Source organism: Cupriavidus sp. 96C5-1, assembly GCF_057798855.1.
In genome coordinates, this window is the sequence record NZ_JBYOJU010000002.1 from 283168 (window position 1) to 395089 (window position 111922).

105 protein-coding genes and 1 pseudogene (2 of these 106 running past the window's edge) are annotated in these 111922 nt (G+C 66.1%); 54 read left to right on the top strand and 52 right to left on the bottom strand.

The genetic code is table 11. The features are described 5' to 3' along the window. On the bottom strand, positions 1-2130 hold the 5' portion of the coding sequence (bglX, locus tag AC3FOF_RS03830) for a beta-glucosidase BglX (protein WP_488725915.1). It extends 159 nt beyond the left edge of the window; only the first 2130 of its 2289 coding nucleotides appear in the window; the start codon lies at positions 2128-2130; the stop codon falls past the left edge of the window. Positions 2131-2388: 258 nt separating this feature from the next. Between bglX and AC3FOF_RS03835 the strand changes: the two genes are divergently transcribed. Further along, positions 2389-3936, top strand: a complete 1548-nt coding sequence (locus AC3FOF_RS03835; RefSeq protein WP_488725916.1) for a glucan biosynthesis protein G — start codon at positions 2389-2391, stop codon at positions 3934-3936. Positions 3937-4138: 202 nt separating this feature from the next. Here AC3FOF_RS03835 and sigJ read toward each other — a convergent pair whose 3' ends face one another. The 3 genes from sigJ to AC3FOF_RS03850 all read right to left on the bottom strand — a co-directional run bounded on the left by sigJ (position 4139) and on the right by AC3FOF_RS03850 (position 6436). Next, positions 4139-5080: an RNA polymerase sigma factor SigJ gene (sigJ, locus tag AC3FOF_RS03840; protein ID WP_488725823.1), complete on the bottom strand. Its 942-nt coding sequence runs from the start codon at positions 5078-5080 to the stop codon at positions 4139-4141. A gap of 2 nt (positions 5081-5082) precedes the next feature. Next, positions 5083-5985: an alpha/beta fold hydrolase gene (locus AC3FOF_RS03845; RefSeq protein WP_488725824.1), complete on the bottom strand. Its 903-nt coding sequence runs from the start codon at positions 5983-5985 to the stop codon at positions 5083-5085. Between the two features lie 316 nt (positions 5986-6301). Beyond that, the gene (locus AC3FOF_RS03850; RefSeq protein WP_017230287.1) at positions 6302-6436 is read right to left on the bottom strand and encodes a hypothetical protein; all 135 of its coding nucleotides are present in this window, start codon (positions 6434-6436) and stop codon (positions 6302-6304) included. 65 nt (positions 6437-6501) lie between these two features. Here AC3FOF_RS03850 and AC3FOF_RS03855 point away from each other — a divergent pair, with 65 nt between their 5' ends. Then, entirely contained in the window at positions 6502-7704 is a 1203-nt protein-coding gene (locus AC3FOF_RS03855; protein ID WP_488725825.1) for a DUF4382 domain-containing protein, read from the top strand. 234 nt (positions 7705-7938) lie between these two features. Here the strand turns inward: AC3FOF_RS03855 and AC3FOF_RS03860 are convergent, their stop codons facing one another. Beyond that, the gene (locus AC3FOF_RS03860) at positions 7939-8460 is read right to left on the bottom strand and encodes a universal stress protein (RefSeq protein WP_276263806.1); all 522 of its coding nucleotides are present in this window, start codon (positions 8458-8460) and stop codon (positions 7939-7941) included. A gap of 468 nt (positions 8461-8928) precedes the next feature. Here AC3FOF_RS03860 and AC3FOF_RS03865 point away from each other — a divergent pair, with 468 nt between their 5' ends. After that, positions 8929-9489, top strand: coding sequence for a c-type cytochrome (locus tag AC3FOF_RS03865; RefSeq protein WP_488725917.1), 561 nt, complete (start codon positions 8929-8931; stop codon positions 9487-9489). A 52-nt stretch (positions 9490-9541) separates the two neighbouring features. On the opposite strand, the gene AC3FOF_RS03870 is transcribed toward AC3FOF_RS03865, so the two are convergent. Next, a complete protein-coding gene (locus tag AC3FOF_RS03870) occupies positions 9542-9859 on the bottom strand; it encodes a chaperone modulator CbpM (protein ID WP_063637462.1) in 318 nt (105 codons plus the stop codon). Positions 9860-9863: 4 nt separating this feature from the next. Continuing rightward, positions 9864-10817, bottom strand: a complete 954-nt coding sequence (locus AC3FOF_RS03875) for a DnaJ C-terminal domain-containing protein (protein WP_488725826.1) — start codon at positions 10815-10817, stop codon at positions 9864-9866. Positions 10818-11090: 273 nt separating this feature from the next. On the opposite strand from AC3FOF_RS03875, the gene AC3FOF_RS03880 reads away from it, so the two are divergent. Beyond that, positions 11091-11699 (top strand): LemA family protein, encoded by a 609-nt coding sequence (locus AC3FOF_RS03880; RefSeq protein WP_488725918.1) that lies wholly within the window; start codon positions 11091-11093, stop codon positions 11697-11699. A 213-nt stretch (positions 11700-11912) separates the two neighbouring features. On the opposite strand, the gene AC3FOF_RS03885 is transcribed toward AC3FOF_RS03880, so the two are convergent. Then, positions 11913-13376: an aminotransferase-like domain-containing protein gene (locus AC3FOF_RS03885; RefSeq protein WP_488725827.1), complete on the bottom strand. Its 1464-nt coding sequence runs from the start codon at positions 13374-13376 to the stop codon at positions 11913-11915. A 101-nt stretch (positions 13377-13477) separates the two neighbouring features. On the opposite strand from AC3FOF_RS03885, the gene AC3FOF_RS03890 reads away from it, so the two are divergent. Beyond that, on the top strand, positions 13478-14044 hold the full coding sequence (locus AC3FOF_RS03890) for a DJ-1/PfpI family protein (protein ID WP_017224770.1): 567 nt from the start codon (positions 13478-13480) through the stop codon (positions 14042-14044). Between the two features lie 54 nt (positions 14045-14098). On the opposite strand, the gene AC3FOF_RS03895 is transcribed toward AC3FOF_RS03890, so the two are convergent. Further along, on the bottom strand, positions 14099-15184 hold the full coding sequence (locus AC3FOF_RS03895; protein WP_488725828.1) for a polysaccharide pyruvyl transferase family protein: 1086 nt from the start codon (positions 15182-15184) through the stop codon (positions 14099-14101). 446 nt (positions 15185-15630) lie between these two features. On the opposite strand from AC3FOF_RS03895, the gene rpoD reads away from it, so the two are divergent. Further along, positions 15631-17589, top strand: a complete 1959-nt coding sequence (gene rpoD, locus AC3FOF_RS03900; RefSeq protein WP_488725829.1) for an RNA polymerase sigma factor RpoD — start codon at positions 15631-15633, stop codon at positions 17587-17589. A gap of 181 nt (positions 17590-17770) precedes the next feature. On the opposite strand, the gene AC3FOF_RS03905 is transcribed toward rpoD, so the two are convergent. Then, the gene (locus AC3FOF_RS03905) at positions 17771-18679 is read right to left on the bottom strand and encodes a LysR family transcriptional regulator (RefSeq protein WP_488725830.1); all 909 of its coding nucleotides are present in this window, start codon (positions 18677-18679) and stop codon (positions 17771-17773) included. 161 nt (positions 18680-18840) lie between these two features. Between AC3FOF_RS03905 and AC3FOF_RS03910 the strand changes: the two genes are divergently transcribed. Then, positions 18841-20370 carry an MFS transporter gene (locus tag AC3FOF_RS03910; RefSeq protein ID WP_488725831.1) on the top strand — a complete coding sequence of 510 codons (1530 nt, stop codon included), beginning with the start codon at positions 18841-18843 and terminating at the stop codon, positions 20368-20370. A 32-nt stretch (positions 20371-20402) separates the two neighbouring features. Here AC3FOF_RS03910 and AC3FOF_RS03915 read toward each other — a convergent pair whose 3' ends face one another. Further along, entirely contained in the window at positions 20403-20876 is a 474-nt protein-coding gene (locus tag AC3FOF_RS03915) for an Lrp/AsnC family transcriptional regulator (RefSeq protein WP_017224335.1), read from the bottom strand. A gap of 236 nt (positions 20877-21112) precedes the next feature. Here AC3FOF_RS03915 and hppD point away from each other — a divergent pair, with 236 nt between their 5' ends. The 4 genes from hppD (at position 21113) to AC3FOF_RS03935 (ending at position 26940) form a co-directional block, all read left to right on the top strand. Next, positions 21113-22186, top strand: a complete 1074-nt coding sequence (gene hppD, locus AC3FOF_RS03920; RefSeq protein ID WP_017224334.1) for a 4-hydroxyphenylpyruvate dioxygenase — start codon at positions 21113-21115, stop codon at positions 22184-22186. Positions 22187-22322: 136 nt separating this feature from the next. Continuing rightward, a complete protein-coding gene (locus AC3FOF_RS03925; protein ID WP_488725832.1) occupies positions 22323-23705 on the top strand; it encodes an amino acid permease in 1383 nt (460 codons plus the stop codon). Between the two features lie 57 nt (positions 23706-23762). Further along, entirely contained in the window at positions 23763-24968 is a 1206-nt protein-coding gene (locus tag AC3FOF_RS03930) for an amino acid aminotransferase (protein WP_017224332.1), read from the top strand. Between the two features lie 535 nt (positions 24969-25503). Next, positions 25504-26940, top strand: coding sequence for a carbohydrate porin (locus tag AC3FOF_RS03935; RefSeq protein WP_488725833.1), 1437 nt, complete (start codon positions 25504-25506; stop codon positions 26938-26940). Between the two features lie 63 nt (positions 26941-27003). On the opposite strand, the gene AC3FOF_RS03940 is transcribed toward AC3FOF_RS03935, so the two are convergent. Beyond that, positions 27004-27321 carry an H-NS family nucleoid-associated regulatory protein gene (locus AC3FOF_RS03940; protein WP_430869603.1) on the bottom strand — a complete coding sequence of 106 codons (318 nt, stop codon included), beginning with the start codon at positions 27319-27321 and terminating at the stop codon, positions 27004-27006. Positions 27322-27773: 452 nt separating this feature from the next. Between AC3FOF_RS03940 and AC3FOF_RS03945 the strand changes: the two genes are divergently transcribed. Genes AC3FOF_RS03945 through AC3FOF_RS03955 form a run of 3 tightly spaced genes read left to right on the top strand, consistent with a single transcriptional unit; the run spans position 27774 to position 30152 of the window. Then, entirely contained in the window at positions 27774-27977 is a 204-nt protein-coding gene (locus tag AC3FOF_RS03945; RefSeq protein ID WP_017225067.1) for a hypothetical protein, read from the top strand. Between the two features lie 59 nt (positions 27978-28036). Then, positions 28037-29701, top strand: a complete 1665-nt coding sequence (locus tag AC3FOF_RS03950; protein ID WP_017225066.1) for an NRAMP family divalent metal transporter — start codon at positions 28037-28039, stop codon at positions 29699-29701. A gap of 52 nt (positions 29702-29753) precedes the next feature. After that, positions 29754-30152 carry an OsmC family protein gene (locus tag AC3FOF_RS03955; protein WP_017225065.1) on the top strand — a complete coding sequence of 133 codons (399 nt, stop codon included), beginning with the start codon at positions 29754-29756 and terminating at the stop codon, positions 30150-30152. Between the two features lie 10 nt (positions 30153-30162). On the opposite strand, the gene AC3FOF_RS03960 is transcribed toward AC3FOF_RS03955, so the two are convergent. Beyond that, entirely contained in the window at positions 30163-31023 is an 861-nt protein-coding gene (locus AC3FOF_RS03960; RefSeq protein WP_488725834.1) for a TatD family hydrolase, read from the bottom strand. Between the two features lie 127 nt (positions 31024-31150). Between AC3FOF_RS03960 and AC3FOF_RS03965 the strand changes: the two genes are divergently transcribed. The 4 genes from AC3FOF_RS03965 to AC3FOF_RS03980 are packed head-to-tail and all read left to right on the top strand — an operon-like array spanning position 31151 to position 33226. Continuing rightward, complete coding sequence (locus AC3FOF_RS03965; RefSeq protein WP_035807508.1) at positions 31151-31489, top strand: metalloregulator ArsR/SmtB family transcription factor; 339 nt, start codon at positions 31151-31153, stop codon at positions 31487-31489. Beyond that, a complete protein-coding gene (locus AC3FOF_RS03970; RefSeq protein ID WP_488725835.1) occupies positions 31483-31917 on the top strand; it encodes a YeeE/YedE family protein in 435 nt (144 codons plus the stop codon). Before AC3FOF_RS03965 ends, AC3FOF_RS03970 begins: the two co-directional genes overlap by 7 nt. 1 nt (position 31918) lies before the next feature. Beyond that, positions 31919-32350, top strand: a complete 432-nt coding sequence (locus AC3FOF_RS03975; RefSeq protein WP_276266608.1) for a YeeE/YedE family protein — start codon at positions 31919-31921, stop codon at positions 32348-32350. A 57-nt stretch (positions 32351-32407) separates the two neighbouring features. Beyond that, positions 32408-33226: a c-type cytochrome gene (locus AC3FOF_RS03980; RefSeq protein ID WP_035807504.1), complete on the top strand. Its 819-nt coding sequence runs from the start codon at positions 32408-32410 to the stop codon at positions 33224-33226. 55 nt (positions 33227-33281) lie between these two features. Here the strand turns inward: AC3FOF_RS03980 and AC3FOF_RS03985 are convergent, their stop codons facing one another. The 4 genes from AC3FOF_RS03985 to AC3FOF_RS04000 form a co-directional block, all read right to left on the bottom strand. Further along, entirely contained in the window at positions 33282-33962 is a 681-nt protein-coding gene (locus AC3FOF_RS03985; RefSeq protein ID WP_276266609.1) for a hypothetical protein, read from the bottom strand. Between the two features lie 10 nt (positions 33963-33972). Beyond that, the gene (locus tag AC3FOF_RS03990) at positions 33973-35367 is read right to left on the bottom strand and encodes a selenium-binding protein SBP56-related protein (protein ID WP_017228398.1); all 1395 of its coding nucleotides are present in this window, start codon (positions 35365-35367) and stop codon (positions 33973-33975) included. A gap of 128 nt (positions 35368-35495) precedes the next feature. Further along, positions 35496-36275, bottom strand: coding sequence for a MetQ/NlpA family ABC transporter substrate-binding protein (locus AC3FOF_RS03995; RefSeq protein WP_430869604.1), 780 nt, complete (start codon positions 36273-36275; stop codon positions 35496-35498). Between the two features lie 135 nt (positions 36276-36410). After that, positions 36411-37178: a YoaK family protein gene (locus tag AC3FOF_RS04000; protein WP_276266611.1), complete on the bottom strand. Its 768-nt coding sequence runs from the start codon at positions 37176-37178 to the stop codon at positions 36411-36413. Positions 37179-37551: 373 nt separating this feature from the next. Between AC3FOF_RS04000 and AC3FOF_RS04005 the strand changes: the two genes are divergently transcribed. From AC3FOF_RS04005 to AC3FOF_RS04015, 3 genes are all read left to right on the top strand, one after another. Next, positions 37552-38580 (top strand): LacI family DNA-binding transcriptional regulator, encoded by a 1029-nt coding sequence (locus AC3FOF_RS04005; protein ID WP_488725836.1) that lies wholly within the window; start codon positions 37552-37554, stop codon positions 38578-38580. Positions 38581-38889: 309 nt separating this feature from the next. Beyond that, positions 38890-39819 carry a helix-turn-helix domain-containing protein gene (locus AC3FOF_RS04010; RefSeq protein WP_276266613.1) on the top strand — a complete coding sequence of 310 codons (930 nt, stop codon included), beginning with the start codon at positions 38890-38892 and terminating at the stop codon, positions 39817-39819. 132 nt (positions 39820-39951) lie between these two features. Next, entirely contained in the window at positions 39952-40719 is a 768-nt protein-coding gene (locus AC3FOF_RS04015; protein ID WP_276266614.1) for a helix-turn-helix transcriptional regulator, read from the top strand. A gap of 68 nt (positions 40720-40787) precedes the next feature. On the opposite strand, the gene AC3FOF_RS04020 is transcribed toward AC3FOF_RS04015, so the two are convergent. After that, on the bottom strand, positions 40788-41075 hold the full coding sequence (locus AC3FOF_RS04020) for a DUF6506 family protein (protein WP_017228405.1): 288 nt from the start codon (positions 41073-41075) through the stop codon (positions 40788-40790). A gap of 42 nt (positions 41076-41117) precedes the next feature. Between AC3FOF_RS04020 and AC3FOF_RS04025 the strand changes: the two genes are divergently transcribed. From AC3FOF_RS04025 to AC3FOF_RS04040, 4 genes are all read left to right on the top strand, one after another. Further along, a complete protein-coding gene (locus AC3FOF_RS04025; protein WP_488725837.1) occupies positions 41118-41504 on the top strand; it encodes a hypothetical protein in 387 nt (128 codons plus the stop codon). A gap of 64 nt (positions 41505-41568) precedes the next feature. Beyond that, a complete protein-coding gene (locus tag AC3FOF_RS04030; protein ID WP_488725838.1) occupies positions 41569-42111 on the top strand; it encodes a hypothetical protein in 543 nt (180 codons plus the stop codon). A 207-nt stretch (positions 42112-42318) separates the two neighbouring features. Next, positions 42319-43281: a lysophospholipid acyltransferase family protein gene (locus AC3FOF_RS04035; protein WP_488725839.1), complete on the top strand. Its 963-nt coding sequence runs from the start codon at positions 42319-42321 to the stop codon at positions 43279-43281. A gap of 165 nt (positions 43282-43446) precedes the next feature. After that, positions 43447-43827, top strand: a complete 381-nt coding sequence (locus AC3FOF_RS04040; RefSeq protein ID WP_017228412.1) for a VOC family protein — start codon at positions 43447-43449, stop codon at positions 43825-43827. 351 nt (positions 43828-44178) lie between these two features. Here the strand turns inward: AC3FOF_RS04040 and AC3FOF_RS04045 are convergent, their stop codons facing one another. The 4 genes from AC3FOF_RS04045 to AC3FOF_RS04060 all read right to left on the bottom strand — a co-directional run bounded on the left by AC3FOF_RS04045 (position 44179) and on the right by AC3FOF_RS04060 (position 46327). Beyond that, positions 44179-44370, bottom strand: coding sequence for a hypothetical protein (locus AC3FOF_RS04045; protein ID WP_276266618.1), 192 nt, complete (start codon positions 44368-44370; stop codon positions 44179-44181). A gap of 375 nt (positions 44371-44745) precedes the next feature. Continuing rightward, positions 44746-44967, bottom strand: coding sequence for a cation transporter dimerization domain-containing protein (locus tag AC3FOF_RS04050; protein WP_488725919.1), 222 nt, complete (start codon positions 44965-44967; stop codon positions 44746-44748). 27 nt (positions 44968-44994) lie between these two features. Then, the gene (locus tag AC3FOF_RS04055) at positions 44995-45360 is read right to left on the bottom strand and encodes an ArsR/SmtB family transcription factor (protein WP_017228459.1); all 366 of its coding nucleotides are present in this window, start codon (positions 45358-45360) and stop codon (positions 44995-44997) included. A 292-nt stretch (positions 45361-45652) separates the two neighbouring features. Continuing rightward, entirely contained in the window at positions 45653-46327 is a 675-nt protein-coding gene (locus tag AC3FOF_RS04060) for a response regulator (protein WP_488725840.1), read from the bottom strand. Between the two features lie 605 nt (positions 46328-46932). On the opposite strand from AC3FOF_RS04060, the gene AC3FOF_RS04065 reads away from it, so the two are divergent. Continuing rightward, positions 46933-47658: a hypothetical protein gene (locus tag AC3FOF_RS04065; protein WP_488725841.1), complete on the top strand. Its 726-nt coding sequence runs from the start codon at positions 46933-46935 to the stop codon at positions 47656-47658. Between the two features lie 138 nt (positions 47659-47796). Continuing rightward, complete coding sequence (locus AC3FOF_RS04070) at positions 47797-48537, top strand: hypothetical protein (protein ID WP_488725842.1); 741 nt, start codon at positions 47797-47799, stop codon at positions 48535-48537. A gap of 141 nt (positions 48538-48678) precedes the next feature. Here AC3FOF_RS04070 and AC3FOF_RS04075 read toward each other — a convergent pair whose 3' ends face one another. Beyond that, positions 48679-49092 carry an ASCH domain-containing protein gene (locus AC3FOF_RS04075; RefSeq protein ID WP_017228463.1) on the bottom strand — a complete coding sequence of 138 codons (414 nt, stop codon included), beginning with the start codon at positions 49090-49092 and terminating at the stop codon, positions 48679-48681. Positions 49093-49745: 653 nt separating this feature from the next. Here AC3FOF_RS04075 and AC3FOF_RS04080 point away from each other — a divergent pair. Continuing rightward, positions 49746-50384 (top strand): response regulator transcription factor, encoded by a 639-nt coding sequence (locus AC3FOF_RS04080; protein ID WP_017228464.1) that lies wholly within the window; start codon positions 49746-49748, stop codon positions 50382-50384. 94 nt (positions 50385-50478) lie between these two features. Further along, positions 50479-51213 (top strand): Hpt domain-containing protein, encoded by a 735-nt coding sequence (locus AC3FOF_RS04085; protein ID WP_488725843.1) that lies wholly within the window; start codon positions 50479-50481, stop codon positions 51211-51213. Positions 51214-51269: 56 nt separating this feature from the next. Here the strand turns inward: AC3FOF_RS04085 and AC3FOF_RS04090 are convergent, their stop codons facing one another. Further along, positions 51270-54635, bottom strand: a complete 3366-nt coding sequence (locus AC3FOF_RS04090; RefSeq protein WP_488725844.1) for a response regulator — start codon at positions 54633-54635, stop codon at positions 51270-51272. A gap of 483 nt (positions 54636-55118) precedes the next feature. Between AC3FOF_RS04090 and AC3FOF_RS04095 the strand changes: the two genes are divergently transcribed. The 8 genes and pseudogenes from AC3FOF_RS04095 to AC3FOF_RS04130 form a co-directional block, all read left to right on the top strand. Continuing rightward, positions 55119-55850, top strand: coding sequence for a glutathione peroxidase (locus AC3FOF_RS04095; protein ID WP_276266624.1), 732 nt, complete (start codon positions 55119-55121; stop codon positions 55848-55850). A 182-nt stretch (positions 55851-56032) separates the two neighbouring features. Continuing rightward, positions 56033-57424: a dihydrolipoyl dehydrogenase gene (locus AC3FOF_RS04100; protein ID WP_276268608.1), complete on the top strand. Its 1392-nt coding sequence runs from the start codon at positions 56033-56035 to the stop codon at positions 57422-57424. Positions 57425-57653: 229 nt separating this feature from the next. Further along, positions 57654-58526 carry a mechanosensitive ion channel family protein gene (locus tag AC3FOF_RS04105; RefSeq protein WP_017228468.1) on the top strand — a complete coding sequence of 291 codons (873 nt, stop codon included), beginning with the start codon at positions 57654-57656 and terminating at the stop codon, positions 58524-58526. Positions 58527-59072: 546 nt separating this feature from the next. Next, positions 59073-59369 carry a YciI family protein gene (locus tag AC3FOF_RS04110; RefSeq protein ID WP_017228469.1) on the top strand — a complete coding sequence of 99 codons (297 nt, stop codon included), beginning with the start codon at positions 59073-59075 and terminating at the stop codon, positions 59367-59369. Positions 59370-59451: 82 nt separating this feature from the next. Next, on the top strand, positions 59452-59820 hold the full coding sequence (locus AC3FOF_RS04115) for a hypothetical protein (RefSeq protein ID WP_488725845.1): 369 nt from the start codon (positions 59452-59454) through the stop codon (positions 59818-59820). Positions 59821-60019: 199 nt separating this feature from the next. Further along, the gene (locus tag AC3FOF_RS04120; protein WP_488725846.1) at positions 60020-60487 is read left to right on the top strand and encodes a DUF6402 family protein; all 468 of its coding nucleotides are present in this window, start codon (positions 60020-60022) and stop codon (positions 60485-60487) included. A 24-nt stretch (positions 60488-60511) separates the two neighbouring features. Continuing rightward, complete coding sequence (locus tag AC3FOF_RS04125; RefSeq protein ID WP_488725847.1) at positions 60512-60889, top strand: hypothetical protein; 378 nt, start codon at positions 60512-60514, stop codon at positions 60887-60889. A gap of 48 nt (positions 60890-60937) precedes the next feature. Beyond that, a pseudogene (locus AC3FOF_RS04130) lies at positions 60938-61173 on the top strand (FAD-dependent monooxygenase); the annotation flags it as partial. Here AC3FOF_RS04130 and AC3FOF_RS04135 read toward each other — a convergent pair. The 6 genes from AC3FOF_RS04135 to arsN2 all read right to left on the bottom strand — a co-directional run bounded on the left by AC3FOF_RS04135 (position 61171) and on the right by arsN2 (position 65382). Further along, on the bottom strand, positions 61171-61698 hold the full coding sequence (locus tag AC3FOF_RS04135; protein ID WP_488725848.1) for a hypothetical protein: 528 nt from the start codon (positions 61696-61698) through the stop codon (positions 61171-61173). The pseudogene AC3FOF_RS04130 and the gene AC3FOF_RS04135 sit on opposite strands and share 3 nt — an antisense overlap. 195 nt (positions 61699-61893) lie before the next feature. Next, the gene (locus tag AC3FOF_RS04140; protein ID WP_276268607.1) at positions 61894-62370 is read right to left on the bottom strand and encodes a YbhB/YbcL family Raf kinase inhibitor-like protein; all 477 of its coding nucleotides are present in this window, start codon (positions 62368-62370) and stop codon (positions 61894-61896) included. A 286-nt stretch (positions 62371-62656) separates the two neighbouring features. After that, entirely contained in the window at positions 62657-63457 is an 801-nt protein-coding gene (locus AC3FOF_RS04145; RefSeq protein WP_276268603.1) for a fumarylacetoacetate hydrolase family protein, read from the bottom strand. Between the two features lie 39 nt (positions 63458-63496). After that, the gene (locus tag AC3FOF_RS04150) at positions 63497-63940 is read right to left on the bottom strand and encodes a BLUF domain-containing protein (RefSeq protein ID WP_488725849.1); all 444 of its coding nucleotides are present in this window, start codon (positions 63938-63940) and stop codon (positions 63497-63499) included. Between the two features lie 98 nt (positions 63941-64038). After that, the gene (folE, locus tag AC3FOF_RS04155; protein WP_017226830.1) at positions 64039-64764 is read right to left on the bottom strand and encodes a GTP cyclohydrolase I; all 726 of its coding nucleotides are present in this window, start codon (positions 64762-64764) and stop codon (positions 64039-64041) included. A 189-nt stretch (positions 64765-64953) separates the two neighbouring features. Then, positions 64954-65382, bottom strand: a complete 429-nt coding sequence (gene arsN2, locus AC3FOF_RS04160) for an arsenic resistance N-acetyltransferase ArsN2 (protein WP_017226831.1) — start codon at positions 65380-65382, stop codon at positions 64954-64956. A gap of 276 nt (positions 65383-65658) precedes the next feature. Here arsN2 and AC3FOF_RS04165 point away from each other — a divergent pair, with 276 nt between their 5' ends. Beyond that, complete coding sequence (locus AC3FOF_RS04165; RefSeq protein ID WP_017226832.1) at positions 65659-65967, top strand: nicotinamide mononucleotide transporter; 309 nt, start codon at positions 65659-65661, stop codon at positions 65965-65967. Between the two features lie 131 nt (positions 65968-66098). Here AC3FOF_RS04165 and AC3FOF_RS04170 read toward each other — a convergent pair whose 3' ends face one another. Continuing rightward, complete coding sequence (locus tag AC3FOF_RS04170; RefSeq protein ID WP_488725850.1) at positions 66099-66899, bottom strand: IclR family transcriptional regulator; 801 nt, start codon at positions 66897-66899, stop codon at positions 66099-66101. A gap of 179 nt (positions 66900-67078) precedes the next feature. On the opposite strand from AC3FOF_RS04170, the gene AC3FOF_RS04175 reads away from it, so the two are divergent. From AC3FOF_RS04175 to AC3FOF_RS04190, 4 genes are read left to right on the top strand one after another with little or no spacing between them, the layout of a single operon-like run. Continuing rightward, positions 67079-67843 (top strand): ABC transporter substrate-binding protein, encoded by a 765-nt coding sequence (locus AC3FOF_RS04175; RefSeq protein WP_488725851.1) that lies wholly within the window; start codon positions 67079-67081, stop codon positions 67841-67843. A 6-nt stretch (positions 67844-67849) separates the two neighbouring features. Beyond that, positions 67850-68521: an ectoine/hydroxyectoine ABC transporter permease subunit EhuD gene (ehuD, locus tag AC3FOF_RS04180; protein ID WP_017226835.1), complete on the top strand. Its 672-nt coding sequence runs from the start codon at positions 67850-67852 to the stop codon at positions 68519-68521. Continuing rightward, a complete protein-coding gene (locus AC3FOF_RS04185; RefSeq protein WP_276268600.1) occupies positions 68518-69288 on the top strand; it encodes an amino acid ABC transporter ATP-binding protein in 771 nt (256 codons plus the stop codon). Before ehuD ends, AC3FOF_RS04185 begins: the two co-directional genes overlap by 4 nt. After that, complete coding sequence (locus tag AC3FOF_RS04190; RefSeq protein ID WP_488725852.1) at positions 69285-70601, top strand: NAD(P)/FAD-dependent oxidoreductase; 1317 nt, start codon at positions 69285-69287, stop codon at positions 70599-70601. The genes AC3FOF_RS04185 and AC3FOF_RS04190 overlap by 4 nt, the downstream gene beginning before the upstream one ends. An 83-nt stretch (positions 70602-70684) precedes the next feature. Here the strand turns inward: AC3FOF_RS04190 and AC3FOF_RS04195 are convergent, their stop codons facing one another. The 3 genes from AC3FOF_RS04195 to AC3FOF_RS04205 all read right to left on the bottom strand — a co-directional run bounded on the left by AC3FOF_RS04195 (position 70685) and on the right by AC3FOF_RS04205 (position 75092). Next, positions 70685-71944, bottom strand: a complete 1260-nt coding sequence (locus AC3FOF_RS04195; protein WP_430869699.1) for an arsenic transporter — start codon at positions 71942-71944, stop codon at positions 70685-70687. 76 nt (positions 71945-72020) lie between these two features. After that, complete coding sequence (locus tag AC3FOF_RS04200) at positions 72021-74096, bottom strand: penicillin-binding protein 1A (RefSeq protein WP_488725853.1); 2076 nt, start codon at positions 74094-74096, stop codon at positions 72021-72023. 9 nt (positions 74097-74105) lie between these two features. Further along, positions 74106-75092 (bottom strand): alpha/beta hydrolase, encoded by a 987-nt coding sequence (locus AC3FOF_RS04205; protein WP_488725854.1) that lies wholly within the window; start codon positions 75090-75092, stop codon positions 74106-74108. Positions 75093-75257: 165 nt separating this feature from the next. Between AC3FOF_RS04205 and AC3FOF_RS04210 the strand changes: the two genes are divergently transcribed. Together AC3FOF_RS04210 and AC3FOF_RS04215 are read left to right on the top strand one after the other, a co-directional pair. Further along, on the top strand, positions 75258-75530 hold the full coding sequence (locus AC3FOF_RS04210) for a hypothetical protein (protein ID WP_017224099.1): 273 nt from the start codon (positions 75258-75260) through the stop codon (positions 75528-75530). A 188-nt stretch (positions 75531-75718) separates the two neighbouring features. After that, on the top strand, positions 75719-77707 hold the full coding sequence (locus AC3FOF_RS04215) for a sigma-54-dependent Fis family transcriptional regulator (protein ID WP_488725855.1): 1989 nt from the start codon (positions 75719-75721) through the stop codon (positions 77705-77707). Positions 77708-77769: 62 nt separating this feature from the next. Here the strand turns inward: AC3FOF_RS04215 and AC3FOF_RS04220 are convergent, their stop codons facing one another. The 7 genes from AC3FOF_RS04220 to AC3FOF_RS04250 all read right to left on the bottom strand — a co-directional run bounded on the left by AC3FOF_RS04220 (position 77770) and on the right by AC3FOF_RS04250 (position 87085). Then, positions 77770-78894, bottom strand: coding sequence for a PstS family phosphate ABC transporter substrate-binding protein (locus tag AC3FOF_RS04220; protein WP_488725856.1), 1125 nt, complete (start codon positions 78892-78894; stop codon positions 77770-77772). A gap of 7 nt (positions 78895-78901) precedes the next feature. Further along, the gene (locus AC3FOF_RS04225) at positions 78902-79963 is read right to left on the bottom strand and encodes a PstS family phosphate ABC transporter substrate-binding protein (RefSeq protein ID WP_488725857.1); all 1062 of its coding nucleotides are present in this window, start codon (positions 79961-79963) and stop codon (positions 78902-78904) included. Between the two features lie 94 nt (positions 79964-80057). Continuing rightward, positions 80058-82208, bottom strand: coding sequence for a TonB-dependent siderophore receptor (locus tag AC3FOF_RS04230; RefSeq protein ID WP_488725858.1), 2151 nt, complete (start codon positions 82206-82208; stop codon positions 80058-80060). Between the two features lie 516 nt (positions 82209-82724). Beyond that, positions 82725-83117, bottom strand: coding sequence for a DUF779 domain-containing protein (locus AC3FOF_RS04235; protein ID WP_276268708.1), 393 nt, complete (start codon positions 83115-83117; stop codon positions 82725-82727). A gap of 69 nt (positions 83118-83186) precedes the next feature. Then, positions 83187-84215: an alcohol dehydrogenase AdhP gene (gene adhP, locus AC3FOF_RS04240; RefSeq protein WP_488725859.1), complete on the bottom strand. Its 1029-nt coding sequence runs from the start codon at positions 84213-84215 to the stop codon at positions 83187-83189. A 160-nt stretch (positions 84216-84375) separates the two neighbouring features. Then, positions 84376-85896, bottom strand: a complete 1521-nt coding sequence (gene adh, locus AC3FOF_RS04245; protein ID WP_017227683.1) for an aldehyde dehydrogenase — start codon at positions 85894-85896, stop codon at positions 84376-84378. A 241-nt stretch (positions 85897-86137) separates the two neighbouring features. Continuing rightward, positions 86138-87085, bottom strand: a complete 948-nt coding sequence (locus tag AC3FOF_RS04250) for a LysR substrate-binding domain-containing protein (protein WP_488725860.1) — start codon at positions 87083-87085, stop codon at positions 86138-86140. A gap of 129 nt (positions 87086-87214) precedes the next feature. Between AC3FOF_RS04250 and AC3FOF_RS04255 the strand changes: the two genes are divergently transcribed. Beyond that, positions 87215-90775 carry an indolepyruvate ferredoxin oxidoreductase family protein gene (locus AC3FOF_RS04255; protein ID WP_276268710.1) on the top strand — a complete coding sequence of 1187 codons (3561 nt, stop codon included), beginning with the start codon at positions 87215-87217 and terminating at the stop codon, positions 90773-90775. Between the two features lie 101 nt (positions 90776-90876). Here AC3FOF_RS04255 and AC3FOF_RS04260 read toward each other — a convergent pair whose 3' ends face one another. Further along, entirely contained in the window at positions 90877-91194 is a 318-nt protein-coding gene (locus AC3FOF_RS04260; protein WP_017225771.1) for a YnfA family protein, read from the bottom strand. After that, positions 91191-92243: a 5'-nucleotidase gene (locus tag AC3FOF_RS04265; RefSeq protein ID WP_488725861.1), complete on the bottom strand. Its 1053-nt coding sequence runs from the start codon at positions 92241-92243 to the stop codon at positions 91191-91193. The genes AC3FOF_RS04260 and AC3FOF_RS04265 overlap by 4 nt, the downstream gene beginning before the upstream one ends. 321 nt (positions 92244-92564) lie before the next feature. Here AC3FOF_RS04265 and AC3FOF_RS04270 point away from each other — a divergent pair, with 321 nt between their 5' ends. Next, entirely contained in the window at positions 92565-93113 is a 549-nt protein-coding gene (locus AC3FOF_RS04270; protein WP_488725862.1) for a hypothetical protein, read from the top strand. Then, a complete protein-coding gene (locus AC3FOF_RS04275; RefSeq protein ID WP_488725863.1) occupies positions 93110-93607 on the top strand; it encodes a hypothetical protein in 498 nt (165 codons plus the stop codon). Before AC3FOF_RS04270 ends, AC3FOF_RS04275 begins: the two co-directional genes overlap by 4 nt. 62 nt (positions 93608-93669) lie before the next feature. On the opposite strand, the gene AC3FOF_RS04280 is transcribed toward AC3FOF_RS04275, so the two are convergent. After that, positions 93670-94482, bottom strand: coding sequence for a hypothetical protein (locus tag AC3FOF_RS04280; RefSeq protein ID WP_488725864.1), 813 nt, complete (start codon positions 94480-94482; stop codon positions 93670-93672). A gap of 451 nt (positions 94483-94933) precedes the next feature. Here AC3FOF_RS04280 and mdeB point away from each other — a divergent pair, with 451 nt between their 5' ends. After that, positions 94934-97603, top strand: coding sequence for an alpha-ketoglutarate dehydrogenase (mdeB, locus tag AC3FOF_RS04285; protein WP_488725865.1), 2670 nt, complete (start codon positions 94934-94936; stop codon positions 97601-97603). Positions 97604-97829: 226 nt separating this feature from the next. On the opposite strand, the gene AC3FOF_RS04290 is transcribed toward mdeB, so the two are convergent. From AC3FOF_RS04290 to AC3FOF_RS04305, 4 genes are all read right to left on the bottom strand, one after another. After that, on the bottom strand, positions 97830-98234 hold the full coding sequence (locus AC3FOF_RS04290) for a type II toxin-antitoxin system VapC family toxin (RefSeq protein WP_276268716.1): 405 nt from the start codon (positions 98232-98234) through the stop codon (positions 97830-97832). Then, positions 98234-98473 (bottom strand): antitoxin, encoded by a 240-nt coding sequence (locus AC3FOF_RS04295; RefSeq protein WP_017224360.1) that lies wholly within the window; start codon positions 98471-98473, stop codon positions 98234-98236. Before AC3FOF_RS04295 ends, AC3FOF_RS04290 begins: the two co-directional genes overlap by 1 nt. A gap of 253 nt (positions 98474-98726) precedes the next feature. Next, the gene (locus AC3FOF_RS04300) at positions 98727-99626 is read right to left on the bottom strand and encodes a LysR family transcriptional regulator (protein ID WP_488725866.1); all 900 of its coding nucleotides are present in this window, start codon (positions 99624-99626) and stop codon (positions 98727-98729) included. 57 nt (positions 99627-99683) lie between these two features. Next, positions 99684-100607, bottom strand: coding sequence for a carbon-nitrogen hydrolase family protein (locus AC3FOF_RS04305; protein WP_017224358.1), 924 nt, complete (start codon positions 100605-100607; stop codon positions 99684-99686). A gap of 105 nt (positions 100608-100712) precedes the next feature. Between AC3FOF_RS04305 and AC3FOF_RS04310 the strand changes: the two genes are divergently transcribed. The 5 genes from AC3FOF_RS04310 to AC3FOF_RS04330 all read left to right on the top strand — a co-directional run bounded on the left by AC3FOF_RS04310 (position 100713) and on the right by AC3FOF_RS04330 (position 105115). Beyond that, the gene (locus AC3FOF_RS04310) at positions 100713-101609 is read left to right on the top strand and encodes a LysR family transcriptional regulator (RefSeq protein WP_488725867.1); all 897 of its coding nucleotides are present in this window, start codon (positions 100713-100715) and stop codon (positions 101607-101609) included. Between the two features lie 237 nt (positions 101610-101846). Next, on the top strand, positions 101847-102725 hold the full coding sequence (locus AC3FOF_RS04315; protein ID WP_488725868.1) for a tripartite tricarboxylate transporter substrate binding protein: 879 nt from the start codon (positions 101847-101849) through the stop codon (positions 102723-102725). Between the two features lie 15 nt (positions 102726-102740). Then, the gene (locus AC3FOF_RS04320) at positions 102741-103559 is read left to right on the top strand and encodes a carbon-nitrogen hydrolase family protein (protein WP_017224355.1); all 819 of its coding nucleotides are present in this window, start codon (positions 102741-102743) and stop codon (positions 103557-103559) included. A gap of 99 nt (positions 103560-103658) precedes the next feature. Further along, positions 103659-104735 (top strand): porin, encoded by a 1077-nt coding sequence (locus AC3FOF_RS04325; protein ID WP_488725869.1) that lies wholly within the window; start codon positions 103659-103661, stop codon positions 104733-104735. 8 nt (positions 104736-104743) lie between these two features. Continuing rightward, positions 104744-105115, top strand: a complete 372-nt coding sequence (locus AC3FOF_RS04330) for a hypothetical protein (protein WP_488725870.1) — start codon at positions 104744-104746, stop codon at positions 105113-105115. Positions 105116-105281: 166 nt separating this feature from the next. On the opposite strand, the gene AC3FOF_RS04335 is transcribed toward AC3FOF_RS04330, so the two are convergent. The 4 genes from AC3FOF_RS04335 to AC3FOF_RS04350 all read right to left on the bottom strand — a co-directional run bounded on the left by AC3FOF_RS04335 (position 105282) and on the right by AC3FOF_RS04350 (position 110609). Continuing rightward, complete coding sequence (locus AC3FOF_RS04335; protein ID WP_017224352.1) at positions 105282-105656, bottom strand: hypothetical protein; 375 nt, start codon at positions 105654-105656, stop codon at positions 105282-105284. A 257-nt stretch (positions 105657-105913) separates the two neighbouring features. Next, positions 105914-107209 (bottom strand): c-type cytochrome, encoded by a 1296-nt coding sequence (locus AC3FOF_RS04340; protein WP_488725920.1) that lies wholly within the window; start codon positions 107207-107209, stop codon positions 105914-105916. Between the two features lie 17 nt (positions 107210-107226). Continuing rightward, positions 107227-107778: a (2Fe-2S)-binding protein gene (locus AC3FOF_RS04345; protein ID WP_276268718.1), complete on the bottom strand. Its 552-nt coding sequence runs from the start codon at positions 107776-107778 to the stop codon at positions 107227-107229. Then, on the bottom strand, positions 107775-110609 hold the full coding sequence (locus tag AC3FOF_RS04350; protein ID WP_488725871.1) for a xanthine dehydrogenase family protein molybdopterin-binding subunit: 2835 nt from the start codon (positions 110607-110609) through the stop codon (positions 107775-107777). The genes AC3FOF_RS04345 and AC3FOF_RS04350 overlap by 4 nt, the downstream gene beginning before the upstream one ends. Positions 110610-111092: 483 nt before the next feature. Here AC3FOF_RS04350 and AC3FOF_RS04355 point away from each other — a divergent pair, with 483 nt between their 5' ends. Further along, positions 111093-111922 carry the 5' portion of a LysR family transcriptional regulator gene (locus tag AC3FOF_RS04355; protein WP_017229281.1) on the top strand. The gene runs 70 nt beyond the window's last position, so only the first 830 of its 900 coding nucleotides appear in the window; it begins with the start codon at positions 111093-111095; its stop codon lies off the right edge, out of view.

A 111922-nucleotide genomic window follows, 5' to 3' on the forward strand; every position in this document is an offset into this window, starting at 1 on the left:
GAGCATGAGCTTGCGGAAGTCCTTCAACTCCTTCACCGGCCTCACCACAGAGGCGGCGACATCCTGGATATAGAGCTGGACCACCGTCTCCCCGTCGCGCTCCCCGGTGTTGGTCACCGTCACGCTGGCCTCGATCCGGCCATGGCGCGGCATGGCCGGGCTCGATAGCGTGATGTCGGACACGCTGAAGTCCGTATAGCTCAGGCCATAGCCGAACGGATACAGCGGGCCGGACGGCTCTTCGAAGTATTGCGAAGTATAGTTCGGCGGCTTGCCCGGCACGAAAGGGCGTCCGATGCGCAGATGGTTGTAATAGGTCGGGATCTGCCCCAGCGAACGCGGGAAGGAAATGGGCAGCTTGCCCGATGGGTTGTAGTCGCCGAACAATACATCGGCAATCGCATGGCCGCCCTCGGTGCCGGCGTACCAGGTCTCGAGCAGGGCATCGGCGTTCTCCTTTTCCCAGGCGAGCGTCAGGGGGCGGCCGTTCATCAGTACCACCACCAGCGGCTTGCCGGTCGTCCTGAGCGCCTTGAGCAGGGTCTCCTGGCCGCCCGGCAAGGACAGGCTCGTACGGCTCGATGCCTCATGCGACATGCCGCGCGACTCGCCTACGGCGACCACGATGGCGTCGGCGCCGCGTGCTGCTTCCACGGCCTCGGCAATCATGTCGCCGGGAGCACGCTTGTCCTGCACGATCTCGGGCTTGTCCCAGTTCATGAAGTTCAGGTATCCGACCACGCCGGCATCGTCGGTCACGTTCGCGCCGCGGGCATAGACCACCCGGGCCTGGTCGCCAACGGCGTCGCGCACGCCTTGCAGCAGCGTGACCGTCTGCCCGGATTTGCCGGCCGCCGACCAGCTGCCCATGGTGTCGACGGGCGCATCGGCCAACGGCCCGATCACCGCGAGCGTGCCGGTCTTCTTCAGGGGCAGCGTCCGGCCGCGGTTCTCGAGCAGGACCAGCGACCTGCGCGCGGCGGCGCGCGCCGCCGCCCGGTGCAGGCGGCTCTGCGCGTCGACCTCCGGCGGGTCCTGCTCGGCGGCGCCGATGCGCCGGTAGGGGTCCTGGAACAGGCCCAGGTCGTACTTGGCGCCCAGCACCTCGCGCACCGCGCCATCGATGTCGCGCACGGACACTTCGCCCGCTTTCACGAGCCCCGGCAGGTGCGCCAGGTACGCCGAGTCATGCATGCTCATGTCGACGCCGGCCTGGATGGCGAGCCTGGCGGCTTCGCGCCCGTCCTTCGCCACGCCATGCAGCGTCAGCTCGTCAATGGCCCCGTGGTCGCTGACCGTGATGCCCTTGAAGCCCCACTCCTTGCGCAGCAGGTCCCGCAGCAGCCATGTGTTGGACGTGGCCGGTACGCCGTTGATCGAGTTCAGCGCGATCATGACCCCGCCGGCGCCGGCATCGATGCCGGCCCGGTACGGTGGCAGGTAGTCCTGGAGCATGCGGATCGGGCTCATGTCGACCGTGTTGTAGTCGCGCCCGCCTTCCACCGCCCCGTATAGCGCGAAGTGCTTGACAACGGCCATCACGCTGTCGGCGTTGGCCAGGGAGGTTCCCTGGAAGCCCCTGACGCTGGCCTGGGCGCACAGCGAGACGAGATAAGGATCCTCGCCGAAGCCTTCGGAGGTGCGTCCCCAGCGCGGATCGCGCGCGATGTCGACCATCGGCGCGAAGGTCACGTCGAGGCCGTCCGCGCTGGCTTCGATGGCCGCGACGCGCGCGCTCTGCGCCACGGTTTCCATGTCCCAGCTCGATGCCAGGCCCAGGCTGATCGGGAATACGGTACGGTGCCCGTGCACCACGTCGTACGCGAAGAAGATGGGAATCTTCAGGCGGCTGTGCTTCACCGCAGCGTCCTGCATCGGCCGGTTGTCCTTGCGCGTCACCGAATTGAAGGTGCCGCCTACCCGGCCCGCCGCGATCTCCTTGAGCAGCTGGGGCTGGGGCATGTCCTCGCCGATGCTGATGAGGCGCAACTGGCCGATCTTTTCGTCCAGCGTCATCCGCCCCATGAGGTCGGCGATAAAGGCATTCTTGTCGCCGGCGGAAGCCGATACCGGGTCGGCAATCACTGGAGAGCAAAGCAGGCTGGCCGACAGGGCCAGCAAAGAGAGCATTCTCAATTGATAGTTATCCAAGTGGCTCGACAGGGCGGCCCGCCCCGCGATGGGGCGCGCTTCCTGCCACACGGGCTGACGCCGCGCGCCCTGAACCGGCGCGCGAAACGAAATGCGTTATCTTTCCGCACTGCGCCAGCAGTTTACCGCCATTACACTAATGCCTTGCGCCGCGTGTGCCGTGGCAGCATCTTTCACCTGCTTTTTCTGGAGAGATTCGTGGCTCTTGCCTCTATCGCCGCATCGTTACGCATCAGGATGCAAACCGCCTTGCCTGCACTGATTGCCGCCTGGACACTGATGTGCGGCACCCAGGCCGGGGCGTTCTCCCTGGACGATGTGACAGCCCGCGCCAGGACCCTGGCCGATACGCCCTACGCCGCGCCGGCCAACAACCTGCCGCCGGTGTTCAGCCAGATGCAGTTTGCCGACTACATCAAGATCCAGCCCCGCCGCGACGCCCTGGAGTGGAAGGACCAGGGCACGCCGTTCCGCCTGGGCTTCTACCACCAGGGCATGCAGTTCAGCAGCCCGGTGCGCATCAACGAGATCGTCGGCAACGCGGTCCATGAGATCCAGTACGACCCGGCCCGGTTCGACTTCGGCGGCCTGAAGTTCGACAAGTCCGCGACCGGCAAGCTTGGCTATGCCGGCTTTCGCGTGCTTTATCCGATCAACCGCGCCGGCAAGCTCGACGAGATCATGAGCGTGCTGGGCGCCAGCTATTTCCGGGTCGTCGGCAAGAACCAGGTCTATGGCCTGTCCAGCCGCGGCCTGGCCATCGATACCGGGCTGCCCGTCGCCGAGGAGTTCCCGGCCTTCCGCGAGTTCTGGATCGCACGGCCCGCGGCGCAGGACAATCATCTGGTGTTCTACGCCCTGCTGGACTCGCAACGCGCCACCGGCGCTTACCGCTTCGACCTCTATCCCGGCGAGGACACCATCCTCAAGGTGCAGGCACGCATCTTCCTGCGCGGGGCCGTTACCAAGCTCGGCGTGGCGCCATTGACCAGCATGTTCCTGTTCGGGCCGAACCAGCAGCGCGATCCGTACAACTTCCGTCCGGCCCTGCATGACTCCAACGGCCTGGCCATCCACACCGGAAACGGCGAATGGCTGTGGCGGCCGCTGAACAACCCGCGCCACCTCGCCATCAGCACCTTCCAGGTCACGAATCCACGGGGCTTCGGGCTGCTCCAGCGCGGGCGCGAGTTCTCCGCCTTCGAGGATCTGAAGGACCGCTACGACCTGCGCCCGAGCGCCTGGATCGAGCCGCAGGGAGACTGGGGGAAGGGCAAGGTCGAGCTGGTGGAAATCCCCTCGCCGGACGAGACCAACGACAATATGGCCGCCTTCTGGACGCCGGACCAATTGCCGCCCAAGGGCCAGCCACTGCAGGCCGACTATACGATGCACTGGACCATGAACGAGCGCGCGCTGCTCGACAAGGATCTGGCCTGGGTCAAGCAGACGCTGCGCTCGGCAGGGGAAATCACGCAGGCCAACCTGATCCGCCGTCTCGATGGCAGCACGGGCCTGATCGTCGATTTCGAGGGTCCCGTGCTCGCCAGCCTTCCCGCTGGCACGCAGGTCGGCGCACAGGTCAGCGCGAGCGACAACGCCGAGATCCTCGACAACGTGCTGGAGCCCAACCCGGTCACCAAAGGCTGGCGGCTGAATCTGCGGATCAAGGTCAAGGATCCGCGCAAAGTGGTGGAAATGCGTGCGGCGCTGGTGTCCGGCAACAAGACGCTGAGCGAGACGTGGAGCTACCAGTTGCCGCCGGATTCGGTGGGAGGGCAGTAAGCGGGCCGCAGCCGCAAGCCGGCGCGTCCTCAAGGCGTGCCGGGTATGCCGTGCATTGCGCCCATCGTGCCCCGTATCGTTGCCCAGTGTTCCTCAAGCCACGTCTGGCGCCGCTCTGGCGAGGAGGGCGGGCTACCCGGCGCCGAGCTGGAATTCTCCCCTCGGCGGGGCGTGTTGCTTGCATGGCAACCGCGCGCAGCGCTTACAGGCTTGCGCGCAGCTTGTCGGGATTGCGGACCATGTACACACCGGCAATCCGGGCGGAGGCGTCAGGCTCCAGTGCTACGGCCAGCGCGATGTGCCCATCGGGCTCGCGAAGCACATAGCCAGGCCCCCCGTTGACCCGCGCGCGCAAGAGCCGGCCCGAGGGGCTCTGGCGCAGCCATGCGCGATGCAGCCCGCACAGGACGAGGGCGACCGCATCCGCGCCCTGGATGGGCCTGGCAATTGCCGCCCGCCGCCCGCCGCCATCGCTCATCAAGGTTGCGTCGGCGCACAGTACTGCCGCCAGTGCTTCCGGGTCGCCGGCCTGCAAGGCCTGTTCAAAGGCCTGCAGCAGGGCCTGCAACTGTTCGTGGCTGACCTCGCAGCGCGCATAGTCCTGTTGAACATGGCGCCGTGCCCGCGTGGCCAGTTGCCGGCATGTGGCCGGGTCGCGGCCCAGGCGCCTGGCGATATCGTCGAACGACAGTGCGAACACATCGTGCAGCAGGAAGGCGGCTCGCTCCAGTGGCGTCAGGCGTTCGAGCGTCAGCAGGAACGCGGTGGATACATCCTGCGCGTAGGCCAGCCGGGCCTGCGGGTCGGCGAGTTCATGCGCGCCGCCCGCATCGGCGTTCGCGTGTTCGATCCAGGGCTCGGGCAGCCAGACGCCGACATAGTGCTCGCGTTGCCGCTGCGCGTTGCGCAGGCGGTCGATGCAGGCATTGGTGGCCATGCGGGTCAGGTAGGCGGCTGGTTCGTGCAGGCCGGCCAGATCCACCTCCTGCCATTGCAGCCACAAGGTCTGCACCAGATCCTGCGCGTCCGCGCGCGAGCCAAGCATGCGCCAGGCCAGTGCCAGCATCGCGGCGCGCTGGGCTTCGAACAGGCGCACATGTTCTCTATCGGGATTGCGGGGATTGCGGGGAGCGGGGTAGGGCATGTTCATCGCGCCGCTGTGCGTTGGCGAGCCGCAATGCGCAGTTCGGAGAGGGCCTTTACCACCTGGCCGGGCTGCTCGACGTGCAGGTAATGGCCACTTCCGCGCAGTACCACGCGCGCCACGCCGGCTTCCCGGGCGATCGTTTCCTGATTCCGTTGCCACGCGTTACGCATGACGTCGTCCTCGAGTCCGGCGGGAAAGTCTCGCATCACGTCGCTGCTGAGCACCACGGCCGGTACCGCTGGCAGCCGCGGTAGCGCCAGGGCTTCTTGCAGGGTGGCATCGAAGCCGGCATTTTCGTCCTTCAAGGTCTGGTAGTGGCGTGAGGTGAATGACCAGGCCGTGGCGCTGGCGCGCTGGTCCGTGGGGAGGCGTCCGGTGATCAGGGACGCCGGCTGGTCCATCAGCCGCGGCAATCCCAGTGGCGCCAATGCATTGGCTGCGCCCAGCAGGCGGCCGAGGCCGGTGCGGAAGCGATGGTAGCGCTGCGGCGGAAACTGCACCGCATAGTCGCGCCCGACCGCGTCGATAAAGGCCAGGCCGGCCACGTCGCGGGGATAGGCGCGGGCATGCATGCCCGCGAGCAGGCCACCCATCGAGTGTCCGGCCAGCAGCCACGGCGGGGCCTCGCCGGCCGCCACCAGCGCACGCCGCAGATCGTCGACGGCGGCAAGCCCCAGGTGTGGCGCAGGGGCCGCGTCCGACCAGCCATAGCCGGCGCGGTCATAGCTGCACACCCGTCCGCCCTCGGACAGCCGGTCTTGCACCCAGGCCCAGTCTTGCGACCAGCCGCTCATCCCCGCCTCCAGGACCAGGGTTGGCGTGCCGTGGCCGGTGCAATGCAGGTGCAGGCGGAAGCCACCGGCCGGCACGCGTTGTCCGGGCGCCGGCCAGCGCATCGCCATGGCATCGTCGTAGCCTCGCTGAACGCGGTGTCCGATCACTGCGGATACGAAGAGGAGAAGCGCCGCGAGAAGGCTTGCCGCGAGGAGCCGGCGGCGCAAGGGCCGGCGCCGGGAGAGTGACCCATCGGGGTGCTGTTTCGGGATGTGCGATGGCTTTGTCATAGGGGCTGTGACCGTGATCTGGTTGGACAGGGCAGCGCGGTTCATTACCGCGCGCTGATCCTTAGACGAAGCAGCGGCCCGGAATGTGACATGCCTCGGCGCCGCGGGGCCGACGCCCGCGCTGGCCGCGTCGGCCGACCCTTAGCCTGGCCCGCTACCGGCGCATGTAGCAGGCCAGCCCCAGCCGCGGCAGCACGCGCGCCAGCTCCCAGAATCGCTCGTCGAGTTCGCCGATGCGGTCCAGGTCCGCGTTGCTCAGCAAGCTGTAGAGGTCATCCATCTTTGCCATGCGCGGATCGGCCCATTCGCACTATTCTCGATTTATCCACAAGGACTCGACGGAGGAGGAGTGCGATGTGCGCCAATGGATTCTTGCGGTCATCCCTGTCGCTGCTTTTGATGGGCGGGGCGCTCTCCCTCGTTGCCTGTGGCGGCGGGGACGAATTCTTCGGCTTCGGCAGCGGTGGTTCAGGCACCTTGAACGTCTCTATGACCGACGCGCCTTCCTGTGGCTTCGATCACGTGTTCGTCACCGTCAGCCGGGTGCGGGTCCATACCGATCCCAATGCCGATGTGAACGGATCCGGCTGGGTCGATGTCACTGTCAGCCCGCCGCAGCGGATCGACCTGCTGTCGCTCACGAACGGGGCGCTCGCCACGCTTGGCCAGACGTCGCTGGCGGCCGGCACTTACCAGCAGATCCGTCTCGTGCTCGCGCTGAACGGCGCCGGGGCGCTCGCCAATTCCGTAGTGCCCACCGGCGGAACCGAGCAGGCTCTCGATACGCCGAGCGCGGCGCAGGCCGGCATCAAGATCATCCGCTCCTTCACGGTGGCGCGCGGCACGCTCACCGGCCTGGTGCTGGACTTCGACGCCTGCCGGTCCATCGTTGCGCTCGGCAACGGTAGTTTCAGCCTGAATCCCGTGGTGTCTGCCCTGCCGACTGCGGTGAGCGGCGCCGTCACTGGCGCGCTGGCCAACGCGCCAGGTGCCCGGGTCTACGCGCAGCGCAATGGCGTGGTGGTCAAGACGACCGTGGCTGACGCCAACGGCAACTTCACCCTGTCACCCGTCGAGCAAAGCAGCGCTGCCGGCAATGTGGACGTGGTGATCGTGCCGACCTCGGCGGCTGGCCGTGGCAGCGGCATCGTGCGAGGCGTGCCGGTGGTGGCTGGCGGCAGTACCGCCATTGCGACGGCATTTGCTGCGATCACCCTGCCGGCCTCGGCGTTCCGCACCGTTTCCGGGACGGTGACACCGGCCAGCGCGCAGGCAATCGTCCGCGCGCTGCAACTGACGGGCGGCGGCAGCTTCGAGATTGCCGCGACGGCTGCGGCTTCCGATTCAGGTGCCTACCGCCTGTTCCGGACACAGCCGGCCTTGCCGGCGGCCGCGCCGGTGGTGGGCACTTACCAGACCGTGCTGCCGATTCCACTGATGGCGGACACCGGTGCCGCGGGTGCATATAGTATCCAGGCCAGCAGCGCTGCCGGCGCGGTCATTACGCAGCAGGTCAATGTGGCTGGAGCGGATGCCACCCAGAATTTCGCATTCTGACTCGCGGACGCCGGCATCGCCGGTGTCCGCATTCAACGCGTGCGGGACGAGGGCCTGAGCGGACCCGGCTCCGCTCACAACGCGTACAACATGCCAAGTACGAGCAGGCACCCGGCAACCGTCAGGTAGTACCTGCCGCCGTGATGGGGGTCCCTGCCATGCGGAATCTGCGGTGATCGGGTGTGGGTCGGTTTCATCAAATGGTCTCCCGGGTCGCGGCTGGATGGTGTCCGCTCAGGACCCAAGCGGATAGACAACCAGCAGGGGGCTGGCATGACTGCCGCGCTGATATGGTGGCGTGCCTGCCGAAGCACCGGGCACGCATGGCGCTGCCTTGATCAGCGTTACCGGTACACGGGTCCGGCGCATCAGCCTGGCGGGCAGGCCGCCGCCGAAGCAGGCGTTGAAGCGCGACCAGAACGTGGTGCCCAGCAGGATGCCATCGCACTGGCTGGCTTCCGCCACGTGCGCGATGGTCTTTGCCGTTGGCCCAACGCAGATCTCGGGCACATAGTTCACGCCCGAATCGTCGAGGATCGCGCACGCCCGGGACAGGGCGCGAGTGCCCTCCGCGCGCTCGATCGTCCGCAACGCGGACAGCGAATGGAACGCGCTCGCGCGGCCAAGTTCCACCGGCGCCTGGACATTGAGCAGGACCACTTCGGAGATGCTGCCCTCTCGGAACAGAAAAGCCGCATGCCGGACAGCCGACAGGGCGCTGTCGGAGCCATCGGCGAAGACGAGGAGCTTGACCATCGCTTATAGCCTGTAGAGATAAAGGGGATCCGGTTCCGGTAACGGACACATCACGCGGTTCCCATGTCAGCAGATTAAGAAATAGGCCGTGGAATTGGCGTAAAGAGGTATCGGCCGCGCATAAAGAGTCTGTCAATTCCGCTTCGCGCGTGGGCGGATGGCGCACTTCCCCATTGCCGGTGCCGCGCGGCTGATCCCGTCTGGCACCCGCTTGATCCACGTCAACGGCGGCGCCCCGGTGTTTTCTACACTGATGGCATGGCTTGGCAGGCGCGGGGCCGTGCGTTCCATGCGTTCCGGTTTCGATGGCAATGGCCGGCATGCGCGCGAAAACAGCACCTTGAAGTTGCCCGCCTGGCTCGCGTTGCGCGCTGACTGGCGCTTGCCCAACCCTACTGGCCCGAGACGACCATGAAACTGTCCTTCTTCCCCGGTGCGCGGACGCAGATCCTGCTTGTTGCCGCGGGCATGGCGCTCACCATGACGCCCGCGCGCGCCGAGGATAGTGCCAGGCTGGCGCAGCTATGCGCGAGCTGTCATGGGCCGCACGGCCACAGCGAATCACCGATGTATCCGCGGCTGGATGGGCAGACGCCCGAATACCTGCAGACGCAGCTAAGGGCGTTTCGCGAGCACGGCCGCGCGGAAACCGATGCGCGCACGCATATGTGGGGCGTCGCGTCCCGGCTTGACGACGCGGCGATCCAGGCGCTTGCGGCCTATTACGCAAGGCAGAGCCCGGCGCCGGGCGCGGCCGGCGACCCTGAACTGATGGGCAAGGGGCAAGCCATCTTCGAGAAAGGCGTCCCCGACAGCGGGGTACCCGCCTGCGCCTCATGCCATGGCGCCCAGGCCCAGGGCGCAGGTGCGTTCCCGCGGCTGGCGGGGCAGCACCAGGCTTATCTGCTGCGCCAGATCGAAGTGTTCAAGAACCGCTCGCGCGGGAACTCGCCCGTGATGAGCGCCGTGGCGCACGATCTGAACTACGACAACGCCAGGGCCGTGGCTGCCTACCTGCAGTCCAGGTGAGCCGGGGAAACGCCGGGGAGACGCGCGCAACGCGCAGGCACGCCCTGCGGGCTCACAGCGCGCCCAGGCGCCGCAGCTTTGCCCTGAGCGCTTCGATCTGATCCAGCAGGTCCAGCACCATGGCCGTGCCGGCCGTGTTCATTTCCAGGTCGCGCGTCAAGCGCAGTGCGGCGCGGGCGCGCGTCAGCGTGCCGCCGGCAAAACGCCAGTCCCGCGCTTCTCCGCCGCTGGGTGTCAGCACGCCTTCCTCGACCAGCGCAACTACCTCGTCGATGTCGGCCTGGCAGGCCTGGGTCAATTCGACGAGCGTGAACTGGACCTCCTCCTCGACCAGGACGCTGTGCAATACGGTCATTTTCCTGTCGGTCATTGCATCAAGCCTCCAGTGATTTGCGTGGGGCAAAGCCGCCAAAGGTCTTTGCCATATCCCGGTAGGCCGCCTTGGCCTGGTCCGTGTCCGCCGGGGGCAGGGCAATGAAGAGTACCGCGTACAGGTCGCCGGGCGGATTGCCGGGAATGCCCTTGCCCTTGAGCCTGAGCTTGCGGCCCGACGACGAGCCGGGCGGCACGCTCAGCTGGACGCTTCCGTCCGGCGTGGGGATCTGGACGTTCGCGCCCAGTGCGGCTTCCCATGGCGCGACCGGGAGATCGGCGTACACGTCGCGGCCGTCGACGCGGAACAGCGGGTGGGGCGCGAACTCGATCTCCAGGTACAAGTCACCCGCCGGCGCGCCGCCCAGCCCGGGGCCGCCCTGGCCGGCGAGCCTGAGATGCTGGCCGGCACGGATGCCCTTGGGGATATTCACTTCCAGCTGGCGCTCCTGCATCCGCACGTGCCCGCTGGCGTCCATCTGCGGCGCCCGCAGCGAGATGGTGCGCAGGCCGCCGCGATAGGCGTCGCGCAGGTCGATCTGTACCTTGGCGTGATGGTCGCCGCCAATCACGTGGGTGCTGCCGTGCGCGGAGCGGCTTGCGCGTGGCCGTGCCCCGAAGATCGCTTCGAAGAAGTCGCTATGTTCCGCGCCGTAGTCGTCCGCACTGTCGGCGCCGCTGAACTCGAAGCCGCTGTCCCAGCCCGGCGGCGGCGTGAACTCGCGGTCCTTCCCTTGCCGGTAGCGCGTCCCGATATCGTCATAGGCCGCCTTCTTCTCTTCGTCCTTCAATACCGCATAGGCCTCCGCGATTTCCTTGAAGCGGGCTTCCCCATCGGGATCCTTGCTGACGTCGGGGTGATACTTGCGCGCCAGCTTGCGGTAAGCGCGCTTGATTTCATCCGGCGTGGCGGTGGATTCCAGTCCCAGCATCGCGTAGTAGTCTTTGTACTCCATGAATGCTCCAGGCAATTGGCTGCGTGCGGTGCGGCAGGCGATCAACGGACGTGGCCTGCGAATGCTGCTGAATGCTGCTATCCGAGTATAGGAGGCAAAGGCGAGGCCGGGCGGCGCCGGGGGCGCATGGCCGGACCATGGTGCACGTGGCGCTTGAGACAGATCAAGCGTCTTGTCGACATGTGCCCTACCATGAGTCCATGGGCCACGCCGCCCACCGGCAATGCCGCGGAAGACTGGAGGTGTGTCGTGCACAAGCGATGGCTACGGCTAATGCCAGGGCTGACGGCCTTCCTGGTATTGATCCTCTCCGGCTGCGGCTACAACACGATCCAGTCCCGGGACGCACAAGTGAAAGCGGCATGGTCCGAAGTGGTGAACCAGTACCAGCGCCGCTCGGACCTGGTGCCCAACCTTGTCGACACGGTCAGGGGCTACGCAAGCCATGAGCAGGAAGTCTTCACGCAGGTGACGGAGGCGCGCGCACGCGTGGGTACGATCGGGGCTTCGCCGGAACTGCTCAAGGACCCCCAGGCATTTGCCCGTTTCCAGGAGGCGCAAGGGCACCTGTCGGGCTCGCTGTCCAGGCTGCTGGCCATTTCGGAAAACTATCCGCAGTTGAGGGCAGATACCGGGTTCCGCGACTTGCAGGCGCAGCTCGAAGGGGCCGAGAACCATATCACCGCAGCGCGGAATCGGTACATCCAGGCGGTGCAGGCTTACAACGCGACCGTGCGTTCCTTCCCGTCGAATCTCACGGCCCTGGCGCTGGGATACAAGCCCAAGTCTGATTTCACCGTCGCCAACCAGGGCGAAACCACCAAGCCGCCGCCGGCGGAGTCAGGCGCGCCTTCTCTGAAAACACCCGGGAGTGCCTATTGAGACGATGCTGCCCCTGGTGCAGGGCGGTGTGCTGCGCGCCGTCCTGGGCCGGCTTGCGGGCGCGGTCGTGACCGGCGGTGGCGGCGCTTCAGGGAAATGGTGATGCAGGGCGTCGGCCGTATCGTGCGCCATCGGCTGATGAACCAGCCCCGACAAGCCGTCGATTCTCTGAGGCCGGAACGTGCCGAAGGCTGGCGCGTACCGTACCTATTCCTATTGCGCTTGCGCGGCGACCGCGGGCAAGGCCCGGCTCCCTGCTTGCGCCGCCGCCAGCGTGCCGATGCGGTCTAGCGCTGCAAGAAGCTTCGGCGTCGTTGGCTGGGCGCAGTTGATCCTGACGTGGTGGCCGTAGCTGTGGCCTTCCGGACAGAACATGACGCCCGGGCTGATGCTGATGCCCTCGCTGCCCGCGGCTTCATAGAGTGAAAGCGCATCGACGCAGGCGGGAAGCTCCACCCAGAGCAGGAAGCCATCGTCGGGGCAGCGCAGCCGGGTGCCCTCTGGCCAGGTGGCCGCGATCCGCGCTGAAATGGTGCGCACGGAGTCCTTGATGCGCTGGCCATAGCGCCGCAGATGGCGGTCGTAGTCGCCGCTTGCGAACATCTCCGCCAACGCCGCCTCCAGCAGCGGCGTTCCGGCCAGGCTCGCTTCGACGCGCGCCTCCAGTACCGCATCGAAACGGTGGCCGGGCGCGATCCAGCCTATGCGCCACCCTGGCGCCATGGTCTTCGACACGGATGTGCAATACAGGACATTGCCCGATTCGTCGAAGGCCTTGCAGGCGGGCGCGCGCGGCTTGCCGGCGGAGAGATCGCCGTACACGTCATCTTCGATCAGCGGCACGCCGGCATCATCGAGAAGCTGCACCAGCCGCCGTTTGCCGGCCACCGGCATGGTGAATCCCAGGGGGTTGTTTGCCGTGGGCACCGCCACCACGGCGCTGACCGGGTGCGTGCGCAGGATCCGCTCCAGCGCCGCCAGGTCCATGCCGCTGCGCGGATGGGTCGGCACCGCGATGGCGCGCAGGCCAAGGCTGCGCATCAGCATCAGCGTGCCGAAGTAGCAGGGCGACTCGATGGCCACCACGTCGCCGCGCTGGCACGTCACCTGCAAGGCCAGGCGCATGGCCTGGCTCTGGCCATGCGTCACGATCAGCTGGTCCGGGGAGAGGTGCAGGCCCCAGCGGGCCGCGCGCCGCGAGATCTGGCTGCGCAGGTCCAGGCGTCCCGGGGGCACGCTGTAAGCCAGCGCGGATGGCCCGAGCCTGCGGCTGGCGCTCAGCAGGCTGCGCGCCAGCGCTTTCTCCGGCAGCCATTCGGCGCAGGGCGACGCGGCCCCGAGCGCCACCAGGTCGGGGGAGCGCACCCGGGCAAACAGCTGATGCACGCTGGCGGTCAGCGTGACCGGCCGGGCCATGGCGCGCGGCAGCGCGGGCTGCGGCTCCGCCAGCTTGCCGGCCGCAACGTAAAAGCCCGACCTCGGCCTGGCCACCACCAGGCCTGCGGCTTCCAGCAAGCGAAGCGCGTGCTCGGCCGTCGGCGCGCTGACTTGCTCGATTTGAGCGAGATGGCGTACCGACGGCAGTTTTGCGCCTGGCGCCAGGTCGCCGCGCTGGATGGCGGTGCGCAGCCGGCTGGCGATCTGCTGGTAGGAGGGCGGTTCCGCTTCGTTCTGCATCTGTACAGGTAATGAATTCGATTTTCTGACTATACAGATAAGCCGGCATCTCAGCCAGAATCGGGCTTCCAGTTCACACCATAGGAAAGAGGAGAGTACTGATGAAACTTGCCATGCTGGCCTACGATGGCTTCACCGATGTGGATTTGTTCCTGCCCTGGGACCTGTTCAACCGCGTCCAGGATCCGACCTATGTCGGCTACACCGGACCGTGGTCGGTGAGGATCTGCGCGGATACGCCACGGGTGACCTCCAATACCGGCATCGCCATCACGCCCCATGGCGGGCTGGACGAGCTTGGCGAGGCGGACGCGGTGTTCGTCGTCAGCGGCCCGGGCTCGCGCGCCAAGTTGCAGGACCCCCGTTTCATGGACCGGCTGAAGCTGGATCCGGCGCGCCAGGTGATTGGCGCCATCGACTCAGGCGTGCTGTTTCTGGCACGGCTTGGCTTGCTCGATGGCCTGACCGCCACGACCTATCCGGGTGTCTTCGCGGAACTCGAGGCCATGGGCGTCAGGACCGAGCACCGGCCGCTCATTGCGCACGGCAGGATTGCCACGGCGGGCGGATGCCTGGCGACGCAGGACCTGGCTGGCTGGATGGTGACGCACCTGCTGGGCGAGGACATCGCGAGCCGTATGCTGGATATGATTGCCAAGGTGGAGTGATTTGCATGATGCCGGCCAGCGTGCGTCTTGCAACGGTGCGGGGGGAGAGGCTTTTCAGCCGGCTACGAAGCCGTCCCGGTACGCCGCGACCAGCTCGCGCGCCGTCCGTGCCATCTGTTCGCGCGCCATCGCCAGCGCGCAGCCAATGCCATCGGCAAGCTCCGGCAGCGCCACGGCGCCCAGCGTGCCGGGCGCCTCCCAGGTGGCGGCGAAGGCGGCCTGCTTGCCGGTCTCCGGCGCTTGTCCGGGGCGGGTGAAGTTCAGGCGCGGCAGGGCGAATGCCATGGCGACGATGCGGCCGTGCAGGCTGCTGCCGGCAAAGCCGCGGCTATGCGCGATCACGGCGCAGATGTCCCAGATATCGAGCGAGCGGAAGATGCGCAGCGCTGGCGTGCGCAGGCGTTGCGCCAGGCGCGCGTAGCAGGACAGGCCGTCGTGCCAGGGGGCTGCGCCGGCGCGGAACAGCACCACGCCGCAGCCGGTTGCCTGAGCGGCACGGTGCAGCTGGGCGGCGATCTGGTCGAGGGTCGCATCGTCGCCGAAGTCCTCGCTGAACTGGACGGCAAGGTAGCCGCGCGGGAATGCGCCCATTGTTTGCGCCACTTCGCCGTGGCGGGCCCGCTGCCGGATCTGCGGGCCGAACAGCGCGGCCGCCATCACGGCGGGGTCGGGCAGCAGGCTGGCGGGAATGCCGTTGGCCCGCAGGATCCGCAGGGTCTCGGCATCCCTCGCGCTCACATGGGCCGCGGCCCTGAGCTTGCCGAACACCTCGGCGCGCATGAGCGGGTCGCGCCGGTCCAGGTCCACGCCGCCAACGGCGTTGTAGATCACGCGCCCTGCCCGGGGGAACAGCGCCGGCTCAAGCGTGTAGGGCGCCAGCGCGTCCACGCCAAGCATGCTGCGCGCCCAGGCCAGCCGCTCCCGTGGCCGGTGCTCGAAATGCGCGCCGAGCGGCCCGGCCTGCCCGGGTGGCAGCAGCATGACCGCGGCTTCCCAGGCTTCGCAGCAGAGTATTTCGCCACCCGCGTGGATGAGGCTTGCGGGGCACAGGCCTGGGCGCGTGGCCAGCTCCGCCACGGCGTCGACCCGATGGCCGCCGTAGCGCCGCAGGTCGCGCCGCGCGAGGCCGGCATAGCGCATTGGCCTGCCTCGCATCAGGCATGTGTGTACATGGGGCAACAGCAGGTCGCCGAAATTATGGCGGTCGAAGGCCCCGAACAGAATGTCCGCGGAGGCTGATTTTGGGGTGAAAGTCACGGGAGGAGTGTGCCGAACGGCTTATCGGAGCATACTCTCGGGATGGCGTTTTTTGCGTCCCGGACGAAATCAAGGCTGCTGGCGACAGCCTTTACTATTGGTATACATGTGCTGCGACGCAGCAAACAAAGTAGAATATCGTCCCTTGGCCCAAACGAGTGCGCCAAGTTCACGCATCTGACAGGCCTGATCGGCGGGTGCCGCGGCCAATTTCATTGATTTCGCCACACTGATACCTACGCAGCGGCACTTTTTACCGCCGGATGTGGCATAACGCGCACTCATAAGGCAATAGTCTAAGTTGTAATACAGTAATGGAGCAGCAGTTAATGGCGAGTGGGGCACAACGAACGGTGGCAGATACAGGAGCAACGGCCGGCAAGAAAACTGCGGGCAGGGGAGCGGCGTCGGCGGCTCAGGGTGAATCCGCGTCCGAGGCGAGCGAGCGCAGCCAGCAGCTGCGCGCACTGATCCAGCTGGGCAGGGAACGCGGATACCTGACGCACGCGGACATCAGCGACCATTTGCAGGGGAATTTCACGGACACGGCGGCGATGGAGAGCATCGTCAGCACGTTCGCCGAAATGGGCGTGACGATCTACGAGCAGACGCCGGACGCCGATGCGTTGCTTTTGCGCGACGGTGCCGTCGCGGCCACGGACGACCAGGCCGACGAAGAAGCTGAAGTCGCGCTTTCGACGGTCGACTCCGAATTCGGCCGGACCACCGATCCGGTGCGGATGTACATGCGGGAAATGAGCTCGGCAACCCTGCTGACCCGCAAGCAGGAAGTGGAGATCGCCAAGCGTATCGAAGACGGCCTGAACCGCATGGTCCACGCCATCGCCGCCTGTCCGTCCACCATTGCCACGATCCTGGAACTCTCGGGCCGGGTCGAGCGCGACGAAATGCGTATCGACGAGTTGGTCGACGGTGTGATCGAGGACGGCCTTGCCGGCGCCGAGGCCGACGACTCGATCGACCGCGACGAACCGGTGGCCGAGGAAGAAGACACCGACGACGCCTCGACCGACGACAGCGCGGCCGCGCCGGCCAACGAATCCGCCGGCCTGACGCAGCTGAAGGACGATTGCATGACGCGCTTCGCGCGCGTCGCCCAGCAGTTCGACCTGATGCGTGAGGCTTATACGGCGCACGGATCGGAGTCCGAAGGTTTCCTGATGGCCCAGCTCGCGGTGCGCGAGGAACTGCGCACGATCCGCTTCACCGCCAAGATCATCGAGCGCCTGTGCGCCGATGTGCAGTCCGTGGTGGACGAAGTGCGCGCCATCGAGCGTCAGATCCTGCAGCTGATGGTCGAGCGTTGCGGCATGCCGCGCGACGAGTTCATCGCCACGTTCCCGGGCAATGAGACCAACCTTGGCTGGGGTGCGGGGCTCGCCGCCGAGTCGCGTCCGTACAGCGACGTGATCGCGCGCAGCCTGCCGGACCTGGAGTCGTACCAGCAAAAGCTGATCGACATCCATGGCCGGGTGGTGCTGCCGCTGTCGGAGCTGAAGCTGGTGAACCGCCAGATGCTGGCCGCCGAACGCCAGATGCGCCAGGCCAAGCACGAGATGACCCAGGCCAACCTGCGCCTGGTGATCTCGATCGCCAAGAAGTACGTGAATCGCGGCATGCAGTTCCTGGACCTGATCCAGGAAGGCAATATCGGCCTGATGAAGGCGGTGGACAAGTTCGAATACCGCCGCGGCTGGAAGTTTTCCACCTACGCGACCTGGTGGGTTCGCCAGGCCGTGACCCGTGCGATCGCCGACCAGGCCCGGACCATCCGCGTGCCGGTGCACATGATCGAAACGATCAACAAGCTCAACCGCATCTCGCGCGAGATCATGCAGCGCACCGGCAAGGCAGCCGATCCGGCGGCCCTGGCCGAGCGCATGGAAATGCCCGAGGAGAAGGTCCGGTCGATCATGAAGATCGCCAAGGAGCCGGTCTCGATGGAAACGCCGGTCGGCGAGGATGGCGACACCAGCCTGGGCGACATGATCGCGGACGGCGAGACCGCGTCGCCCGCCGAGGCGGCCCTGCACGCGAGCCTGCGCGCGACGCTGCGCGACATGCTCGACGACCTGACGCCGCGCGAGGCCAAGGTGCTGCGGATGCGTTTCGGCATCGACATGGCGACCGACTACACGCTGGAGGAAGTGGGCAAGCAGTTCGATGTGACGCGTGAGCGGATTCGCCAGATCGAAAGCAAGGCGATGAAGAAGATGCGGCACCCCAGCCGTGCGGACCACCTGAAGGCGTTCCTGAGCGAGGGTTGATCGCCCCGGGATACGCAATGGCGCCGACGTAACGGGAAGCGCCAGGTGACGTGAAGTGAAGCGCAGGCAAAACGCCCGCCAGCAGACCATGCTGGCGGGCGTTTTCATTTGTGGCGGCACGGGCAAGGGCCGGGAGCGACCCGCAATCCCTGGCCCGCCACTCAGGCCAGGCCCCCCCTGCTTATACGCCGGCGAGCATGGGGGGGATCTCCGCCACCAGCGCATCGATGGCGGTACGGGTCTTTAGCGGCAGGAAGCGCGTTTGCGGCCAGATGGCATGGATATCCATTGGCGGCAGGCTGCAGTGGTCCATGACCACGGCCAGTTCCCCTCGCCTGACATAGCGTGCCAGCAGCCAGCTGGGCAGCCACGCCAGCCCGAAGCCAGCCACCGCGGCGCCGGCGATGGCCTGCACGTCGTCCAGGCTCAGCTGCGGCTGGATGGACGGCCGCCGCAGCTGGCCCTCGGCATCGCGCCATTCCCATGGCGACACCACGCCGGCGTGCGAGTAGGCGATGCACGCATGCCGGTCCAGCTGATCGACGCTTGCCGGCATGCCGCGCTGCGCCAGATACGACGGCGCGGCACCGATGCCGGCGTGCTGCACCCCCAGGCGGCGCGCGGCCAGGCTGGCGCTATCGGGCAGCTTGCCGATGCGCACGGCGAGGTCGATACCCTCTTCCACCAGGTCCACCGCGCGATCGGTGAACGAGATATCGATCCGCAGTTGCGCATGCCTGCGCGCCAGGCCGAGCAGCACCGGCGCCGCGCACAGATGGCCGAAGGCGATGGGCACGCTGACGCGCAGGCGCCCGCGCGGCTCGTGCCGGCCGCTTTCCAGGTCGGCTTCGGCGGCTTCCAGTTCGGCCAGCGCGCGCACGCAGCGGTCGTAATAGGCCTGGCCGTCTTCGGTCAGGCTCTGGCTGCGCGTGGTGCGGTGGATCAGGCGGACGCCCAGGCGCTGTTCGAGCCGCGTGACCACCTTGCCGACGGCCGAGCGCGTCATGTCCAGGCGTTCGGCCGCTGCGGCAAAACTGCCGGATTCGACGACATGGACGAAGGTCGTCACGCCGTGGAGCTTGTCGGTCATGTGTGTTGCGCCTTATCGGATTGGTTCTGTGCTGGATGCATTGATGGGAATTTAATGCATCAATAGGGAAATTTTTTCCCTATATATTACCCATTCCTCGCCAACGCAAGCGTCCCCGTCCAACGTCCCGGCCTGAAGAGGCCAGGCGACCCCCGATATCCATGACACTCTCCCACACCCGCAAGAACGCCCTCGCTCTGGCCGCTGTCTGCCTGGGCTCGCTCATGTTCGGTCTTGAAATCTCCAGCGTGCCGGTGATACTGCCCACGCTCGAAGATGTGCTGCATGGCAGTTTCAAGGACATGCAATGGATCATGAACGCCTACACCATTGCCTGCACCACGGTCCTGATGGCGACCGGGACGCTGGCGGACCGGTTCGGCCGCAAGCGCATCCTGGTCATCGGTATCGCACTGTTCGGCATTACCTCCCTGATGTGCGGGCTGGCGCCGGGCATGGGCGTACTGATCGCAAGCCGGTTTCTGCAGGGCGCCAGCGGCGGCGTGATGCTGATCTGCCAGGTGGCCGTCCTGTCGCAGCAGTTCCAGGAAGGGAAGGAGCGCAGCAGGGCCTTCGGCGTGTGGGGGATCGTCTTCGGCATCGGCCTTGGTTTCGGGCCCGTCGTCGGCGGCATGATCGTCGCCCTGTCGAGCTGGCAATGGGTGTTCCTGGTTCACGCCGTGCTCGCCGTCCTTACCCTGGCGCTTGTGTTCTGCGGCGTGCAGGAGTCCAGCGATCCGCAGGCGGGCAAGCTGGACATAGCGGGCATCGTCACGCTGTCCCTGTCGGTCTTCGGCCTGACGTACTTCATTACGCAGGGACCGGAGCTCGGCATCGACAGTGCCGGCGGCATCGGCGTCGTTGCCGCGGCGGTGCTGAGCTTTCTCGCCTTTATCGTGGCGGAAAAGATCAGCCCGCGGCCGATGTTCGACTTTTCCGTGTTCAGGAGCCGCAGGTTCTCGGGTGCGCTGCTCGGCTCCGTAGGCATGAATTTCAGCTTCTGGCCGTTCATGATCTACCTGCCGATCTATTTCCAGGCCGGCCTGGGCTACGACAGCGTGACCGCCGGCCTGGCCCTGCTGGCCTATACGTTGCCCACGCTGGTGTTGCCGCCGCTGGGGGAACGTCTCGCCGTGCGGTATCAGCCTGGCATCGCGATCCCCTTCGGGCTGTTCACGATCGGCCTGGGCTTTATCCTGATGAAGGTCGGCAGCGGGGCGGCCGGCGCCAGCTGGCTGACGATGCTCCCGGGCTGCCTGCTGGCCGGCATCGGGCTGGGCCTGACCAACACGCCGGTGACCAATACGGCCACCGCTTCGGTGCCGGGCAACCGCGCGGGCATGGCTTCGGGTATCGACATGAGCGCCAGGATGATTACGCTGGCGATCAACATCGCGCTGATGGGACTCATCCTGGTGGCCGGCATCCTGTCCCATCTGAAGACGCGCCTTCCGCTGTCTTTCGATCCCCAGGCGCTGCGCCACCTGGGGGAAAGAGTCGCCGCCGGAAACGTGGCGGCCCTTGAGCAGGGATTTCCCGAGCTATCCCGGCTGGACCCGTCCGGATCCGCCGTTCACGCGGCACTGCTGCATGGCTTTGGCTGGGTGTTGCTGTACGGCGGTATCGGGGTGTGGATGCTGGCCGCGATGAGTTTCCTGATTTTCCGGGGCGCTCCGGCGCAGGGAAAATAGGAGGCGCTACCTTCCGAGATGCTCCACGGCCATCAAGGCTCCAGCGGCATTGCGCTGGTGCACTTGATCTCGTCCAGGCAGACGCTGGACTTTACCCCGCTCACGCCGGGGATGCGCATCAGGGTATCCAGCAGGAAATCCGACAGCGATTTCAGGTCGCGCGCCACCACCTTCAGCACGTAGTCGATATCTCCGGTGACGGAGAAGCACTCCTGGATCTGCGCCAGTTCGGCGACCAGCCCCTTGAACTTCGACAGGTCCCGGATATGGCCCCGCTCCATCGTGACGTGGATGAAGGCCACCACGCCGAACCCCAGGCTGGCGGAGTCCAGCCGGGCTTCATAGCGCTTGATGATGCCCGCCTCCTCCAGCCGGCGATGCCGGCGCAGGGTCTGTGCCGGCGACAGGCGGATGGCCTCGGCCAGTTCCAGGTTGGACGCGCGTCCGTTTTCCTGCAGTGCCCCCAGCAAGCGGCGGTCTGTGCGGTCAAGCTCCGGATTGTGCATTTTCGTTTCCTGCTATCCATGTAATGAGAAATTTTATCTCATGATCTAGGGTTTGCCTGCGTGGATAACGAAATCCTATTTACCGGCCCGGAATATACACTCAGTGCCAGATTGACGGTACGGACGGGGAGCAGAGAGCCCGTGCCGTATGTGTCCGGCACTGCGCACCGACGCGTTGACGGCCAGTTGCCGCAATATTATTTCTCTCGTCCCCCCAACTTCCTGTTGAGCACACCATGGCCGATCTGTTTGAAAATCCGATGCAGTTGATGGGCTTCGAATTCGTGGAATTCGCCTCGCCCACTCCCAATCTCCTGGAGCCGCTGTTCGAGCAGATGGGCTTCAGCCTGGTGGCACGCCACCGCTCCAAGGATGTGGTGCTGTATCGCCAGGGCGAGGTCAACTTCATCGTCAACCGCGAGCCGCACAGCCCCGCGGCCTATTTTGCGGCCGAGCACGGCCCGAGCGCCTGCGGCATGGCTTTCCGCGTGAAGGACTCGCACAAGGCCTACGCCCGTGCGCTGGAACTGGGTGCCCAGCCGATGGAAATCGCCACCGGCCCGATGGAGCTGCGCCTGCCGGCGATCAAGGGCATCGGCGGTGCGCCGCTGTACCTGATCGACCGCTTCGAGGAAGGCAAATCCATCTATGACATCGACTTCGAATTCATCGAAGGCGTGGATCGCCACCCGGTGGGCCACGGCCTGCGCCTGATCGACCACCTGACGCACAATGTCTACCGTGGCCGCATGGCTTACTGGGCCAACTTCTACGAAAAGCTGTTTAACTTCCGCGAAATCCGCTATTTCGACATCCAGGGTGAATACACCGGCCTGACCTCGAAGGCCATGACGGCGCCGGACGGCAAGATCCGCATTCCGCTGAACGAGGAATCGTCCAAGGGTAGCGGCCAGATCGAGGAATTCCTGATGGCATTCAACGGCGAGGGCATCCAGCACATCGCCTTCCTGACCGACAACCTGATCGAAGTCATCGACAACCTGCAGATGGCCGGCGTGCCGCTGATGACCGCGCCCAACGACTACTACTACGAAGGCCTGGAAAAGCGCCTGCCGGGCCACGGCCAGCCGGTGGACCAGCTCAAGGCGCGCGGCATCCTGCTCGACGGCACCACCGAAGGCGGCAAGCCGCGCCTGCTGCTGCAGATCTTCTCCAAGACCGCGCTCGGTCCGGTGTTCTTCGAATTCATCCAGCGCAAGGGTGACGAAGGCTTCGGCGAAGGCAACTTCAAGGCGCTCTTCGAATCGCTGGAACGCGACCAGATCGAACGCGGCACGCTCAAGGTCTGAGGCCCACAAGGCACTGACCGCAAACCACCGCCCGGCACGGCAGCATGACTGTGCGCCGGGCGGTACCTGGCCAAAGCGTCCACGGCAAGCAAGAGGCGCAGGCCCACATTCCAAAAGAGTGGGTAGACAAACAAAGATGGTTCCCAATAACACGGAAGAGACACTCAAGCGTGGCTTGAAAAACCGGCATATCCAGCTGATTGCGCTGGGCGGTGCCATCGGCACCGGCCTGTTCCTTGGCATAGCCCAGACCATCAAGATGGCGGGGCCTTCGGTCCTGCTCGGCTACGCGGTAGCTGGGGTGATTGCGTTCTTCATCATGCGCCAGCTCGGCGAGATGGTGGTCGACGAACCGGTCGCCGGCTCGTTCAGCCACTTCGCCAACAAGTATTGCGGCCACTTCGCCGGCTTCGTTTCCGGCTGGAACTACTGGGTGCTCTATATCCTGGTCAGCATGGCCGAGCTGTCGGCGGTGGGCATCTACGTCCAGTACTGGTGGCCGCATATCCCCACCTGGGCTTCCGCGCTGGCGTTCTTCCTGCTGATCAACGCCATCAACCTGTCGAGCGTCAAGTCGTTCGGCGAGATGGAGTTCTGGTTCTCCATCGTCAAGGTGCTGGCCATCGTCGGCATGATCGTATTCGGCGGCTACCTGCTGGCTTCCGGCACGGCTGGCCCGCAAGCCAGCGTTGCCAATCTCTGGCAGCACGGCGGCTTCTTCCCGAACGGCATCAGCGGCCTGGTCATGGCCATGGCGGTCATCATGTTCTCGTTCGGTGGCCTGGAACTGGTGGGCATTACCGCGGCGGAAGCGGATGCTCCGGAAAAGACCATTCCCAAGGCGACCAACCAGGTGATCTATCGCATCCTGATCTTCTACGTGGGCGCGCTGGGCGTACTGCTCTCGCTTTATCCGTGGGAAAAGGTCGTGACCGGCGGCAGCCCGTTCGTGCTGATCTTCCATGCGATGAACAGCGATATCGTGGCCACCGTGCTGAACGCCGTGGTGCTGACGGCTGCGCTGTCGGTCTATAACAGCGGCGTGTATTGCAACAGCCGCATGCTGTACGGCCTGGCCAAGCAGGGCAACGCCCCGCAGGCGCTGCTGAAGGTGAGCAAGCGCGGGATCCCGCTGGCCGCGCTCGGCGTTTCCGCGCTGGCCACCGCCGCCTGCGTGCTGATCAACTACTTCATGCCCGGCGAAGCATTCGAACTGCTGATGGGGCTGGTGGTCTCGGCGCTGATCATCAACTGGGCGATGATCAGCATCATTCACCTCAAGTTCCGTCACGACAAGCGCCGCGCCGGCCAGGAAACCAGCTTCAAGAGCCTGGGCTACCCGCTGACCAACTACCTGTGCCTGGTGTTCCTGGCGGGCATCCTGTACGTGATGTACCTCACCCCGGGGCTGCGCATTTCGGTGTACCTGATTCCGGCATGGCTGGCCGTACTGGGCGTAAGCTACCGGCTCAGGCAGAAGAATGCCGCCGAGGCCCTGCGGCAGAGCGTTTCGGCATAATGACGAACCTGGCGGCCCGCGGCCGCCGGCCCCCACCCATTCCAGCCAGAGTATCCAATGTTCGAACACATCGATGCCTATCCGGGCGACCCGATTCTTTCGCTCAACGAGAGCTTCCAGCAAGATCCCAGGACCGATAAGGTCAACCTGAGCATCGGGATCTACTTCGACGACGAAGGCAGGCTGCCGGTGATGCAGGCCGTGGCCGAAGCCGAAACCGCGCTGCTGGCCGACCTGGGCCCGCGTCCCTACCTGCCCATGGCCGGGTTTGCCGCTTACCGCGACGCCGTCCAGGCGCTGGTCTTCGGCGAGCAGTGCCAGGCGCGCGCGCAAGGCCGCATCTCGACCGTGCAGACGCTTGGCGGTTCGGGCGCGCTCAGGGTTGGCGCCGATTTCCTGAAGCGCTATTTCCCGCAGGCGCAGGTGTGGATCAGCGATCCGAGCTGGGAAAACCATCGCGTGATCTTTGAGCGCACGGGTTTTACCGTCAATACCTATCCGTACTACGACGATGCCACCGGCGGCCTGAAGTTCGACGCCATGCTGGACGCGCTGCGGGTCATCCCGAAGCGCAGCATCGTGTTGCTGCATGCCTGCTGCCACAACCCCACCGGCGTCGATCTGAACCACGACCAGTGGCGCCAGCTCATCGCGCTGCTGAAGGCGAACGAGCTGCTGCCCTTCGTCGACATGGCCTACCAGGGTTTCGGCGCAGGGCTGGAGGACGATGCCTTCGCGGTGCGCGAACTGGTCGCGCAGGGCGTGCCATGCCTGGTGGCTAATTCGTTCTCGAAGAATTTCTCGCTGTACGGCGAGCGTTGCGGCGGCCTGAGCGTGGTGTCCGAGAGCGCGGACGAAGCCGGGCGGATCCTCGGCCAGCTGACGGGCGCGGTGCGCGCCAACTACAGCAACCCGCCGACGCACGGCGCCAAGGTGGTTGCCCGGGTGCTGACCTCGCCGGACCTGCGCGCGCGCTGGGAAAGCGAACTGGCGGCAATGTGCGAACGCATCGCAAAGATGCGCGCGGCGATCCACGACAGCCTGCGCGACCACGTGAGCGGAGAGGCGCTGTCGCGCTATCTCACCCAGCGCGGGATGTTCACCTATACCGGCCTGACGGCGGAACAGGTCGACCGGCTGCGCGCGGAGTACGGTGTGTACCTGCTGCGCTCGGGGCGGATGTGCGTGGCCGGCCTGAACGGGCACAACGTGAGCCAGGTGGCGAACGCCATCGCCAGCGTGCTGGCAGCCGCCGGGGAGTAAACGGCCAGTGGCCGGGCCGGGCTGGCGGTGGCAATTGCCCCGCCATTGCTGCCGCTCGGGCAGGCCCGGCCAGCCGCCGCCGTTTCTTTCACCCACCGGCCCGTCACCGGATTCCCGTGACCGGGTCGTGCCCATCCGCGAGGGATTCAATCTGCGCCGCTCCGTGCCAGATCAACCTGTGGCAAAAACACCCAGTACCCATCACATCTCCCACGGAAATGGTTTGCGAAATTTCCTAAGCATTTGGTATGCTTCGCCCGGTCAAAACTCCGGGTTACTCCCATGGACTGTTGTTCTTGTCGGCCTTCGGCCAACTCTTTGAACGGCTAGTCAGTCAAGGCGACTTCCCGCCGCTGCCTGGCCGATCTGGCGGGTAGTGGCATTCGCGCGGATCCTCCACGCGACCACCTCCTATTCCCTGTTTGCGACCTGTGCCAGTTGACGGCCCGAGGGCGGCGTTCGCCTGGGATTTCTTCGTCTTGGCATCCGGTCGCCTGTGCCTACATGCGTCAAAGAAGCGCATGAGGGAGGTCCCATGTCGTTCATTTTTTCTCAATCTGTGCTTGCGCCCCTGCCATCGGCAAAGACGCGCCCGGGACCGCAGCGCGTGCTTGCGCCGTTTGTCCTGCTAGCGCTGGCGACCAGCCTCGCGCCGGTACATGCCCAAGAGGCCGACGACACTCGGCAGCCGGGCATTTCGGCCGCCGGCGATGCGCAGCCGCTGGCGGCGGACCCGGAGCGCTTTGCGATTCACGGCCAGAGCACCTATGTCTGGCAACGCAAGCCGTCCTTCAATTCGCCTTACTCGGGCGACAACAGCCTTGGCGGCGAGCGGGACAAGAGCTATTCGTGGACTGCGACGCTGGATCTCGGCATGCGCCTGTGGAAAGGCGCCGAATTCCACTTCAATCCCGAAGTCGTGCAGGGTGTCGCGTTCTCCGGCCTGCACGGCCTCGGCGGGCTCACCAACGGTGAACTGGCCAAGGTGTCGGGCCCGAATCCCACCGTGTTCCGCGCTCGCGCCTTCCTGCGCCAGACCTGGGGCCTGGGCGGGGGAGAGGAACGGGTGGAGGCGGATTTCAACCAGCTCGCTACCACCGTCGACAAGCGGCGGGTGGTACTGACCGCGGGCAATGTGCCCGTGCTCGATATCTTCAATGCCGTCGAGTATGCGCACGATCCGCGCACGCAGTTCCTCAACTGGTCCTTCATGACGCACGGCTCGTTCGACTACGCGGCGGATGCGCGTGGCTACAACTGGGGCGTGGCGCTCGAATACATCCACGACGACTGGGCGATCCGAGTCGGGCGTTTCCTGCAGCCGGTCGAATCCAATGGCTTGCCGCTGGACACCCGCTTCCTGCAGCACTACGGCGACCAGATCGAACTGGAGAAGGGCTACCGCCTGCTTGGCCAGGAGGGCAAGGTCCGCTTGCTGCTGTGGCGCAACAAGGCGAAGATGGGCGCGTTCCGCGACGCCATTGCCTTTGGCAATGCCAACGGCATCACGCCCGATGTGGGCGACGTGCGCCGGGAGCATGCCAAGATTGGCGCCGGCCTGAGTTTCGAACAAAAGGTGGGGCAGGACCTCGGCCTGTTCGCGCGGGTGGACTGGTCGGACGACAAGACCGAGACCTATGCCTTTACCGAAGTGGGCCGCAGCGTTTCCTTCGGCGGCATCCTGAGCGGCCAGCGCTGGGGGCGTCCGCAGGACGGCCTGGGCGTTGGCGCGGCGGTCAATATGCTGGGCCGCGCGCACCGGGACTATCTCGCCGCGGGCGGCCTCGGCGCTTTCCTTGGCGACGGCGCGCTGAACTACGGCCGCGAGCGCATCGTGGAAGTGTTCTACAGCTTCCAGCCGGTCAAGCATCTGTGGATCAGCCCGGACTTCCAGTACATCCAGAATCCCGGCTACAACCGGGACCGCGGGCCGGCGAAGTTCTACGGAGTGCGATTCCACACCGAGTTCTGAGCGCAGGGGGGCGATGCGTCCATCGGACGCCGGCATCGCCCCCGGGTGATGGCGTGACCGGCTTCAGCCGCCGATCAGAAAATGCTCCACGCTTTGCCCCGCGTTGGCCGCGCGCCGTAGCCAATCCGGCATTTCCCCTTTCCCGTCCCAGCTTTTCCCATCCGCGCTGCGGTAGCGCATCGCGGATGGGGGCGCGGCTTGCGCCGCTTGTTCAAAACAACCGGCGGCCACCAGGTCGGCATGCGTCAGGCCATGGCGAGCCATCTGGGTGCGGATCCAAAGGACCGCCTCGGCGCGCGCGCGCAGCGCCGCGGTCGGGCTGGGCTCGGCCATCGGTTGCGCAGCGGCGCCAGCCTGGCGGGGAAAAGCTGGAATAGTCATGGGTGGACATCATACCTGCGCTGGCCGGCGGAGGGGGCTCGGCGTATCGCGCCCGCGCCCGCGGCCGCCAGCGCGTCGCGGTGCGGGCGACGCGGCTACTTGGTTCGCTGGCGCTCGCCTTTGGCGCCACATTGCCCGCGGCGGGCATTTTCGCGGGAATTTTAGGGCTTCATGGACGTCAAACCTTCAGTCCCGGCGCGCTCCGCTTTGAGCGGGCCGGGCCTGGCTTTGCTACCCGAAAGAGGAAACCAAGTGGACAGTTGTTCTAGTCGACCCTTGTATCGTTCCTAGGCAAGCCAACAGCCATTCCCCGGCCGCTGTCTTGCCTGGCAGGTAAGGCAGCGGTGTCATCAGGCCATTCGGCCAACCCCGCTCCTTTGTCGTATCCCGCCAGAGCCGTCTGGCACTGTGCTGCCCTGCGAATTGCGCTGCAGGGCTGCGAGGAGCCGAGCATGCGCAAGATTCTCAACCTGGCCGGCCGGGTGGCCCCTCCCGTCGCACGGCTTGCATCCGCGCTCTTCCGCCGGGGCGGCCCGGGTACGTCCGGTGCGGCGCCCGGCGGATATCCGGATGGATGGAACCCGGACGAGCACGCGCCGTTGACCAACCGGGAATTCGCCGATGCCGCCATCCGGGTGTCCCGGACGCTCTGGTAGCCAGGCCCCGCACGCCAGTGTCACCGGCGGGTACAAGGACAAATTCCGGGAGAACGAACATGGCGGACTTCACTACCGAGATCACCACCGAGATGATCGCCCCACCGCAGCAAGGGGGGCTTGACGAGGCGCATGCCGGCGATATCCGGGGCGCGCTGGGGACGATTGCCCAGCACGACACCGGCCCTCGCCGCGGATGGCGCCAACGGCTCAGCACCCTGCTCGCCATCCTTGGCCCGGGCCTCATTGTCATGGTGGGGGACAATGACGCCGGGGCCTTCGGCACCTACACGCAGGCAGGGCAGAACTACGGCACGACACTCCTGTGGACGCTCCTGTTGCTGATCCCCGTGCTCTACGTCAATCAGGAGATGGTGGTGCGGCTGGGCGCGGTGGCGCGGGTGGGTCACGCGCGGCTTATCTTCGAGCGCTTCGGCAAGCTATGGGGCGGCTTCAGCGTCATCGACCTGTTTCTCGTGAACGCGCTGACGCTGGTGACCGAGTTCATTGGCATCAGCCTTGCGCTGGAGTACCTGGGCATCCCTCGCTACTGGGGCGTGTGCGCGGCGGCGTTGCTGGTGATGCTGGCCGCTTCGACCGGAGACTTCCGGCGCTTTGAGCGGTTCGCCATGGGACTCGTCGCCGGGAGCCTCACACTGATTCCCGTCTTCCTGCTCGTACATCCCGCCCTGAGCCAGGTCGCGCGGGATTTTTTCGTGCCCGCCATGCCAGCGCATGCGCCGCTGAGCGAGGTCATGCTGCTGATCATCGCCATCGTCGGCACCACCGTGGCGCCGTGGCAACTCTTCTTCCAGCAGAGCTACGTGATCGACAAGCGGATTACGACACGCTTCATCCGCTATGAGAAGGCCGATCTCTGGCTTGGCATCGCGCTGGTCATCGCCGGCGCCGTGGCCATGATCGCCTTCAGCGCCGAAGCATTTCGCGGTACGGCGGGATTCGGAAACTACACCGATGCGCTCGGTACCGCCATCGGCCTCGAGAAGTATTCGGGGCGGCTGACCGGCGTGCTGTTCGCGATCGCGCTGCTGGATGCCAGCATCATCGGCGCCTGCGCCGTCTCCCTGTCGACGGCATACGCGCTGGGCGATGTCTTCGCCGCGCGCCATTCCCTGCACCGCAAGCCAACGGAAGCCAAGGGCTTCTACGCGGTCTACTTCGGACTGATCATGCTGGCAGCCGGGCTGGTATTGACGCCCGGCATGCCGCTGGGGCTGCTGACCAGCGCGGTTCAGTCCCTGGCCGGCATCCTGCTGCCGAGCGCCACGGTGTTCCTGCTCTTGCTTTGCAATGACAAAGCCGTGCTTGGGCCTTGGGTAAACGGGCGCTGGACGAACCTGTTCACGGGCACGGTGGTGGCGGGCCTGGTCATGCTATCCATCATCCTGACGGCATCGGTGCTCTTCCCGCAGATCGGCGAGCGGCAGATTCTGGGCATCCTGTCGGGGGGGACCCTGCTGGCGCTGGTGGTGTCGGTGTCGGTGAAACGGGTTGATAAATACCGTCTGCGCGGGGATGCCCTCTCGCCGTCGCCGTCGCCCGCCGTGGCCGACCGGGCGGGCTGGACCATGCCCCCGCTGGCGGAGTTGCCCGCGCCCCGGCTCACGCTGCTGAACAAGGTATGGATGGCCGTCTTGAGAGGCTACCTGCTGGTGGCGGCCGGGCTCGTGCTGGTCCGCATCGTCAATCTGGTGACAGGGTAGCGTCACCGGCCGCGCAGGTGCATCGTGCGGCGAGGATTCCTGGAGACAAGTCATGCATAGTGCGCAAGCAATCGCCACCATCGAAGCCAGCGCCCCCAACTACCTGGTGAATCTGCAGGTCGACGCGCATGTTCTCACCGGCGACGAACCGGCCAGCCTCGGGGGCGCAGACCGTGGCCCCGAGCCGTTTGCATTTGTGCTCTGCGGGCTCGCTTCCTGCACCGCGGCCACGCTGAAAATGTACGCCGGGCGCAAAGGGTGGGATCTCGGGCAGATCCGTGTCTTCGCCACGTTTGAAAAACTCGGCCACGTACGCTTCATCCTCAGGGAGGTCGCGGTGGGGCGCGAGCTCGCCGAAGCCGAACGGGCCCAGCTGGCAGAGCTGTGCGAGCGCACGCCGGTGACATTGTTCCTGAAGGGCACCACCAGCATCGAAACGATATTCCGCTAGCGGAAAGGCGCTAGCCCGGCAGGCCGAACAGGCGGCGGCTGTTGCTGGTGCACTGGCTGGCTACGTCGTCTACCGCCATGCCTTTCAGCCCGGCGACCGCCTCCGCGATCCACGGCAGGTTGGCGGGCTCGTTGTAGGGCCGCCGGTTCTTGTGATTTTTCGGGCCGAGGTAGGGCGCGTCCGTCTCCAGGTGCAGGCGTTCGAGCGGGATGGCTTGCACCGCCTCCCGCAGGGCCTGGCCGCGGTTGAGATCGGTTACCCAGCCCGTAATCCCGATCTCCAGTCCCAGTTCCACGAACGCGGCCGCCTCATCGGCCGCGCCGGTGAAGCAGTGCACCACGCCATGCGCGCCCGCGCGGACCGCGCCTGCCACCATCGCGTGGAAATCGTCGAACGCGTCCCGGCAATGGAGGAACAGCGGCTTTTTCCATTGCACCGCCGCCTCGAGCTGCGCTTCGAAGGCATGGCGCTGATCGGCGGGTGTCGAGAAATTCCGGTTGTAGTCCAGCCCGCATTCCCCCACCGCAACCACGTCGGGGCTTTCCCAGAGGGCCTGCAGGGCTCGCAAAACCTCCGGCGACCAGGTTTTTGCGGTATGCGGGTGGATGCCAGCGGTGGCGTAGAGAAGGCGGGGGTGCCGGCTGGCCAGGTCGCGTGCATTGCGGCTTGATTCCAGCGAGGTGCCGGTTGCCAGCATGGCCACGACGCCGGCCGCCGTTGCGCGCTCGAGAATCGCGTCGGTGTGCGGGACCAGTTGGGAGGAATGAAAGTTGACGCCGATATCGATCAGTTTCAGGTGCATGTCTACAAGGGGAGGCAGGAACTGCCGGTGGTTGGCAGGCATGCAGTCTAACGCCAGGCGTGTGCCCACCGGCGGCCGGGGTGGCGCCTTTGGATGGCCGTTTGCGTCCTGGCCTTCCAGGGGCGTCACACACATTCTGTTCACAAATAGTATATTATTTTATATAATATCAATCAGTAAACTGTTGGTGCGCCTCATGAACACGGATCACGCCGCTATTGACCTGGGTACCATGCAGGCCGCCGCGGCCAGCGCCTGCGCGCTGCTCAAGGTGCTGGCGAATCCCGATCGCCTGCTGCTGATGTGCCAGTTGTCGCAAGGCGAGCTATCCGTCGGCGAACTGGAGGCGCGGCTCGGCATACGCCAGCCGACGCTTTCCCAGCAACTGGGCGTGCTGCGTGAAAACGGCCTGGTAGCTACACGCCGCGATGGCAAGAGCATCTTTTATTCGATTGTCAGCACGGAAGCGATTGCCGTGATGACCGTGCTGTATGCGCAGTTTTGCGCCACACCAGGGGAGGAACCCACATGTTGATCGACCTGGCCAGCTTTACGCCCGGCTTGTCCCTGGCCGGCGGACTCGTGATCGGCGGCGCCGCCGCCGTGCTTGTCCTGTTCAACGGCCGTATCGCCGGCATCAGCGGCATCCTGGGCGGCTTGCTAAGCCTGCCGCGCCGCGACATGGCCTGGCGCGTGGCCTTCTTGGCCGGGCTGGTCGGGGCTCCCATCCTGGCGAGCCTGCTGGGCCATCCCGCCATTGCCGATATCGACGCGGGCTGGGGCCAGATCCTGGCAGCGGGCTTCCTGGTCGGCATGGGCACGCGCTATGCCAGCGGCTGCACCAGTGGGCATGGCGTCTGCGGTATCTCGCGCGGCTCGATCCGCTCGCTCGTCGCCACGGCGACGTTCATGGCGGCCGGCTTCGTGACCGTTTTCGTGCAACGGCATCTGAGCGGAGGCTGAAATGATGGCATTCATTGCATTGGTGGCAGGCCTGCTGTTTGGCATCGGCCTGATGCTTTCCGGCATGGCCAACCCGGCCAAGGTGCTGGGCTTCCTCGATCTGGCGGGAAGCTGGGATCCGTCGCTGGCGTTTGTGATGGTCGGCGCGATCGCGGTCGGCTCGCTCGCCTTCCTGGTTGCCAGGCGCCGCACGCGCACGCTCCTGGGGCTGCCCTTGCAGCTTCCGGCAAGCACCGCCGTGACACCGAGGCTCGTGCTGGGCAGCGCGGCGTTCGGCATCGGCTGGGGCATTGCCGGCTTCTGCCCGGGACCGGCGCTGGTGGCGCTGGGCGCCGGCTACCCGAAAGCGTGGGGCTTCGTTGCGGCCATGCTGGCCGGGATGGCGGTCTTTGAGCTGGCCGATCGGATGAAACCCGGCCGGCAGCAAGCCTAGACGGTGTCCTGAATCGCCAATCCGTTGAATACAACAGAACAACAAAGGGAGACAAGAATGAAAACGATAAAACATGGCGCCATGGCGTTTGCGGTGCTGGCGGCAGCCAGCCTGCCTGCGCTTTCCCAGCCGGCGAACGTCGCGTTGACCGTACCGGACGCGGCCTCGATTCCGGCCGGGCCGATGGGCGACGCCATCAAGCGCGGCAAGGAACTGCTGTCCGACACGCGCAGGCAACTGCCCGGCAATGTCGGGAATGGCCTGAACTGTACCAATTGCCACCTGAACGGCGGGACCGTGGCCTATGCCTCGCCCTGGGTAGGGCTGGCCGGGGCGTTTCCGGAGTACCGCGCCCGCAGCGGCAAGATCATCTCGCTGCAGGAACGTGTCAACGATTGCTTCCAGCGCTCGATGAACGGCAAGCCGCTGGCGTTCGACTCGGCCGAGATGAACGCCATCCTGGCCTATATGAAGTGGTTGTCCACCGGCGTCCCGGCCGGCACCAACGTGACCGGCAGGGGCTTCGAGAAAATTGACACCGCGTTGCGGCCGGACCGCGCGCATGGCAGGGCGGTCTACGCGGCGCAGTGCGCGTCATGCCATGGCGCCGAAGGGCAAGGCGTGGCCAATCCGCAGGGCGGCTACGTTTTCCCGCCGGTCTGGGGGAAGGATGCATTCAACGTGGGGGCGGGGATGGCGCGGATGTACACGGCGGCGGCCTTCGTCAAGCACAACATGCCGCTCGGCCAGGGCGGAACGCTGTCTGCCCAGGATGCCGTGGACGTTGCCGCCTTCTTTACCGAACAGCCCAGGCCCGATTTTCCTGGCCGGGCCAAGGACTGGCCCAAGGGCGACCGGCCGAAGGACGCGCGTTAGCGGGCGGGCTGCGGTCCGTTCCGGCGTAGCCGGGGCCGCGCCTCAGCAAGTTCCCCTACGACAACAGCAAGAGCGCACCGCAAGCCGCCAATGCCAGGGTCCAGACCCGGTCGAGATTGATCCACCCGGTGCGCAGGAAGCCCACGCCGATGTGGTCGTACACCAGCAATGCCATGGCGCCGATGGCAAGCAGCATGGCCAGCGTGTGCAGCCCGAGCGCCAGCACCGCGGACCAGAGCGGGCCGCCGGAGGCTGGCGCGGCCACGGCGCTGCACAGCGGCAGCAGCGCCGGTACCAGCATCAGCCCCGCGCCATGCGTGCCGGCCATCAGGAACGACCACAACGCCAGCCCGGCCATGCCGGCCCGCATGCCCACGCGCGGGCGCTGGCGGTGGCCGCGCAGGGCGTGCCAGGCGGCCCAGCCGATCAATACGGCGCCGCCAGCGCGTGCCAGCAAGCGAGGGTCGAGCATGCTGCCAAGGCTCAGCGCGGCGGCCAGCACCAGGGCGACCGCCAGCGCGTGGCCGAGCGCGATCGGCAGCAGTGCCAGCAACACGATCTTGCGGTGCCCGCGCTGCAGCCCGAGCGCCACCGCGAACAGCCAGCCCATGGCGGGATTGACGCCGTGGAACAGGCCGAGCGCGGCAATGGCCAACCAGGGCCACCAGAGCGGCCATAGCGTGGACCACTGGGTGGCCACGTACGTGCCTAGCGGGATGCCGGCAGTGGCGTTCATGACAAGGCGGCTACGGGTAGCAGTAGGAATCCGACGAGCAGTCGCCCCCCTGCAGCCTTACCTGGTGCGGGCGATGCCCTGCCGGCCAGCGCAGGAAGAAGCGCGGGTCGAAGGCGATGCCGCCGTCAGGCGCCGCGTCCAGCTTGACCATCCAGCCCTCGATGCCCTCCGGGTAGAACTGCCCATCGACCGCACCATAGAGCGAGTTGGTGAAATAGACGCGCCGTCCGTCGCGGCTGACCTCGACCATCTGCGGGCCGCCGTTCAGCGCGGCGCCGCCGGCGCCGGGATGCGTGGCGCGCGAGACGATGCCGCCAATGCGTACGCGGCCGGTCTGCTTTGGGGCGAAGGGGTCGGAGACGTCGTACTGCAGCAGGTCGCCGGTGCCCCAGCACGATACGTAGAGGAAGCGGTCGTCCATCGACAGGTCGATATCGCTCACCAGCGGCGGCACCGCCTTGAAGCCCTTGAGGATGGGCGGGAGCAGGTCCGGGTCCGCGGGCTCGGCGGGGATGTCGATGACCTTGCGCACCGCCCATTTTTCGCCGTCCCGGTACCAGGTCCAGATCGAGGAAGACAGGTCTTTCAGGCTGATCACGCAGTTGACGAAGCCGTATGCCTTGGTCGGGTCGTGGGCGGGACGCAGCTCGAACACGAGCTGGTGCTCTTCGCCGAAGTCGATTTCCTGCAGGTGGCGGCGCCTGGTCAGATCCCAGAAATGCAGGCGGCGGCCGTAACGCGAGCCGAGCAGGATCTCGGGCACGAGGCCGTCCTCGACCATATCGGGCGTGCCCCATTCGCTGGTGACCAGTGTGTCATAGCCGAGATGCCACCAGCCATCGTAGGCGAAATACTGAGGGCCGCGCTCCACCTCCCACTGCCCGAGCGGTTCGAAGCTCTCCTGGTCGAGCAGCATGATGCCGCCCGGTCCCTTGCCTTCGCCGTTGCCCAGCGCGCTTACATAGATTCCGCCGGGGCCGCAGTGCACGGTATGCGGGCGCGAGTAGCCGGTGCGCACGGCCAGTTCGCCGGGCTCGATCACCTTGATGATGGATGGCCGCAGCGGATCGGGCCTGGTGTCCATGATGTAGATGCGGGACGAACGCAAGCCCGGCACTACCAGGTAGCGTCGCTCCATATGCGGGTGCGGGGCGTTCGGGCAGAGACAGGACGAGCAGGCATTCCAGCCGAAGTGATGCAGCTCGTCGCCTGCGTACGGCACGCTCACCTGCCCGACGATGGTGGCGTAGGTGTTGGAGGCCGGATCGACGTCGACCACGGCAATAGCGTCCGGCTGGCTGCGCGTCGGATCGAACATCGCTACATAGGCGAGTGCCTCGGGCGGCGCCTTTGCCGCCAGCCGCGGCGACGGGTAAAAGCTGGGGTCCGGCTTCCAGGTCGCCATGATGTGCCTCCTTGTGCTTTTGCCTGGATGCCGCGGGGCATCGCAGACTTTGAACTATAGGACACATCGCGGCGGAGGTGCCCCGGCCGTGCGGGGCCTGGGCGCGCCGGGGTCTTGCGCAGGCACGCTCAGAACGCCGGAATCAGCGATCCCTTGAACTCGGTCTCGATAAACCTGCGTACCTCCTCCGACTGGTAGGCCTTCACCAGCTTCTTCACCCACGGCTTGTCCTTGTCTTCCGCGCGGGCGGCGATCAGGTTGGCGTAGGGGCCGCGCGCGTCTTCCACCGCGATGGTGTCGCGCTGCAGCGAGAGGCCGGCGCGGTAGGCGTAGTCGTTGTTGATCGAGGCCGCGGCGAGGTCGTCCAGCGCGCGCGGCAACTGCGCCGCGTCAAGCTCGATCAGCTTGAGCTTCTTCGGATTCTCCACCACGTCCAGCGGGGTGGCATTGACACCGTTCTCGCCCACGCCGGGCTTGAGCCTGACGAGCCCGGCTTTTTGCAACAGCAGCAGCGCCCGGTTGCCGTTGGACGGATCGTTCTGGATGCCGATGCGCGCGCCCTGCGGCAACTGGTCGACCGACTTGAACTTCTTCGAGTAGATGCCGAGCGGCGCGGTCAGGGTCAGGCCGACCGGCACGATCTTGTAGCCGCGCGCCTTGATCTGGCTGTCCAGGAAGGGCTTGTGCTGGAAGGCGTTGGCGTCCAGGTCGCCGGCGGCCAGCGCCTCGTTGGGCTGCAGGTAGTCACTGAAGGTGATCAGCTGGATCTCCAGCCCGTCGCGCGCGGCAACCTTGCGGACCACCTCGAAGGTCTGCTCGGCGTTGCCGACCGAAACACCGACCTTGATTCTTGTCTTGTCCTGGGCCTGGCTCGCGCCGGTGCCGATTACCATCAGTAGCGCCGCCATCGCGGCTGCTTGCCATCGCTTCATTGTCTGCTTCCTCGCCGGGTTGAGTGGCCGCACCGCGGCCGACTGCCGAGTATAGGAAGCGCGCGCCGCGGCGCGAACTGATGCTTTCGTCTTAGCTTAGAAGCGCGCGTGCTATGCGCGCCGTTCCGCTTGCGCCGCGCTCGTGCCGGGGGTGGCCTCGGGCCCCGCCTGCATGCGCCGGTAGCTGCAGGCCAGCGCCAGCAGGATCGCGATGGGCGCGGCAAGGCACCAGAACGACGCCAGCACGTAGGCATACGCGCCGGCCATGGCGCCGCCCGCGAACGCGGCGATGGCGGGGACCATCTTGCGCAGGCGGTTTTTGGCGGCCGCGGCCTTGTCGGGCGGACCGTGTATGACTTCGACCAGGTCGATGATGGCCTGCGTGCTGTTGCCCGTCATGATGGTGGTCGGCACGTGATCGGTCAGCACGATGCGGGATTGCGTGTTCTGGATCGCCATCGCGGCCACGCCCAGCATGCCGGTTGCGATGGCGGCAGGCATGTCCGGCGAGGTAATGGGCGAGGCCATGTAGCCAGCCAGCATGAACAGGGTCAGCAGCGCGCACTGCGCGGCCAGCAGCGGCGGGAGCGGCGGCCTGCCGCGTGCCTGCATGGCGTCGATCGCGATCTTGGTGGACGCGACCGAAACGATGAAGACCGGCAGTGCCAGCAATTTGGCCGCCACGCCGCTGGTCGAGTGCGCAAGCTCCACGCCGAGCATGACAAAGTTGCCCGTCACGTGTGCGGTGAACAGGCCGAACAAGGCGATGAAACCGACCACGTCGACATAGCCCGCCACCAGGCTGAGCAGGGATGCCTTGATCACGTTGCCGGCGCTGGCCGGCGGTTGCGGAGGTAGCGATTGCGGAGTGGTCTGCATGGCTGTCGTCAGTTCCTGGGTAAGGACGGCTCGTGCCCGTGCCGCAGCATAACCCGATGGCGTGGAAGCGTCACTGCGCGGCGCGGCTGTGCGTGGGTAAAGGCCGTATCCGCCACCGGGCCACAGGCTCGCCGTGGCGCGCGTGCCGATCCAGCCGCGGAGGCGGCGCTCGATGTGATGGCCGTTTCGCTGGGCCGAGCGCTGGCGCAGGAGACCCGCATGCTCAATGTCTCGCCAGGGGTGCGTCCGCAGGGACACGAGGCCGGGCCGTATCCGCGATAGTGCCGGGAGGCCGGCCAGCGAGGAAGTGGCGCAGCGGCCTTCGCTTAAAATGGCGCGATCTCATTCACCGCACACCAGCCTCCCTGCCGTCATGGACCAGCGTAAGCGCATTACCCTCAAGGACCTGGCGGCGAAGGCGGAAGTCCATTACTCCACCGTGTCCCGGGTGATGAACCCAGCCACGCGGCACCTGGTCGCCGACGATGTGGCGGAGCGCATCCTGCGCATGGCCGACGATCTCGGCTTCAGGCCGAATCGCATTGCGGCCGGCCTGCGCACCAGGCGTTCCGGGCTGGTCGGCGTGGTGCTGCCGGATATTTCCAATCCTGTCTTCGCGCCGATCCTGGCCGGGCTCGAAGGCGTGCTCGCCTCGCAGGGCTATGTGCCCATCGTGGTCAATGTCGGCGCCGACAAGGCCCGGCAGCGCTTCATCATCGACCAGATGATGGGCCGCCAGGTCGATGGCCTGATCCTGGCGACGGCCGAGCGCGAGGATCCCGTGCTGGACTATTGCGTCGGGCAGAGCATCCCGGTGGTGATGGTCAACCGCGGCGAAGATCTCGGCAGGGTGCCCTGCGTGGTCAGCGACAACACGGTCGGGATGCGGCTGGCCGTCGATCATCTCGTGACGCTGGGCCATCGGCGCATCGGCCATATCGCGGGGCCGGACTCTCTGTCCACCGGCCACCAGCGCAAGCAGGGCTTTATCTCGGCGGTGCGGCGGCACAAGCTGCGCAAAGGAGAATGGCTGATCGTGGAGGCCGCGAACTACGGCCGCGAAGCGGGCCGCGAGGCCTGCCGCGCACTGCTCGGGCAGTCGCCCGGCCTGACCGCGATCGCCGCCGGCAACGACCTGCTGGCGCTGGGCTGCTACGACCATTTCCGCGAGGAGGGGATCGCCTGCCCCGGCGGTATCTCCGTGGTGGGCCACAACGATATGCCTTTCGTGGATGCGCTCACGCCTGCGCTCACCACTGTCCGGATTGCTGTTCACGAGATGGGCGCGCGGGCCGCCACCCTGCTGCTGGCGCGCATTGCGGACGCGGGCGCCGAGGTTGCCAGCGTGGTGCTGTGCCCGCAGCTGATCGTCAGAGGCTCGACCGCACCGCCCGCGGACTGAGCGCGCAACCGGCTTTCGATGCCGGATGCTTCCGGGGTGGATTTCATGCGGCAAGGTCCCATTGTCCCAAACGCCCCTGCGCAGGCGCGCTCCAGGCAACAGCCCTCATCTTCCGGGAATCGCGCCCGGGGTCAACTACACATTCTTGTAGTCGGCGCATCCTTGATTTCTTTCCTTGCCCGCTCATAATGCAAACGTTTGCATAATCTTGGTGACCATTCCCGCATGCCGGTGGTGTCATGCGAGAGGGACAGAATCGCACCGCTGCCGGGGCGGGTGCATCGATCGGGGGCAGGAGAGACGATGGGGATGCTGCAGTCGATATGCCAGCCATGCGGAGATACCTTCGGCGCGCAAGCCGCGGCGTATTTCGGCATTCAGTCAGCGCCGGAACTGGCGAGCCTGAGCGCGTCGCACCGCTCGGAAGTCGCGGTTGCCCATGTTCGCAGCGGACCGCAGCATGAGGGTCGCAAGCGCGTGGTGCCGGCTGCCGAGGCATTTGTGGTGGCGATGCATCTCGAGGCGTCGCTCCATCACGAACTGTGGCGCGGCGATAAGCCGCTGCTGCGGCAAGGCTATGCGCGCGACGCCGTGCTGATTGTCGATCTGGAGGACGAGGTCTCCGTCCACGTTGGAGCGCCGCTGGATTGCCTGCTGTTCCATGTGCCGCGCATGGCGCTGGACGATTACGCGGATGAATGCAATGCCAGGCCGATCCACCGGCTCGCGTGCGCCGCCGGGCATACCGATCCGACCCTGGCGCATCTGGCGCGGGCGCTCCTGCCATCCCTCGCGCTGCCCGCGCAGTGTCAGCCGCGCTTTGTGGATACGGTACTGCTGGCGGTGCTGGCGCACCTCGCGCATACCTATGGCGGCCTGACGGTGCGGGCGGAAGCCAGGAGGGGGGCGCTGTCCGATGCGCAGGAGCACCGCGCCAAGGAGTATCTGGCTGCCGCCAGCGCGCAGCCGGTGTCGCTGGACGAGGTGGCGCAGGCCTGCGGCTTGTCGCGCGGCCATTTTGCCAAGGCCTTCAAGGAGAAGGCTGGCGTGACGCCGCACCGCTGGCTGCAGCGGTACCGCGTCGACCGAGCCAAGGCGCTGATGGCAGAGCAGGAGGAGATGTCGCTGGCGCAGGTTGCCGTGGAAGCCGGCTTTGCCGACCAGAGCCACCTGACGCGTGTGTTTGGCCGCTTCGTCGGCATCCCGCCGGGCACCTGGCGGCGCGAGCGCCGGTCCTAGCCGCCGGGGCGGGTTCGCATCGACTCGCTGCCGGCTGGCGAAAGCCGCTTATGATTGAGGTTTGGGCTCGTCGCCTTACCGTGCCCTACCTTGCCGTATGGCGGCCCGCCGCAGGAGTGAAGCCTTCCCATCATGAGTTCGCCGGATCTCTCGCTTGGCGCCGCGATCCCCGCCGACGCCCCATCCGCCCTGGCCACGCTGCTTGGCGATATCGATCGCGCCCAGGATATCGACGGCCTGGCCGGAGCCGTCTGCACGGCAGCGCGGCTGCTCGGGTTCAACCATTTCTATTTGCGCTACAAGGGGCCGCCCGGCTCGGCGCCGCCCCAGCCGGCTTCGCTGACCAGCCTGCCGGGTGGTGCCAGCCTGGCACCGGAAGCGCACGGCGAAGCATTGGCGGCGCTGGTGGTCAAGGCGCGCGATTCGCTGGTGCCGGTGGTGTGCAGCAGCGGCCAGCCGCTGCTGCTGCCGGCCAGCGACAGCGTGGCGCGGGCCGAGTTGGACCGGCGCCTGACCGCGGCCATCGCCTTTTCCGCCAGCATGCCCAGCCGCGAGGTGGGAACGTTGGCACTGCTGTCGCTCGACGGCATGCCGGGTGACGATGAGGCCGCCATTTGCCGGGCGCGCCTGTTCGGCCCGGCGCTTACGCAGTCCGTGCTGGACCGCTTCTGCGCGCTCGTGCGCGGACCTTCCGTACCGGAGGCGGCGCTGACCGCGCGAGAGCTGGAAGTGCTGCGCTGGGTAGCGCAAGGCAAGACGTCCTGGGAGGCCGGGCAGATCCTTGGCATCTCCGAGCATGGCATTTCCCATCATATGCGCAACGTGATGCGCAAGCTGGGCGTGGGCAACCGGCTGCAGGCCGTGCGTACGGCGATTGCGATGGGGTTGCTGCCGGGGTAGCGGTGATGGCGCGCTGCCATGCGCGCATCTGGGCGATGCCGGCTTCCGCCTGTGGCAGCAGCCTGGTGTCACGCCAGGAAGAGCGCATGCATCTTATCGATCGATTCCGGTCCATATGCTACGACGCCGACAGGTACTGCGTAGTCGATCGCTTCGATGATCCTTCCCGCCCAGACCGGGCTGAATCCTCCGCAGAGTTCGATCAGCTGTATGCCGTCGGCGACCAGTTCCTGTGCGGCGGCGATGCCTTCCGATGGGTGCGAGATGCCAATGACTTTCATTGAGAATTTTTCGGTGCCCTGGGGTTGGACGAAGTTGTCTCCGGTGACGATGAATCCGAATTTGGTTAGCGCCATGTCGTTCTCCTTTTTGGCGATTCGATTCGATGAACGTGTTCGATGCTTGATGCTCGATGTACGTTGGCGTGTCTGATTCTTGCAATTGAGGATAAGATCGTCAAAGACTATTTTGGCGTGTTCTCAGTCATTTCAGGGCTTGGATTTTTTTTCGGCGAGCAGTCCGGCGTGCAGGACGAGGCCGTGCGCCTGGCGCGACAGGCGGTGCAACTGACCATCAACGAGTACAAGGCGGGCGCCGTTCCCTATACCAGTGTCGTTACCGCGCAAGCCACCGCGCTGGGCAACGAACAGGCCGCACTGACCATACGCGAGAACCGGCTGATCGCCAGCGTCGCGCTGATCGAGGCCTTCGGCGGCGGCTGGCATGTCTCGCAATTGCCGGGAGACAAGGCAATGTCGTCTACCGCTGCGCACGCAGGGCCATAGCACCTGGGTAACGAGCAACGGCTAACGGGTAACGCGGACACGATCCGCATCGGAGGAACTGAAAATGAACGACCATCTCCCGGACTGCCTCACTGCGCAGCACCTGCAGCTCTTTGGCGCCATCGTCCAGTGGTTCGCGCGATACGAATTGCTGATGCAGGAGATCATGGCGGCGCTCTGCGGCACGGATGCCGCGGCAGTGATGCTGCTCACGCGCCGCCTTGATTTCGGCGGAAAGCGGGCAACGCTGCTCGACCTGCTGCGCCAGCGCAGGATTCCGATGGATCAGTTCGACCGGATCTGCGCCTACTTGCTGATACCGCATACGTATGCGCCATTGCGGCACGATATCGCGCACTCTGCGTGGACATCCAGTCAGCATTCCGGCTCGGTCCAGCCGAACTGGATCATCGGACTTCCATCGGGCATCACGCCGCTGCGGGACGATTTCAATGCGCTGACCGAGACGTTCATCGAACGTACCGATATGGAATTCAATTACACCATCGGCGATCTTAAAGAAATCGTTCGGATCCTGGCGGATAACCACGAAGCGTTATCCGATTACATTCATGAAGTTGGGATGGTCAGGATTTCCAGAACATAGATTGTGCATGGGTGTGGCCGCCTGGCGGGGATTATTCGTTTTTTCAGAACAGAGCGTTCCGCGTGCTGAACGCCGCCATGGCTTTTCAACGCCGGGTATTTTTGCCAAAATCGCACACTGATACCAGTGTTACCCAGCGGGGCCGCGGCACGCCTGAAAAAAGGCAGCGCAAGCCTGCGCGCAAGCGGTGACTAATCCAGTGCAACCATGGGCAATGCTTCTCGACATGGGGCCGGCATACTGCAGTTTGCATTCAGGCTGATAGCTGTCTTACCCCTACCCGTGCTACAGGCGGCCGGCCGCGTGCTTGGCCGGCTGATCTACACCTTCCCCGGCAGGTACCGGCAGCGCTTGCGCGCCAACGCGTCCCTGGCCGGCTATCCGGATGCCGCATTCGCCCGCCGCTCGGCGGCGGAGGCGGGCGCCATGATCCTCGAACTGCCACGTGTGTGGTTCCGCACGCAGCAGAGCGTGGCGCGCGTGGTCACGGACGACTGGGATGTGGTCCAGGCGGCCATCGACGAGGGGCGGGGCATCCTGTTCCTGACACCGCACCTGGGATGCTTCGAGATCACCGCGCGCTATACCGCGCAGCGCCTGCCGCTGACGATCATGTTCCGGCCCCCGCGCAAGGAAATGCTGGCGCCGGTGCTGGAAACCGCCCGCCATATGTCGAGCCTGGAGGTGGTGCCCGCCGCCGCGCAGGGCGTGCGCGCCTTCGTGCGGGCGCTGCGCCATGGCAGGGCGGTCGGCCTGCTGCCCGACCAGGCGCCCAGCGTTGGCGAAGGCGTGTGGGTTCCGTTCTTCGGCCGTATGGCCTATACCATGACGTTGCCCGGAAAGCTGGCCGTGCAGACCGGCGTGCCCGTCATCCTGGCGGCGGGCGAGCGGTTGCCCAAGGGCCGGGGATGGCGTCTGCACTACGTGCGGCTGCCGGAGCCCTTGCCGTCCGCTGCGGCGGAGCAGGCAGCGCTGCTGAACGAGGCAATGGAGGCACTGATCCGGCGATTCCCTGAGCAGTATCTCTGGAGCTATAACCGGTACAAGGTGCCGGCGGGGGCACCGCCCGTCCCATCCGCGCCACCGGCGGTGGCGGCAGCCGGGCCCGCGGCGCCACGGTCATATCTTGCTCCCGAGGGGGCCGGCGGCGACGATCCGTCGCGCTGCTGAGCATAGGCCACCGGGGTGCCGGCAGGCCATCCTGCCGCGCCAGCGGGACCGCCGGCGTCGGTGCAGGCTGGTTGAGTCCTGCCTCCCTGTGGACAATACTTGCCCATGGAGGGCCCACGCCCGGTTCGTTCCGACGTCGATTCCATGCCATGCAAGGAGACCGCCATGCTGCGCAACAGTCACGCATTTTGCGGCTATTCGATCAACGACATCGCGAAAGCCTTGGATTTCTACGGCGGCACGCTCGGCCTGGAGGTGACCCGGTCCGGGGATCTGCTGACGCTGCAGTTGGCTGGCGGCAACACCGTGCTGCTCTATCCCAAGCCCGATCACGCGCCCGCGACATTTACCGTGTTGAATTTTCCCGTGGACAGCGTGGACCGTGCCGTGGAACAGCTCGGCAAGCGCGGGGTGCGGTTCGAGATCTATGATGCCCCCGGCCTGCAGACCGACGCGCGGGGGATTTGCCGTGCAAGCGGCGGGCCGGTGATCGCCTGGTTCAAGGATCCGGCCGGCAATATTCTGTCGGTGCTCGAACCCGCTTAAGCCGCAAGCAAGAATTCGCCCAGTTATCACGGGCATAAAAAAAACCATTCCGAAGAATGGCTTTTTACACCCCGCGACATCGACACTCCGTTGATCCTGCCCCGTTTGGCTCTGTGGCCTGTGTGAGCATGCTGGAATCACGCTGCGAAGACCGGCAATCAAGTCGTTCCAGGCGGCAGGGCCGCTCCTGGTCAGCTATCAGACTTAGCAACTTATGCGCTGCGACTTGTCACGGAACGGATCATACGTATTCCCGGGGGGACGCCGTATAGAGAGAAGCCCCTATTTCCCCTCGCTGTTCTCGCGCTAGTTTTCGCCCAGGTGTGCCTTGCCTGGCGCAGGCGCCGCTGGTCAGCCGGAGAAACGCGTTTCTCCGGGCGCGTCCTGGCGCTTTGCCACGCGTTCGCGGAGCTGCCGTTCCAGTTCGGTGATGTGCTGGTTCAGGCGAGTCTGCTTTCTGGCGTGCCGGATGGCGAGTGCCGTAAAAAGCACTGCCGTGAGGATGCAGCCAAGTTCGGCCAGCGGTATCAGGTCGGATTGCATAGTGGTCTATTGGCATCGTTGCGCCCTGAGGCGCTATTTGGCGCTGCCGGTCGCGCGGGGCGCCAGGATACGGCATGACACCGCCGGCCGCATTGGAGATAACGGCAGCGGCAGGCGAATTTTGAGAGCGCACCAAGCGCCGGCCGCGCCGCACGCAGGCGCCATTGCCCAGGGCTGGAGGCAGCCGGCATCCGCGTTTTCATCGCTGGCAGCAGCGGGCGGTGCGCTAACCCACTTTCCAATCCAGTGGACGCGGTTAGTCTCGGAACTTCGCGGGCAGGTCTGACCCACCTGTCCGCGCTTTGCGCCTCGCCTATCCCCCGGTGGGCGGGGCGTTTTTCTGCGCCGGCAGGGTGGCGTCGATGGATTCCGGTCCTATCCCCTGCCGACCGGGTCGACGTGGGTCATGACGTCAGCGACGCGATGGCGCTCGATGACGCAGTAGCGGGCGGATTCCGAAATCTCATGCGCTTCGATGACGGACAGCCGGTAGTCAACCTCAAGATACACATCCACGACGACCAGGTCGCCCGTTTTTCGCGTACGCAACTCATGTATGCCCGCTACGCCATGGACGGCGAGAAGCGTTTCCCGTATGCCCGCGACGGTGTCTTCAAGCCGGGATTACTTCTGGTCCCTTGGCGCCCCGTATCGCGCCGGTTCTTTCGGCTGGCATTCGAAGGAGGGGGCTCCACAGCCCTTCGGGTCGCCTTCGCAGCAGTGTTCCATCAGGAATCCAAGCAGTTCGTTCATCCGCTCGTACTGGGCCTGGTAGATGACATGCCGGCCTTCCTGCCGGCTGGCGATCAGGCCGGCGTTGGCAAGTTCCTTGAGGTGGAACGACAGGGTCGCCGGCGCCAGGCCCAGCGTTTCGCCGATCCGCCCGGCGTGGATGCCTTCGAGACCGGCCTGGACCAGCAGGCGGAAGATCGCCAGGCGCGATTGCTGCGCGAGTGCGGCAAGGGCTTTGACAGCGGAGTCACTGTGCATTTTGGGCGCATCTTGACAGGAAATGCGCGTATTTTCCGCCAAAAAGCGGATGAGCGCGAGTGCGAGCGGGGCACACCTGAAGAACCGGGCCCGATGCGCCTTCCGGAAGACGAGGCGCCGAGAGAACGCCGCCGCGCCTTGCCGCTTCCTTCCGCGCGGCGGGCGTGATGCCCCGGCAGCACGGTGGCGTACTCGACCCGCACGGCACGGTAGCGCGCCGAAGGGGGGAGGTCGATGCCGGACTCCGCTCCGCCGCATATGGCGATAGCGGCCTCCCGGCCGGATCAGGCGGTCAGCGGCTCGGGCCGAGCAGGTCGCTGGACGCGGCGTAGCCGTACAGTTCCAGATCGCTGTGCACGCCAAGTTTGCGCATGGCGGACATCTTCTGGGTGCTGACGGTCTTGATGCTGCGGCCCAGTTCGGCAGCGATCTGGCTGACGGACATGCCGGACAGGTAGCGCCGGATCACATTGGTTTCCCGCGGGCTCAGCAGGCCGATACGGATTCTCGCGTCAGCCGGCACGGCGACGCCTTTCAGCAGGTGCTCGATGACGGGTGACAGATACTGACCGCCGGCGAGCGCCGTACCCAGGGCGGCCTGTATGTGAAAGGCATGGTCCCGCTTGCTGACCACGGATAGCCGCTTGCACCTGACCAGCTTGCCGATCAGCGCTGGCGCATCCAGCATGGTGATCACCACGATTGGCAGCTTGGGATAGCGCCGGCGCAGGAACAGGATCATATGCAGGCCATCGCCGCAGGCGCCTCCCGGCATCACGTAGTCCGTCAGCAGGATGTTGCACGGCCGCTGGCGCAAGAGTGCGAGGGTCTCGGTCGAGTCCCGGGCGACGCCGGCTATTTCCATGCCGTTCAGTTGCGCAACCAGACCCTGCAGGCCCAGCAGCGCCACGGGATGATCGTCGGCGATCACGATTTGCGCTTTGGCGGGGAGGGGGGGCGACTGCATGGGCTAACTCCGCGGGCGGCAGGCCGGACGCGCGGGCACGGGCGGCGGCCAGGATGGCTGCGCTGGCTGGATTGGCCCGATTGGCTCTGGTGAGTCGCCCTGACTCAGGCGGCTGACATCGCTCATGCCTTATCTCCTTGATCTCTGGTCCAGGCAGCATCCGGCGCGCGGCGGCCGTGGCTAACGGTATCGACTGCGGCGCGGCGTTCCGGCGAGGACATCATCGGTGGAACGCTGACTGTATCTCCAGCGCGTCGCCGCCGGGTTGCGAAATTTCCCAATCTTGCTGCGCATTGCCTTCACGTCGTCGCCCCGTGGCGCAGAGGCATGTCCGAACGCGGGCATCGCCGCAGCAAGATGCGTCGCCAGGGGCGCATGCGGTGGCGGGCCGCGCGTCGCGCCGGGTGAAAGATTTGTGTCCTCTTGGGGAATCTTCCGCAAGTTGATTCGGAGTCTTCCCGGCTTCGGTATCCATTCTGTCCTGCACACTACCGAGACTCCGCGCTGGGGTCTTGCTGCCGGGACCATGCCGATTGCTGCAACGGGTTCCGGCGCCTTGCCAGATCGCAGCGCTCAAGCCACGGATATTCGTAGAAAGAGGGAATGTGACCAAGGAAAACAGAAAGTACTTCGAGGAAGGATTGAGCGAGGACGCATTCGGCGACATCTGCGGCGCGGATACCGAGGCCTTGCGCCGGCTGCGGCTAGGCATCGCGGTCCTTGCCCGGCGAAACTTCAATGTCGTCAAGGCGGCTGCCTTCTCGGGAACGGAGGCGGGGATCTTCCTCGATCTCTTCATCGACGCCAGTCTCGATGACTGCACCATGCTCGCCGTGCAGATCCACGAGGAACTGGCGCGGCACAGCGTCAGCATATTGCCGCCCGCGCTGACGTTCGCACTGAAGCCGCTATCCTCGTTCTGCCCGGACCGGCAGCCGCAGGGCAGCCGGGGCATTACCCAAGGGTTGATGCACGAGGCGTTTCGGCTGATGCATGGCGGCAACGAGATCGACCGGCGGCTCGCGGCCTCGTGCGCCTATATCGGCGCGTATCAGGAAACCCGCCGCGTGCTGGACCTGCTGTGGCCCGTGCCGCCGAACCAGCTCATGAACCGGCACGAAGCCCTGGTATGGCGGCTGCGGCGGCATCGCTCCTTCGAGGCGCGGTTGCTGGCGGAACTGCTAAGCAGCCTGCGCCGCCTCCATGACGGCGCACAGTATGATTTCCTCACGCCGTTCGACGGCGACCGGGCCTTCATGCTCGGGGCCTTTATGGCACAATTCCGCGACCGGCTGTCCGCCTTCGAGCGGCTTCACACGCCATTCGCTTAAGACCTGCGTCGAGGATGCCCGCCCCGCAGTATTGCGCCTTCGCCGATCTGCGGGGGGAGCCAGGATCGCTTGCCGATCCATTCCGGCCGGTCGGTAGAGCCGGCACATTCCCGAGGTAGCCGCATTTCACTGGTACAGATGAGCCACCGCCCTCAACAGCATCAAGTACGAGACCTCCTCACTTCCTATTTCTGGAGTGGCGACGCCATCCGCAGTCGACGCGTGAGTGACATCGTGCTGTCAGGCACGGTCGACGTGCCTGTGCCCCCTGCGCGTCTGCTTGCCGATTGGGCAAGGGAGACATCGTCCCGCTTGATCCTGGAACCCGGGGATGTCGAGGCAATGCCTTTGGCACGAGCGCGAGCGCGCTGGCCGGACTACACGCGCTGCGTGCAGGCAGTGTCCGATTGGGCGTGCGCGCTTGGACTGCCTGGGGTGCTTGCCGCCAGTGACGTAGCCCTCATGGCCTGCCGCGGCGCGAAGTATCACCATGACGGCGAGCAATATGGCGGCGCGGCCTTTTGCAACCTCTTCCTGAGCGAGGACAGGGGGCAGGACCTGCATTTTCCCTCTTTGGGTCATCGAATTCCGCTGACCCGGGGTACGGTGGTGATATTCGATACCTGCCAGCCTCATGGCGTAATTCAACGCCGCAGCAGCGGTTTCAATGTGGCCGACTTCCCGCCCGGCCAGGATTGCACCCAACTATTCCTGACCTGGGAGCTTCCCATCGAGGATGCCCATGTTGGGCACGCGCTCAAGGTTGCCTTCGACATCGCCCCTTCGACCTCGTTGCAACTGCATGAAGAGCAAATCCGGCTGAACGGTGCAAGGGCCAGTGTGTGCCCGGATTCTGGCCGGTGGTGCCGGGCCGACTGATCGTCAGGGGCGCACCGCGTTTTTGCCCTGACAGGGCAATCAGGCTGTGTTCAGTGCGATAGGCGTGCGCAGCGAGCGCCGTTGGGCTAACGGCAACGTTTTCAGGCTTTGTATTCAAGCCCGCGATGTAGCGATGCAAAGTCAGGCGCTACTTCCAGGGCTTGGCTGAATGAGCGCTGTGGCCGAGGAGTGAGATGCTTGGTGGCGAGCAAGTTCCAGCGCGTAGATGCCTCGCTTGGCTATGCATTGCACAGGCGGGTCGATCGCTCGCACATTCGTCAATTCCCAGCAAACGTATCCGGCACACCATTGCTTGCCTTGCGAGCGAGCCTCGTCAGGTGTCCAATCGTGTACCCCCACGACGTCGACCAATGCGAGAGCAACTCCGTCCGGATCTTCCTGCCCGTCTTGTCGCAAATAGACAGTGTTTTGCACCAACACGAGATCAACCAATGGGATCTTCGGGGGTGCCCAGGACCGAATTTCCACCAGCTTCCTCCCCGCCAAGATGTCCTCGACAGCGGGCTTAACAATTGACAAGGCCTGTCGCAGCATTGCAAATCATCCCTTCGATAAGTGGAGAGTTTCTCGCGGCCGCCAACTACCTCCCCGCTGGGGCAGGAATTCAGTAACGGCCCGGACAAGATTGTTGCTGATTCCAGTGGTTCTGTCGAACGGCTGAAACTGGCGAACTCGGCCGTTGACTTCGCGATAATGCTGGCCCAGCCTGGCTGCCAGGAGGAGGCCAGCAATAAGCAGCGCTCTTGCGTGGCCCGGCCAGAACTGAAGGCGCGCCAGCGCAGGCACTGCAGTGGCCGCGGGCGCGGCGTCAGTGCGGTGCATGAGCGGGCCGGGCGGCGGACGCGCGATTTACCCCGACGCTTCCCGTGTGCTTTCCTCCGTGCCCCCTTCCCCCGTATTTTCCCGTCGCTTGTTCGGAAGCTTCCTCATCTGAACGTGTGCCAGCCTCTCGCTGGCACCGGCAGCGCCTCGACGCGCGGCGGGAGCAGGCGCTTGCGCACCGGGTTCTGCGGGTGGCCAGGCCTGACTGGCTCTGCGTCGCCAACGACTTTGGGAAAGTTCCTACAAGTCGTTCGGATATTTCTCGCCGGTTATCGCGTCATTTCATCACATAATTCGCGCTCCACCTTTTGGATTGTCGGTGCCGGTGCAGGCGAGTTCGTTTCGGTAGACTTGGGAGAGCGGGAGTGGCAACCATTCTGATCGTCGACGATCACCCGGCGCTGCGGCTGGTGGTCAAGACCCAGTTGTCGCAAGTGCTGGGGGTCAGCAATATCCTGGAGGCTGACAATGGACAGGCAGCCATCGAAGCCGCCAGGCAGTTCGAGCCGGATCTTGCCATTCTGGACCTGGACATTCCGCGCATCAGCGGCATGGACGTGATCCCCCGCATGAAGCTGGTCTATCCGCCGGTTCGCATCCTGGTGATTTCCGGGCAGGACCAGGCAACGTTCGCGCCGCGCGCGCGGCAGGCTGGCGCCCAGGGCTTCGTCAGCAAGATGCAGGATATGAAAGAGATCGTGCGCTGCGTCGAGGCGGTGATGGCGGGATACTCGGTATTCCCCGAGATGCGCTACGAGCGCGAGCTGCCACAGGTGACCCAGCGCGCCGACGAAGAGCGGCTCGCATTGCTGTCGGACAAGGAGATCGTCATTCTGCAGATGCTGGTCAGGGGCTTGTCGAATAAATCGATAGGCAAGCTGCTATTCATCAGCAACAAGACCGTCAGCAGCCACAAGACCCGCATCATGGCCAAGCTGCAGGTCAGTTCGCTGGTGGACCTGATCGACTTCTCGCGGCGCTGCCGCTTGTCGCCAGGCCAATAGCGGCAGCCACGGCCATGGGGCTAACCGCTAGCCCGCTGCGCGCCGGTTGACGGCGATCAGTCAACAATATGCGAATTCCGACCGAGGTAGATTCATGATCCGTGCGCTATTGGTCAGCACTACCGAGAGCGGCGTGCAGGCGTTGCAAATCAGCGGGCTGGCGGCCGTGCTTGCCGGCATGGGTTTTTCCGTCGAACTGGCGGACGTGGCGCTGCCGCACCGCCATGCCACGCAAGCCGGGCGTCCGTGGCTGGCCATGGTCTGGCTTGCGCGAGACCACAGCGGCATGCTGTCGCGGAGCGATTTCGGCATGCCGCCGGAGAGCCTGCTGTTCGCCGTGACGCCGGCCGATGCGGGCGCGAGCGTGGAGAGCTTGGCCCGCAGCCCGGCATTCGATGCCACGCTGAGCGCGCCGGTCAATGCCGGATCGGTGGCGCAGGCGCTGGCCGGGCACGGTTTTGTTGCCCTCTCGCCTGACGAATGCGCGGCCATCGGCAGCCTGCTCGATACCCTTGCCGGCGGCGATGCGGACATCGTCAGGGATCTGGTGGACAGCCTGATCGAGACCAACCGCATCGATCTCGACAAGATGCGCGCGGCGCTGGAGGCAGGCGTGTGGCAGTGTTTCGGCAGTGGCGCGCACCGTCTCAAGGGTTCCGCCAGGATCCTGGAGTGCGCCACCATGGTGACGCTTTGCGGCTGGCTGGAGTCCATCGCCGAGTTGGACGATCTTGCCACCGCGCAAGCCTTGCTGCCGATTCTTGCCGCGACCGTCGAGCATCTCGAAGCCGTCTTGACGGCGTTGCGGCCGCCGTCGCGGACGCGGTGATCGCCGCCCGCGCGCGGCCAGAGCCGTCCGCGCAGCGGGTACCCGGCGTGCCCGGCCTAGGCTGAGGCGGCATCCCCGGGCGCGGCGCGTGCGCCGTGCAGATGCTTGCGCAAGGTGCGTTCCAGCATGGCCAGTCCCACCGGCTTCACCAGCACGTCGTTCATGCCCGCCGCCAGCGCTTGCCGGTGATCCTCGTTCTGTGCGCTCGCTGTGCAGCCGATGACCGGGATCGAGCGCAGGTCATCGCCGCGGGCACGGATCGCCCGCGCCAGGCTGAAGCCGTCCATCACCGGCATCATGCAGTCGCAGATCACCAGGTCCGGCGGCCGGCTCTGCAAGTTCCGCAAGCCCTGCTCGCCATCCGCCGCCGCATCCACTGCGATGCCGAGCCGCTCCAGCTGGCGCGCCAGCAGTAGCCGGTTGGGCGCGTGGTCGTCCACCACGAGCACGCGGATGCCCGGGGGGAACAGGGTGACCCCGGCCGTGCCGTCCGTTGACACGCCAGCCTGGGGCGGGGGCGCGGCCAGATCGAAACTGAGGCGCACCAGTACCTGCGTGCCCTGGCCTGGCCGGCTTTCCAGCGTGACCTCGCCGCCCATCTTGCGCACCAGGCTTTGCGCGATCGACAGGCCCAGGCCGGTGCCTCCGGCATGCATGCGCCCGGGCGAGTCGACCTGCGTGAAGGGCCGGAACAGCGCACCGATCGCCTCGGCGGGAATCCCTATGCCGGTGTCGCTGATGACGAGATCGAGCGATTGCCTGGTTCCCCGCATGCCCGTTTCGTCCAGCCGTATGTCGACGCCGCCGCGCTCGGTAAAGCGAATGGCGTTGGAGACGAAGTTGCCGACCACCTGCTTGATGCGCAGGATGTCCAGCCTGTGCGCCTGCGCCACGGTCTCGCCCACGCTGACCTTCATGGCCAGGCCTTTCTGCGACGCCACCGGCCCGAACATCTGCGCCACCTCATGCAGGGCCTGGCGCAGGCTGGCGGCGCGCGGTTGCAGCGTGAACTTGCCGGCCTCCATTTTGGATAGGTCCAGGATGTCGTCGAGCAGTGACAGCAGCGAGGTGGCGGCGCCATGCGCCGTGTCCAGCAATTCGCGGTCGCCATGCGCGACGTGCGCGCGCGTTCGCGCCAGTTCCAGCATGCCGAGGATGGCGTTCATCGGGGTGCGTATCTCATGGCTGATCGAGGCCAGGAAGGTGGATTTGGCGCGGTTTGCCGCCTCGGCGCGGCTTTTGGCCGCGGCCAGTTCGGCCAGCATCCGCTGGTGCTCGGTCACGTCGATCCAGCCGCCGACGATGCCCGCAGGCCCGCCGTCCGCGCGCTGCAGCGGCACCACCCAGCCGATCACATTGCGCGCTTCGCCGGCGATGGTCAGCCGGCGGGCGGCGCTGAATGGCTGGCCGGTGTCGAGCACATGCCGGTAGACGGCGAGCAGGTCATCGTGGCTGATGTCGGCCTTGACAGCATCGCGCACGAAGGCCGGATCGGTGCCGGCCAGCGCGCCCCGCGTGGTGTCAAGCGCGGCTTCGAAGGCGGTGTTGCAGGTGATCATGCGGAAGCGGCTGTCGCGCAGGTAGATCGGTTGGGGTATCCCGTCCAGCACCGCCGTCTGGAAGGAGACCTGGTCCTGCAGCGCACGTTCGGCCGCGGCACGCTGGGTGACCTGGCGCCGCAGCGATGTCACCCAGGCAATAAACAGCAGGCTGACCAGCAGCAAGGTGGCCGTGCCGGCCGTCAGCCATGGCAGGAACTGGCGCCAGGCCGCTGCCTGCGGCCTGATTTCCGTCCAGTGCGCGCGCATGGCGCCGAGATCGTCGCGGGCAATGCTCAGGATGGCCTTGTCGATGATGGCCAGCAGCTCGGGATGCCGGTTGCTGACTCCCAGGCCGATTTCCAGCGGAAGGCCGCTCGCGGGCGCGGCGATCTTGAGCCTGCCCCCATAGGTTCGATCGAGCATGTAGCCGGCCATGGAGGCGTTGGAGATAATGGCATCCGCGCGTCCGGCGGCCACCATGCGGAAGGCCTCCGCGTAGGTGGCGGTCTCGCGCTGGCTCACTGCCTGGCTGGCACGCACCAGGTCGTGGACGCCATCGAACGGGGGGCTGGCGAGGAGCTTGTCCGCGAGATCGGGCACGCTCTTGATGCTGTCGTCGCCGGCACGGGTGACGACAACCCAGTTGCCGGAGAAATAGGGCGCGCTGACGGACAGCAGGCCCTCGCTGGTAGCAGCATGGTTCAACGGCAGGACCGGCAGCACGTCCAGCGTGCCATTCTCGAGGTCGGCTTTCGTTTGCGCCTTGCTGCTTGGCCAGTAGGGCACGAAGCGTAGCCCGGTGCGCTGCCCGATCAGTTGCAGCACCTGTTCGGTCAGCCCGTCCAGGCGCTGTTGTGCGTCGAGGAACTGGAAGGGGATCAAGTCGTGCGCCACCAGGTAGCGAACTTCCGGGTGGCTGGCGATCCAGCTGCGCTCGGCAGCAGAAAGATCGAGCTTGCCCGTGATATCGAACTCGAGCGAACTGGAGGTCCAGAAGGTCTCGATCTCGCGCTTGAGCGTGGCAGGCATTGCCGCCAGCGCGCGGTCGACGATCCTGCCCAGTGCGGGGTCGCCCACGGTGAACGCGATGCCATCCTGCGGCAGCGGCGCGACATTGCGCGAGGCGAGTTCGCCGTAGCGGTATTGCTCGATGAGGTAGCCGGCGGCTGTGGCATTGGTGACCACTACGAAATCCGCGTTCCGGGCAAGCTGGTCGAGCGCACCCAGCAAGTTCTCGAAAGGCTGCAGTTGCGCTTCCGGATAAGCATGGCGCAGCAGGCCGGGCGCCACTTCCCCTTTCAGGTAGCCAACGGTGCGGCCAGCGTTGTTGCGCGCGTCGTCTTTGCCGGATACGACCTCGATCAACCGGTGCTCATGGTACGGCGCGGTGCGGATGCCGCCGCCGTGGCGGTCCAGGTCGGTGGTGATCAGGTCGATGGCGCCATCCGCCAGGGCGCGCCGCGCCGCCTCATGCGAGGCATAGCCGCGGATTTGCGCCGGTACCCCGAGCCGGGCCGCTACCACGGCGAGGTAGTCGGCGGAGATGCCGCGGTAGTTGCCTTTGAGGTCGACCAGGTCGAATGGCGGCAGGTAATTGCCTACCACGCCCACGCGCAAGACCTTGCGGCCGCGGCGCCATGCGTCCAGCTCGGCATCGCCGGCGCAGTCCGCACCGGGCTGGCCGGAACTGTCCGGCTGCACCTGGGAACTCAGGGTCAGCCTGTGCCGCGGCTCTGCCGGGATGGCAGCCTGCGGCGGCACGCCATGGCACAGGGCCAGCAGCAAGGCCAGTTGGTGCCGCCATCGGGTGGCCGCCGGCATGCGCGGCCTGGCCATGGGCAGGCGGTCCGCGGGACGGCGCCGGCAAGTGCTGAAGCACATAGGGAGTTCTCGTGGAAGGAGGGCGGGCCGCTTCGCTTGCCTCTCGCTGCCCACGCGAGGGGTGGTCGCCTTGAGGCGGCGCCACGCGTCACCACGGATGGGGCAGCGGGATGTCTGGAAACGCGTGCCTTGTGCCGCAAATGTAAGTGGCGCGACGGCGGGCAAATTTGGGAAATGTCTGCAAAGCCCCCCGGCGATTTCCTCCGGCGTGTCGTGACAGTTGGCCGGGCTCGGTGGGGCAGCGCACTAGCCGGGGCGGGCCGGGATAGATGCGGCGCGCGCTCGTCAAAGCATTAAAGCGGCGCATCAGGCATAGGCAGACTGGCTATCGGGGTGCACGGCGGCACGCTATCGCTGTTCGATAGTCAAATACAATCGCTGTGTTTGTGACGATGAATTGTACAAATGGCGTAGAGACGGCCAGAATCGGGTCTTCGCTGCAACACGCGGCCACTACCCCCAGTCACCCCAGGAGCTATCGCTATGCTGCAATCCCGTGAAGGTCAACGCGTTCCCAATGTCACGTTCCGCGTCCGCGAGAACAACGAATGGAAAACGGTGACCACGGCCGACCTGTTCGAAGGCAAGACCGTCGCGCTGTTCTCGCTGCCCGGCGCGTTCACCCCGACCTGCTCGTCCACCCACCTGCCGCGCTACAACGAACTGGCGCCCGTGTTCGCCAAGCATGGCGTGGACGCCATCCTGTGCGTCTCGGTCAATGACACCTTCGTGATGAACGAATGGGCCAAGGATCAGGAATCGGAAAACATCGCCATGATCCCGGACGGCAACGGCGAATTCACCGAAGGCATGGGCATGCTGGTCGACAAGGCCGACCTGGGCTTCGGCAAGCGCAGCTGGCGCTATTCGATGCTGGTCAAGGACGGCGTGGTCGACAAGATGTTCATCGAGCCGGAAGAGCCGGGTGACCCGTTCAAGGTGTCGGACGCCGACACCATGCTTGCCTACATCGCTCCCAACGCCAAGAAGCCCGATCAGGTCGTGGTGTTTTCCAAGGTTGGCTGCTCGTTCTGCGCCAAGGCCAAGCAGATGCTGTCGGACAACGGCTTCGACTACATCGACGTGCCGCTGGAGCACAAGATCCGCGGCAAGGTGCTGGGCGCGGTGTCGGGCAACATGACCGCGCCGCAGATTTTCATCAACGGCAAGCTGATTGGCGGCGCCGAAGCGCTTGAGACCTACCTGGCCCGCTAAGCCCTTCCAGACGCAGCAACCGCTTTACCGCCGCAAGGCGCGGCGCCGGCCTGACCGGGTGCCGCGCCGCAGTCGGCGGACCCGATGGCAGCGCCGTCCGGTGCCATCCGGTCCGTTGATTGACACGCTTCACCAGGAAATCCGACATGACCTCCACGCAGACCGCGCAGACCGTGCAAACCATTCAAACCATTCAGACCGATGTTGCCGTGATCGGCGCCGGCACGGCCGGCCTGGCCGCGTACCGTGCGGCCCGCGCCGCCGGCAAGCGCGCTGTCATCATCGAGGGCGGTCCCTACGGCACCACCTGCGCCCGCGTGGGCTGCATGCCTTCCAAGCTGTTGATCGCCGCGGCCGAGGCCGCCCACGAACTGCGCCACACCGCACCCTTCGGCGTGCATGTGGATGGCGGGATCCGCATCGACGGGCGCGAAGTCATGGCGCGGGTCAAGCGTGAGCGCGACCGCTTTGTCGGCTTCGTGGTGCGCGGCGTGGACGGCATCCCCGCCGAGGACAAGGTGAGCGGCTATGCCCGCTTTATCGACAACACCGTGTTGCAGGTGGGCGAACACACCACCGTGCGCGCCAGCCGCGTGGTGATCGCTACCGGCTCCAGCCCCATGATCCCGCCGCCGTTCAAGGTGTTCGGCGACCGCCTGGTGGTCAACGACGACGTCTTCGCCTGGGACGACCTGCCGCGCAGCGTGGCCGTGTTCGGCCCCGGCGTGATCGGGCTCGAGCTGGGCCAGGCGCTGTCGCGCCTCGGCGTGCGGGTGCGCGTGTTCGGCCTGCGCGGCGGCGTGGGGCCGCTGACCGATCCGGCCGTCAAGGCCAATGCCGTCGCCGGTTTCCGCGAGGAGTTCTACCTCGACCCGGACGCAAGGCTCGGCGAGATGCGCCGGGACGGCGACGAAGCGGTCATCAGCTTCACCGACCTTGACGGCAACATCGTCACTGAACGCTTCGACTATGTGCTCGCCGCCACCGGCCGCCAGCCGAATGTGCGCGGCCTGGGCCTGGAGCATACCGGGCTGGCGCTGGATTGGCGCGGCATGCCGGTGTTCGACCCGGCCACCTTGCAATGCGGCACGGCGCCGGTCTTCATCGCCGGCGATGCCAACGACATCCTGCCGTTGCTGCATGAAGCCGCGGACGAAGGCAAGGCGGCCGGCGAGAACGCGGCAGCGTACCCCGAGGTGCGTCCGCTGGCGCGCCGCGCGCCGCTCGGCGTGGTGTTCAGCGATCCGCAGATCGCCATGGTGGGGCAGCGCTATGCCGACCTGGCGCCGGACAGTTTCGTGGTGGGCGAGGTGAGCTTCGAGGACCAGGGCCGCAGCCGCGTGATGCGCAAGAACCGCGGGCTGATGCATGTCTACGCCGACAAGCAAAGCGGGCGTTTCCTCGGCGCGGAATGGACCGGCCCGCGCGCCGAGCATATCGCGCACCTGCTGGCCTGGGCGTATCAGCAGGCGCTCACCGTCGAGCAGATGCTGGCCATGCCGTACTACCACCCGGTGGTGGAGGAGGGCCTGCGCACGGCGCTGCGCGATGCGCAGGCCAGGCTGGCCGGCTGAGCGGGTCGGCCGGCCAGCGGTTGACGCCGGTAGATTCCCCCTCTCCCGCAGGCGCGCTTCGTTGTCCGCGTCGACAGAATTCTTTGCAATTCCATCCTGTACCGGCACCTGCCGCAGCGGCGATACTTGGCGCTGCGGGGCGGCGCGGCAGACGCCGCTCACCCGCGTGTACAGCGCGAATATAACGCGTGTACGACAACACAAACGACGTCGGGAAAAGGATGAAGCGATGGAGCTGACTACGCTGCAGAAATACCAGGATCTGGCCGTGGCCTATGCCAGCGACTTTGGCGTGAAGGTGCTGGCGGCGATCGCCTTCTGGGTGATCGGACGCTGGCTGATCCATCTGGTGGTGAAGATGGTGCAGGGCTCGCTCGGGCGGCAGAAGGTGGACCCGACGCTGTTGCGCTATGTGGGCTCGATCATCACGGTGACGCTGAACGTGGTGCTGGTGATCGGCATCCTTGGCTACTTCGGCATCCAGACCACCAGCTTTGCCGCGCTGATCGCCGCCGCCGGCGTGGCCATCGGCATGGCATGGTCGGGCCTGATGGCCAACTTCGCGGCAGGCGCCTTCCTGATCGTGCTGCGCCCCTTCAAGGTCGGCGACTTCGTCACGGCGGCCGGGGTCACCGGCACCGTACGCGAGATCGGATTGTTCGCCACCACCCTCGATACGCCGGACAACGTCCTGACCGTGGTGGGCAACAACAAGATCTTTGCCGAGACCATCCAGAACTTCACCGCCAACCCGTCGCGCCGGGTCGAGCTGAAGGCGCAGCTGGCCGGCAGCACCGACCACGCCGCGGCCATCGCCCTGCTCAAGGAGCGCGTGGCGGCGATTCCCAATGTGCTGGCGGCCCCGGCGGTCGACGTGGAAATCCTGGAGTTCACCCTGGTCGGACCGGTGCTGGCGGTGCGGCCGCATTGCCATAACGATCATTACTGGCAGGTGTACTTCGACACCAACCGCGTGATCCGCGAGAGCTTCGGCGAGGCTGGCTTTGCCGCGCCGATGCCGGCGCAACTGGTGCTGATGCAGCAGGCTGCCGTGGCCCATGCGGGCGAAGCACCGCGCGCGCTGCCCGCACGAACGGCGTAGCCCTTACTCGCTTCAGCCAATGGCAAAGCCCGCCGCGCACCGCAAGGTGACCGGCGGGCTTTGCCATTGGCTGCGTTGTTGCTATCGTTATTGCGCATCTTCTGCTTCTTGCGTGGCCCCCGGGGCCGGCCGGAAGCGGGCCCCGATGGGGGCCTGACTCTGTCGGCGGCCTTGCGACTCCGGTGTGGCCGGGGCAGGGCCGGGCTCGCATTCCCGCGTCCGGCACGCGGTTGCCCGTTTTGTGGGCAGTCCGATGGGGTGCCCGTGCCAGAGCCGTTTGCGGAGCTTGTCGACAATGTTATCCACATAAAGTGTGGATAACACTGAGGACTGGCAAGGAGGCAGGAACGAAGCCAGGCGGATTTGTCAAGCCTGAAATCCAAGCCTGTCCCGGCTTCCCGGCGAAGGGGCGGCGCCCGGCCGCATGGCAAGGCTTTGCGGAAAAGTGGACCATAGGGCGTAAGGTCGTATTGAGGCTGCCGTACCAATCCGCGACGCCTCTCCGCCTTCGCGTATCATCGCTTACCGCTCGCTAGAGAGACAGCCATGCCATTCCTGATCGAAACCTGGGACAAGCCGCAGCATCAGCAAGTGAGGCAGGCGACCCGCGCCCGCCATCTCGATTTCCTGGACCAGCACAAGGCCTTGCTGCTGGCATGCGGGGCCAAGCTCAACGACGACGGCAGCGATGCCGGCGGCGGCGTCTATATCGTCGACGTCGAGACGCGCGATGCGGCGCAGCAATTCATCGATGCGGATCCGTTCGCGGCGGCTGGCCTTTTCGCGGAGGTGCGCATTACGCGCTGGCGCAAAGCCTATCTGGCTGGCGCGTGCTGCCTTTAGCCGGAGCGGGCGCAGGCGTGCGGGCCTGGCTGCTGCGCCGGGTCTAGAATGAAGGGCATGCCACGGATTTCCGGATCAGATCATGCGCTACTGGCGTCTCGACCGCCCCCGGCTGGCGGGCCAGCTTGATCTTTCCCGGGTCACCGGCCTGGTGGTGGCCATCGGGCATGACGACGCGAACGCCCTTGCCTCGGAAGTGCTGAAAACGCTCGGCGAGGTCGCTTCCATCTCGCAGTGCACCGTCTTTGCCTATGAGTTCGGCAACCGGCCGCGCACGGTATCGGTCGCGGATCACTGCGGCGGGCGGTACCTGCGCGATGTCGCGGATACGTATGCCAGGCGCTATTACGTGCTGGACGGCAACCAGACGATCGTCTCCGCCGCGGGACGCGGAGAAACCCGGTTCCGGCATCCTGCTGCACCTGCAGAACAGCGAGGACATCAAATATAAATACGTACCCCCGCCCGTTGCGATTGACCAGGAAGAGAGCCGTTGCAATTGGGCCGGTTGCATTTCTCGCGACCGCCCGGCCCTGGCCCGGCTGTGATTTTGCAAAAAATTTGCGGTTTCCCACCTGAAAACCGGACTCTTCTGCTTTTCATATGATTCCGCCGCGGCTATAAGCGAAGATTTGGTGGTGAGCGGGGTTATGGAAAATTCAGATAAGCGGATACCGTTTTTTGAGCAACGGTTCATCAAGCCGTTGTGGGCGCTCAGGCGTGAACAGCAAGGTTGCACCATTGAGGACGTAGATGAGTTCTATATTTCTACGGATCGCCCCGCGCCGCCCTTGCGCGACCAACCGCCATCGCCTCCCGCGCCGCCAAAGCCGAAAGAGCCTAAGCGCCCACCGAAATCGCTCATAGAAGGATTTCTAGAGTTTCGAGAATGGCTGAACACGCCGCTGCCGCCAAAGCCAATACCGGCTCCCGCCACGCCGGAGGTCAAGACGCCGCGCGTTAATCCGTTTGATCTACAGGATATTCCCGGGGCGATGGACCGCATCGGCTGGCCCATGTCGGCTAGGGTCATGCGCAAATGGTTATCCGGCGAGTTGAACTATGCCAATACCGATGATGGGGCGAGATTCGGTATTAACCAGGATGGCATTTCCTGAGCCTTGGGTGATGGAGTTCGACCTATGAATATGAGTGCGCGCGCAAGGATCTGGATCAATCGCTCATGCAAATTGACGATTTTATTTTTTATCGTAATCTTGATTGCGCCGTATGGATGTGATGTGGCAAATCGGCTGGGGGCGCACGAATGCAAGAGAGAAAGTGATGGAAATCTTTATATCGGCGAAATGTGTTACTTATCAACTGGTGACTCTATGGTATTCCGCCTTTATGATGCCAAAAGCGGCGAATTGCTGGCTGAAAGAACATATAATCACCCTGAGCCAAAAATGATTTGGTCCGGTGGCAGCGTAATATACGACACTTCCCCTTCCGATGGAATCGGCTATGTGGATTTGCCGCCGACACGCTGGGACCGGCTACGGGCCAGACTTCCATAGCACACGAGGGAGCTTGCTTCGTGCTGGCCAGCTTCAGGAGCAACGCTCATGGCGCAATACCATATCGAGCAATTCCTGCTCGATGCCGCCAGCAGGAAGCTGGACCTGATCGATATCCGCTGGCGGACCCGCGTGACCGCCATCGACGCCCGCGCGGACGGCGCCACCCTCAGCTTGGCCACGCCGAGGCAGCTACCGGATGGAGGCGGACTGGATCGCCCGCCTGCGACGGCGGGCGCAGCACGATCCGCGGGGCGCTGGGCCTGCCCGCTCGCGGGCGTTCAGGCACCCTGGCCGCTGCCTGGGGAATCCGGCGCCGGCCGTTCCAGGTACATATAGGCGTTAGCGGCAATCAGCCCGAACAGGACATGCGCGAACAGGCTTTCCCACCCGCGTGCCTCGTCGAACCAGTTGAAGTAACGGCCCAGCGCATAGAAATTGACCAGATAGACCAGCGCCCCGAAGATCGCGCCGGTGAGCGATGCCATGCCGGAGCTGGAGTCGAAGCGGAAGGACGCGATGATCATCGCCAGGATCGTGGCCAGCACGACCGACAGGCCGAAGTGCACCACTCCCGCGGCCAGCACGATACTCCAGCTGAAGGCGTCCGCCGATGCCATCGTTTCCTTGCCGAGCATGATGGCTGCCACCATCTTCACCGTGCCCCATGCGCTCTGATACAAGACGAAGCGAGCCGTCAGCAGTTCCATGACCACGTACACCGCGCCAGCGATCAGGCCCGCAAACGCGGCCGCGCGCCAGTCCGGCATACGGTGGGTGAAATGGTGCGACTGCATATGGAGTTCCATGAACGCCTCCTTCCACAAAGACAAAGCAGCCTGAAGATCAGGCTCCTGTGATAGTTCTAGCCCATTGGCGGCAAATGCCAAGCCCGCCACGCGCGCGGTACAAGCTGCCCGCCCCGCACGGCCATGTGATGCCACTGGTACTCGGCGCGGCAGTCCCGCCGCCCTGGTTTTCGGGAGATTGCCGGAACTGCGGTGTCAGGAGCGCTTCTGGTACGTCCCTACCAGCGCCGCTTGCGCCAGCACGTGGCCATGCATGGCTTTCTCGAGCGTGGCCTTGGAAGCCTTGCCCAGATCGGGCAGGACCGCGTCCAGCGCATATAGCTTGAAGAAATAGCGATGACGCCCGAGCGGCGGGCAGGGGCCGCCGTAGCCGGTCCTGTGCCAGTCGTTTACACCTTCGCGCGTGCCGCCGGGCAAGCTGGCCGGGGCGATACCGCCGGCCAGGCCGGCGCCGTCCGGCGGGATGTCGTACAGGACCCAGTGCACCCAGGTCATCAGCGGCGCGGCCGGGTCGGGCGCATCCGGGTCGTCCACGATCAGCGCCAGGCTCCTGGTGCCGGCGGGCACGCCGGACCAGGCGAGCGGCGGCGAAGTATCCGCGCCTTCACACGTATGGCCGGCAGGGATTTCACTGCCGTTGGCGAAGGCTGTGGAGGTCAGCGTGAGGGACATTGCACTCTCCTTGCGGGCCGCATGGAGCCCGGCTTGCGGTGCGCACAGCAGCATGGCCGACAGAATGGCCGCACCTCTTCGCATGCCGGGCTCCTTTCATGCAGCCGTCATCTGGACTGTGATCACTCTGATAGTTCTAGCCGATTGCCGGGAAATGCCAAGCTGTGGGAGGGGTGGCGGAGCAGCGGCGCGACGCGGCCGATACATCGGCGACCGGCCTCCGGCGCTGCCCTTGACGCTCGAGGAGCCCGCCCCCTGGGGACGGGAGGCGCGCGCCAGCGCGTTGTCAGCCCGGTCCGGTCTGCGGCGCCAGGTTCAGCACCAGTTCGCCGCCGGCATAAGTTGCGCGGACGGCATGCACGCCAGCCGCCACGTCGAATGGGCGGGTCAGCGTACCGGTGGTGACCACTGTGCCCTTGCGCAAGGTGATGCCGCGTTCTGCGGCATGCGCCAGCAGGGATTGCAGGGCTTCCAGCGGGTAGATGGCGTCGTCGCCGTCGAGCGGCAGCGCGCTTGCCGCGCCGTCGAGCGTCACGCTGGCGCTGGCGCGCACGTCTTCCACGCTGGCGGGATCGATCTGCGCGCCCAGCACCAGCGCGTGGAATCCGACGTTGTCGCCGGCAAAGGCCGGCATGCCGACCGCGCCGCGGTCCTCATACCGCGAGAGCACTACTTCGAAGGCGACTTGCGCGCTCTGAACGAGTTCGGTCAGCGCCGCCGGCGCCAGTTCGCCGTGCGCGGGCGCGACGTCCCGTGCCAGCCTCACCGCGATTTCGAATTCAATGGTGGCCACCGCGCCCGCCGGGACATGTACCGTATCGCCCGAGGCAAAGCAGCGCGAAGCGCCCACCTGGCCAACCAGCGGGCGCGCCAGGCTGGCGCGCCGCATGGCGTTGGCGCTGCCGACGCCGAGCTTCCAGCCCACCACCGGATCGCCGAGTGCTGCCACGAAGCGGTCCTGTACGTCATAGCCGCAGGCCAGCGTGGCCGGCTTGGCATCGGCGGGCAGGTCGCGCAATTGCACGCCGCGCCGGCAGGCATCGGCCAGCAGCGCCGCTGCGGTGCCGGGGTTGAACGTTGCGCTCACGCGTTCTCCATGTTGTTGGTTTGGTTCGGTGGATGCGTTTCAGATCCGGTGGCGTTCCGAGGTGCGTCCCACGATGGATGCGCCCGCGATCAGCTCCTTGAGCAGGGCCTGCGATGCCTGGCCGCTGGTGCGATAGGGGTCCAGTTCGCCGCGCTCGGAATACTTGAGGATGGTGGCCATATTGACCTTGCCGGTATTGACCAGGCCCATGGCCCAGCCGGCGAACTCGCGTTCGAGGATTTCCTCGTAGTGCAGCAGCACGATGTCTTCGTGGCGCGCGTCGCGGCAGATCTGCTGGTACAGGCGGGAGACTTCATTGCGGCCGCCTTCCAGCGCCTGCATGAAGATACCGTGGCCATAGCACAGCACGCCGGTGATGCCGTGCCCGGGATTGTTCGCGGCACTGGTGGCAACGATCGCGTCCACCAGCCTGGGATCGGCCGGCTGGCATGCGCGGCTGGCATAGAGCAGGCGTACAAGCATGTTGGCTCCAGTTTCCAGTTTGCTGTTGAGTACGGGTTCGCGCGATCGGAGGGATGGGCGTGCGGCTGCCCCTCTCGCTTCCCACTCTTACCCCGTCGCTAGTCGCGCGTCCTGTTCAGCAAGGCCAGGAACTCGCGACGCAGGCTGCCGTCCTTGAGGAAGGAGCCGCGCATCACGCTATTGGTCATCTTTGCATCGGTGTCGCGCACGCCGCGCCAGTGCATGCAGAAGTGCTCGGCTTCCATGACGATGGCGAGCCCGTCCGGGCTCATTTTTTCCTGCAGCAGGTCGGCCACCTGGGTCACGGCTTCTTCCTGGATCTGCGGACGGCACATGATCCACTCGGCCAGGCGCGCGTACTTCGACAGCCCGATCAGGTTGGAGTGCTGGTTGGGCATGACGCCCACCCACAGCTTGCCGATGATCGGGCACAGGTGGTGCGAGCAGGCGCTGCGCACCCGGAGCGGGCCCACGATCATCAGTTCGTTGATGCGCTCCGCGTTCGGGAACTCGGTCACATTGGGCTGACTGACGTAGCGGCCGGCAAAGATCTCCTTCAGGTACATCTTGGCCACGCGGCGCGCGGTTTCGCGGGTGTTGTGGTCGCTTTCGATGTCGATCACCAGGCTGCGCAACACCTCTTCCATGCGCGACTGTACTTCGTCGAGCAATTCGTCCAGTTCGCCGGGTTCGACATAGGCGGAGATATTATCGTTGGCGTGGAAGCGCTCTTGCGCTGCCTGCAAACGCGCCCGGATGCGGGACGACGCACTGCCCGGTGCCTCGTCGAGGTCCGGGTGGGGTGCCTGATGGTCGGATTCCATATCGTGCGGTTCGTGATGGTCGGTGTCGTCGGTGAAAGCTTCGCGGCGAGCGCTGGCATTTACTGTACAACAATATGCTACGCCGGCTCCGGCGCGCCGTGGGCATCGCACGCAGAGGAGAAAGTGGCGGGGGTGAGGCGCGATGCCGGCCAGTGGCTGGGGCGGCGAGCACCGCCCCCGGGGAAGTACCTACAGCGCGGCCTGCATCAGGGTGGCGGATGCGGGACAGGCCTCGCGGGACAGGGCCGTGCGCAGCAGTTCCGGCGGCATGCAGGCGCGCTCCACGCGCTCGAAACCCAGCCGCGCGAAATAGCCGGCCGCCGTGGTGGTTTGCAGCACCACCGACTGCACGCCGCGCGTGCGGGCCTCGGCCAGCATCGCCGCCACCAGCAGTTCTCCAAGGCCCGCCGAACGTGCGCGCTCGGCAACCGCCACGGAACGCAGTACCGCCACCTGGCCGTAGTTCTCGACGCCGGCGCAGCCAAGCAGGCCGGCGTTGTCCCGTACCACCAGGAAATTGCCGAGTTGCTCCGCTACGCCGTCGGCCGGCAGGCCGCAAGCCTGTAGCAGATCCTGTACATCCTGACTGTCCTTCTCGCTTGCATAGTGCGGGCGCATGATGCCCTCCTGACCCAACGGGCTGTTCTTCGTATCTTAATGACAGTCTCGTCTTACGGTGCCTAGGGATAGTTCTTAAGTAGATTCGCGTACTGGACGTCATGGGACGTCATCGATACCGCCGAAGGGGGGCAGCATCGCTCTCCAGCTTCCCAGGGAAAAAAGCCACCGCAAAACACTTGCCCTGCACCCGCTTGCAAGCTAAGCTTGCGCCCTGCATTGTATGCAAAATATGAACGCAAAATAAAATCTGGAACCATTCAGGAGACAAGCGCGATGGATCTGGCGCATCAGTACATTCCCAATTTGCTCAATGGCCTCGAGTGGTCCGGCTGCGCGCTGGCGATGAGCGGCTCCTTGCTGGTCGCCTTGCACAACAAGGCTTCGCGATGGGGCTGGATTGCCTATCTCTGTTCCAATCTCCTGTGGAGCGTGTTCGCCCTGGTCACCGGCACCTACGGTCTGTTTGTCCAGCAGCTGGGCTTTACCGCCACCAGCATCTACGGGCTGTACCGCCATACGCAATTCCACCGCCAGCAGGAAAGCCAGCAGGGGCATGGACATCCGGCGCCCGACGCGGCCTGAGCCGCAGCGGGACCGGACTGCCGGCTTGGCGCGGCTGCCTGGCCAGCGCCGGCAATACGCCGTACGCGCCCGGGCGGCGGGCGCGTACGGTCCCTGGTTTCAGTGCCTGCCTTTGCCGCCCTTTTTCCCTCTTATCCCATGGCCCGCACCGAGCTGCTGACGGCGCGCGCGCATTGCAGCAACGGCGGCGCAAGCTTGCGCTCCGCTTCTTCGCGAGACCAGCGGCTGGTCGGCGCTACCACGTGTATCGCGCCCACCGGACGTCCGCTTCCCCCAAGCACCGGTGCGGCAATCGTCATGTCGCCCAGGAACAGCTCCTCGCTGTTGACCGCATAGCCCCGCCGGCGCGCCTCGCGCAACATGTCCAGGATATCCGCCACCGCGGTCCGCGTATGGACCGTATGGCTGGCCCGATCCGAGCGCTCGATCACCGCGAGCGCCTCGTCTTCCGGCAGCGCGCTCAGGTAGGCGCGTCCGGAGCCGGTGCAATACATCGGGATGCGGCTGCCGATCGGCATGTGCACCGGCACGAAATGGGCGCTGACGAATCTTGCGATATAGACCATATCGAGCAGGTCCGGCTCCGTCAGGCAGGTGGTCTCGGTGGTGACCTTGGTCAGTTCCGACAGGAAGGGGTTGGCCACCTCGATCAGCGGGTTGGCCGCCAGGTAGTTGAAACCGATTTCCATCACGCGCGGCGTCAACTGGTAGCGCCGGGTCTGCGGGTGCTTGCGCAGGTAGCCCAGCTGTTCGAGCGTGAAGACCATGCGCTGGGCGGAACTTTTGTTGATGGCGGCAGCATCCGCCACTTCGGCGATCGTCATGGTGCGCCGTTGCGCGCTGAACGCGCGCAGCACGGTCAGGCCTTTTTCCAGGGACTGGTTGAACAGGAGGCTGGTTGTCTCGTCAGCGTCGGGGCGGGAAATAGACATTGAGGGAAGGGATGGGTAGTGCAAGCCAAAGAATCGCATATCGATTCGATAGATGCAACTAATGGTTAACTAGAATTATATTTCGCTGCTATCGAATTGAAAATTGGCATGCTCATTGCATAAGTCCTTGAGCTGTCCCACCCGGGCGCCTTTTGTTCACCTTCGCTAGGAGTGTCCGCATGTCCCGTTTCCGCATGTCCCGCCGCCTTGCCCTAATCCTGTGCGCAGCCAGCACCGTTTCGTTCGCCTGGGCCCAGGGAACGGCACCAACCTACAACGTGGGAGCGACGGCTACCGGCGTCCCGTTCACCTTCCTGGACGTGAAGACCAACACCATCCAGGGCATGATGGTCGACACGGTCACCGCCATCGGCAAGGCCGGCGGCTTCAACGTCAATGTGCAGCAGACCGTCTTCTCGGCGTTGATCCCTTCGCTGACCTCCAGCAAGATCGACATCATCTCGGCCGCCATGCTGAAGACGCCCGCCCGCCAGCAGGTGGTGGACTTCAGCGACCCGGTCTATTCGTATGGGGAAGGGCTGATCGTCAGGAGCGACGACGCCAGGGCCTACACCTCCCTCGATGAACTCAAGGGCGAGATCGTGGGCGCGCAGGTGGGCACGGTCTTCCTCGACATGCTCAACAAGAAGGGCATCTTCAAGGAAGTGCGCAGCTACGATTCGGTGGCCGACATGACGCGCGACCTGGCGCTTGGCCGCATCAAGGCTGGCCTGGGCGATCAGCCCATCATCGCCTACCAGTTGCGCCAGAACGCCTTCCACGGCGTGAAGCTGGCCGGCAGCTACAAGCCGGTCAATGTCGGCGACGTCTGCCTGGTGGTGCGCAAGGGCGACACCGAGACGCTGGCCCGGCTGAACAAGGCCATCGCCAAGGTCAAGGCCGACGGCACGCTGGCGGGCATCGTCCAGAAGTGGGGCATGTAAGCCGCGATGGATAGCGCTCTCTTTTTCCAGAACGCGCGGGATTTCCTGCCGATCCTGCTGCAGGGCGCGGTGGTCACGATACAGGTGACCGTGCTGGCCTTCCTGCTCAGCAGCGCGATCGGCCTGGGCCTGGCGCTGCTGAAGCTGTCGCCGGTGCGCGCGCTGTCGTGGGGCGCGGCGTCGGTGATCAACGTGATCCGTGGCCTGCCGATCATCGTGCAGCTGTTCTATATCTACTTCGTGCTGCCGGATATCGGCATCCACCTGACGGCCTTCCAGGCCGGCGTGATCGGCCTGGGCATCGCCTACTCGGCCTATCAGGCGGAGAACTTCCGCGCCGGCATCGAGGCCGTCGACCCGGGCCAGCGCGAGGCCGCGCAGGCCATGGGCATGCGCCCGGCGCTGATCATGCGCCGCGTGATCCTGCCGCAGGCCTTCCGTATTGCGCTGCCGCCCTATGGCAACACGCTGGTGATGATGCTCAAGGACTCGTCGCTGGTTTCCACCATCACGGTGGCGGAAATGACGCGCGCGGGCCAGCTGATCGCGTCGTCCACCTTCCAGAACATGACCGTGTACACGCTGGTGGCCTTGCTGTACCTGCTGATGAGCCTGCCGCTCGTCTTCGGCCTGCGCCGGCTGGAACAACGCCTTGGCGCGGGAAGGAAAAGAACATGATCCATATCCAGAACCTGCAAAAACACTTCGGCGACCACCATGTGCTGCGGGGCGTCAGCCTGCACGTGGACGCCGCAGAGGTGGTTTGCCTGATCGGCCCCTCGGGTTCCGGCAAATCCACGGTCCTGCGCTGCATCAACGGGCTGGAGTCCTATGACGGCGGCGAGATCCTCGCCTTCGGCGAGCGCGTGGACCGCGCCGGCAAGGGCATCCACCGCTTGCGCAGCCGCATGGGCATGGTGTTCCAGCGTTTCAATCTCTTTCCCCACCGCAGCGTGCTGGAGAACGTGATGGAGGGCCCGGTGTACGTGCTGGGCGAGCGCCCGGACAAGGCGCGTGTCGATGCCCTGGCGCTGCTCGACAAGGTCGGTCTCGCGGCCAAGGCGCAGGCCTATCCGCCCCAGCTCTCCGGTGGACAGCAGCAGCGCGTGGCCATTGCCCGCGCGCTGGCAATGCGGCCCGAAGCCATGCTGTTCGACGAACCCACCTCGGCGCTGGACCCCGAACTGGTGGGCGATGTGCTGGAAGTCATGCGCGCGCTCGCCCGCGAAGGCATGACCATGATCGTGGTGACGCACGAGATGGGCTTCGCCCGCGAGGTGGCCGACCGGGTGTGCTTCCTGCACAGCGGCACCATCGTCGAGGAAGGCGCGGCGGCGCAGGTGCTGGGTGCGCCCCGGCAGCCGCGTACGCAGGACTTTCTGCGGCGCGTCCTGCACAAGCCGGCAGGGGCGCCGGCCGGGTCGCCGGAAGGGGCCGCGTCATGACGGCCCGCCAGTTCACGGCAGGCCGCCCGGGTGCGCCCGCGCCGTTGCCGCCCTCCCTTTGGGCCGCGACCGCACCGCCTGCGCCGCCGACGCCCGCGCTGCGCGAATCGCGGCTGGCCGACGTGCTCGTCATCGGCGCCGGCTTCACCGGCCTGTCCACCGCGCTGCACCTGGCCGAGACCGGTGCGCGGGTTTGCGTGCTCGAAGCCTGCGAGCCTGGCTGGGGCGCGTCCGGGCGCAATGGCGGGCAGGTCAATCCCACGCTCAAGCACGATCCCGACGCGCTGGTGCGCATGCTGGGCGCCAGGGTTGCCGAGCCGCTGATCGAGGCGGTATCGCGTTCGGCCGACCTGGTATTCGACCTGATCGCGCGCCACCGCATCGATTGCCAGCCGGTGCGCAGCGGCTGGCTGCAACTCTCCTATTCGCACAAGGAGGTCGCCGGCATGCACGCGCGGGCCGCGCAATGGGCGCATCGCGGCGCGCCGGTGGAAGTGCTGGACCGCGACGCGGTGGCGCGGCGCGTGGGCACGCAGGCGTTTGCGGGCGGGTGGCTGGATGCGCGTGCCGGGGCGATCCAGCCGCTGGCCTATACGCGGGGACTGGTCAAGGCCGCGCAGGACGCCGGGGCCGCCGTGCACGGCGCTACCGAGGTGACGGCTCTGGAGCGCCAGGGCACGCAATGGGTGGCGACGACATCGACCGGCGCCACCGTGACCGCCGGCCAGGTCGTGTTCGCGACCAACGGCTACACCGGCCCGCTTTGGCCCGGACTGGCGCAGACGGTGCTGTCGGCCAACAGCTTCATCGTGGCCACCCGCCCGCTCAGGCCGGCGGACGCGCAGGCCATCCTGACGCACGGCGAGACCGCTTCCACCTCGCAGCGGCTGCTGCTGTATTTCCGCAAGGATGCGCAGGGGCGCCTGCTGATGGGAGGGCGCGGGTTTTTTGCCGATCCGCGAGGTCCGCAGGACTTCGCTCACCTGGAGCGCTCGCTTGCGCTATTGTTCCCGCAGCTCGGCCCGCTCGAGTACGAGTACCGCTGGGCCGGGCGTATCGCCATTACGCGCGACTTCATGCCGCATGTGCACGAACCCGCGCCCGGCGTCATCATGGCGCTGGGTTGCAATGGTCGGGGCATCGCGCTGTGCAGCAGCCTCGGCAAGCATATCGCGGACAGGATCGCGGGCGGAAAGGGCGAATTCCCGTATCCGGTCTCCCCGGTTGCCCCGATACCACTGCACGGCTTGCAGCGCTTCTACATCGCGGCGGGCGTAGCCTGGTACAGCTTGCTGGACAAACTCGGTTCGTGAACCGGTGAATCGGTGGGCCGGGGCGTGAGGCGCAGCGGCAGGCAGGCATGGAAAACTCCGCCTGCCGCATCGTCCGGCTGCGCCTAGATCAGCAGGCTCGCCAGCGCCGGCACCAGTGCCAGCGGCATCACCAGCGCGCCGATGCGCAGGAACTGCAGCGCGCCGACCCGCTGCCCTTCGCGCCGCAAGGCGGTCAGCCACAGCAGGGTGGCCAGCGAACCGGTGACGGACAGGTTGGGCCCCAGGTCGATGCCGATCAGCACCGCGCTGGTGGCCTGCGCGGAGGCATGGCTGGCCGCGAGGGCCGAAGCGGCGAACAGGCCGGCCGGCAGGTTGTTGACGATATTGGAGACTACGGCCACGGTCCCGCCTGGCAGCCATACGCTGGCCGCCGGAGACCGCTGCGCCAGCGCCTGCACCAGATGGGCGAGCTTGGCGATCAGGCCGGTCTGCTCCAGGCCGGCGACCAGCACGAACAGGCCGGCCACCAGCGGCAGCACGCCCCAGGAGATCTCGCGCAGCGCCGGCAGGCACAGGCCGGGCCGGCGCGCGCAGACCAGCAGCAGGGTCGCCAGGCCGGCCAGGCAGGTGGGCCAGCCCAGGTCCGCGCCCAGCAGGGAGGCGATCAGCAGCACGATGCCCATGGCCACGATGCCGACGGCGGTGAGCCTGGCTTCGGCGCTCAGGGGCGGCACCGGCACGTCCGCCGCGATAGGCTCGGCAAGCGCGCGGCGCTGGGTCCAGTAGAGCGCCGCGAAGGTGGCGGCGATCGCCACCAGCGAGGGCAGCGTGAAGCGGGCCAGCCAGCCCGTCAGCGTGGGCATGCGCTCACCGAAGATGACCAGGTTGGCGGGATTCGAGATCGGCAGCACGAAGCTGGCGGCATTGGCGATAAAGGCGCAGCCATACAGGTAGGGCAGGGGCTGCCTGACCCTGGCGGCGCGGGTGGCGGCCAGCACGGCCGGCGTCAGCACCACCGCGGTGGCGTCGTTGGACATGAACACCGTGACCAGGGCGCCGAAGCCGTAGACCAGCGCGAACAGCCGCCGCGCGGAGCCCCGCGCCTGGCGCACCGCCAGCGCTGCCACATGGTCGAACAGCCCGGTCTTGCGGGCCAGTTCGGACGCCAGCATCATGCCGCCGAGAAACAGGTAGACGTCGTAGCCGCGCGCCACGGCAGCCAGCGCATCGGGCACGGCAAGCAGGCCTGTCACGCATAGCAGCAGCGCGCCGCCTACCGCCCAGAATGCTTCCGGCAGCCGGAACGGCCGCGTGATGACGCCAACGGTGGTGGCCGTGGCCACGGCCCAGATCAGGGGGCCGCTGTAGGGGATCAGGTTCATCGTCGGTACGTCGCAGGCGGCAGTGGCCGGTTCGTGTCGTGGGCTGCGGCAGCGCGCTGGGCGGTCCCGCGCAGACTCAGGTGCTGGGTTGTGGCGCGAGAGGCATGCCACCCGCCTGGGAGGGTGGCGCGGCGGCCCGGATGGGGTCCGTGGCGGCTCCCGTGCCTGCGCCGGCAGGCTCGGTGGCGCCGGTCAAGGCCGGATCGGTGTCGGAATCCGGCGGCGGCGCCGCCGGGAACCCCAGCGAGGCGATGCCATGGCTGCCGTCGGCATATTCCGGATAGGTCCACTCGTCGCCGACGCGCACGAGGTTCTTCGGCATCTCGTATTCGCCCTCGGGCTGACCGGCCAGGCGGCCTTCCATATAGCGCGCCCAGATCGGCAGGGCCGTGGTGGCGCCGAATTCGTGCCGGCCCAGGCTGCGGTTGTCGTCGAAGCCCATCCACGCCACCGTGACGATGCCCGAGGCATAGCCGGCAAACCAGCCATCGACCGAATCGTTGGTGGTGCCGGTCTTGCCGGCGATATCCGCCCGTTGCAGGTAGCGCTGCAGGCCCGCGCCCGTGCCACTGGTCACCACGCTGTGCAGCAGGCTGTTCATCACGTAAGCGTTGCGCTCGGGGATCACGCGCTGCGGCTGGGGCTCGCTGTTTGCACTGAACAGCACATTGCCCGCGCCGTCGCTGATGCGCTCGATCAGGTAGGGCTCGGTGCGATAGCCTTCGCTGGCAAACACGCCATAGGCGGCGGCGAGCCGCAGCGGCGTGGTGGTGCCGGTGCCCAGCGCCATCGGCAGGTAGCGCGGCAGGCGCTGCTCGGAGAAGCCGAACCTGCCGGCATAGTCCACCGCATAGGGAATGCCGATGGCCTGCAAGGTGCGGATGGCCGGCAGGTTGCGCGACTCGGCCAGCGCCTGGCGCACGCTGACGCCGCCGAGGAAGCGGCCATCGTCGTTGCCGGGCTGCCAGCGCGACGACGCGTCCAGCGGCGCGTCGTTGATCATGGTAGTGGGCGAAATGCCGCGTTCGAGCGCGGCGGAATAGATGAACGGCTTGAAGGTCGAGCCAGGCTGCCGCTCAGCCTGGGTGGCATGGTTGAAGCGGCTGGCGGCAAAATCAGCGCCGCCGATCATGGCTTCGATGGCGCCGGATTTGCTGTCCAGCGAGACCAGCGCGGCCTGGGGCGCACCCGCGGCGGCCTGCTGGCCGTGGCGCTTGCCGTACTGGGCGAGTCCCGACTGCACGGCTTCATAGGCCAGGCTCTGTCTCACCGACGACACCGTGGTGTAGACGTTGATGCCGCGCGTGTAGGCCGCCTCGCCGAAACGGTCGTAGGCGAGCTGGCGGGCCAGTTCCGCCACGTATTCGGCATGGCCGTCGAAGCGGCCGTTGCGGGCACCCGCCACCTGCAGCGGCTCGGACCGGGCCGCCTGGTATTGCTGGGGCGTGATCATGCCGAGCGTCCGCATGCGCCCGAGCACATATTGCTGGCGCAGCTTGGCGCGCGGGAAGTTGACCACCGGGTTCATGGTCGACGGCGCCTTGGGCAGGCCCGCCAGCATGGCGGTTTCGGCCAGCGAGAGCGCATCCAGCGGCTTGCCGAAGTACGCCTGGGCCGCGCTGCCGAAGCCGTAGGCATGCTCGCCCAGGTAGACCTGGTTCATGTACAGCTCGAGGATGCGGTCCTTGGACAGGGAGTGATCGATCTTCCATGCCAGCAGGATTTCATACCATTTGCGCGCCAGCGTCTTCTCGCGCGAGAGGTAGAAATTGCGCGCCACCTGCATGGTGATGGTGGAGGCGCCCTGGGCGTAGCCCTCGCCGATATTGGCGATCGCCGCGCGGAAGATGCCCGGGATATCCACGCCGGCATGCTGGTAGAACTGATCGTCTTCGGCGGCCAGCAGCGCATTGGACATCTGCTTGGGCATGCGCTCCAGGGGGACGAATTCGCGATGCTCGTTGCCGAATTCGCCGATCAGGACATTGTCGCTGGTGAAAATGCGCAGCGGCAGGTCCGGGCGATAGTCCCGCAGCGCATCGACCGCGGGAAGTTGACGAAGGCTCACCACGGCGGCAAACCCGACAAGCAGGGTGCTAGCGGCAGCCAGCACTAAAGTGGCGCTTGCTGCCTTTTTTACGACTCGTTTCATGCGCGTATTCTACCTTGGGGCGGCGAGCGGCAAGCTTGCCTCGCCGTTCGGGGCGGTCATCGGGGCGGCTATCGGGGCAGCTATCGGGGCAGCTATCGGGGCCGTTATCGGGGCTGTCTCGCGGCTGGCCGGCGCGGCGTGCGAGGTTGCGGCCGGGGCGGCGCCCGGCTGACCAACCTGCTGCGCGAATGCCGCCAGGGCGCGCCAGGTCTCGGGGTGCTCGATGATGGTGGAATGGTCGGTGCCCGGCATTGTTTCCCGCGCCACCGTGCCGGGCCAGGCCGCGATCAGGCGCTCGGAGCATTCGTGCGGCACCACCTCGTCGGTCTCGGCAAGCAGCACCTTGGTGCTCTGCACCACCTTCTTGCAGTGGGAGATGGAGTCGAAGTGATGGCGCATCAGCTGCCGCAGCGGCACCAGCGGGAAGCGCTTGCGCACGATCTCCAGCAGGGAATCGTAGGGCGTGATCAGCTGCAGGCTCTCGAAATCCTGCAGGTCCGCCAGCTGGATGGCCACGCCGGTACCCAGGCTGCGGCCTACCACGTGCACCCGCGTGCGCGGGAAAGCGCGCCGCACGTGCAGCAGGAACTGGCTGGCATCGGCTACCGCCGCCGCTTCGGACGGCCGGCCGTCCGAGTGGCCCAGGCCGCGGTAGTCCATGGTGGCAAAGCCCACCTCCTGCGGCAGCCACGCCAGATGCTGCATGGTGTCCAGCACGTCCTCGCCGCGGCCGGGCAGGTAGAACAGCAGGTCGCGCACGGTGTCCGCTTTCTGCGCTTCCTGGCTTTCCCGGGCCACGTAGACGTAGCCGCGCAGCAAGCCGCCGGGCACCTCGTGCGAATAGGCGGAGACGCCTTCGGGCAGGTCCCGCGGCGGGCGGCGGTGCGCGTCGAACAGCAGCCGCCCCTGGTTGATCGTGAGATAGGTCCAATAGCAGGTAAAGCCGCCTGCGGTCAGCAGCGCGGCGGCCAGGGCCTTGCGTTGAAGGGAGGGCATGGTGGGATCGGAGGGTTCGTTCCGCCTTGGCTGCACAGCGCATGGTGGCGCCTGCATCATTTTCTTGCGGTCACCGCCTTCGACCGGGCTGGGTGGCCGAGAGTTCTTGTACGATACGCCCTCACATCAACGGCGGCCGGTGCGGCCGCGCACGGAGCCGATGGCATGAACCACCAAATCGAGCAAAACGAGCAGGATTCCCCTCGGAACGACGAGAAAAACCGCGCCGAGGAGACCCAGGCGATGGATCGCGTGGTCAGCGCGACGCGCCAGGTACAGGTGGCCTTTACTGCGCTGCAAGGGCAGTTTGCGCCCCAGGGCTCCGGCAAGCCGTCGAAGATGGCGCTGCAAACCTTCGACGCCGCGCTGCAGGCGCTGGAGGATGCGCAGTCGGCTTTCGACGACATCCTCAACGACCTGCTGGACGGCAAGCGCTGATCCTGCCGGCTGCGCCCACGTGTGCCGTGGCAGCGGGTACTTTACACTCAACTTCCGCAGGGTGCGCAACCGTCGCGCCGGCCGCTTGTGATAAGGTTTGGCGGCAAGGTCGCCATGCCGCCGGACAGGCCGGCATCGAGACGGCCTGACCCGGCCTGGCCGGGATCCGGAACAGGAGACCAGCCGTCATGAGCACAACGCTTGCCAACCACGCCACGGCGTCGGACGACGATGCGCAGCGCCGCGCCCTGATCGCCCGCGCCCACGCGCGTTCCGCCGGCTTCGGGCTGGAAGCCGCCCACGCGGCGGACTATCACCCGCTGGGAACGCGCGCGCTGCACGATCTGGTCGACGCCAGCCAGCTCTTGTACAAGCATGCCCTGCCGGTCATGGAGACCTTGCATGCGCAGATCGCCAACACCGAGAGCATGGTGCTGCTGACCGACAGCGGCGGCGTGATCCTGCACAGCCTGGGCGATGGCGATTTCGCCGACCGGGCCAGGCGCGTGGCCCTGGCGCCGGGCGTGTCGTGGGCGGAAGCGAGCAAGGGCACCAATGCGATCGGCACGGCGCTGGCCGAGGGCCTGCCGGCGGTGGTGCATGCCGACGAGCACTTCCTGCGCGCCAACCGCCTGCTCACGTGCTCCTGCGCGCCGATTGCCGGACCGTTCGGGCAGATACTGGGCGCGCTCGATGTCAGCGGCGACCATCGTGGTTTCCACAAGCACACCATGGCGCTGGTGAGAATGTCGGCGCAGATGATCGAGAACCATCTGTTCTCGACCCATTTCACCGATGCGGTGCTGGTGCGTTTCCATGCGCGCCCGGAATTCGTCGGCACGCTGTTCGAAGGCATGGCGGCATTCGCGGCGGACGGCACCTTTCTCGCCGCCAACCGCAGCGGGCTGTTCCAGCTCGGCCTGTCGCCCGATACGCTGGACCGCCGCAACTTTGCCGCCCTGTTCGGCATGCCGCTGGGCGTCGCGCTCGGGCAGGGCGGCGAGGCGTCCGGCCAGTTGCTGACGCTGACGCTGCCAAGCCGCGTCCACGTGTTCGCGCGGATGGCGCTGCTTGGCCCCGCCCGCCGCGGCGCCACGGCGCCCGCATCCGCATCTGCATCCGCATCCGCGAAAGCCGCGCCGCAGGCGTCGGCGCTGACCGCCCTCGATACCGGCGACGCCCGCATGGCGGCGGTGCTGCAGCGGGTCGACAAGGTGCGTGGGCGCGATATCCCGATCCTGGTGCTGGGGCGCACCGGCACCGGCAAGGAGTGGCTGGCGCGCGCCATTCACCGCGATTCGCCGCGCGGCGCCGCACCCTTCGTCGCGGTCAATTGCGCCTCGATCCCGGAATCCCTGATCGAGGCGGAGCTGTTCGGCTATGAGGACGGCGCCTTCACCGGCGCGCGGCGGCGCGGCAGCCCGGGCAAGCTGGTGCAGGCGCACGGCGGCACCTTGTTTCTGGACGAGATCGGCGACATGCCGCTGGCGCAGCAGGTGCGGCTGATGCGCGTGCTGCAGGAGCGCGCGGTGACGCCGCTGGGCGGCGCCCGCGCGATTCCGGTGGATCTGCGCATCATCTGCGCCACGCACCGCGACCTGCGCGCGATGATCGCGGCAGGTACCTTCCGCGAGGATCTTTATTACCGCATCAATGCGCTGGCGGTGACGCTGCCTGCCCTGCGCGAGCGCACCGATCTCCCGGTACTGGTGGACCGCATCCTCACGCAGCAGCTCGCGCAGGCGGATGGCGCGGATGGCGGCCACGCGCATCCGCGCCGCGTCGCCGCCGATGTGCTGGCGCGCTTCCAGCGCCATCCCTGGCCGGGCAACCTGCGCCAGATGGTCAATGTGCTGCGCACCGCGGCCATCATGGCCGAAGGCGAGGACGAGATTTGCGCCGAGCACTTGCCGGAGGATTTCATGGAGGATCTGGCGGAGCCCGAGGCCGGGCCGCCCGCATCGCCGGCCAGCCGCCATGTTGCCCCGGTGCAGGCGATGCCGCCGATAACGCCCGAGCCCAGGCCGGCGGGCGATTTCCCCGAGCGGCTGCGCGACAGGGAAGCCGCCATGATCCGCCAGGCGCTGGCGCGCCACGGCGGCAATATCAGCCTCGCCGCGCGGGAACTCGGGCTGTCGCGCAACACCATCTACCGGCGCCTGAAGCGGGCCGGTTGACTCGACCTCAATCATCATCGCAGCGATCGGCCTCTGCAGGCTTCCATCGCTGCGTGCGGCATCTACAGGCCCTCCAGCAGGGCCAACTGCGACGCCAGGTCCTTCCGGCTGAGTGGTACGTATCCCTCTTCGGAATCCGTCTGCTTCGCCACCAGGGCCTGGCCTTCCCGCGAGAGGGCCAGGCGCAGGTATTCCTTGACCAGCGGATCAAGCGGCTGGCCGGGCATCTTGTTGACGTAGAACTGGACCGCCGCGGACAGGGGATACATGCCGCCAGCGACATGCTCGATGGCGGGACTGTAGTACGGGCCGGATGCCGAGAGTCCCAGGGGAAGCACGCGCACTGCCGTGGAGACTCGGGATGCATCGATCCACCCGACCAGGCCAATGCCATAAGCGTCGGCCGCGATGGCCCGAATGACCGCCTCGCGCGACGGGAGCGCCTCGTAGCGCGCCGCGAAGGGCTGGCCCCGGAAATGGACCTCCCGCATGCCGGTGGCGAAGCCGCCATTGTCGCGCAGGCCGTAGACGTGCAGCCGGCGTCCCGTCCATTCGCCTGCCACGCCTAATTGATCCCAGGTGTTGAAATCGCCCTCGGGGGATCCCGCAGTGAAGATCTGCGCGAGCTGCTTGATGGTGAGTCCCTTCAGCGGGTTGGCCGCGTGCAGGTAGACGGCTGGCGGCGTCTTCGCCGGGGGCCTCGGGCCATGGCCGCTGTAGCCGATCCGCACGGCAGTCGGCAGATGGCCATGGATCTGGCGGAAGGCATTGCGGTCCGACACCCACAGGTCGCGCGCCATCGGCGCGAGGAACGTGGCACCCGCGGTCAGCGCCGGCATGCCAACCGAGGAGCCTTCCATGCGCAGCGTGAAGCGCAATCCGGGATGGGTGCGGACGAAGAGGGCGTTGAGATCCTTGATCAGGTCTTCCATCCCGTCATTGCCGACGATGGAAATGCTGCCGTCGCGCAGCACATAGGGTGCGCCAGCAGGGATGGAGACCGGCCGGGGATCGTAAGGCGGCAGCGTGGCGGAGGTGGCGGAGGTGGCGAGAGGAGGGGCCATCGTCACAGGCTGCGCCGCGGCGCAGCCGGCCAGCGCTGCCGCGCCCAACAGGAGCAGGCCGCGGCGATCCCGGTCCACTGGATCCGGGTGGATGTTCATGTTCTTGCTTGGGTCGGATTGCATGGTGTGGTCAATCGAGCTTGGCCAGTTCGGCCCGAGCCTGTTCAGCGTTAAGGGGGATGTAGCCGCGGGGCTGGCTGGCGATGATCTGCTGACCCTCGCGCGACAGAACCAGGCGCAGGTACTCCCGGGTGACGGGGTCGACCTGCTTCCCCGGTTCCTTGCGCACGTAGAAGTACAGGGGGCGCCCCAACGGATAGGCGCGCGAGGCCACCTCCGCCGATGTTCCGGTGGTCACGTTCCTTCCGTCCTCGGAGACGATGGCCAGGGCCTTCACCTGGGCGCTCTCCTGGCCGATGGCTGCCACCGCGATACCGGCCGGATCGGCTGCGAGGCGTTGCAGGATCTGGCCGCTGCCGCCGTATTGCTCGTAGCCCGGGGCCAGGGGCAAGCCTCGCAGGTGCGCCCTTTGCAGATAGGTGCCGAAGCCCGTGTATTCCGGTGTGCCATAGGGGTGGATGGCCCGGCTTGCCCAGGTCTCTTTCAGGCCCAGTTGTCCCCAGCGGGAGAGGTCGCCCTCCGGGTTGCCGATAGTCAGCGCACGTGCCAGCTGGCGTGCACTCACCTGCGTGAGAGGATTGCTCCGGTGGACGTAGACCGCCAGCGATGTCGCAAGGTGTTCCGAGGTGTCGTCCGAGGTGTGGGCGACGCGGATCTCCAGTGCGTCTTGTCCCACGATCTTTCGGAAGGGAACCGCTTCCTGTGGATTGATCGCGCGGCCCATCGCGCCGAACAGCGTTTTGCCGAACATCAGGAGCGGCACAGCGCTCGACGTTCCCTTTCCTTCAATCTGGAATCGCGTGCCGGGATGGGTCTGCGCATACAGTGCATTGAAGCCCTCGACGATGTGTTTTACGTGATCGGCGCCGCCGATGCGGATGGCGCCGTCGCGTGTCAGGTAGTCCGCCTGCGGCGCCGGTGCGCCCGGCTGCGGGAGATAGGCCGTCAGGCCAGGATCGACCTGCCGCCGCTTTGCCGCCCCCGGATCCTGCGGGTGCGCGCTCGCGGCAGCCAGCACCAGACCGAGCGCGGCGAGGCATCTGGCAATTTGGGAGGGTTCGGATCTTGTCATCGGCGCGTTAGTGGTGGAGGTCGGAAGAAGAGAGGGTCAAGGCTAGCTTGCTGGCTAACGCTGGCCGATAAAAAGGGGCGTTGCATCACGGCGATCAGAAGTCGGCCCTGGCCCGGACCACGAACTGGCGCGGCTCGCCCATCGCGATCGCCGGCGAACCCAGGCCGCTGTTTGAGGTGTAAGTGGTCTTGTCGAACAGGTTCTTCACGTTGAACTGCAGATTCACCCGCTGGCCGAACATGGGCATCTCGTAGGCGACGAACGCGTCCGCGACCGCGCCGCCCGGCAGGTGGTACACCTTGCCTCTTCCATCGCCGGCTCCCCACTTGCTGAACGCCCGCATACCCGCGCCAGCGCGCAGGCGGCCTGCGCCTACCGTGCCAAAGCCGCGCGTCAGGAAGACCGATGCGGTATGCCTGGACACGCCGTCCAGTGGCTGGCCCTTGAGAATCGGGTCCTCGGTCGTCCTGGCGTCCGCGTAGGCATAGCTGGCGACAATGCTGAGGGCAGAGGTGAGCCGTCCGTTGAGGTCGAACTCGAAGCCGCGCGAACGCGCCCGGCCCGTGACCCGGGTGTAGTAGAGGCCGTCAATCAGCACATTGGTCTGCACGTTGCTCTTGGTGATATCAAAGACGGCGGCGGTCGCCGTCAGGTCTTCACCGACCCACTTGGTGCCGAACTCCCAGGCCGTGCCCTGTTCCGGCGGCAGGTCGCCGATGGGCGTCGCGATCGAGGTGTTGGGCCGGAAAGACTTGGCGTAGCTCCCGTACACCGACCATTGGGGCCGCAGCAGGTAGGTGACGCCCAGCCGCGGCACGGCCTTGCCGTCGTTGGCATGGGTGTTGGTCCGGAAAGGCCTGCCTTTGCCGGTAAGCTCGTCGTACTTGTCGTAGCGAAGGCCGCCAGTGACGATCCACCGGTCGCCCAGGTATGCCGTGTCCTGGATGAACAGGGCCGCAGACCGCAGCTTGTCGGTCTGGTCGCTGTCAGCGGCACTGACCATGCTGGGCAGCGTCATCTGCCCATAGACCGGGTTGTAGATGTTGAAACGGGTGTTGCCGGGCCGGTCCCGGATCAGGTCGCCAAGGAAACGGTAGTTGCGCAGGTAGTCGACGCCCATCAGCAGTTCGTGCGCCGTCTCGCCGGCGCGCAGCTTGCCCAGCAAGGTGGCCGAGAACACGTGCGCATCCTGGCGCGCATCGCGCGTGGCATCGCCTCGGCGCGTGAGTCGGCCCGTGACGCCATCGACCGACATCGCACGCGCCTGGTAGTCGTTGTAGTAGTTGCTGCTATAGCCGTAGTTGGCGCGCAGCGACCAGGCGTCCGACAGGCGATGGTCCAGCCGCAACGTGACGGAATCCGACCGTCCGCTGGTGATGTTGAATGGCTCGTCCAACCGGCGCGCGCGAGGAATGGCGAGCACTTTGCCGGTGCGGGTGTCGATCTGCGTACCACGATCGAAGGGAACCGAGTACTCCATGTGCTCGTAGGCCGCGATCACGTTCGTGGCGCCGCCGTACCAGGCCAGCGAGGGCGCGATCACCTGCTGGCGGATGTTCCCAAAGTTGCGCCAGTAGTCGTAGCGCTGCTCATCGGCGATCAGCCGATAGGCCAGACCGTTGCCGCCCATCGGACCGGCGAGATCCACTTGCGCGCCGCCGCCGCCAAAGCTGGTGCCCCAGGCGGAGACCGAGCCCTGTCGCTGCAGCAGCGGCTTCTTGGTGATCACGTTGATCACGCCGCCCGGATCCTGGATTCCATAGAGCATCGAGGAAGGACCCTTGAGCACTTCGATGCGCTCGGTCGTGGGCGTGAAGTTGCGCGCCTGCACCGATTGCATGCCGTCGCGGTAAATCGAGTTGTCGCGGTTGGTGCCGAAGCCGCGCTTGCGGATCGAATCCTGGGTGCCGCCGAGCGTGTTGCCCTGCTTGACGCCGCTGATGCCGAAGAGCGCCTCGTCGAGCGCGGTGGGCGCGCGGTCTCGCAAATACTCGCGCGTCACCACGTTCACCGACTGCGGTACCTCAAGCAACGGGGCGTCGGTACGCGTTCCGACCGAGGCGCTGCGGGCCTGGTAGCCTTGCGCGGCGGACTCGCCGGAATCCGATCGCGCCTTGACGGTCACCGATGGGAGCGTGGTGGCCGCGTCATTGATTGGCTGGGCCCAGACGGGTGTGGCGCCCAGGCATGCCAGCGACAGGCTGGATCGAAGAGAGATGCGGCGCGGTGCAGCGCGCGCAGCCAAGCCGCGCAGCCAGCGGCAAAGCCAGCTGTGATGCCGCTCATATAGTCTATCTACCAGGTGAAATTCTTCGCCATGCAGCATGCAGTCGATCTCTCAATACAAACAGTGGAGATATTGGCTGACACACTTGCCCATGCACCGCGGATGGTGGAGGCAGTCGCTGGCTGTGAAGGATCCCTGTTGATTGGATCACAGGGAAAAACGCGTTGTCATCGATGCGGCGCGGTTCGGTCCCGGCGGCAGATCGCGTTCTTTGATGACTTTTTCGGAGTCAATTGGCAATTTACCATGACCCCGTCTTTTTTAACAAGAGCCAGAGCCGCTCTCTTTTGCATTGGCAAAACCATGTGCAAAGGGTTTAAGAAAAATCTGAATAGATCCGTACGGCCAGGCATCGCGAGCGCGCTTGATCGGGGCGCATGACGTCCTCGGATTCCGGCCGCCAAGCGATTACAGTGATGCCGGCTGCCGTCAGGCTGGTACGGTTACAGCGATGAAATCGATCGAATTTCCGTCTCAAGGCGCCGGTTCCCGCGCCAGCCGCGCCGCCTCCTCGTCGCTGAACAGCTCGGAGCGCGTCAGGAAACGCAGCCCCGTCGGACCCTCCAGCGAGAACATGCCGCCCGACCCCGGCACCACATCGATCACCAGCCGCGTGTGCTGCCAGTATTCGAACTGCGCGCGTGTCATGTAGAACTTTGCGCCGCCGATCTCGCCAAGGCATACATCGGCCTGGCCGATGATCAGGTCGCCGTCCGGATAGCACATCGGCGCGCTGCCGTCGCAGCAGCCGCCCGACTGGTGGAACATCAACGCGCCGTGCTGCGCGCGCAGCCGCGCTATCAGTGACAGCGCGGCGGGAGTGGCAATGACGCGCTGCACGGCGTCGGGGGCATTGGTGTCCGGCATCGGGGGGCTCCTCGTCTTTTCTTTTCGTTGGCAGGCGTCATGGCTGCAAACGTCCGGGTGCTGCCGATCTCAGGCGGCAAAGTCCATGACGACCCGGCCTTCGATATCACCGGCGCGCATGCGCGTGAAGATGTCGTTGATCTGCTCCAGCGGCGCCGTGGAGACGGTTGCCTTGACCGCCCCGTGCGCGGCGAAGTCGAGCGACTCCTGCAAGTCGCTGCGGGTGCCGACGATGGAGCCGCGGATGGTGATGCCCTTGAGCACCACGTCGAAGATCGGCGTGGGGAAGTCTCCCGGCGGCAGGCCGTTCAGCGCGATGGTGCCGCCGCGCCGGACCATGCCGATGGCTTGCCCGAATGCCTTGGGCGAGACCGCCGTCACCAGTGCGCCGTGCACGCCGCCGATTTCCTTTTGCAGATAGGCGGCGGGATCGGCCGTGCGCGCGTTGACCGTCAGCTCGGCCCCGAGCCTGCGCGCGAGTTCGAGCTTCTTGTCGTCGATATCGACCGCGGCCACGCGCAGGCCCATGGCGCGCGCATATTGCACGGCAACGTGGCCCAGGCCGCCAATGCCGGAGATCGCGACCCACTGGCCAGGCCGGGTATCGGTGACTTTCAGCCCCTTGTAGACGGTGACGCCCGCGCACAGGATGGGCGCGATTTCCACAAAGCCGACGCTGTCAGGCAGCAGGCCGACGTAGTTCGGATCGGCGACCACATATTCGCCATAGCCGCCGTTGACCGAGTAACCGGTATTCTGCTGCTGCTCGCACAGGGTTTCCCAGCCCTGCAGGCAATGCTCGCAATAGCCGCAGGCGCTATAGAGCCAGGGCACGCCGACGCGGTCGCCTTCTTTCACGCGGGTCACGCCCGCGCCCACGGCGGAGACATAGCCCACGCCTTCGTGGCCGGGGATGAAGGGCAGGGTGGGCTTGACCGGCCAGTCGCCTTCGGCGGCGTGCAGGTCGGTGTGGCATACGCCGGAGGCTTCGATCTTGACCTGGATCTGGCCGCGGCCGGGTTGCGGTACCGGTACTTCATCGATCGTGAGCGGGGCGCCGAACTCGCGCACCACGGCGGCTTTCATCGTTGCTGTCATGTCGACTCCTGATCTATCGATGTCTCGATGTCTCGATCTATCGATGCGGTTGGCAAAAACGCCCGCCATGCGGCCAGGCCGGCATGGCGGGCGCTCTTCTGATCATGGCATGGGCGCGCCGCCCCGCGCTAGCGAGGGGCGCTCCCGTCCTTGCGCTGGATCAAAAGAAGCCGAGTGCGTTGGGGCTGTAGCTGACCAGCAGGTTCTTGGTCTGCTGGTAGTGGTCCAGCATCATGCGATGGTTCTCGCGCCCGATGCCGGATTGCTTGTAGCCGCCAAACGCCGCATGCGCCGGGTAGGCGTGGTAGCAGTTGGTCCACACGCGGCCAGCCTGGATGCCGCGGCCCATGCGGAAGGCGCGTGCGCCGTCGCGGGTCCACACGCCGGCGCCGAGGCCGTAGAGCGTATCGTTGGCGATTTCCAGCGCTTCCTCTTCATCCTTGAAGGTGGTCACCGACACCACCGGGCCGAAGATTTCCTCCTGGAAGATGCGCATCTTGTTGTTGCCGGCGAACACCGTGGGCTTGACGTAGTAGCCACTGGAGAGATCGCCGCCGAGCGCGTTGCGCTCGCCGCCGATCAGGCATTGCGCGCCTTCCTGCTTGCCCAGGTCGATATACGACAGGATCTTTTCCAGCTGTTCCTGCGAGGCCTGCGCGCCGATCATGGTGCTCTTGTCGAGCGGGTGGCCCTGCTTGATCGCCGCCACGCGCTTGAGCGCGCGTTCCATGAAGCGATCGTAGATCGACTCCTGGATGAGCGCGCGCGACGGGCAGGTGCAGACTTCGCCCTGGTTCAGCGCGAACATGGCGAAACCTTCCAGCGCCTTGTCGAAGTAGGCGTCGTCGGCGGACAGTACATCCTCGAAGAAGATGTTCGGCGATTTGCCGCCCAGCTCCAGCGTGACCGGGATCAGGTTCTGCGAGGCGTATTGCATGATCAGCCGGCCGGTGGTGGTTTCACCGGTAAAGGCGATCTTGCTGATGCGCGGGCTGGAGGCCAGCGGCTTGCCCGCTTCCAGGCCAAAGCCGTTGATGACATTGAGCACGCCCGGCGGCAGCAGGTCGCCGATGATTTCCATCAGCACCAGGATCGAGGCCGGGGTCTGCTCGGCGGGCTTGAGCACCACGCAGTTGCCGGCGGCCAGCGCGGGAGCCAGCTTCCAGGTGGCCATCAGCAGCGGGAAGTTCCACGGAATGATCTGGCCGACCACGCCCAGCGGCTCATGGAAGTGATAGGCCACGGTGTCGTGGTCGATCTCGGAGATGCCGCCTTCCTGCGCGCGGATGCAGCCGGCGAAATAGCGGAAGTGATCCACGGCGAGCGGCAGGTCGGCCGCGGTGGTTTCGCGGATGGGCTTGCCGTTGTCGATGGTTTCGGCCACCGCCAGCGTGACCAGGTTGGCCTCGATGCGGTCGGCGATGCGGTTCAGGATGTTGGCGCGTTCGGTGGTGGAGGTGCGGCCCCAGGCGCCCTTGGCGCGGTGCGCGGCGTCGAGCGCGGCGTCCACGTCCTTCTGGTTGGAACGCGGCACGCGTGTGAAGGTCTTGCCGGTGACCGGCGAGATCGCTTCGAAGTACTGGCCATCGGCCGGGGCCACCCAGGCGCCGCCGATAAAGTTTTCGTACTGTTCCTTGTAGGGATACGCAACGCCCAGCTGGGCGATTTCCGCCATATTCATGTCTCGCTCCGTTAGTGATGTCTGATGTGCGGCCCGATGTGTCGCACTGCCATCCATCCGCAAAAGCCGTGCCTGGCAGTCGCGATGGCGCGAGCGCGCTGGAAATCCGGCGCGGCGGCGCGAAACCGCTGATGCTCGCCGCTGCCGGTGTGTCACGCGGCGCGGGGGTGTTCCAATCTGGAGCAGTGTGCCGGGTGGCAGCCGTGTGGCGCTGTGGCGCAATGGCACAGCGGAGCGCGGCTCAGCTGCCGCTGGTATGGATCAGGAACTCGCGCAAGGCGTCGGCCGGCTTTTCCAGCTTGCGCCCGGGCTGCCACAGCAGGCCCACTTCCATGTCCGGCACGCCGTCGGCAATGGGCCGGGCTTCGATCTGCCGGCCTTCCAGCGACCAGGGCCGGTACACCATGTCGGACAGCACCGTCACGCCGAAGCCGTGCGCCACCAGCCCGCGCAGCGCTTCCATCGCGCTGGTGCGAAAGGCGATCGTCGGCGCCAGCCGCTTGCTGCGCCAGTAGCGCAGCGTGGAGCGCTCGCCCTCGTCCACCGTGAGCAGGATGTAGGGATGCGCCGCGATGTCCTTCAGCGTCAGCCGGGGCAGGGCCAGCAGCGGATGCGACGGGGATGCCCACAACTGCCGCCGCGAGCGGATCAGCGTGTGATGCGTAAAGCGCTGCAGCTTCTCGAAATTGGACAGCAGGCCGATGCCGAGCTCGATCTCGCCCGACAGCACCGCCTGCTCGATGCCCGGGCGGTCCATGTCGTGCAGGTCGAAGTCCACATCCGGGTAGTTGGTGCGAAAGCGCGCCAGCAGCCCCGGCAGCAGGTAGCCCAGCACGGTATAGGACGCCGCCAGCCGGACCTTGCCCTGCAGGTTGTGGGCCTGGAAGCGCGGCTCGCGCAGGGTGTCCTGCACGGCGTCCAGGATCTGCCGGGCGCGCTGGTGCAGGCGGTGGCCCTCGGCCGTCAGCGCCACGCCGTGGGGCAGGCGGTCAAACAGGCGCACGCCGAGCTGCTGCTCCAGCATCAGCACGGCATTGGTAATGGCCGATTGCGACACATGCTCGGCCGTGGCCGCCATCGAGAACTGGCCGGTCTCCGCCGCCGCGGCGAAGTAGCGGAACTGCCGCAGCGTGATTTCCTTGGCAATGCGCTGCCCGCCATCGCCCTTTCCGTGCCGTTCTTTCGCCATGTCATCCCCAGCTATGTGTTTTTCAGATACCAGCTCTCTGAATTCGTGATTTTACGATATCGTGCGGCCTTCCTACACTCGGCAACAGCCCACAAGCCATAAGCGACAAGAGCGTACGGAGACAGCATCATGAATGCACCCCTATCCCCAGCCCAGCAAGACGCGCTAGCGTCGGTATCCCTGGACGACAAATACACCCTGGAAAAAGGCCGCGTCTACCTGAGCGGCACCCAGGCGCTGGTGCGCCTGCCGATGCTGCAGAAGGCGCGCGACCGTGCCGCCGGGCTCAATACCGCGGGCTTTATCTCCGGCTATCGCGGCTCCCCCCTGGGGGGCGTGGACCAGGCGCTGTGGAAGGCCAAGAAGCACCTGGCCGCGAGCGACGTGGTTTTCCAGCCGGGCGTGAACGAGGACCTGGCCGCCACCGCCGTGTGGGGCTCGCAGCAGGTCAACCTGTTCCCCGGCGCCACCCGCGACGGCGTGTTCGGCATGTGGTACGGCAAGGGCCCGGGCGTGGACCGCTCGATCGACGTGCTCAAGCACGCCAACTCGGCCGGATCGTCGAAGCACGGCGGCGTGCTGCTGCTGGCCGGCGACGACCACGCGGCCAAGTCCTCCACCGTGGCGCACCAGTCCGAGCACGTGCTGATGGCCTCGGGCATCCCGGTGCTGTATCCCTCCAATGTGCAGGAGTACCTGGACTATGGCCTGCACGGCTGGGCCATGAGCCGCTACTCCGGCCTGTGGGTGTCGATGAAATGCGTGACCGACGTGGTCGAATCCACCGCCTCGGTCGACATCGATCCCGAGCGTGTGAAGATCGTGCTGCCGCAGGACTTCGCCATGCCCGCGGACGGGCTCAATATCCGCTGGCCCGATCCGCCGCTGGTGCAGGAAGCGCGCCTGCAGGACCATAAGTGGTATGCGGCGCTGGCCTACGTGCGCGCCAACAAGCTCAACCGCGTGGTGCTGGATTCGCCCAATGCGCGCTTCGGCATCATGACCGCGGGCAAGGCCTACCTCGACGTGCGCCAGGCGCTGTCGGACCTGGGCCTGGACGACGATACCTGCCGCCGCATCGGCATCCGCGTGTTCAAGGTGGGCTGCGTGTGGCCGCTGGACGCGCATGACGCGCGCGAGTTCGCCACCGGGCTGGAAGAGATCCTGGTGGTGGAAGAAAAACGCCAGATCCTCGAATACGCGCTCAAGGAAGAGCTTTACAACTGGCGCGAGGACGTGCGCCCCAAGGTCTACGGCAAGTTCGACGAACGCGGCAACCACGGCGGCGAATGGTCGGTGCCGCGCGGCAACTGGCTGCTGCCGGCGCACTATGAACTGTCGCCGGCGCTGATCGCCAAGGCCATCGCCACCCGCCTGGAGAAGAGCGACCTGCCCGCCGACGTGCGCGAGCGCATCGCCTCGCGCGTGGCGCTGATCGAAGCCAAGGAACGCGAGGCCGCGCGCCCGCGCATCGCCGTGGAGCGCAAGCCCTGGTTCTGCTCGGGCTGCCCGCACAATACCTCCACCCGCGTGCCGGAAGGCTCGCGCGCCATGGCCGGCATCGGCTGCCACTACATGACGTTGTGGATGGACCGCAATACCGACACCTTCAGCCAGATGGGCGGCGAGGGCGTGGCGTGGACCGGCCAGATGCATTTCACCGGCGAGAAGCATGTGTTCGTCAACCTGGGCGACGGCACCTACTTCCACTCCGGCCTGCTGGCCGTGCGGGCGTCCATCGCCGCCAAGGCCAATATCACCTACAAGATCCTGTTCAACGATGCGGTCGCCATGACCGGGGGCCAGCCCGTGGACGGCGTGCTGACCGTGCCGCAGATCGCCCACCAGGTGCTGGCCGAAGGCGCCAGCAAGATCGTGGTGGTGACGGACGAGCCAGAGAAGTATGGCGACGGCGGCATGCTGCCCGCCAGCGTCACCGTGCATCACCGCGACAAGCTTGACGAGATCCAGGTCCAGCTGCGCGATACCGCCGGCGTTACCGTCCTGATCTACGACCAGACCTGCGCCACCGAGAAGCGCCGCCGCCGCAAGCGCGGCACCTATCCGGACCCGGCCAAGCGCGCCTTTATCAACGACGCCGTCTGCGAGGGCTGTGGCGACTGTTCGGTCAAGTCCAACTGCCTGTCGGTGGAACCGCTGGAAACGCCGCTGGGCACCAAGCGCAAGATCAACCAGTCGTCCTGCAACAAGGACTTCTCCTGCGTGAACGGCTTCTGCCCGAGCTTCGTCACGGCCGAAGGCGCGCAGGTCAAGAAGCCCGCCGCCGCGGGCGGCAAGGGGGCCGGGGCCGATTTCTCCGCGCTGCCGCAACCGGCGCTACCGGCGCTGGAGCGCGCCTACGGCGTGCTGGTCACCGGCGTGGGCGGCACCGGCGTGGTCACCATCGGTGGCCTGCTCGGCATGGCCGCGCACCTGGAGAACAAGGGCGTGACCGTGCTCGACATGGCGGGCCTGGCGCAGAAGGGCGGCGCGGTGATCAGCCACGTGCAGATCGCGCCCACCCCGGCCGCGCTGCACGCCACCCGCATCGCCATGGGCGAGGCGCGGCTGGTGATCGGTTGCGACGCCATCGTCTCGGCCTCGTCCGAGGTGCTGTCCAAGACCCGGGCGGGCGTGACGGCGGCCGCCATCAACAGCGCCAACACGCCCACCGCGGAGTTCATCCACAACCCGAAGTGGAAATTCCCCGGCGCCTCGGCCGAGCAGGACCTGCGCGCCAGCGTGGGCGAGGCCTGCGTGTTCATCGACGCCAATGCCTGGGCGGTGACCTTGCTGGCCGATTCGATCTACTCCAACCCGCTGCTGCTGGGCTTTGCCTGGCAGAAGGGCTGGATTCCGCTGCAGCGCGACAGCCTGGTGCGGGCGATCGAACTCAACGGCGTGTCGGTGGACAAGAACCTGCTGGCCTTCCAGTGGGGCCGCTACCTGGCCCACCACGGCGAGGCCGCCCTGAGCGCGCAGCTGAAGACCCCGCCGCGTGCCCAGGTGGTGGCCATGCCGGAAACCCTGGACAGCCTGGTCCGCCAGCGCGAGGCCATGCTCACGGCCTACCAGAATCCGGCCTACGCCGCCCGCTACCGGGCCGTGGTGGACAGCATCCGTGCCGCCGAGAAGCGGGTCGGCGCCGGTTCGAAGCTGCCGCTCTCCGAGGCCGTGGCGCGCAACCTGGCGAAGCTGATGGCATACAAGGATGAGTACGAAGTGGCGCGCCTGTATGCCGATCCGGCGTTCCTGGACAAGCTGCGCGCCCAGTTCGAAGGCGAACCCGGCCGCGATTACCAGCTCGGCTTCCACCTGGCGCCGCCGCTGCTCGCCAAGCGCGACGCCCGTGGCCACCTGGTCAAGCGCCGCTTCGGCCCCGCCATGCTGACGGGCTTCCGCCTGCTGGCACGCGCCAAGGGCCTGCGCGGCACTGCCTTCGACGTGTTCGGCAAGACCGCCGAGCGGCGTGCGGAACGCCGGCTGATCGAGGACTACATCGCCATGGCGGAGGAGTTCGCCGCCACGCTCGACGCGCAGCGCCTGGACACGGCGCTGGCGCTGGCCAGCCTGCCCGACGACATCCGCGGCTTTGGCCATGTCAAGGAAGCGAATATGGAGAAGGCGGCGGCGCGGCGCGCTGAGTTGCTCGCGCAGTACCGCGGCAAGGTGGCGCGCGCGGCGGCCTGAGCCGGGCCGGCGCCGGGGGGCGGAAGCGGCCGGTTGCCCGGTGGCGAACCCGGGCCCGGCCTGCGCCCCCGGGCTTCCCGCCCCGCCATGGCCGCGGCGCCTCAGCGCGGCTGGAACACGATGATCGCCATGCCGGCGATCGCCACCGCCACGCCCGCCATGTCCCAGGGGCTGGGCCGCACGCCGTCCACCAGCCACAGCCAGACGATGGCTACCGCGATATAGATGCCGCCGTAAGCCGCGTAGACCCGTCCGGAAGCATCCGGGTGCAGCGACAGCAGCCAGGCGAACAGCGCCAGGGACAGCGCGCCGGGAAGCAGTACCCAGGCGCTCGCACCCTGGCGCAGCCACAGGTAGGGCAGGTAGCAGCCCAGGATCTCCGCGCAGGCGGTGACGAGGTAGAGGGCAAAGATCTTCATGCGGCGGGCGTGGTGGTGGGGGCCTTGGCGGTCTGCCCGGGTCCGCCTTCATCCGCGTCCCGTTGCAATGCATCCGCCGGCGCCGGATCGTTGGCTTCGGCCGCGTGGCCCACCCGCTTGCGCGCGGCCGGCCGCCGTTTTCCCCCGCCCAGTTCTCCCCCCTTGTAGGGCACCCGTCCCGACGGTACGACTACCGATGCCAGCGCCACATGCCCCTCCTGGTCGTCGAAGAACATATGGGCGCCGAAGGCCTGCAGCACCTGGTCCTTGGGCAGTCCGCCCAGGAAGAAGGCTTCGTCGATGCTGACGTTCCAGGCGCGCAGGGTATGCACCACGCGCGTGTGGGCCGGGCTGTTGCGCGCCGTCACGATGGCGATGCGCACCGGGCACTGCCCGGGCTTGAAATGCGACTGGATCTCGGCCAGCCGGAGCAGCAGCTTGGCAAACGGCCCCTCGGCCATGGCCTTGTGGCGGTGCTTCTGCTCGTGCCGGATAAAGGCTTCCAGTCCTTTTTGCTTGAAGATCTGCTCGGACTCGGGCGAGAACAGCACCGCGTCGCCGTCAAAGGCGATGCGGATCTGGCCGGCCGGCGCGTGATAGCCGGCAGGCGCGGCGTAGAGCTGCGCCGCGGCGACGCCGCCGTCGATGGCCGCCTGCACATCGGAGGCTTCGCGCGAAAGGAACAGGTCGACCTTGAAGGCCTTCAGGTAGGGCGCGATCGGCTCGCCGCCGGTGAAGGCCGCGCGGGTGATATCGAGCCGGTGGGTTTCGATGGCATTGAAGGCGCGCAACCCCGTGTCGGGCGAATTGCGCGAGATCACCACCACTTCCACCAGCCGCCGGCCGGGAATCAGGTTGTTGAGCCCGAGCAGTGCCTGCACCAGCGGGAAGGCTGTGCCGGGCTGCAGGGGCTCGTCCTCATGCTGGCGCTGGAAGGCGCAGTAAGCCGCCACGCCCTCGGATTGATAGATGCCGTTCTCGCGCTCGAGGTCGAACAACGCCCGGGACGAGATGCCGATGACTAGTTTGTCGGTGAGATCGTAGGCCATGCCGCAGTATAAGGGCAGACGAACCGGGACCGGCGTGGCGCGCAGGGTGGGCGCGGTGTGGACGCGGTGTGGATGGTCCCGCCGCTGGCGAACGGGTCGAGCGCGCTCGTTTTTACAATCTTTGACATTTTTGGTCTTTGTCATGGAAGCGCGCGCGGGTATGCTGGCCCGCATTTGCGAATGCGCCGGCCATGCCCTCCGGCATCGCCCTTGCATTCTTCTTCGCCGCCGTACTCCCTGATGTCCCTGCTGCCCGCGCGTTCTCCGCAACGCGCCGGCGAGCCCGCAGTGGCCGGCACGCCTTCCCCGACCCGCATACTGATGAATACTCCTGACTCCGCCGCCACCCGGATCGCATCCGGCCCGCGCGGCCCGGCCGCGCTTGCCGCCGCGCTCGCCCTTTGCCTGTCCGCCACGGGCTGCAGTTCCCTGCTCGGCGAGGGTACGGCGGCCGGCGCAGGTATTGCCGGCGCGGCCGTGGCCGGTGCGGTGACCGACAACGCGGCGGTGGCGACCGGCATCGGCCTGGGCGTGCAGGCTGGCGCCCGCGCGGCCTTGCAATACAGCCAGCGCCGGATTCACGCGGCGGCGCAGGACCGTATCGCCCAGGCCGCCGGCCCGTTGGCCGTGGACGCCGTGGCGAACTGGAAGACCGACCACGCGGTGCCGCTCGAGCCCGCGGAGCAAGGACGCGTCACGGTCAGCCGGGAGATCGGCGGCAAGTCCCTGCCGTGCAAGGAGATCGTCTTCTCCGTGGACGAGCCGGGCAAGCCCAGCGCCTTCTATATCGCGGCGATCTGCCGTGACGGCCAGGCCTGGAAGTGGGCCTCGGCCGAGCCCGCAACGGAGCGCTGGGGGTCGCTGCAATGAGGCGCTGCCGCGCATTGCGGGTCCTCGCGCCCATGCTTGCGGTGGCCATCGCCGGCGGTTGCGCCTCGGTGGGCGATCTGACCGGGGCGGTGGCCGGGGTGGCGACCGGCGCGGTGACGGGCAATCCCGCGCTGGCCGCCGGGGTCGCCATCGGCGTGAGCGCCGCGGCGGATGCCGGCGCCAAATACGTGTTCCGCAACTGGCAGCAAGCCGAGCAGGACAGCATCGCCGCCACCATCGGTGCCATGCCGGTGGAGGAGCAGCAGCGCTGGGAAATCCGCCATCCCCTGCCTTACGCCAACGAGCATGGCTGGGTGCGCGTGGTGCGGGTCATCCGTACCCCGCTGGCGGAGTGCCGGGAAGCGCTGTTCTCGGTGGACGACGATGCCAGGCAGCAGCGCGCCTGGTTCCTGACCACCGCCTGCCGGCAGGACGCGGGCTGGAAGTGGGCGGCGGCGGAGCCGGCGGTGCCGCGCTGGGGCAACCTGCAGTAGGAGCCGGGCGGGCGCCCTGGTCCGGCGCCGGGTACGATTCCGTACTGCCCCCTCGTACTCCCTCACATCTTGCTGCCCACCACCACGAACGCATTGCTGCCATCGGCCAGGACGCTGGCGGCAAACAGCGCCGTCTGGTTTCCCTGGGCCAGCACCACCGCCACGCCGTTTGTCGCCGATGTGCCAAGCGGGCATGGCGCACCGCCAAAAGCCACCGTCATATTGAAGAAATTCTTTCCGGACGCCCGGGGAACGAGCGAGCCGGTGAATTTGCAGGTTCCGTTGCCAGCGGGAAACGAGCCCGCAAGCGTGCCGTCGGTGGCGATGGTCATGAGCGCCGCGGTACCGCCGCTGCCGGAAACGCTGCCGGAAACGCTGGCGGTCGCGTAGGTACCCGCCGCTGCACTGAGGGACGCCGGCGTATCGTACAGCTTGTCATAGCTTGCGGCGAAGCCAAGCGTCCGGGCCTGTCCGGAAAAGCTGCCGTTGAAACTGGACTTGGTGGTGTAGCCGGCCGACAGCGTGGCCGGTGTCCTGGCCAGCGTGGTGAAGTTGTAGTCCGTTGCGCCAGACGAGGAGAAGGAGCCGTTCCTTGCCGTCCCGACACCGTGGACCATCCCCAGGTCGGCATCGCCCTTGGCACCGCTCTTGGCATAGATCAGGTAGAACTCGTTGTTCTCCAGCACGAAAGCGGCGGTAGAGTAGCCGGACGAATTCGCCTTGTCGCTCGCATAGATTCCCTCCGCCGAGGTATTGGCCGGGATCACCGCGGCGAGTGCTGCGGCATTCGAGCCGCTGTCGCCGCCGCCGCCGCAGGCGGCAAGCAACAGGCTACCTGAGAGCGTTGCTGCGCTCAGAAATGTGGACAACTTCATGTGATTCGTTCCCTGTGCGCACGGACGGATCTGTTCCGTCTCCGTTTTGTATGGCGTTGTGCCTCGAGCAGGCACAACGCGGGCGGCAACCTTAGCAAATTCGATTCGTGCACTACAGTGCTCTTTCGGGGGGTATGACGGTCCGGGATGCCCGTCTCTTTCCTGTGCTTCCTCATGGGTTTCGCCCGGACAGGACAGGGTGGTTCGAACTTGCCGGTGGTGTATCGGATCCGCGCCAGAACCCATGCATTCGCGGCCGATCGGCACAAGCGCGCTGCGACCGGCCAGGGCGCAGCACGCTGCGCTGCCAGGGGGCGGTATCGCGTGCCATTTCGGCAGCTTCTGCGGCAGTTCCATTCCTACAATGAACGCTTGAATCGCGGCGGCCAGGCCAGGGCGATGCGCCACCGCGGCGCAGGCAACAGAAGAACGAAACCCACGGAGACCGCACATGAGCGCATTGGAGAAGCACGCCGCCACGGACGCCAGCCACCGCGATGACGCCGACCACGAGGAAACCCGGGAATGGCTCGACGCGCTAGCCGGCGTTTTCCGCGCCAGCGGCGCGCCGCGCGCCCGTTTCCTGCTGGAGCGCCTGGCTGAACACGCCAGCCATCTTGGTCTCGGCCAGCGCGCGAATCCCTATTCGGCCTACCAGAACACCATCGGCGTGGGCGAGCAGCCCCGCTATCCGGGGGACCTTGCGCTCGAGCAAAAGCTGACTTCGATCATCCGCTGGAACGCGCTCGCCATGGTGGTGCGCGCCAACAAGGCCTATGGCGAACTCGGCGGGCACCTTGCCAGCTACGCGTCGGCGGCCGAGATCTTCGAGGTGGGCTTCAACCATTTCTTCCGCGCCGACGAGGGCGAGCGCAAGGGCGACCTGGTCTATTTCCAGCCGCATTCGGCGCCGGGGGTCTATGCGCGTGCTTTCCTGGAGGGACGGTTGTCCGAGGCCCAACTCGCCAGCTACCGGCAGGAGACCGGCGGCGGCGGCCTTTCCTCCTATCCCCACCCGTGGCTGATGCCGGACTTCTGGCAGTTCCCGACCGGCTCGATGGGCATCGGCCCGATCAGCGCTATCTATCAGGCCAGGTTCCTGCGCTACCTCGGCCATCGCGGCATCGCCGAAACGTCATCCCGGCGGGTCTGGGGCGTGTTCGGAGACGGCGAGATGGACGAGCCGGAATCGCTGGCCGCGCTCTCGCTGGCCGCGCGCGAGAAGCTCGACAACCTCACCTTCGTCATCAACTGCAACCTGCAGCGGCTGGACGGCCCGGTGCGCGGCAACGGGCAGGTCATCAATGAGCTGGAGGCGCTGTTCAACGGCGCCGGCTGGAATGTGGTCAAGGTGGTCTGGGGCTCCGAGTGGGACGCCCTGTTCGCCCGCGATACCGGCCACGCGCTGCTCAAGCGCTTCGCCGCGATGGTGGATGGCGAATACCAGAACCTCGGCGCCAAGGACGGCGAGTACAATCTGGCCCACTTCTTCAACCGGGATCCCGAACTGAAGGCCCTGGCCGCCAGCATGAGCAGCGCGGATATCGATGCGCTGCGCCGGGGCGGGCACGATTTCCGCAAGCTGTATGCGGCGTTCCATGCCGCGCGGGAGCACAAGGGCCAGCCCACCGTCATCCTCGCCAAGACCAAGAAGGGCTTCGGCATGGGCCAGGCTGGCGAATCGAGGATGACGGCCCACCAGCAGAAGAAGCTCGACCTGGATGCGCTCAAGGCCTTTCGCGACCGCTTCGCGCTGCCGCTGGATGACGAGGCGGTGGCGGCGCTGCAGTTCTACAAGCCGGCGCCGGACAGCCAGGAAATGGCCTATCTCCAGGCACGCCGCCAGGCGCTCGGGGGCTACCTGCCCGCGCGCGCCCGCACTGCGCCGGCGCTCGCCATGCCGGAACTGGCGCAATACGGGCGCTTCGCCCTGGAGCCGGACGAGCGCGAAGTGTCCACCACCACCGGCGTGGTCCGCCTCTTCACCAACCTGATCAAGGACAAGACGGTCGGGCCGCGCGTGGTGCCCATCGTGGCCGACGAGGCGCGCACTTTCGGCATGGCCAACCTGTTCCGGCAGATCGGCATCTACTCGCCCATGGGACAGCTCTACGAACCGGAGGATGCCGGCTCGATGCTGTACTACAAGGAAAGCAAGGAAGGGCAGTTGCTGGAGGAGGGCATTACCGAAGCCGGGGCGCTGGCATCGTGGACGGCGGCGGCGACCTCCTACAGCGTCAACGGCGTGGCCATGCTGCCGTTCTACATCTATTACTCGATGTTTGGCTTCCAGCGCGTCGGCGACCTGATCTGGGCCGCGGCGGACCAGCGCGCGCGGGGCTTCCTGATCGGCGCCACGGCAGGCCGGACCACGCTGGCAGGCGAAGGCCTGCAGCACCAGGACGGCTCCAGCCAGCTGGTCGCCGCCACGGTGCCGAACTGCCGCGCCTATGATCCGGCCTTTATCAGCGAGGCCGCGGTGATCCTCCATCACGGCGCGCGCAGCATGCTGGAGGCGCAGCGCGACGAGTTCTACTACCTGACGGTCAACAATGAGAACTACGTGCAGGCGCCGCTGCGGGAAGACGCGCACGAAGACGTGATCAAGGGCATGTACCTCTACGGTACCCGCGGCCCGCAAGGCGACGCTGCCAGGGTCAGGCTGCTCGGCTCGGGCGCCATTCTGCGCGAGGTCATCGCCGCCGCCGATCTGCTGGCGGCCGACTGGGATATCAAGTCGGAGATCTGGAGCGTGACCAGTTTCTCCGAGCTGGCCCGCGACGCCCGCGAATGCGAGCGCAGCAGCCTGTTCGCCAGCGGCGGCGAGACCGTAAGCCATTTGCAGCGATGCCTGCCTGGCGCGACGCCGGTCATTGCCTCGACGGACTACGTGCGGGCCTACGCGCAGTTGATCGCCTCGTACCTGCCAGCGCCGTTCACCGCCCTGGGCACCGACGGCTTCGGGCGCAGCGACACGCGCGCCGCGCTGCGGCGCTTCTTCGGGATCGACCGGTATCACATCGCCATCGCCGCGCTCCACGCGATTTCTCCCGGGCTGCATGCACAGGGGCTGGAACGCTATGGGGCGCGCATGGAGGTGGAAGCGCCGTGGGCGCGTTGAGCCCGGGCTTGATTCAATGTCAAAGCCTTGAAGTCAAAGGCCGCATAGGGGAGGGTGAACCTGCGCGGCTCGCTTCGCCTCGCCTCGCCTCGCCGCGGGTGCGTCCCGCGCGCGGGACACACCGCCATCCGACAGCGAGTCGGGTGCAATGCCGTTGTTTTCTCCCCTCTCCGGCTCGCAGGAAGGCGAGGCGGGAAGCCTCGCGCGGGGGAGGGCTTCCCGCGATCTAGCGGACCAGCCAGTTCTCCACGCAAAGTCCCCGAACGCGGGAGAACTCGTTTGTGTTGTCAGTGACAAGCACCGCTTCCATCGCCAGCGCGTGCGCGGCGATCAGCATGTCGTTGGCGCCGATCGACTGGCCTCGGCGCTCCAGGTCGGCACGCAAATGGCCGTAGAGCCGGTCGGCGTCGCGATGCAAGGCCATCACGGTCAAGCTCGCAAGCGCGCGGTCGACGCGGCTAGCCAACTCGGCGGACCCCTTTTTCTCTACACCGAAGCGCAGTTCGGCCGCCACGATGATGGATGTGCAGAGGCTCTCTGGCGCCGCTTCGGCAATTCGTGTGGCGCAGGAGCCTCGTGTGTTTCTGATCGCGTCCGAGATGATATTGGTGTCGAGCAGATACAAAGCCATTACAGGTCTACCGGCTCAGCGGGCAAGCTATCAACCTCTGGAAACGGTTCGTCGAGCGGAGCCCATTGTGTCAGCAGCTCGCGTAGCGGTTTGGCTTTTACCGGCTCGATAATCAGGCAATCCCCCTCCTTTCGCACGATTGCTTCATCGCCTGGAAGCTCAAGATCACGCGGAATCCGGATGGCTTGGTTACGGCCGTTGCGAAAAAGGCGGACGTGCCGGCCTTCGGGTGTCGTCATATTGCCTCTCCGTAGCATATGCCAAAGCATATGCCATTCTATCAAGCAACGCCAGAGGGGCCATTGGGGGGCGAAGCCTGAGCAATCTTTTGGGGATGAAGGCCTCAAGCTCACGCCTGTCGGTGTGACTTGTGCGTCTCCAGGTGGCGGGTGACGTCACGAAGCCACCCGAGGTGTCTCCCCACCGGCGCTTCGAAGTCCGGCCGGTGCCGGGTGCGCCCGGGCCCGCCCGGTATCCGTCAGGAAGCAAAAATCACCAGGCCGGGGAGGATGGCGGCCGGGCGATTTCGCAGATGCACTCGGCGACAATGCGGCGCAGCGGCGCCGACGGCAGATCGATATAGGAGGCGAAATAGGTCTGCGGCGGGAACGGCCGGGAAAGCTTGAGTATGCCAAGCGTCCCCGATGCCAGTTCGCTGCGGATGAGGTCGACGGGCAGCACTGCGTATCCCACCCCGGCACTGGCCAGACGCAGCATTACGGACAGGGAGCTGAGAACGTTCAGCTTGAAGCCTGACAGTTGGGGCGAGCCGAAGTAGGCGGCGACCGAGGCGAAGAGGTCCGAATCGACCGGATAGGAGAGCATCATCTGCTGCTTCAACTGGTCGACGGAGGGCGCTATGTTGCCGGGCATCAGGCGAGGGCTGGCGACCCAGGCGTAGTCAAGCTCCAGGAGCTTCAGGTTGACAACGTTCGGCTCGTCGACGGTGCCCAGGAGAAGGCCGATATCGAGTGCGCCGTCCAGTAGCTTGTGCCGGATGTCGGTGCTGGTGAGCGATGGCAGATGGACATTGACGTCCGGCCATCTGGCATAAAGCGCTTCCACCAAGGGCTCGAGTATTGCGCCTGCGACCGTGCCGCTCATGCCGATGCTGATCTGGCTTGGCTTCGCATCCCTGGTGGCAAAGCGGCTGGCGAAGGCGTCCGCGAGGGCGAGCAACGCCTCCGCGGGCGCCAGCATCTCGATGCCCGCGGGCGTGAGGCGCAGCAGTTTCCCCTTCTCCCGTACAAAGACCTTCACGCCCAGCTCGTCTTCGAAGGCAGCGATGCGCGCGGAGACGGTTGCGTCGGTGGTGTGAAGCCTCTGCGCAACCAGGGTCATCTTGCGCAGCCGGGCGGCCCAGACGAACGTTTCAAGAAACCGAAGATTCATGGACTCAATCCCGCGCATTGCGCATGGTTGTGGCCGCCAGCGGCGGCTTGTTCCCCCTCAGGCCTGGAAGTTGACCGATGTCTTCTGCCGCTCATCGACCGTCAACGAGAAAACATCGGGGCGTGCGTAGTGGCCAACCACGTCGAAGTCATAGCGCGCGCGTACCAGTTCGCCGGTATCGATCGTGGCGGTCACCAGGCCTTCCTCATTGAACAGGGGCCCGGCAATGACATCGCCCAGCGGGCCGACGACCACGCTACCGCCCCGGATCAGCGGACGGTCCGCATCCCAGTGCGGTACCTCGATGCCAAGCGCCCGCGGCGATGCCTGGACCTGGCAGGCACTGACGACAAAGCACCGGCCTTCATGGGCAATGTGCCGCATCGAGGCCTGCCAGATATCGCGCTCGTCCACGGTCGGCGCGCACCAGATCTCAACGCCTTTGGCATACATCGCCGTGCGCAGCAGTGGCATGTGGTTTTCCCAGCAGATCACGGCACCGACGCGTCCCGCAGGGGTCTGCAATATCGGTAGCGTCGACCCGTCGCCCTGGCCCCAGATGAGGCGCTCGGCGCCTGTCGGCATCAGCTTCCGGTGCTTCGCGGCAAGACCGGCGCCGGCATCGAAGAGCAGCGCCGTACAGTACAGCGTATTGCCGCTGCGCTCAATGACCCCCACCACCAGGCTCGCGCCCGTGCGCATGGACAGGGCGGCCAGCGCTTCGGTCTCGGGGCCGGGCACATCGATCGCGTTGTCGAAGTAGCTGGCGAAGGCGTCGCGGCCCTCGGGCAGGCGATAACCCAGCCGGGTACCGAAAATCTCGCCCTTGGGGTAACCGCCAAGTAGCGCCTCCGGCATGACGACGACACTAGCGCCGGACGACAGGATCTCATCCTCGAACGCAAGGATTCTGGCCAGGGTTTCAGCCTTTCCCGAGGGGGAGGAACCGATCTGGAGGGCGGCAACGATGGAAGCGGGCATGAGGAGTGGCTCCGGGAAGAGGGTTGCGGTATGTTCACGCTCGCGCCATCATGAATCAAGCCAGATCAGGATGTATTTGATATGAATCCCATAAATATTGAGGCGATGGATCTCAACCTGCTGAAGGTCTTCGAAGCGCTCTACGAGGAGGGTGGCGCCAGCCGCGCCGCGATCCGGCTTGGCCTGACGCAGTCCGCGGTGAGCGCGGCGATCGCCCGCCTGCGTCGCGTCTATGGGGACCCGCTGTTCGAGAGAGCTGGCCGTGGCATGCGCCCCACGGCGCGCGCGCAAGAACTGAAGCCTGTGGTCAGCGAAGCGCTGAACCACTGCCGCAAGAGCCTTTCGATGGTGGCGCCGGGCGGCGATGTCTTTCACGAAAGGACGATTTCCATCGGGCTATCGGATGATTTCGAAATCGCCGTGGGACGCCGCCTCGTCGACCGGCTGGCGGAAATGGCGCCCGGCATACGCTTGCTGTTTCGTCAGACACACAGTCAGAAGGCCGTGGAGATGCTGGTGGACCGATCCGTGGATCTCGCTGTGGCAGCGGGGGGACTGGCATCGCGGACTGTGGCGAGGTGTGCGCTCGGGATGGGAGGCTATGCCTGCCTCGTGCCTGCCATTGGTGCGCCAGCGGGGGGCTTGACGCTTGAGGAATACGTTCGAAGGGAGCATATCCTGATCTCCTCCGGCGGCTTTGTAGGCATTGTCGACGAGGCCCTTGCGGCGCTTGGCCTCACGCGGCGGGTGGAGGTTTCGACCACCCACTTCGCTGCCGTGCCATTCCTGCTCAGCGGGAAGGACAGCGTCGCGACGATGCCGGCGCATGCCGCGCACGCCCTGGCCGGCCTGGGCCACTTCCGGGTACTGCCGTGCCCGGTCTCCTTGCCCAGCGATCCTATTGAACTGGCGTGGCGGATGGACGTCCTTCGCGATCCCGCGGTGGCCGCCGTCAAGCAGGCCGTCATCGACACCTTCGCCAACATGGAGTGGATCTCTTAGGAATCGGCTGACAGGAGCGGGGAAGCCAAAATTTCCTTGTCTGGCTGAAATTTTTATTTGTTTTACCAGCGCTCCGGCTTGCGGCAGGATCTCACTCGTCAAGTGTGTTCCTTCATCACACTCATGTCATCGAGATGCCGCATGCCCCGATTATCCCGCCTCGCCGTCGCCAGCCTCGCTTCACTGTGCTGTGCGGCACCAACCCTTGCCGTGTCGGCCGACTGGCCGACCAGGCACGTGACGCTCGTCGTGCCGTTCCCCGCGGGCGGCGGAAACGACGTGGTCGCGCGCTTGATCTCCGCCGCAATGAGTACGGCGCTCGGGCAGTCCCTCGTCATCGACAACCGGCCCGGTGCCGGCGGCACGATCGGCGCGGGATTTGTCGCCAAGGCGCAGCCGGATGGCTATACCTTGCTGCTTTGCTCCACCGGGAACCTGACGGTCGCCACGGCCCTGTACCCAAAGCTGTCCTATGGGATCAAAGACCTGGTCCCGGTGAGCCATATCGTCAATACACCGACCATCTGGGTGGCCGCTCCTCAGATGCCCGCCAACAGCCTCAAGGAATTCATCAGTCTGGCCAGGCGCGAGCCCGGCAAATACAACTTCGCGTCTGGCGGCAACGGGACGACGCCGCATCTCGCCGGGGTCGCCATGAAAGTGCGGAACAACCTGGAGATGCAGCATGTGCCTTACAAGGGCTCGACGCCTGCCTATACGGACCTCACCGCCGGCCGCGTCAGCTTGATGATGGATAGCGTCATCTCCGCGTTGCCCTTCGTTGAATCCGGTCGCGTCAAGGGTCTCGCGATAGGGACGGCCAAGCGCTTGCCGCAGCTTCCCGCGGTGCCCACGCTGGCCGAGCAAGGCCTGAGCGATATGAGCTTTACGGGGTGGGTAGGGATTTGTGCCCCCAGCGGGACACCGTCCCAGGTGGTGTCCAAGGTCAGCCAGAGCGTGAATGAGGTACTCGCGCGGCCGGAGGTGCGTGAAGCCTTTGTCAGGCAGATCGCCGAGCCGGTTGGCGATGGTCCGGAGAGGTTTGCAGAGACTATCCAGCGCGATGCCCTGGCCTGGCGAAAGATCGTCACCACGTCCCTCGCGGAAATGGACTGAAGCGGAGAGCAGGAAATGAAAATCGCTGCCATTCAAATGGTGTCTTCCCCTAGCCTGCCGGACAACCTAGCGGTTGCGGAGAACCTCGTCGACCAAGCCGTGCAAGGGGGCGCCAAGCTCGTCCTGCTGCCCGAGTACTTCTGCCAGATCGGTCTTCACGAGACCGACAAGTTCGCGATTGCCGAGGCGTTCGGCGAGGGGCCTATCCAGGCTTGCCTGGCCGCCAAGGCAAGGCAGCACGGCGTATGGATCGCGGGCGGCTCGCTGCCGCTGGCGACCACGCAGGCGCCAAAGGTCACCAACACGACATTGCTGTTCGGACCCACGGGAGAGGTGAAGGCGCGTTACGACAAGCTGCATCTCTTCAGCTACCTGGATGGCGCCCGCGACATCGACGAGAGCCGGACGATGGTTGCGGGCACCGCTATGGTCACAGCGCGGACGGAATTCGGCTGCGTGGGGCTATCCATTTGCTATGACCTGCGTTTCCCGGAGCTTTACCGCGCGATGCAACAGGTAGACCTCATCCTCGTGCCGTCGGCATTTACGGAAACGACGGGCCGGGCGCACTGGGAGGTGCTGCTGCGCGCGCGAGCGATCGAGAACCAGTGTTATGTGCTGGCCGCCGCGCAAGGCGGGACGCACGCCAACCAGCGGCGGACGTTTGGCCACAGCATGCTGGTCGACCCATGGGGCGAGGTGGTCGCCAGCCTGCCCCAGGGCGAAGGCGTTGTCATCGGCGAAATGAGCCAAGACCGTTTGCGCAGCGTCCGCGAATCCATTCCGGCGCTCAAGCACAGGCGGATTCCGGGGCCTATGTCCATCGGTCTGTAGTACAGCAGGCCGCGCCCGCGCACTTCAAGCGGTCCAGTTCTTCCCACCCTCGTTCAAGACGCGGGTGTGGCCCTCGTATTGCCTGCCGGTTTGGAAGCTATGAAGAAAAAAAATACCACAGCATTGGCTGTTGTGACGGGGCTGAGCATGTCGGTCGGCTCCTGGGACGCAAGGGCCGAGTCAACGGTCTTTGGCGTCGTGGACATGGCGCTCGATATCTCGAAGCAGGGGCTGGGAACGCTGACCCGCCTGCAGAGCGGCAGCGACTGGGGTTCGCGTTTCGGCATCAAGGGCGACGAACAGATCTCGCCGGACCTGAGCGCGGTTTACTGGCTGGAGAGCGGCTTTGGGGCAGACGACGGGATGTCCCAGCAAGGCGGGAGGCTGTTCGGACGCCAGATCTACATGGGGCTTTCCAGCGAGCGGGCGGGCCGTTTGACCTTCGGTCGCCAGTACTCTCCCGAAAACCGGATGTTCTGGAATATCGATGCCTTCAATGCGGGGTTGGCCGGTGGCCTGCCGGCCATCATTCCCGCCGGCGTTGCGCGTGCAACGCTCGGCCGCGTCGACAACGCCATCCTGTGGACGTCCCCGGATCGCTGGCCTGGCGTCACCTACGTCATGTACGTGCCGGGAGAGGTCGCAGGGAACCAGAGGGCGGGGCGGATGTGGGGCGTGTCCACGCGGCAGAAGAACGAGGTCATCGACTTCAACATCGGCTTCGTGACACAGCGCAACGGGACCGACACGGGCAGGCTGCAGGCCTTCACCGTGGGGGGAAACTACACGGTGGGGCCGGCAAAGCTGTTCACGGGCTGGCACCGCGACTGGAACAGCCAGGCGAATACACCGTTGGCAAAGGGCCCCGAGCAGGTCTACGACATGTTTCCCTTCGGCATGAAATACAGCGCCAGTGCGCGCACCACGCTCGTCGCCCAGTTCGTGCTGGTCAAGGACCGTACGGAAGGCGTGGCAAACAGGAACACCAATCTTCTTGCTATCGGCGGCTACTACGCGTTGTCAAAGCGCACTGTCCTGTTCACCGCGGCAGGGCGCATTCTCAATAAAAACGGATCTCAGTATTCCCTTGGCGGTGGCTTGTACGCCGGCGGCACTGTCGGACCGGGCAACCCAACGGCACGCACTGTCCAGATCGGCATGCGGCACAATTTCTGAGAGCGTCCATGATTTCAAACTGGATCGCGCAGCACGTAGGCTGCATCCGCGTGTTTAGATTCGAGGTATTGCCTGGCCAGGAACTGGCCTACCAGGATTACTTGCGGGAGGTGGTGGAGCCCATCGACGAGGTCGCCTTTGCCGAGGGCGCCTTCCTTGAGGTGCTTATCCTTACGCAAGCCAACGCATCCGCCAAAACCGTGACGCAATGCCGTGTATTCACGTTCCGGGACGTGGCGCAACGTGAGGCCTTTCCTGGGCTGATTGCCAAGGCTGCCGTGCGGTTCGACAAAACCGAGGAAGCGCGCGATCTACGCAAGGCCTACGCCGATACCCTTCGGGCGGTGGCCGGGATCGAAGACTATGAGTTGAGCGCGTAGGAGACCCCGCCGTGCCGCGGCAAGCGGCGCCGAAGGTGCCAGGGCAGGCGCTTCCCCCTCGATGTCCCTTGTCCGCGGTGAGTCGGCCACGGCTGCCGGCTTCACCTGCATCAGGTAGGCGAATATCGCATCGGTGTCGCGGATACGGCATCCACGACAGCGCAGATCACTCCCGGTCCTCATCCTCCGGGCGTTCGTGCAAGACGTGCCCGAACTCATCCAGTTCCTTCTGGATCCTCGCCATGCTGGCGTCAATGGTCTGCTGCGTGACTTCGCCATCGACGAACTCAACCGAGACGCGGGTAACACGGGGATCCTTGTCGACGATGCCCTGCAACACCTTGTCAAGGAGCTTTTCCCCGGCACGCAAGCCGAGCGGGCGGGGAACAAGCACCTTGACCAGCAGGATCTCCGCCTCGCCCTGCGTTTTCTCCGTCTGCGCCGCATCGGCAAAGGCAGTCCGCAGATACGATTTGAGTTTCAAGACACTCAGGTTGCCGGGAACACCGATATGCGAAACCCGAACCTTTCCCTCCGCCATGCTATCTCTCCGCCGAAATTGAACGCGAGGACTATACCGCAGGCGGCATCGGTCCAACAAAACGCGGCGCAGGCGACGCTGCCGGCCGCAAGCGATCCGTATGTCCAAGGCGCCGAAAAGCCTGCGTCCCAGCCCTTCGGAGTGCAACGTCCCGTGAACCGGGCAGCGCGCCGCGCTGCATGCAAAAGCAAGCAGCGACGAAGTAGCCGGTTGAACAGGCGGGCAGGACGCCGGCACATCCACGCCGGCGTCCCTGCTCAAGGCCCCTTGCCCGCCTCCGCCCGCAGCCCCTTCACCCTGTCCGCACTCACATCCGCCCGCTGCCCGCCATAGCTCGCACGCAGGTAGTTCGCCAGTTCGGCCAGTTCCGCATCGCTCATGCGCGCAGCAAAGCCTGGCATGTCCTGCAGGCTCTCCAGCCCCGGGAATCTCTGCGCCTCGATGCCGTCCAGCATCGACACGATCAGGTTGCGCGGGTCGGCGTTGCGCACCGTGGAATTGCCCTGCATGGCCACCGCGACGTGCGGCTTGCCTTCGCCCTCGCGTCCATGGCAGCCGGCGCAGACGGCCAGGTAGTGCTGCCGCCCGGGTTTGAGCTGGGCCACATCCGCGCTCACTGGCTTGATCGCTTGCGGCGCCGCCGGCTGGTCGCCCAGCAGGTAGGCCGACATCGCGGCGAGGTCGGCCTGGTTCAGGTACCGGCTGCTGAGATGGACCACCGGGAACATCTCGCCGAAGGCGGAGCCTTGCGGGGCCATGCCGCTGGCGAAGAAGGTCTGCAGGTCGGCGCCGGTCCAGCCGCGCGCGGCCAGGCCCGCCGGCGTGATGTCCGGCGCGGCCACGCGCCCGAGCGCGGCGCCCGCCAGCGGCAGGGCCGGGTCCAGCCGGCCGAACATGGCGCGCGGCGTGTGGCATTCGGCGCAGTGGCCGAGCGCGTTGGACAGGTAGCGCCCGCGCTGCCAGGCGGGCGTCTGTCCCTGCGAGGCATCGGGCAGCTGGTCCCTGAGGAACAGCAGGTTCCAGCCGATCAGCGCGATCCGCATGTTGTACGGGAAACGCAGGTCGTGCGGCCGGTTTGCCACCGCCGCCGGCTTCAACTGCATCAGGTAGGCATACATCGCATCGGTATCGCCGCGCGACAGGCCGCGATACGAGGTGTAGGGCATGGCGGGGTAGAGGTGCTTGTCCGGCGTGACACCGTCGTGCAGCGCCTTATAGAAATCATCGGCGCTCCACTTGCCGATGCCGTGATCCTTGTCCGGCGTGATGTTGGTGCCATAGAACGTGCCGAACGGCGAGGCCAGTACGACTCCGCCGGCAAACGGCGCGCCCTGGGCGCTGGTATGGCAGGCGGCGCAATCGGCGGCGCGCACCAGGTAGCGCCCACGCGCGATCTGTTCGGCGGGCGAGAGCTGGGTGGCGGGCTGCTGGTCAGCGGCGGGAGCGATCGGGGCGGCGTGGTCGCCGCAGCCGGCCAACACTGCCGCGCCCAGCGCCGCCATGGCCGCCAGCGTGGTGCGCGCGTGCCGGAGGAAGCCGGGCCGGCTCGTCATGGTCATGGTCATGGTCATCACTTGTCGTCCTTTACCAGTCCCGGGGTGTTGACGACCAGGTCCTTGACGGCCTCGAAGTAGCGCACATAGCCGGTGCAGCGGCAGATGTGGTCGTTGAGCGCAGCGGTGATGGTCTCGTCGACCTTGCCCCTGAGCACCGGCTGGCGCTTCAGGCGCTCCACCAGGATGGTCGCGCCGTTGACGAAACCGGGCGTACAGTAGCCGCACTGGAAGCTGAAGTGCTCCAGGAACTTCTGCTGGATGGGCGACAGTTCCACCACCTCGCCCTTGTCGTTGCGCCTGGCGTGGCCTTCCACCGTGCGCACCTTCTTGCCCTGGAAATAGTGCGCGCCGGTAATGCAGGCGCGCACTTCCTCGCTGCTGCCGTCGGTGCGGTCCAGGATCACCACGCAGGCGTGGCAGATGCCCTGGCCGCAGCCCAGGCGGGAGCCGGTGAGGTGGAGGTATTCGTGCAGGAAGTCGATCATCATCAGGCCCTCCGGCACATCGATGGGGCCAACGTCCTTGCCGTTGATGTTGAGGGAAAGCGGCTGGGTGGCGATGCTCATGCCAGGATCTCCTGAATCTTTTCGGCGCTGACCGGCAGGGCGGTGAAGCGATGGCCGATGGCATGCGCGATGCCGTTGACGATGGCGCCCACCACCGGAATCATCACCACTTCGGCGATGCCCTTGGGCGGGTCGGTGTCCGACAGGGGCGGCAAGACCATCCCGGTCTGCGACCACACCGCCACGTCGCTGGCGCGCGGCAGATGGTAGCGGTTGAAGTTCCAGGTGCCGTCGCCGGGTCCGTCTTCGTAGAGCGGCAGGAATTCGTGCAACGCATGGCCGATGCCCATGGCGACGCCGCCCTGCAGCTGGCCGGAAACCAGATCCGGCGACAACTGCGAGCCGCATTCCATGATGGAGTGGTGGCTGAGGATTTCCACCTTGCCGCTGGCCTCGTGCACCGAGAGTTCGACCAGCGTGCCCACCGCGCTGTAGTAGGTCACGCTGGCGTTGTTGCGCTGCGTGGGCGCGATATGGACCTGCTTGCGGTCAAGCACGTGGTAGCCGCCGCTGGTGGTCATGCGGGCCTTGCGCGCGGCGTCGGCGCCGTCGCCGTAGCGCACCGCGAGCCCGTCGACGGGCAGCCGGGCGGCGGCGCCATTCACCTCGAAATCGGCTTCGGTCCATTGCCAGCGGTTGAATACGTGCACCGTGGCGCCGGTAACCAGGCCAAGCTCGTGCGCCTTCTTCGCCAACTGCTCGTAGGGCAAGGCTTGCAGGCCCCCGGCGGTAAGCTTGCCTTGCACCCAGCGCGCATCCTCCACGCGCACCACCAGCGAGGCGGCCTGGCCGCCGCCGGTGCCCTGGCTCCAGATCGCCATCGCGGCCGGCCACAGCCCGTGCATGAAGATCACGCGTGCCGCTTCGCGGGTGCTGTGGGTGAAGTAGTAGGCCGAGTTGGTCGCGCTGGAGGGCGAGGCATAGGCGGGCGACCAGCGCGGGTTGGCGGACAGCTTGTCCTGGTCGGCCTGGCTCATCAGGTAGGGGTCGCCGGTGGCGGTGACCGGCAGGTCGGGCCAGTCGGTCACCGCCACGCGCACCTCGCCGGCCGGCTCGCCCAGCCAGCGGCTCACGGCCACCGCCTGCGAGGTCGACATACCGGTGCCGATCTCGGCGCCGCTGTGATGCAGCACGATGGCGCCGTCGGCATGCACCTCCACCTTGGCGAACGAGGCTTCGGCGCCGGTGCCGAAGTCCTTCTGCACGCAGGCGAAGCCCACGCCGTAGCGCCGTCCCGGATGGCTGGCTTCGAAATCGGCCTTCCGCTTCGCGCGGTTGGTCCACAGCGGATGGACCTTGGCCGCCTGCAATACCTCGTCCACGCGGATGGCGCCGGCGGGGATCGCGCCCTGCGTGTTCTTCATGCCCGAGCGCAGCGCGTTTTTCAGGCGGAACTCGATCGGGTCGAGCTTGAGCTGCTCGGCGAACTCGTCGACCATCATCTCGGTGGCCGCCATGCTTTGCAGCGTGCCGTAGCCGCGCGCCGAGCCGGCGTCGATGGCGCGCGTGGCGATGGCCACTGCGGTCAGGTCGTTCCTGGGGAAGTAATAGATCGACTGCGCGGCGGTGGCGCCCACCATCGCCACCGAGGGCGAGAAGTTGGCGCGGCCGCCGCCGTTGGCCTCGAAATCGCCCTGGAAGGCCTGGAACAGGCCGGTCTTCCTGTCCACCGCGATGCGGTAGCGCATCTTGAAGGCGTGGCGCTTGATCGAGGTCTGGAACTGCTCGTAGCGGTCGTTGGCCAGCCGCACCGGCTTGCCGTCGGCGTAAAGCGCGGTCACCAGGCCGTAGAAGGGAAAGTTGTAGTGATCCTTGGAGCCGTAGCCAACGGTATAGCAGGGATGGACGAACACCTGCGCGACCGGGAACGCGCCCTTGGCCTTGGCCAGCATCTCCGCCGTGCTTTGGCCGACTTCGATGGGCGACTGGGTCGGCACCACCATGTGCAGCGCCTGGGCGGCGGGGTCATACCAGCAGTTGGCGTTGTCGGGCTCGAGCGCGGCGGTGTCGATCGACTGCGTGTCGTACTCGCGCTCCAGCACCAGCCAGTCCGCCGGCGGCTGGTCCAGTTGCTGCCGGATCCGGCCGGCATGGTACATGCCCTGCTCGCCGAGCTGGCCGTGATCCTTGCCATCGGGCCAGACCGGCTGGTGCTTGCGCATCATGCTGGGGAACAGCGGCGCGTTCTTCAGGCTGGAGAATACATCGTCGTCGAACGGGGTGTCGCCGCCCACCCGCACGAAGCGGAAGGTGCCCCAGGGATCGCGCTCGAGCGGGCCGGTCTCGGCGCCGTAGCGGATGACTTCGTCGTGGAACTTGAGCTTGTCCTTGGCAAAGCGGAAGCGGGCGAAATCGTGATAGATCAGGATCGCCACCGCATGGCCGAGGTAGGCCGGCGTCTTGCCGGCCGGCAGCAGCATGTCCTCGCCATAGAAGGCGGGAAAGGCGATACCGTCGCGCACCAGGTCGGCGGCGGTCACCACCCGGTCGGGTTTGAGATCGTCGCCCAGCAGCGCCAGGTCGAAGCCCTCGAAGGCGCGGTCCGCCTTGGTGGCGCGCAGGATAAAGGCGTGCGACTGCTCCTGCGGCCAGTGCGGCATGTCGCGCGAGCGGATATCGCGGGCGAAGACCTTGTCGCCGGTGACCTTGGCCATGCCGTCGATGCGGAATCTGGGCGCGCCGGTCTTGGGGTCCCACTGGACCGGGGTCAGGATCTTTTCTTCGAACAGGGCCGCGAAGGCCTTGCCGCCGATCGGTGCGATGTACACCGACACCCCGGCGACGACGCTGGCTTTCAGGAAAGTGCGGCGCGTTGGGCTGAAGTTAGCCATGGAATTTCCTTGAAGATGCGCTGATGCCGCTGCGGTGGTGCAGCCCGATGCGTGTTTGATAGCGATGGCGACAGACGGTCAGGAGCGCCCGGCCAGGACGGCCGGACGAAGCGTGGGGAGAACCGGAATACGACGGGCAGCGGCAATCGAGGTCTCCGTGCAAGAGGGCGCGGGCACGATGTGCAGCACCGGCGCGGATTACGACGCAAGACTGGGCTGATGAACGGTGGGGCAATGCAAGTTTTTATTCTAGGCGCAGAAGTGCACGCGGGTGCGCCGATTTTGCCCCCGGCCGCTGCGTGCTCGCAACGGGGTGGCTTGAATGCTGCTTATCACTGGCGTGGCATTCCCATTGCGTGGCCATTGTGCGTGGCACAAACAGCGGGAGGCCGGCGCCCATGGCCGGCCTGCGGACGCGGGCCGTATCGTGGCGCATTGGGCGGGACGCCCGCCAGTCCCCCCAATCGTTGTAGCATCGCCCCCATGGACAACCTGCTCAGAAAACTCGACCTGACCTCGCTGCGCCTGTTCGTCGCGGTCTGCCAGGAACAAAACATCGCGCGCGCGGCCGAGCGCGAGTTCATCGCGCCGTCGGCGGTCAGCCGCCGCATTGCCGAGATCGAGGCGCAGATCGGCTTGCCCGTGATCGAGCGGCATCCCCGCGGCATCACGGTGACGCCGGTGGGCGAGGCGGTGCTGCGGCATGCGCTGGCCATCATCGGCAATATCGAGGCGCTGGGGGCGGAGCTGTCGCGCTTTAGCTCCGGCGCGCGCGGCAATGTGAGGATGGTGTGCAACCTCGGCGCCATCGTGCAGTTCCTCCCGGAAGACCTGGCTGCCTTCGGGCGCGTGTATCCCGATATCGGCATCGAGCTGGAAGAGCAGCATAGCCCCGAGGTATTGCGCATGGTGGGCGAGCGCAGCGCCGACTTCGGCATCTGCAACGCGATCCAGGGCGTGGAGCAATTCGTCTCGCTGCCTTACCGGGAGGATCAGCTTTGCGTGCTGGTGCCGCGCGGGCATCCGCTGGCGTCGGCGCAGCAGGTGCGCTTTGCCGACGTGCTCGGCGAGACCTTCGTGGCGTTGCGCGACGAGAGTGCGCTCAGCCGGCTCCTGGCGGAGCAGGCGACACGCCGGAGCGCCACGCTCAAGATCAAGATCCGGGTGGCGAGCCTGGATGCGTTGTGCCGCATGGTGCATGTGGGGCTGGGGATTGCCGTCGTGCCGCGGCAGGTGGGCGAGCTGTACCTGAATACGCTCGACGTGGTGGCACGGCCGCTGGCGGATGCCTGGGCCACGCGGCAACTGGTGGT

Coding starts and splice junctions, on each gene's coding strand:
- AC3FOF_RS03835 (WP_488725916.1), top strand. CDS start 2,389: ATGCAAACCGCCTTGCCTGCACTGATTGCCGCCTGGACACTGATGTGC.
- sigJ (WP_488725823.1), bottom strand. CDS start 5,080: ATGCCCTACCCCGCTCCCCGCAATCCCCGCAATCCCGATAGAGAACAT.
- AC3FOF_RS03845 (WP_488725824.1), bottom strand. CDS start 5,985: ATGGCGATGCGCTGGCCGGCGCCCGGACAACGCGTGCCGGCCGGTGGC.
- AC3FOF_RS03850 (WP_017230287.1), bottom strand. CDS start 6,436: ATGGCAAAGATGGATGACCTCTACAGCTTGCTGAGCAACGCGGACCTG.
- AC3FOF_RS03855 (WP_488725825.1), top strand. CDS start 6,502: ATGTGCGCCAATGGATTCTTGCGGTCATCCCTGTCGCTGCTTTTGATG.
- AC3FOF_RS03860 (WP_276263806.1), bottom strand. CDS start 8,460: ATGGTCAAGCTCCTCGTCTTCGCCGATGGCTCCGACAGCGCCCTGTCG.
- AC3FOF_RS03865 (WP_488725917.1), top strand. CDS start 8,929: ATGGCGCTCACCATGACGCCCGCGCGCGCCGAGGATAGTGCCAGGCTG.
- AC3FOF_RS03870 (WP_063637462.1), bottom strand. CDS start 9,859: ATGACCGACAGGAAAATGACCGTATTGCACAGCGTCCTGGTCGAGGAG.
- AC3FOF_RS03875 (WP_488725826.1), bottom strand. CDS start 10,817: ATGGAGTACAAAGACTACTACGCGATGCTGGGACTGGAATCCACCGCC.
- AC3FOF_RS03880 (WP_488725918.1), top strand. CDS start 11,091: ATGCCAGGGCTGACGGCCTTCCTGGTATTGATCCTCTCCGGCTGCGGC.
- AC3FOF_RS03885 (WP_488725827.1), bottom strand. CDS start 13,376: ATGCAGAACGAAGCGGAACCGCCCTCCTACCAGCAGATCGCCAGCCGG.
- AC3FOF_RS03890 (WP_017224770.1), top strand. CDS start 13,478: ATGAAACTTGCCATGCTGGCCTACGATGGCTTCACCGATGTGGATTTG.
- AC3FOF_RS03895 (WP_488725828.1), bottom strand. CDS start 15,184: ATGCGCTATGCCGGCCTCGCGCGGCGCGACCTGCGGCGCTACGGCGGC.
- rpoD (WP_488725829.1), top strand. CDS start 15,631: ATGGCGAGTGGGGCACAACGAACGGTGGCAGATACAGGAGCAACGGCC.
- AC3FOF_RS03905 (WP_488725830.1), bottom strand. CDS start 18,679: ATGACCGACAAGCTCCACGGCGTGACGACCTTCGTCCATGTCGTCGAA.
- AC3FOF_RS03910 (WP_488725831.1), top strand. CDS start 18,841: ATGACACTCTCCCACACCCGCAAGAACGCCCTCGCTCTGGCCGCTGTC.
- AC3FOF_RS03915 (WP_017224335.1), bottom strand. CDS start 20,876: ATGCACAATCCGGAGCTTGACCGCACAGACCGCCGCTTGCTGGGGGCA.
- hppD (WP_017224334.1), top strand. CDS start 21,113: ATGGCCGATCTGTTTGAAAATCCGATGCAGTTGATGGGCTTCGAATTC.
- AC3FOF_RS03925 (WP_488725832.1), top strand. CDS start 22,323: ATGGTTCCCAATAACACGGAAGAGACACTCAAGCGTGGCTTGAAAAAC.
- AC3FOF_RS03930 (WP_017224332.1), top strand. CDS start 23,763: ATGTTCGAACACATCGATGCCTATCCGGGCGACCCGATTCTTTCGCTC.
- AC3FOF_RS03935 (WP_488725833.1), top strand. CDS start 25,504: ATGTCGTTCATTTTTTCTCAATCTGTGCTTGCGCCCCTGCCATCGGCA.
- AC3FOF_RS03940 (WP_430869603.1), bottom strand. CDS start 27,321: ATGACTATTCCAGCTTTTCCCCGCCAGGCTGGCGCCGCTGCGCAACCG.
- AC3FOF_RS03945 (WP_017225067.1), top strand. CDS start 27,774: ATGCGCAAGATTCTCAACCTGGCCGGCCGGGTGGCCCCTCCCGTCGCA.
- AC3FOF_RS03950 (WP_017225066.1), top strand. CDS start 28,037: ATGGCGGACTTCACTACCGAGATCACCACCGAGATGATCGCCCCACCG.
- AC3FOF_RS03955 (WP_017225065.1), top strand. CDS start 29,754: ATGCATAGTGCGCAAGCAATCGCCACCATCGAAGCCAGCGCCCCCAAC.
- AC3FOF_RS03965 (WP_035807508.1), top strand. CDS start 31,151: ATGAACACGGATCACGCCGCTATTGACCTGGGTACCATGCAGGCCGCC.
- AC3FOF_RS03970 (WP_488725835.1), top strand. CDS start 31,483: ATGTTGATCGACCTGGCCAGCTTTACGCCCGGCTTGTCCCTGGCCGGC.
- AC3FOF_RS03975 (WP_276266608.1), top strand. CDS start 31,919: ATGATGGCATTCATTGCATTGGTGGCAGGCCTGCTGTTTGGCATCGGC.
- AC3FOF_RS03980 (WP_035807504.1), top strand. CDS start 32,408: ATGAAAACGATAAAACATGGCGCCATGGCGTTTGCGGTGCTGGCGGCA.
- AC3FOF_RS03985 (WP_276266609.1), bottom strand. CDS start 33,962: ATGAACGCCACTGCCGGCATCCCGCTAGGCACGTACGTGGCCACCCAG.
- AC3FOF_RS03990 (WP_017228398.1), bottom strand. CDS start 35,367: ATGGCGACCTGGAAGCCGGACCCCAGCTTTTACCCGTCGCCGCGGCTG.
- AC3FOF_RS03995 (WP_430869604.1), bottom strand. CDS start 36,275: ATGGCGGCGCTACTGATGGTAATCGGCACCGGCGCGAGCCAGGCCCAG.
- AC3FOF_RS04000 (WP_276266611.1), bottom strand. CDS start 37,178: ATGCAGACCACTCCGCAATCGCTACCTCCGCAACCGCCGGCCAGCGCC.
- AC3FOF_RS04005 (WP_488725836.1), top strand. CDS start 37,552: ATGGACCAGCGTAAGCGCATTACCCTCAAGGACCTGGCGGCGAAGGCG.
- AC3FOF_RS04010 (WP_276266613.1), top strand. CDS start 38,890: ATGCTGCAGTCGATATGCCAGCCATGCGGAGATACCTTCGGCGCGCAA.
- AC3FOF_RS04015 (WP_276266614.1), top strand. CDS start 39,952: ATGAGTTCGCCGGATCTCTCGCTTGGCGCCGCGATCCCCGCCGACGCC.
- AC3FOF_RS04020 (WP_017228405.1), bottom strand. CDS start 41,075: ATGGCGCTAACCAAATTCGGATTCATCGTCACCGGAGACAACTTCGTC.
- AC3FOF_RS04025 (WP_488725837.1), top strand. CDS start 41,118: ATGCTTGATGCTCGATGTACGTTGGCGTGTCTGATTCTTGCAATTGAG.
- AC3FOF_RS04030 (WP_488725838.1), top strand. CDS start 41,569: ATGAACGACCATCTCCCGGACTGCCTCACTGCGCAGCACCTGCAGCTC.
- AC3FOF_RS04035 (WP_488725839.1), top strand. CDS start 42,319: ATGGGCAATGCTTCTCGACATGGGGCCGGCATACTGCAGTTTGCATTC.
- AC3FOF_RS04040 (WP_017228412.1), top strand. CDS start 43,447: ATGCTGCGCAACAGTCACGCATTTTGCGGCTATTCGATCAACGACATC.
- AC3FOF_RS04045 (WP_276266618.1), bottom strand. CDS start 44,370: ATGCAATCCGACCTGATACCGCTGGCCGAACTTGGCTGCATCCTCACG.
- AC3FOF_RS04055 (WP_017228459.1), bottom strand. CDS start 45,360: ATGCACAGTGACTCCGCTGTCAAAGCCCTTGCCGCACTCGCGCAGCAA.
- AC3FOF_RS04060 (WP_488725840.1), bottom strand. CDS start 46,327: ATGCAGTCGCCCCCCCTCCCCGCCAAAGCGCAAATCGTGATCGCCGAC.
- AC3FOF_RS04070 (WP_488725842.1), top strand. CDS start 47,797: ATGAGCCACCGCCCTCAACAGCATCAAGTACGAGACCTCCTCACTTCC.
- AC3FOF_RS04075 (WP_017228463.1), bottom strand. CDS start 49,092: ATGCTGCGACAGGCCTTGTCAATTGTTAAGCCCGCTGTCGAGGACATC.
- AC3FOF_RS04085 (WP_488725843.1), top strand. CDS start 50,479: ATGATCCGTGCGCTATTGGTCAGCACTACCGAGAGCGGCGTGCAGGCG.
- AC3FOF_RS04090 (WP_488725844.1), bottom strand. CDS start 54,635: ATGTGCTTCAGCACTTGCCGGCGCCGTCCCGCGGACCGCCTGCCCATG.
- AC3FOF_RS04095 (WP_276266624.1), top strand. CDS start 55,119: ATGCTGCAATCCCGTGAAGGTCAACGCGTTCCCAATGTCACGTTCCGC.
- AC3FOF_RS04105 (WP_017228468.1), top strand. CDS start 57,654: ATGGAGCTGACTACGCTGCAGAAATACCAGGATCTGGCCGTGGCCTAT.
- AC3FOF_RS04110 (WP_017228469.1), top strand. CDS start 59,073: ATGCCATTCCTGATCGAAACCTGGGACAAGCCGCAGCATCAGCAAGTG.
- AC3FOF_RS04115 (WP_488725845.1), top strand. CDS start 59,452: ATGCGCTACTGGCGTCTCGACCGCCCCCGGCTGGCGGGCCAGCTTGAT.
- AC3FOF_RS04120 (WP_488725846.1), top strand. CDS start 60,020: ATGGAAAATTCAGATAAGCGGATACCGTTTTTTGAGCAACGGTTCATC.
- AC3FOF_RS04125 (WP_488725847.1), top strand. CDS start 60,512: ATGAATATGAGTGCGCGCGCAAGGATCTGGATCAATCGCTCATGCAAA.
- AC3FOF_RS04135 (WP_488725848.1), bottom strand. CDS start 61,698: ATGGAACTCCATATGCAGTCGCACCATTTCACCCACCGTATGCCGGAC.
- AC3FOF_RS04140 (WP_276268607.1), bottom strand. CDS start 62,370: ATGTCCCTCACGCTGACCTCCACAGCCTTCGCCAACGGCAGTGAAATC.
- AC3FOF_RS04150 (WP_488725849.1), bottom strand. CDS start 63,940: ATGCTTGTACGCCTGCTCTATGCCAGCCGCGCATGCCAGCCGGCCGAT.
- folE (WP_017226830.1), bottom strand. CDS start 64,764: ATGGAATCCGACCATCAGGCACCCCACCCGGACCTCGACGAGGCACCG.
- arsN2 (WP_017226831.1), bottom strand. CDS start 65,382: ATGCGCCCGCACTATGCAAGCGAGAAGGACAGTCAGGATGTACAGGAT.
- AC3FOF_RS04165 (WP_017226832.1), top strand. CDS start 65,659: ATGGATCTGGCGCATCAGTACATTCCCAATTTGCTCAATGGCCTCGAG.
- AC3FOF_RS04170 (WP_488725850.1), bottom strand. CDS start 66,899: ATGTCTATTTCCCGCCCCGACGCTGACGAGACAACCAGCCTCCTGTTC.
- AC3FOF_RS04175 (WP_488725851.1), top strand. CDS start 67,079: ATGTCCCGTTTCCGCATGTCCCGCCGCCTTGCCCTAATCCTGTGCGCA.
- ehuD (WP_017226835.1), top strand. CDS start 67,850: ATGGATAGCGCTCTCTTTTTCCAGAACGCGCGGGATTTCCTGCCGATC.
- AC3FOF_RS04185 (WP_276268600.1), top strand. CDS start 68,518: ATGATCCATATCCAGAACCTGCAAAAACACTTCGGCGACCACCATGTG.
- AC3FOF_RS04190 (WP_488725852.1), top strand. CDS start 69,285: ATGACGGCCCGCCAGTTCACGGCAGGCCGCCCGGGTGCGCCCGCGCCG.
- AC3FOF_RS04195 (WP_430869699.1), bottom strand. CDS start 71,944: ATGAACCTGATCCCCTACAGCGGCCCCCTGATCTGGGCCGTGGCCACG.
- AC3FOF_RS04200 (WP_488725853.1), bottom strand. CDS start 74,096: ATGAAACGAGTCGTAAAAAAGGCAGCAAGCGCCACTTTAGTGCTGGCT.
- AC3FOF_RS04205 (WP_488725854.1), bottom strand. CDS start 75,092: ATGCCCTCCCTTCAACGCAAGGCCCTGGCCGCCGCGCTGCTGACCGCA.
- AC3FOF_RS04210 (WP_017224099.1), top strand. CDS start 75,258: ATGAACCACCAAATCGAGCAAAACGAGCAGGATTCCCCTCGGAACGAC.
- AC3FOF_RS04215 (WP_488725855.1), top strand. CDS start 75,719: ATGAGCACAACGCTTGCCAACCACGCCACGGCGTCGGACGACGATGCG.
- AC3FOF_RS04220 (WP_488725856.1), bottom strand. CDS start 78,894: ATGCAATCCGACCCAAGCAAGAACATGAACATCCACCCGGATCCAGTG.
- AC3FOF_RS04225 (WP_488725857.1), bottom strand. CDS start 79,963: ATGACAAGATCCGAACCCTCCCAAATTGCCAGATGCCTCGCCGCGCTC.
- AC3FOF_RS04235 (WP_276268708.1), bottom strand. CDS start 83,117: ATGCCGGACACCAATGCCCCCGACGCCGTGCAGCGCGTCATTGCCACT.
- adhP (WP_488725859.1), bottom strand. CDS start 84,215: ATGACAGCAACGATGAAAGCCGCCGTGGTGCGCGAGTTCGGCGCCCCG.
- adh (WP_017227683.1), bottom strand. CDS start 85,896: ATGAATATGGCGGAAATCGCCCAGCTGGGCGTTGCGTATCCCTACAAG.
- AC3FOF_RS04250 (WP_488725860.1), bottom strand. CDS start 87,085: ATGGCGAAAGAACGGCACGGAAAGGGCGATGGCGGGCAGCGCATTGCC.
- AC3FOF_RS04255 (WP_276268710.1), top strand. CDS start 87,215: ATGAATGCACCCCTATCCCCAGCCCAGCAAGACGCGCTAGCGTCGGTA.
- AC3FOF_RS04260 (WP_017225771.1), bottom strand. CDS start 91,194: ATGAAGATCTTTGCCCTCTACCTCGTCACCGCCTGCGCGGAGATCCTG.
- AC3FOF_RS04265 (WP_488725861.1), bottom strand. CDS start 92,243: ATGGCCTACGATCTCACCGACAAACTAGTCATCGGCATCTCGTCCCGG.
- AC3FOF_RS04270 (WP_488725862.1), top strand. CDS start 92,565: ATGAATACTCCTGACTCCGCCGCCACCCGGATCGCATCCGGCCCGCGC.
- AC3FOF_RS04275 (WP_488725863.1), top strand. CDS start 93,110: ATGAGGCGCTGCCGCGCATTGCGGGTCCTCGCGCCCATGCTTGCGGTG.
- AC3FOF_RS04280 (WP_488725864.1), bottom strand. CDS start 94,482: ATGAAGTTGTCCACATTTCTGAGCGCAGCAACGCTCTCAGGTAGCCTG.
- mdeB (WP_488725865.1), top strand. CDS start 94,934: ATGAGCGCATTGGAGAAGCACGCCGCCACGGACGCCAGCCACCGCGAT.
- AC3FOF_RS04290 (WP_276268716.1), bottom strand. CDS start 98,234: ATGGCTTTGTATCTGCTCGACACCAATATCATCTCGGACGCGATCAGA.
- AC3FOF_RS04295 (WP_017224360.1), bottom strand. CDS start 98,473: ATGACGACACCCGAAGGCCGGCACGTCCGCCTTTTTCGCAACGGCCGT.
- AC3FOF_RS04300 (WP_488725866.1), bottom strand. CDS start 99,626: ATGAATCTTCGGTTTCTTGAAACGTTCGTCTGGGCCGCCCGGCTGCGC.
- AC3FOF_RS04305 (WP_017224358.1), bottom strand. CDS start 100,607: ATGCCCGCTTCCATCGTTGCCGCCCTCCAGATCGGTTCCTCCCCCTCG.
- AC3FOF_RS04310 (WP_488725867.1), top strand. CDS start 100,713: ATGGATCTCAACCTGCTGAAGGTCTTCGAAGCGCTCTACGAGGAGGGT.
- AC3FOF_RS04320 (WP_017224355.1), top strand. CDS start 102,741: ATGAAAATCGCTGCCATTCAAATGGTGTCTTCCCCTAGCCTGCCGGAC.
- AC3FOF_RS04325 (WP_488725869.1), top strand. CDS start 103,659: ATGAAGAAAAAAAATACCACAGCATTGGCTGTTGTGACGGGGCTGAGC.
- AC3FOF_RS04330 (WP_488725870.1), top strand. CDS start 104,744: ATGATTTCAAACTGGATCGCGCAGCACGTAGGCTGCATCCGCGTGTTT.
- AC3FOF_RS04335 (WP_017224352.1), bottom strand. CDS start 105,656: ATGGCGGAGGGAAAGGTTCGGGTTTCGCATATCGGTGTTCCCGGCAAC.
- AC3FOF_RS04340 (WP_488725920.1), bottom strand. CDS start 107,209: ATGACGAGCCGGCCCGGCTTCCTCCGGCACGCGCGCACCACGCTGGCG.
- AC3FOF_RS04345 (WP_276268718.1), bottom strand. CDS start 107,778: ATGAGCATCGCCACCCAGCCGCTTTCCCTCAACATCAACGGCAAGGAC.
- AC3FOF_RS04350 (WP_488725871.1), bottom strand. CDS start 110,609: ATGGCTAACTTCAGCCCAACGCGCCGCACTTTCCTGAAAGCCAGCGTC.